This is a genomic window from Geobacillus sp. Sah69, from assembly GCF_001414205.1.
Lineage (GTDB): Bacteria > Bacillota > Bacilli > Bacillales > Anoxybacillaceae > Geobacillus > Geobacillus stearothermophilus.
Map to the genome: position 1 here is coordinate 57,138 of NZ_LLKS01000025.1, position 85,269 is coordinate 142,406.

80 protein-coding genes and 14 pseudogenes (1 of these 94 cut by a window edge) are annotated in these 85,269 nt (G+C 52.8%); 28 read left to right on the top strand and 66 right to left on the bottom strand.

The features are described from left to right. Nucleotides 1–162: the 3' end of a YugN family protein gene (locus tag AP057_RS04870; protein WP_055358195.1), read on the top strand. It extends 198 nt beyond the left edge of the window; 162 of the gene's 360 nt are visible here — the last part of the coding sequence; its start codon lies beyond the left edge, outside the window; its stop codon occupies nucleotides 160–162. 36 nt (nucleotides 163–198) lie between these two features. Here AP057_RS04870 and AP057_RS04875 read toward each other — a convergent pair whose 3' ends face one another. The 8 genes from AP057_RS04875 to cyoE form a co-directional block, all read right to left on the bottom strand. Beyond that, nucleotides 199–492, bottom strand: coding sequence for an Asp23/Gls24 family envelope stress response protein (locus AP057_RS04875; RefSeq protein ID WP_055358196.1), 294 nt, complete (start codon nucleotides 490–492; stop codon nucleotides 199–201). A gap of 73 nt (nucleotides 493–565) precedes the next feature. Beyond that, nucleotides 566–1,021 carry a DUF420 domain-containing protein gene (locus AP057_RS04880; RefSeq protein ID WP_055358197.1) on the bottom strand — a complete coding sequence of 152 codons (456 nt, stop codon included), beginning with the start codon at nucleotides 1,019–1,021 and terminating at the stop codon, nucleotides 566–568. Nucleotides 1,022–1,069: 48 nt separating this feature from the next. Then, nucleotides 1,070–1,972: a cytochrome c oxidase assembly factor CtaG gene (gene ctaG, locus AP057_RS04885; RefSeq protein ID WP_055358198.1), complete on the bottom strand. Its 903-nt coding sequence runs from the start codon at nucleotides 1,970–1,972 to the stop codon at nucleotides 1,070–1,072. Nucleotides 1,973–2,074: 102 nt separating this feature from the next. Beyond that, entirely contained in the window at nucleotides 2,075–2,407 is a 333-nt protein-coding gene (ctaF, locus tag AP057_RS04890; RefSeq protein WP_011230585.1) for a cytochrome c oxidase subunit IVB, read from the bottom strand. Nucleotides 2,408–2,410: 3 nt separating this feature from the next. Next, entirely contained in the window at nucleotides 2,411–3,031 is a 621-nt protein-coding gene (gene ctaE / locus AP057_RS04895) for a cytochrome c oxidase subunit III (RefSeq protein ID WP_055358199.1), read from the bottom strand. Next, on the bottom strand, nucleotides 3,031–4,902 hold the full coding sequence (gene ctaD, locus AP057_RS04900; RefSeq protein WP_055358200.1) for a cytochrome c oxidase subunit I: 1,872 nt from the start codon (nucleotides 4,900–4,902) through the stop codon (nucleotides 3,031–3,033). Before ctaD ends, ctaE begins: the two co-directional genes overlap by 1 nt. Nucleotides 4,903–4,924: 22 nt before the next feature. After that, complete coding sequence (coxB, locus tag AP057_RS04905; RefSeq protein WP_055358201.1) at nucleotides 4,925–5,995, bottom strand: cytochrome c oxidase subunit II; 1,071 nt, start codon at nucleotides 5,993–5,995, stop codon at nucleotides 4,925–4,927. Nucleotides 5,996–6,072: 77 nt separating this feature from the next. After that, nucleotides 6,073–7,002 (bottom strand): heme o synthase, encoded by a 930-nt coding sequence (gene cyoE, locus AP057_RS04910; protein WP_055358202.1) that lies wholly within the window; start codon nucleotides 7,000–7,002, stop codon nucleotides 6,073–6,075. 391 nt (nucleotides 7,003–7,393) lie between these two features. On the opposite strand from cyoE, the gene AP057_RS04915 reads away from it, so the two are divergent. Beyond that, the gene (locus AP057_RS04915) at nucleotides 7,394–8,353 is read left to right on the top strand and encodes a heme A synthase (RefSeq protein WP_033016254.1); all 960 of its coding nucleotides are present in this window, start codon (nucleotides 7,394–7,396) and stop codon (nucleotides 8,351–8,353) included. Nucleotides 8,354–8,405: 52 nt separating this feature from the next. On the opposite strand, the gene pyc is transcribed toward AP057_RS04915, so the two are convergent. The 3 genes from pyc to AP057_RS04930 form a co-directional block, all read right to left on the bottom strand. Further along, nucleotides 8,406–11,849 (bottom strand): pyruvate carboxylase, encoded by a 3,444-nt coding sequence (gene pyc, locus AP057_RS04920; protein ID WP_055358203.1) that lies wholly within the window; start codon nucleotides 11,847–11,849, stop codon nucleotides 8,406–8,408. A gap of 58 nt (nucleotides 11,850–11,907) precedes the next feature. After that, nucleotides 11,908–13,119: an FtsW/RodA/SpoVE family cell cycle protein gene (locus tag AP057_RS04925; RefSeq protein WP_033016195.1), complete on the bottom strand. Its 1,212-nt coding sequence runs from the start codon at nucleotides 13,117–13,119 to the stop codon at nucleotides 11,908–11,910. 121 nt (nucleotides 13,120–13,240) lie between these two features. Continuing rightward, on the bottom strand, nucleotides 13,241–13,528 hold the full coding sequence (locus AP057_RS04930) for a YlaN family protein (RefSeq protein WP_033008511.1): 288 nt from the start codon (nucleotides 13,526–13,528) through the stop codon (nucleotides 13,241–13,243). 169 nt (nucleotides 13,529–13,697) lie between these two features. On the opposite strand from AP057_RS04930, the gene AP057_RS04935 reads away from it, so the two are divergent. Beyond that, nucleotides 13,698–14,204, top strand: coding sequence for a hypothetical protein (locus AP057_RS04935; RefSeq protein ID WP_050368468.1), 507 nt, complete (start codon nucleotides 13,698–13,700; stop codon nucleotides 14,202–14,204). Between the two features lie 118 nt (nucleotides 14,205–14,322). On the opposite strand, the gene AP057_RS04940 is transcribed toward AP057_RS04935, so the two are convergent. Continuing rightward, the gene (locus AP057_RS04940) at nucleotides 14,323–15,654 is read right to left on the bottom strand and encodes a PhoH family protein (protein WP_049624547.1); all 1,332 of its coding nucleotides are present in this window, start codon (nucleotides 15,652–15,654) and stop codon (nucleotides 14,323–14,325) included. A 134-nt stretch (nucleotides 15,655–15,788) separates the two neighbouring features. On the opposite strand from AP057_RS04940, the gene AP057_RS04945 reads away from it, so the two are divergent. Together AP057_RS04945 and AP057_RS04950 are read left to right on the top strand one after the other, a co-directional pair. Next, entirely contained in the window at nucleotides 15,789–16,385 is a 597-nt protein-coding gene (locus AP057_RS04945) for a YhcN/YlaJ family sporulation lipoprotein (RefSeq protein ID WP_033016198.1), read from the top strand. A gap of 215 nt (nucleotides 16,386–16,600) precedes the next feature. After that, on the top strand, nucleotides 16,601–16,801 hold the full coding sequence (locus AP057_RS04950) for a YlaI family protein (RefSeq protein ID WP_033016199.1): 201 nt from the start codon (nucleotides 16,601–16,603) through the stop codon (nucleotides 16,799–16,801). A 57-nt stretch (nucleotides 16,802–16,858) separates the two neighbouring features. Here AP057_RS04950 and AP057_RS04955 read toward each other — a convergent pair whose 3' ends face one another. From AP057_RS04955 to typA, 3 genes are all read right to left on the bottom strand, one after another. Further along, complete coding sequence (locus tag AP057_RS04955; protein ID WP_033008503.1) at nucleotides 16,859–17,143, bottom strand: hypothetical protein; 285 nt, start codon at nucleotides 17,141–17,143, stop codon at nucleotides 16,859–16,861. Next, entirely contained in the window at nucleotides 17,140–17,448 is a 309-nt protein-coding gene (locus tag AP057_RS04960; RefSeq protein ID WP_033008502.1) for a YlaH-like family protein, read from the bottom strand. Before AP057_RS04960 ends, AP057_RS04955 begins: the two co-directional genes overlap by 4 nt. A gap of 134 nt (nucleotides 17,449–17,582) precedes the next feature. Beyond that, entirely contained in the window at nucleotides 17,583–19,427 is a 1,845-nt protein-coding gene (typA, locus tag AP057_RS04965; RefSeq protein ID WP_055358204.1) for a translational GTPase TypA, read from the bottom strand. 155 nt (nucleotides 19,428–19,582) lie between these two features. Here typA and AP057_RS17270 point away from each other — a divergent pair, with 155 nt between their 5' ends. Next, nucleotides 19,583–19,756 (top strand): DUF5325 family protein, encoded by a 174-nt coding sequence (locus AP057_RS17270; protein WP_160315647.1) that lies wholly within the window; start codon nucleotides 19,583–19,585, stop codon nucleotides 19,754–19,756. 72 nt (nucleotides 19,757–19,828) lie between these two features. Here the strand turns inward: AP057_RS17270 and AP057_RS04970 are convergent, their stop codons facing one another. The 4 genes and pseudogenes from AP057_RS04970 to AP057_RS04985 form a co-directional block, all read right to left on the bottom strand. Further along, nucleotides 19,829–20,623 carry an inositol monophosphatase family protein gene (locus AP057_RS04970; protein ID WP_033016203.1) on the bottom strand — a complete coding sequence of 265 codons (795 nt, stop codon included), beginning with the start codon at nucleotides 20,621–20,623 and terminating at the stop codon, nucleotides 19,829–19,831. A 100-nt stretch (nucleotides 20,624–20,723) separates the two neighbouring features. After that, complete coding sequence (locus AP057_RS04975) at nucleotides 20,724–20,939, bottom strand: hypothetical protein (RefSeq protein ID WP_171697956.1); 216 nt, start codon at nucleotides 20,937–20,939, stop codon at nucleotides 20,724–20,726. An 87-nt stretch (nucleotides 20,940–21,026) separates the two neighbouring features. Further along, nucleotides 21,027–21,335 (bottom strand): UPF0223 family protein, encoded by a 309-nt coding sequence (locus AP057_RS04980; RefSeq protein WP_033008499.1) that lies wholly within the window; start codon nucleotides 21,333–21,335, stop codon nucleotides 21,027–21,029. Nucleotides 21,336–21,457: 122 nt separating this feature from the next. Beyond that, nucleotides 21,458–21,655, bottom strand: a pseudogene (locus tag AP057_RS04985) (nitronate monooxygenase); the annotation flags it as partial. A gap of 229 nt (nucleotides 21,656–21,884) precedes the next feature. On the opposite strand from AP057_RS04985, the gene AP057_RS04990 reads away from it, so the two are divergent. Further along, entirely contained in the window at nucleotides 21,885–23,357 is a 1,473-nt protein-coding gene (locus AP057_RS04990; RefSeq protein ID WP_055358205.1) for an aminotransferase class I/II-fold pyridoxal phosphate-dependent enzyme, read from the top strand. 111 nt (nucleotides 23,358–23,468) lie between these two features. Here AP057_RS04990 and AP057_RS04995 read toward each other — a convergent pair whose 3' ends face one another. Further along, entirely contained in the window at nucleotides 23,469–23,594 is a 126-nt protein-coding gene (locus tag AP057_RS04995; protein WP_033008492.1) for a GapA-binding peptide SR1P, read from the bottom strand. A gap of 157 nt (nucleotides 23,595–23,751) precedes the next feature. Between AP057_RS04995 and AP057_RS18125 the strand changes: the two are divergent. After that, nucleotides 23,752–24,177, top strand: a pseudogene (locus tag AP057_RS18125) (DUF1885 family protein). 65 nt (nucleotides 24,178–24,242) lie between these two features. Here the strand turns inward: AP057_RS18125 and AP057_RS05005 are convergent. The 5 genes from AP057_RS05005 to pdhA form a co-directional block, all read right to left on the bottom strand. Continuing rightward, complete coding sequence (locus AP057_RS05005) at nucleotides 24,243–24,485, bottom strand: hypothetical protein (RefSeq protein ID WP_049624556.1); 243 nt, start codon at nucleotides 24,483–24,485, stop codon at nucleotides 24,243–24,245. Nucleotides 24,486–24,619: 134 nt separating this feature from the next. After that, a complete protein-coding gene (gene lpdA, locus AP057_RS05010; protein ID WP_055358206.1) occupies nucleotides 24,620–26,032 on the bottom strand; it encodes a dihydrolipoyl dehydrogenase in 1,413 nt (470 codons plus the stop codon). A 4-nt stretch (nucleotides 26,033–26,036) separates the two neighbouring features. Continuing rightward, the gene (locus tag AP057_RS05015; RefSeq protein ID WP_033016211.1) at nucleotides 26,037–27,323 is read right to left on the bottom strand and encodes a dihydrolipoamide acetyltransferase family protein; all 1,287 of its coding nucleotides are present in this window, start codon (nucleotides 27,321–27,323) and stop codon (nucleotides 26,037–26,039) included. A gap of 73 nt (nucleotides 27,324–27,396) precedes the next feature. After that, a complete protein-coding gene (gene pdhB / locus AP057_RS05020; RefSeq protein ID WP_033016213.1) occupies nucleotides 27,397–28,374 on the bottom strand; it encodes a pyruvate dehydrogenase complex E1 component subunit beta in 978 nt (325 codons plus the stop codon). 3 nt (nucleotides 28,375–28,377) lie between these two features. Then, entirely contained in the window at nucleotides 28,378–29,487 is a 1,110-nt protein-coding gene (gene pdhA / locus AP057_RS05025; RefSeq protein WP_033016215.1) for a pyruvate dehydrogenase (acetyl-transferring) E1 component subunit alpha, read from the bottom strand. Nucleotides 29,488–30,016: 529 nt separating this feature from the next. On the opposite strand from pdhA, the gene def reads away from it, so the two are divergent. Continuing rightward, nucleotides 30,017–30,571: a peptide deformylase gene (def, locus tag AP057_RS05030; RefSeq protein ID WP_033016217.1), complete on the top strand. Its 555-nt coding sequence runs from the start codon at nucleotides 30,017–30,019 to the stop codon at nucleotides 30,569–30,571. 56 nt (nucleotides 30,572–30,627) lie between these two features. On the opposite strand, the gene AP057_RS05035 is transcribed toward def, so the two are convergent. Continuing rightward, nucleotides 30,628–31,404 (bottom strand): Cof-type HAD-IIB family hydrolase, encoded by a 777-nt coding sequence (locus AP057_RS05035; RefSeq protein WP_033016218.1) that lies wholly within the window; start codon nucleotides 31,402–31,404, stop codon nucleotides 30,628–30,630. 183 nt (nucleotides 31,405–31,587) lie between these two features. Between AP057_RS05035 and AP057_RS18020 the strand changes: the two genes are divergently transcribed. The 3 genes from AP057_RS18020 to rnjA all read left to right on the top strand — a co-directional run bounded on the left by AP057_RS18020 (nucleotide 31,588) and on the right by rnjA (nucleotide 33,749). Continuing rightward, a complete protein-coding gene (locus tag AP057_RS18020) occupies nucleotides 31,588–31,722 on the top strand; it encodes a hypothetical protein (RefSeq protein ID WP_255350129.1) in 135 nt (44 codons plus the stop codon). Between the two features lie 147 nt (nucleotides 31,723–31,869). Then, a complete protein-coding gene (locus AP057_RS05045; RefSeq protein WP_033008480.1) occupies nucleotides 31,870–32,085 on the top strand; it encodes a DNA-dependent RNA polymerase subunit epsilon in 216 nt (71 codons plus the stop codon). Further along, the gene (gene rnjA, locus AP057_RS05050) at nucleotides 32,082–33,749 is read left to right on the top strand and encodes a ribonuclease J1 (RefSeq protein ID WP_033016220.1); all 1,668 of its coding nucleotides are present in this window, start codon (nucleotides 32,082–32,084) and stop codon (nucleotides 33,747–33,749) included. The genes AP057_RS05045 and rnjA overlap by 4 nt, the downstream gene beginning before the upstream one ends. A 72-nt stretch (nucleotides 33,750–33,821) precedes the next feature. Here the strand turns inward: rnjA and AP057_RS05055 are convergent, their stop codons facing one another. The 9 genes and pseudogenes from AP057_RS05055 to fadH form a co-directional block, all read right to left on the bottom strand. Then, nucleotides 33,822–34,484, bottom strand: a complete 663-nt coding sequence (locus AP057_RS05055; protein WP_055358207.1) for a TrkA family potassium uptake protein — start codon at nucleotides 34,482–34,484, stop codon at nucleotides 33,822–33,824. 169 nt (nucleotides 34,485–34,653) lie between these two features. Then, complete coding sequence (locus tag AP057_RS05060; protein ID WP_055358208.1) at nucleotides 34,654–34,896, bottom strand: YkuS family protein; 243 nt, start codon at nucleotides 34,894–34,896, stop codon at nucleotides 34,654–34,656. Nucleotides 34,897–34,950: 54 nt separating this feature from the next. Beyond that, the gene (locus tag AP057_RS05065; RefSeq protein WP_033008475.1) at nucleotides 34,951–36,084 is read right to left on the bottom strand and encodes an N-acetyldiaminopimelate deacetylase; all 1,134 of its coding nucleotides are present in this window, start codon (nucleotides 36,082–36,084) and stop codon (nucleotides 34,951–34,953) included. 57 nt (nucleotides 36,085–36,141) lie between these two features. After that, nucleotides 36,142–36,852 (bottom strand): 2,3,4,5-tetrahydropyridine-2,6-dicarboxylate N-acetyltransferase, encoded by a 711-nt coding sequence (gene dapD / locus AP057_RS05070; RefSeq protein ID WP_033016226.1) that lies wholly within the window; start codon nucleotides 36,850–36,852, stop codon nucleotides 36,142–36,144. Nucleotides 36,853–36,924: 72 nt separating this feature from the next. Then, complete coding sequence (cbpB, locus tag AP057_RS05075; RefSeq protein ID WP_055358209.1) at nucleotides 36,925–37,383, bottom strand: cyclic-di-AMP-binding protein CbpB; 459 nt, start codon at nucleotides 37,381–37,383, stop codon at nucleotides 36,925–36,927. A 103-nt stretch (nucleotides 37,384–37,486) separates the two neighbouring features. After that, a complete protein-coding gene (gene abbA / locus AP057_RS05080) occupies nucleotides 37,487–37,684 on the bottom strand; it encodes an antirepressor AbbA (protein WP_055358210.1) in 198 nt (65 codons plus the stop codon). A 116-nt stretch (nucleotides 37,685–37,800) separates the two neighbouring features. Beyond that, nucleotides 37,801–38,034: a hypothetical protein gene (locus tag AP057_RS05085; RefSeq protein ID WP_033016232.1), complete on the bottom strand. Its 234-nt coding sequence runs from the start codon at nucleotides 38,032–38,034 to the stop codon at nucleotides 37,801–37,803. A gap of 48 nt (nucleotides 38,035–38,082) precedes the next feature. Further along, nucleotides 38,083–39,300: an EAL-associated domain-containing protein gene (locus AP057_RS05090; RefSeq protein WP_050368776.1), complete on the bottom strand. Its 1,218-nt coding sequence runs from the start codon at nucleotides 39,298–39,300 to the stop codon at nucleotides 38,083–38,085. A 215-nt stretch (nucleotides 39,301–39,515) separates the two neighbouring features. After that, nucleotides 39,516–40,282 (bottom strand): annotated as a pseudogene (gene fadH / locus AP057_RS05095) (2,4-dienoyl-CoA reductase). 148 nt (nucleotides 40,283–40,430) lie between these two features. Here fadH and AP057_RS05100 point away from each other — a divergent pair. Both AP057_RS05100 and AP057_RS05105 read left to right on the top strand, forming a co-directional pair. Then, the gene (locus tag AP057_RS05100; protein ID WP_049624542.1) at nucleotides 40,431–41,300 is read left to right on the top strand and encodes a metallophosphoesterase; all 870 of its coding nucleotides are present in this window, start codon (nucleotides 40,431–40,433) and stop codon (nucleotides 41,298–41,300) included. Between the two features lie 68 nt (nucleotides 41,301–41,368). Then, a complete protein-coding gene (locus AP057_RS05105) occupies nucleotides 41,369–41,803 on the top strand; it encodes a YkyB family protein (RefSeq protein WP_014195334.1) in 435 nt (144 codons plus the stop codon). Nucleotides 41,804–42,107: 304 nt separating this feature from the next. On the opposite strand, the gene AP057_RS05110 is transcribed toward AP057_RS05105, so the two are convergent. The 7 genes and pseudogenes from AP057_RS05110 to corA all read right to left on the bottom strand — a co-directional run bounded on the left by AP057_RS05110 (nucleotide 42,108) and on the right by corA (nucleotide 49,391). Then, nucleotides 42,108–43,517 (bottom strand): glycosyltransferase, encoded by a 1,410-nt coding sequence (locus AP057_RS05110; protein ID WP_049624541.1) that lies wholly within the window; start codon nucleotides 43,515–43,517, stop codon nucleotides 42,108–42,110. Continuing rightward, complete coding sequence (locus tag AP057_RS05115; RefSeq protein WP_231107621.1) at nucleotides 43,514–44,416, bottom strand: HEAT repeat domain-containing protein; 903 nt, start codon at nucleotides 44,414–44,416, stop codon at nucleotides 43,514–43,516. Before AP057_RS05115 ends, AP057_RS05110 begins: the two co-directional genes overlap by 4 nt. 119 nt (nucleotides 44,417–44,535) lie before the next feature. After that, nucleotides 44,536–45,534, bottom strand: a complete 999-nt coding sequence (locus AP057_RS17765; protein WP_235468466.1) for a diguanylate cyclase — start codon at nucleotides 45,532–45,534, stop codon at nucleotides 44,536–44,538. Beyond that, the gene (locus tag AP057_RS17770; protein ID WP_235468468.1) at nucleotides 45,479–46,165 is read right to left on the bottom strand and encodes a response regulator; all 687 of its coding nucleotides are present in this window, start codon (nucleotides 46,163–46,165) and stop codon (nucleotides 45,479–45,481) included. Before AP057_RS17770 ends, AP057_RS17765 begins: the two co-directional genes overlap by 56 nt. 123 nt (nucleotides 46,166–46,288) lie before the next feature. Then, a pseudogene (locus AP057_RS05125) lies at nucleotides 46,289–47,460 on the bottom strand (ISL3 family transposase). Nucleotides 47,461–47,666: 206 nt separating this feature from the next. Beyond that, nucleotides 47,667–48,317, bottom strand: a complete 651-nt coding sequence (locus tag AP057_RS05130) for a glycoside hydrolase domain-containing protein (protein WP_055358212.1) — start codon at nucleotides 48,315–48,317, stop codon at nucleotides 47,667–47,669. Nucleotides 48,318–48,392: 75 nt separating this feature from the next. Continuing rightward, nucleotides 48,393–49,391: a magnesium/cobalt transporter CorA gene (corA, locus tag AP057_RS05135; RefSeq protein ID WP_033016246.1), complete on the bottom strand. Its 999-nt coding sequence runs from the start codon at nucleotides 49,389–49,391 to the stop codon at nucleotides 48,393–48,395. A gap of 190 nt (nucleotides 49,392–49,581) precedes the next feature. Here corA and AP057_RS05140 point away from each other — a divergent pair, with 190 nt between their 5' ends. Continuing rightward, nucleotides 49,582–49,809 (top strand): IDEAL domain-containing protein, encoded by a 228-nt coding sequence (locus AP057_RS05140; protein ID WP_033016247.1) that lies wholly within the window; start codon nucleotides 49,582–49,584, stop codon nucleotides 49,807–49,809. A gap of 153 nt (nucleotides 49,810–49,962) precedes the next feature. Beyond that, nucleotides 49,963–51,120: an aminotransferase A gene (locus tag AP057_RS05145; RefSeq protein WP_049624554.1), complete on the top strand. Its 1,158-nt coding sequence runs from the start codon at nucleotides 49,963–49,965 to the stop codon at nucleotides 51,118–51,120. A gap of 236 nt (nucleotides 51,121–51,356) precedes the next feature. Here AP057_RS05145 and AP057_RS05155 read toward each other — a convergent pair whose 3' ends face one another. From AP057_RS05155 to AP057_RS05205, 12 genes and pseudogenes are all read right to left on the bottom strand, one after another. Next, nucleotides 51,357–52,331: a quinone oxidoreductase gene (locus AP057_RS05155; protein WP_055358214.1), complete on the bottom strand. Its 975-nt coding sequence runs from the start codon at nucleotides 52,329–52,331 to the stop codon at nucleotides 51,357–51,359. Next, a pseudogene (locus tag AP057_RS05160) lies at nucleotides 52,328–53,110 on the bottom strand (2-phosphosulfolactate phosphatase). Before AP057_RS05160 ends, AP057_RS05155 begins: the two are co-directional and overlap by 4 nt. Nucleotides 53,111–53,119: 9 nt before the next feature. Next, nucleotides 53,120–53,257, bottom strand: a pseudogene (locus tag AP057_RS17780) (phosphotransferase family protein); the annotation flags it as partial. Between the two features lie 285 nt (nucleotides 53,258–53,542). Then, nucleotides 53,543–53,770: pseudogene (locus tag AP057_RS05165) on the bottom strand (phosphotransferase family protein); the annotation flags it as partial. A gap of 98 nt (nucleotides 53,771–53,868) precedes the next feature. Then, the gene (locus AP057_RS05170) at nucleotides 53,869–54,453 is read right to left on the bottom strand and encodes a TetR/AcrR family transcriptional regulator (RefSeq protein WP_055358216.1); all 585 of its coding nucleotides are present in this window, start codon (nucleotides 54,451–54,453) and stop codon (nucleotides 53,869–53,871) included. Nucleotides 54,454–54,545: 92 nt separating this feature from the next. Further along, nucleotides 54,546–56,042, bottom strand: a complete 1,497-nt coding sequence (locus tag AP057_RS05175) for an acyl-CoA dehydrogenase family protein (RefSeq protein WP_082432193.1) — start codon at nucleotides 56,040–56,042, stop codon at nucleotides 54,546–54,548. Between the two features lie 138 nt (nucleotides 56,043–56,180). Next, nucleotides 56,181–57,077 (bottom strand): annotated as a pseudogene (locus AP057_RS05180) (NAD(P)-dependent oxidoreductase); the annotation flags it as partial. Nucleotides 57,078–57,145: 68 nt separating this feature from the next. After that, complete coding sequence (locus AP057_RS05185; RefSeq protein WP_015374318.1) at nucleotides 57,146–57,931, bottom strand: SDR family oxidoreductase; 786 nt, start codon at nucleotides 57,929–57,931, stop codon at nucleotides 57,146–57,148. Nucleotides 57,932–58,035: 104 nt separating this feature from the next. After that, the gene (locus tag AP057_RS05190) at nucleotides 58,036–58,257 is read right to left on the bottom strand and encodes a hypothetical protein (protein WP_152968861.1); all 222 of its coding nucleotides are present in this window, start codon (nucleotides 58,255–58,257) and stop codon (nucleotides 58,036–58,038) included. 257 nt (nucleotides 58,258–58,514) lie between these two features. Next, the gene (gene odhB / locus AP057_RS05195; RefSeq protein WP_055358232.1) at nucleotides 58,515–59,783 is read right to left on the bottom strand and encodes a 2-oxoglutarate dehydrogenase complex dihydrolipoyllysine-residue succinyltransferase; all 1,269 of its coding nucleotides are present in this window, start codon (nucleotides 59,781–59,783) and stop codon (nucleotides 58,515–58,517) included. Nucleotides 59,784–59,814: 31 nt separating this feature from the next. Further along, on the bottom strand, nucleotides 59,815–62,667 hold the full coding sequence (locus tag AP057_RS05200; RefSeq protein ID WP_055358219.1) for a 2-oxoglutarate dehydrogenase E1 component: 2,853 nt from the start codon (nucleotides 62,665–62,667) through the stop codon (nucleotides 59,815–59,817). A 592-nt stretch (nucleotides 62,668–63,259) separates the two neighbouring features. Beyond that, nucleotides 63,260–65,236 (bottom strand): methyl-accepting chemotaxis protein, encoded by a 1,977-nt coding sequence (locus AP057_RS05205; RefSeq protein ID WP_055358220.1) that lies wholly within the window; start codon nucleotides 65,234–65,236, stop codon nucleotides 63,260–63,262. A 191-nt stretch (nucleotides 65,237–65,427) separates the two neighbouring features. Here AP057_RS05205 and AP057_RS05210 point away from each other — a divergent pair, with 191 nt between their 5' ends. The 3 genes and pseudogenes from AP057_RS05210 to yyaC all read left to right on the top strand — a co-directional run bounded on the left by AP057_RS05210 (nucleotide 65,428) and on the right by yyaC (nucleotide 66,524). Beyond that, nucleotides 65,428–65,628: a YbxH family protein gene (locus AP057_RS05210; protein ID WP_055358221.1), complete on the top strand. Its 201-nt coding sequence runs from the start codon at nucleotides 65,428–65,430 to the stop codon at nucleotides 65,626–65,628. Continuing rightward, nucleotides 65,597–65,812, top strand: a pseudogene (locus AP057_RS18130) (GNAT family N-acetyltransferase); the annotation flags it as partial. The gene AP057_RS05210 and the pseudogene AP057_RS18130, both read left to right, overlap by 32 nt. A 161-nt stretch (nucleotides 65,813–65,973) precedes the next feature. Next, nucleotides 65,974–66,524: pseudogene (gene yyaC, locus AP057_RS18090) on the top strand (spore protease YyaC). A gap of 48 nt (nucleotides 66,525–66,572) precedes the next feature. Here the strand turns inward: yyaC and ptsP are convergent. From ptsP to glcT, 4 genes are all read right to left on the bottom strand, one after another. Then, the gene (gene ptsP / locus AP057_RS05225; RefSeq protein ID WP_055358222.1) at nucleotides 66,573–68,309 is read right to left on the bottom strand and encodes a phosphoenolpyruvate--protein phosphotransferase; all 1,737 of its coding nucleotides are present in this window, start codon (nucleotides 68,307–68,309) and stop codon (nucleotides 66,573–66,575) included. Then, the gene (locus tag AP057_RS05230; protein WP_033017364.1) at nucleotides 68,309–68,575 is read right to left on the bottom strand and encodes a phosphocarrier protein HPr; all 267 of its coding nucleotides are present in this window, start codon (nucleotides 68,573–68,575) and stop codon (nucleotides 68,309–68,311) included. The genes ptsP and AP057_RS05230 overlap by 1 nt, the downstream gene beginning before the upstream one ends. A 113-nt stretch (nucleotides 68,576–68,688) precedes the next feature. After that, nucleotides 68,689–70,713 (bottom strand): glucose-specific PTS transporter subunit IIBC, encoded by a 2,025-nt coding sequence (ptsG, locus tag AP057_RS05235; protein ID WP_055358223.1) that lies wholly within the window; start codon nucleotides 70,711–70,713, stop codon nucleotides 68,689–68,691. 230 nt (nucleotides 70,714–70,943) lie between these two features. After that, nucleotides 70,944–71,801 (bottom strand): glucose PTS transporter transcription antiterminator GlcT, encoded by an 858-nt coding sequence (glcT, locus tag AP057_RS05240; protein ID WP_055358224.1) that lies wholly within the window; start codon nucleotides 71,799–71,801, stop codon nucleotides 70,944–70,946. Between the two features lie 163 nt (nucleotides 71,802–71,964). Between glcT and AP057_RS05245 the strand changes: the two genes are divergently transcribed. Continuing rightward, the gene (locus tag AP057_RS05245) at nucleotides 71,965–72,729 is read left to right on the top strand and encodes an alpha/beta fold hydrolase (RefSeq protein ID WP_055358225.1); all 765 of its coding nucleotides are present in this window, start codon (nucleotides 71,965–71,967) and stop codon (nucleotides 72,727–72,729) included. 26 nt (nucleotides 72,730–72,755) lie between these two features. Continuing rightward, on the top strand, nucleotides 72,756–72,884 hold the full coding sequence (locus AP057_RS18035; protein ID WP_255350130.1) for a hypothetical protein: 129 nt from the start codon (nucleotides 72,756–72,758) through the stop codon (nucleotides 72,882–72,884). A gap of 90 nt (nucleotides 72,885–72,974) precedes the next feature. On the opposite strand, the gene AP057_RS05250 is transcribed toward AP057_RS18035, so the two are convergent. From AP057_RS05250 to AP057_RS17785, 4 genes and pseudogenes are all read right to left on the bottom strand, one after another. After that, complete coding sequence (locus tag AP057_RS05250) at nucleotides 72,975–74,123, bottom strand: cation:proton antiporter (protein WP_014195304.1); 1,149 nt, start codon at nucleotides 74,121–74,123, stop codon at nucleotides 72,975–72,977. A gap of 319 nt (nucleotides 74,124–74,442) precedes the next feature. Next, nucleotides 74,443–75,735: an ATP-binding protein gene (locus AP057_RS05255; protein WP_055358226.1), complete on the bottom strand. Its 1,293-nt coding sequence runs from the start codon at nucleotides 75,733–75,735 to the stop codon at nucleotides 74,443–74,445. A 55-nt stretch (nucleotides 75,736–75,790) separates the two neighbouring features. Next, entirely contained in the window at nucleotides 75,791–76,036 is a 246-nt protein-coding gene (locus AP057_RS05260) for a YueH family protein (RefSeq protein WP_011230486.1), read from the bottom strand. 65 nt (nucleotides 76,037–76,101) lie between these two features. Further along, nucleotides 76,102–76,203 (bottom strand): annotated as a pseudogene (locus AP057_RS17785) (3-ketoacyl-ACP reductase); the annotation flags it as partial. Between AP057_RS17785 and AP057_RS17790 the strand changes: the two are divergent. From AP057_RS17790 to AP057_RS05275, 3 genes and pseudogenes are all read left to right on the top strand, one after another. Continuing rightward, nucleotides 76,201–76,416: pseudogene (locus tag AP057_RS17790) on the top strand (transposase); the annotation flags it as partial. The pseudogenes AP057_RS17785 and AP057_RS17790 overlap by 3 nt on opposite strands. A 104-nt stretch (nucleotides 76,417–76,520) precedes the next feature. Further along, nucleotides 76,521–77,654, top strand: a complete 1,134-nt coding sequence (locus AP057_RS05270) for an IS4-like element IS5377 family transposase (protein ID WP_015375695.1) — start codon at nucleotides 76,521–76,523, stop codon at nucleotides 77,652–77,654. 2 nt (nucleotides 77,655–77,656) lie between these two features. Further along, nucleotides 77,657–77,926: pseudogene (locus AP057_RS05275) on the top strand (AAA family ATPase); the annotation flags it as partial. Between the two features lie 400 nt (nucleotides 77,927–78,326). On the opposite strand, the pseudogene AP057_RS05280 reads toward AP057_RS05275, so the two are convergent. Then, nucleotides 78,327–79,498: pseudogene (locus AP057_RS05280) on the bottom strand (ISL3 family transposase). Nucleotides 79,499–79,719: 221 nt separating this feature from the next. Beyond that, on the bottom strand, nucleotides 79,720–79,974 hold the full coding sequence (locus AP057_RS16935; RefSeq protein ID WP_049625081.1) for a hypothetical protein: 255 nt from the start codon (nucleotides 79,972–79,974) through the stop codon (nucleotides 79,720–79,722). A gap of 149 nt (nucleotides 79,975–80,123) precedes the next feature. On the opposite strand from AP057_RS16935, the gene AP057_RS05290 reads away from it, so the two are divergent. The 4 genes from AP057_RS05290 (at nucleotide 80,124) to AP057_RS05305 (ending at nucleotide 83,908) form a co-directional block, all read left to right on the top strand. Continuing rightward, entirely contained in the window at nucleotides 80,124–80,924 is an 801-nt protein-coding gene (locus AP057_RS05290) for an ABC transporter ATP-binding protein (protein WP_049625082.1), read from the top strand. Next, the gene (locus tag AP057_RS05295; protein ID WP_049626652.1) at nucleotides 80,921–81,847 is read left to right on the top strand and encodes an iron-hydroxamate ABC transporter substrate-binding protein; all 927 of its coding nucleotides are present in this window, start codon (nucleotides 80,921–80,923) and stop codon (nucleotides 81,845–81,847) included. The genes AP057_RS05290 and AP057_RS05295 overlap by 4 nt, the downstream gene beginning before the upstream one ends. Nucleotides 81,848–81,914: 67 nt before the next feature. Continuing rightward, entirely contained in the window at nucleotides 81,915–82,922 is a 1,008-nt protein-coding gene (locus AP057_RS05300) for an iron ABC transporter permease (protein WP_049625084.1), read from the top strand. Further along, nucleotides 82,919–83,908, top strand: a complete 990-nt coding sequence (locus AP057_RS05305; protein WP_055358228.1) for an iron ABC transporter permease — start codon at nucleotides 82,919–82,921, stop codon at nucleotides 83,906–83,908. Before AP057_RS05300 ends, AP057_RS05305 begins: the two co-directional genes overlap by 4 nt. Nucleotides 83,909–83,970: 62 nt before the next feature. Here AP057_RS05305 and AP057_RS05310 read toward each other — a convergent pair whose 3' ends face one another. After that, a complete protein-coding gene (locus AP057_RS05310) occupies nucleotides 83,971–84,579 on the bottom strand; it encodes a DedA family protein (RefSeq protein WP_049626655.1) in 609 nt (202 codons plus the stop codon). Nucleotides 84,580–84,847: 268 nt separating this feature from the next. Continuing rightward, on the bottom strand, nucleotides 84,848–85,269 hold a 422-nt coding region (locus tag AP057_RS05315), incomplete at its 5' end, for a UPF0236 family transposase-like protein (protein WP_200910055.1).

An 85,269-nucleotide genomic window follows, 5' to 3' on the forward strand; every position in this document is an offset into this window, starting at 1 on the left:
CGCTATGCACTCATTAAACTGCTCACACCGATTTTAGGGAAACATTACTATCCGCATGGCGTTGAATATGGTGAAGATGAGCATTTTCCATCTTCCCTTGTCGGCCAATGCCAAAAAGTATTGGAGCAAGTCAAACACGAAATTGAAAAGACGAAAGAGTAAAGAAAAAACGCATGAGAGCTCTTTTCTCATGCGTTTTTACGTCGCGACAAGCCGTTTGACCGTCACATCGACCGACTCGGCGCTGTATGGCGTCATCGCGGCGATCTCCTCGGCAATTTGCTGCTGCAGCCGCCGGCAAACCGCGAGCACCGACGCCCCATACCGGACGGATAGCTTCACGCTGATGCGGCAGCGGTCCTCTTGTGAAACAGCTACAAATATTTCGCAATCGTCCATTACAACGTCTTCCCATTCCCGCACACACATCATGACAATCGTCAACAGCGTCGCTTCTACGGCGCTCCGCTTCCGATGCCGGAACGTCTTCACCGCACTCCCCCTTCGCAGCGTATGAGCTATTTTTGTTATGTTATGCGATCCGGCCGGCCGATGCCACTTGCCTCTAAAATCCGAGCACTGCTTTAATCAGCGAGGTCGTCTGCCCACCCGGGTACAGGACGTAAAGAAGCAAATACACGATGACCCCCGTCGAAGCGCTGCCGAACCAAATAATGCTCGTCACCGGCCCAAGCCGGCGATGGCGGGAGCGGCTGTCTTTCAGCCCCGTCCAGATCGTCACAAGGCCAAATACGGCTCCCACTGTCGCCAACATGATATGGAAAATAAGAAACACCGTATAATAGACTTTGACATTCTCCGGTCCGCCGAAGCTCGTATTGCCAATAAACAACGTCCGCGACATGTAAATGGTGAAAAACAGCAAAGCAAACACCGCTGCCGTCAGCATCACCTTTTTATGCGCTTCGATCCGCCTGCGGCTGATCAAATACCACCCATAAGCAACAAGCAAAGCGCTGATCACGATGCAGCTCGTGCTGATTGTCGGTAAAACGGCCATCGCTTCTCTCCCTTTCTTCTTTGTTCATCGTTGGCGGCCAACCGCGCTTTACAGTTTGGTCGGCCGCGGCTCCATATCCATGTTCGGTTCTTTTTCCCGCTCTTTCCGATACCATTCGCTGAAAACAACGAACAGCATGATCCCGTATACGATTTCTTGAATAATTTTCATCAATACCCCGCCGAGCTGTTGGTCATGAAACGGCGACATCGACAAGAACATTTGCGGGCCTGTCAAATCAAGCGACGCCAAAGTCCCTTGCGGCACGCAAAGCGCCAAAGAAGCCATCCATGCCTTCGGGTCGGTGTACGTCGCATAAAGCGGCGTGTCCGTAAAAATGATCAGCGCGCAAGCCGGCGTCAACAGCATGCCGTCAGCGAAAATGTAACCCATTTTTTTTAGGCCGGACAACGTTTGCCAATCGGGCAGCTTGTTGACAAGCGGCCACCACATGCAAAACGCGGCAACGAAAATGACCGAGGTAACAAACGCATGCAGCCACATATTCATTTTCACAGCGTCAAAAATGAATGGAACGTGATAAAGCGAAAACAAGCCGTTAAACAGCAGCAACGCCACAATTGGCTTTGTCAACAGCCGAAACACGCGGCGCACTGCTGTGATGCGGAATGCGCGCTCATAAAGCGGCGCCGGAATGCCTAAAATGAAACATTGCGGCACGATCAAATACAGCACTGCCATTTGCACCATATGGGCGGTGAACGTCAAATGGCCCATCAAATCCAACGGAGACCCTTTGCATATATAAAGAAGCGCAATCCCGGTCAAAAAATACGCTTTCTGCTTCTCCGAAACGGCATCACCGAGGCCGAAACGCTGCCGCCATGGCCCGGTGATCCCAATGTACAGCAACGCAACCGCCGCTAACATAAGCAAAAAAAACGGACTCCAAAGGGCAACGGGGCCAAACATTTGCAGCGATTGAAACATACGAATCCCCTCCTGATTTGTCCTTTCCCATTATACTATACGACGCCGCGCCAAGGCTATTGAAAAAGGGGAAACCGGTGCAAAAACCGATTCCCCCTTTTCTTACCACCAAACGACTGTTGTAAACGCCCAAACAAGTAGAAGCATAACCGCCACACCGCCGTAAATAAACATCGCCGGGAATTCGTGGCCTTTATGGCTCATGTGCATGAAATAATACAGCTGAAATGCGACCTGCACGGCGGCTAAAAGCAAAATAAACGGAACGACAAACCAATGGGAAAACTCTTCGTAACCAACGGCGGCGAAGGCAATGAGCGTCAACAAAATCATCAAAACGAATGCAATCATTTGATGGCGCATCTCTTCCGCATTTTTCCGCCGGCGGTACGCCAAATCGATGCGCTCATTTCCTGAATTCGTTTGGTTCGCCATAGTTCACCCCACCATTCCCATCAAGTATACAACGGTAAAAATGAACACCCAGACGACGTCGATGAAGTGCCAGTAAAGGCTCGCGACGTAAAATTTCGGGGCGTTGTATAAATTCAACCCACGCTTAGCGTTGCGGATCATGAGCGTCAAAATCCAAAGCAATCCGAACGCGACGTGGCTTCCATGCGTGCCAACGAGCGTGTAAAACGCTGAAGCGAAAGCGCTGGTCGTAAACTTATGGCCTTCATGCACATATTCATTGAACTCGTAAATTTCCAAGCCCAAAAAGCCGGCGCCAAGCAAAACGGTAATGCCAAACCAGAGCTGCATCTTTTTAAAGTCAAAGTTTTTCATATGATAAATGGCATACACGCTCGTCAAGCTGCTGGTTAGCAGCAGCATCGTCGCCATGAACACGATCGGCATTTGGAACAGCTCTTCGGCCGAAGGGCCGCCGTTCGTTTTATCTTTCAGCGCCAAATAGGTGGCGAAGAGAGAGGCGAACAGCACCGTCTCTCCGCCTAAAAACAGCCAGAAGCCGAGAAATTTATTTTTCCCTTCAAGAGTGGCGCGTTCCGGCGCGGCCGGAAACGTCTCGGCCGTCAGTTTTTCCTCTGCATGCATCAGGCGTTCGCCTCCTTCTTCTCAAGTTCAAGCACTTCTTCTTTATGGATGTGGAAACCGTGATCATCGATCACTGAACGCAAGAACATCGAACCGAGCGTAATGAGCAGCCCGAGAATGCCGACCGGCAAGCCCCATCCAGCATCGTTATGATACGTAAAGCCGAAGGCGGCGACAAACAGGCCGAACGCGATGACAAACGGCAGGAACGACGAGTTCGGCATATGAATGTCGCCAAGCGGCTCCGCCGGCGTCAATTCTTTTTTGCCTTCCATTTTTTCAAGCCAGAAGGCGTCCAAGCCGCGGACAAGCGGGGTTTGCGCAAAGTTGTACACCGGCGGCGGCGAAGCGATCGCCCATTCGAGCGTGCGGCCGTCGCCCCAGGCATCGCCCGGCACTTTTTCTCCTTTTGCGGTTGTAATCACGATGTTAATGAGCAAAATGACCGTGGCGGCCGCCATAAAGAACGCGCCGATCGTACTGATCAAGTTGCCAGTCTCCCATCCTTGATGCGGCAAATACGTAAACACGCGCCGCGGCATCCCTGTCAAACCAAGGAAGTGCTGAATAAAGAACGTTAAATGGAAACCGATAAAGAACAACCAGAATGTAATTTTGCCAAGCGTTTCGTTCAACATGCGGCCAAACATTTTCGGCCACCAATAATGCGTGCCCGCGAGCAAAGCGAACACAACCCCGCCGACGATGACGTAATGGAAGTGCGCAACGACGAAATAGCTGTCATGGTATTGATAGTCCGCCGCCGCCGACGCCAACATGACCCCGGTCACCCCGCCCATGACGAACGACGGGATGAAGGCGACGGCATAATGCATCGGCGTTGTGAATTTGATGCTTCCGCCCCACATCGTAAACAGCCAGTTGAAAATTTTGACTCCTGTCGGAACGGCGATCGTCATCGTCGCGACGGCAAAGATGGCGTTCGCAATCGGCCCCATCCCGACCGTGAACATATGGTGCGCCCATACCATGAACCCTAAGAAAGCAATAAGCACCGTCGCAAACACCATTGACGAATAACCGAATAGGCGTTTGCGCGAGAACGTCGCGAAAATTTCCGAGAAAATGCCGAACGCCGGCAAGACAAGGATGTATACTTCCGGATGGCCGAACACCCAGAACAAGTGCTCCCAAATGATCGTGTTGCCGCCGGCAGCCGGATTAAAGAAGTTGCCGCCAAACAACCGATCCATCATCATGAAAATCAAGCCGACCGTAAGCGGCGGAAACGCAAACAAGATGAGCGCCGACGTCACAAACGTCGTCCAAGTGAACATCGGCATGCGCATAAACGTCATGCCCGGAGCGCGCATGTTGATGATCGTCACAAGAAAGTTAATGCCACCCATGATCGTTCCGAAGCCGGAAATTTGCAGCCCGAGCGTATAAAAGTCGATGCCATGATGCGCTTTTGAGTCAAGCGACAGCGACGCATACGACGTCCAACCAGCGTCCGGTGCGCCGCCTAAAAACCATGAACAGTTCAAAAACAAACCACCGAAGAAAAACATCCAGAATCCAAGAGCGTTCAAAAACGGGAACGCGACGTCGCGCGCGCCGATCTGCAGCGGCACGACTGCGTTCATAAAGGCGAAAACAAGCGGCATCGCAGCCAAGAAAATCATCGTCGTCCCATGCATCGTCAACACTTCGTTATACAACCCGCCGACAAGGAAATCGTTGTTCGGCTTGGCGAGCTGAATGCGGATGAACAACGCCTCGAGACCGCCGAGCAGGAAGAAAAACCCGCCGGCAATCAAGTACAGATGGGCGATTTTTTTATGGTCGACCGTTGTCAAATAATCCCACAAAACGGCGCCAACACCCTTTTTGCGCGCGATTGTACTCACGGTGAAACCTCCTTCTCATGCTTTATTCCACTTTTAAGCTCATCAAATATTTCGTCAATGCATCAATTTGCTCTTCCGTCAAGTGGCCATATGTACCCGCCATTTTATTTCCAGGCTTCACGCTGTTCGGGTCTCTCAGCCATTTTTTCAGATTTTCTTCATTATGCTCCAAAATACCGGCGATTCGTTCGCGATCGCCAAAGTTCGCCAAGTTCGGCGCTGTGCGTGCCTGTTCCGGACGCTTGTCTACCGGCGACACGGCATGGCAGCCGATACAGCTTTTGTTGAAAATCGCCTCGCCTTGTTTGGCAACCGGATCCGTCACAACCGGTTTTTTCGCGTTTTGCATCTTTTTCACCCACGCGTCAAACTGATCCCGCGGCAGCGGCCGAACTTTAAAGTCCATCAATGCATGCGATGGACCGCAAAGCTCCGCACATTTGCCGTAAAAGACGCCGCCGGCTTTATCGGTCGCTTTTTGGTCAAAAACAAGCCAAAATTGGTTTTTATTATCGGTGTTCGTATCCATTTTGCCGCCGACCGCCGGAATCCAGAACGAATGTTTGACATCCGACGCGATCAAGTTGAAATACACTTTTTCATTCGTCGGCACGACCAAATCTTGGCTCGTGATAATGCCGTAATCCGGATATTCAAACTCCCACCAGTATTGGTTGGCGCGAACATTGACGACAACTGTATCCTTATCTCGTTTTTTGTCGTTCATCGCCTTGACATCGGCCAGTTTAAACGTGGTTGATACCGTCGGAACGGCTAAAATGAGCAAGAGGATGATCGGAATGACAGTCCAGATAATTTCCAGCTTATGGCTCCCTTCCACTTGCTTCGGGATTTTATTTTCTTCCCCCTTGCGCCGCCGGAAGCGGATGACAACGTAAACGAAGATGAACACTACGACAACAATGACGAGCACCATGATCGATGTGCTCAGCAGCATGAGCGAATACTGCATGTCCGCTACTTCACCGGCTGGCTGGAGCGCCGATAAAAACGGCTTGCCGCAGCCGGCGAGCAGCAGCGCCATCATCCCGAACAGGGAAAATAAGCGCCAGTTACGCAGCCCTTTCTTCATAGCCTAATCAAACCCCTCTTTCTTTGATGGATAAATGTATATAAATTCTTTCACTAAAGAAAGAATTTTATCTTAATTCACCAAAGCGTAGCGATGACCATCGCCACGAACAAAATCGTCAAGTAGTTGAGCGAATAGACGAACATCCACTTCGCCCATTTGATATCATCTTTCATTTTCAAGCCCGCCAATCCCAGCAGCAACCAGCCGACATTGAGCAGCGTGGCCACGATTAAAAATGGAACGCCGAGCGAGAACAAGTAAAACGGCAACGGCAGCAAACATGCCACCCAAACGATGATTTGCCGCTTCGTCATGGCGAATCCATGGACGACCGGCAGCATCGGGATGCCGGCTGCACGGTATTCTTCGCATCGCTTCATCGCCAACGCCAAAAAGTGCGGCGGCTGCCATAAAAACATGATCAAAAACAAGATGAGCGGAACAATATGAAACTCCGGATCGACCGCCGTCCAGCCGATCACCGGCGGCACCGCGCCGGAAATGCTGCCGACAACGGTGTTGATCGTGTAATGGCGCTTCGTCCAAAGGGTGTATAAAAAGACGTACGTCGCCATACCGATCAATCCAACGACGGCAGCCGTAACCGTTGTCATAAGCAGGCCCATCTCGCCGATTGCGACAAGACCAATCCCAAGCCAAAGCACCCGCCGCGGATCCATCGTCCCGGTGACGGTCGGGCGTGCTTTCGTCCGCTCCATATATTGATCAATGTCGCGGTCAATGTAGTTGTTGATGGCGCATGAACCCGCAATGACAAGCGCTGCTCCAAACAGTGTGAAAAAGACAAGATGCAGGTTCTCCAAAAAGTGTTCCCCAGTAAAATAAAACGCCAGCCACATTCCGGCGAACGTCGTAATCAAATTGGAATTGACGATTCCGATTTTCACAACAGACGATAACTCTCTCCAAACTGCCTTGACGCTCACATGCGAGCGATGACCGGCATCGGCCGCATCCTGGTGCACCTCTTTCAATTCGGCCATGTCTCCTGTTCCTCCTCGCTGCGCCGCCCGGCGGGCAGACGCCGTGATCTTGGCTCCAATGCCCGAAATACGAAAACAAAAAAACAAAAGAACTAGGCAGGTTTATTTCTCTTTATATTAAATCACATTTTTTTCTCATTATGTGAACTTTTTTTGAATAATTTGTGTCAAATTTTTGAATCCGTTAGGCGAAACCGGCCCGTTTGCCTATCCCATTAATATTTCTAGTAAACTTAATCGACTTATTCAATATGCAAACGTCATTTTGTGTTTCCGGTGGTCATCGTGTAAAATAGATTTGGTTTGGAACATCGTTGGCCGTTATCAACTGCACCACTTTTTACTAAATATGGACAAAATCATAATTCCTCAATACAAGAAGGTGAAGATTTTGCAACGTTCATTAAAATGGTTTGCGGCCGCGACAACCGTGGTCATGCTGTTTGTGCTGATCGGCGGAGCGCTCGTGACGAAAACCGGCTCTGGCATGGGGTGCGGCCGATCATGGCCGCTGTGCAACGGCCAGTGGGTGCCGGATGACATTACGCCTGAACTGGTCATTGAGCTGAGCCATCGCCTTGTCTCCGGGCTTGCCGGCATCATGGTGCTCATTCTTTCCGTTTGGGCATGGCGGGTCATCGGCCATATGCGGGAGACAAAGTTTTTGGCAGTCGTCTCATTCGTTTTTCTCGTCCTGCAAGGATTAATCGGCGCCGCCGCGGTCGTCTGGGGGCAGTCCGATTTTGTGTTGGCCCTGCATTTCGGCATTTCGCTCATCTCATTTGCCGCTGTGCTGCTGTTGACGCTGCTCATTTTTGAAGCGGACAAAACGTTTTCCGCCGTCTCGCTTACGCTTGACAGGCCGATGCGCGTTCATATTTACGGGATCATTATTTACTCGTACATTGTCGTCTATACCGGGGCGCTCGTCCGCCATACGAACGCCAGCCTCGCCTGTCCAAGCTGGCCGTTGTGCGCGAAAACGCGTCCTTTCCCGGTGCAGTTTCACGAATGGGTGCAAATGGGCCATCGGCTGGCGGCGGGGCTGATCGTCATCTGGATCGCCATCGCGGCGCTGCACGCCATCCGTCATTACCGAAGCCAACCGGTTATCTACTATGGATGGATCATTGCTCTTTTTCTCGTCCTCGCCCAGATGACAACTGGGGCGCTCGTTGTGTTCACTCAGTTGAACTTATACGTGGCTCTGGCGCACGCGTTTTTTATCTCCTGCCTGTTCGGCGTGCTCAGCTACTTGCTGCTCTTGGCGCTGCGCACCCGCCGTGCGCCGGGAAAAACGATGGCTCACCCGCCCGAGGAAACAGCGCCAACCGTGCTGAAATGGCGGTAATCCGCTGCAGAGAAAAAGGGATGTCCACAAAAACGCGGACATCCCTTTTTCATTATTTGGATAGCTCAATCAGCAAGTCGCCCGCCTGAATGGCATCGCCGCTTTTGACGTAAATGTCTTTGACAATGCCAGCAAACGGCGCCTGCACCGTCGTTTCCATTTTCATCGCTTCCGTGACCATCAAATGGTCGCCTTTATCCACTTTCTCCCCTTTTTCGACAAGCACTTTCACAACCGTACCCGGCATCGTCGCCGCAATATGGTTCGGATTCGTCCGGTCGGCCTTGATGCGCTCAGCAACGGCCGCTTTGATGCTCTCATCGCGGATGATGACTTCGCGCGGCTGGCCGTTCAGCTCGAAGTAGACGACGCGCGTGCCATCGGCCTGCGGTTGGCCGATCGACACGAGCTTGACGATGAGCGTTTTGCCGCGTTCAATCTCCACTTCAATTTCCTCGCCGAGGCGCATGCCGTACAGGAACGTCGGTGTATCGAGCACGGAAATATTGCCGTATTTTTCGACCGTGTCGGCATATTCTAAAAACACTTTCGGATAAAGCGCATAGGCAATGGCGTCAAAGTCGGTCACTTCGCGGCCGAGCTTGTCATGCAGCTCCCGCTTGATTTGCTCGAAGTCAACCGGCTCAAGCAGCTCACCCGGGCGGACGGTGATCGGTTCGCGCCCTTTCAAAATGATGCGCTGCAGCTCTTTCGGAAATCCGCCGTGCGGCTGGCCTAAATAGCCTTCGAAAAACTCGACGACCGAATCCGGGAAGTTGAGCGTTTCGCCGCGCTCAAAAATGTCTTGTTCGGTCAAGTTGTTTTGCACCATATACAGCGCCATGTCGCCGACGACTTTCGATGATGGCGTCACTTTGACGATATCGCCGAACAAGTCGTTCACACGGCGGTACATTTCTTTCACTTCATCCCAGCGGTCGCCGAGACCGACCGCTTTCGCTTGCTGCTGCAAATTGCTGTATTGGCCGCCCGGCATCTCGTGCATGTATACTTCCGTATGCGGGGCGTTCATGCCGCTTTCAAACTCCTGATAAAACTTGCGCACATCTTCCCAATAGCGGGCCAACTGCTCCAAGCCATAAATGTCAACTTCCGGCGCCCGCTCTGTTCCTTCCAACGCATAGTAGAGCGTATTGGCGCTCGGCTGCGACGTCAAGCCGGCCATCGAGCTGACGGCGACATCAACAATGTCCACACCCGCTTCAATCGCTTTGGCGTACGTGTAAATGCCGTTGCCGCTCGTATCGTGCGTATGCAAATGGATCGGAATATCGACCGTTTCCTTAAGCGCGGAAATGAGTACGTACGCCGCCTGCGGCTTCAAAAGCCCTGCCATATCTTTAATGCCCAAAATGTGCGCTCCGGCTTGCTCGAGCTCTTTGGCGAGCGACTTGTAATAGTCCAAGTTGTACTTCGGCCGGCTCGGGTCCAAAATGTCGCCGGTGTAGCAAATGGCGGCCTCGGCGATTTTACCACTTTGCCGGACGGCATCGATCGCCACCGTCATTCCTTTCACCCAGTTTAAGCTGTCAAAAATGCGGAAGACATCGATGCCGGCTTGCGCTGATTTGTCGACGAACTCGCGGATGACGTTGTCGGGATAGTTTTTATACCCCACGGCGTTGGCCGAACGAAGCAGCATTTGGAACAGCACGTTCGGGATGCGCTCGCGCAGCTTGAGCAGCCGATCCCACGGATCTTCTTTCAAAAAGCGGTACGCCACATCAAACGTCGCTCCGCCCCACATCTCAAGCGAGAACAAATTCGGCAGCAAGCGCGCCGTCGGTTCGGCGATGCGCAGCATGTCGATCGTGCGCACGCGCGTCGCCAACAGCGACTGATGGGCGTCGCGGAACGTCGTATCAGTGAGCAGGACGCGCGGCTGTTCTTGAATCCAGCGAATGAGCCCCTCGGCGCCGCGTTCGTCCAACATTTGCTTCGTTCCGGCCGGGATCGGTTCGGTTTCGCTCAATTTCGGCACGCGCGGCTTGTCAAACACCGGCTTTTTCTTTTTGCCGATTCCAGGGAAGCCGTTGACCGTCACCGTGCCGATGTAGGTGAGCATTTTCGTCCCGCGGTCTTTCCGGCGCGGAAACACAAACAATTCCGGCGTTGTGTCAATGAACGATGTATCATATTCCCCTGACAAAAACTTCGGATGCTGCACGACATTTTCCAAAAACGGGATGTTCGTTTTAATGCCGCGAATGCGGAATTCGCGCAAGTTGCGCAGCATTTTTCTGGCCGCCTGCTCAAACGTCAACGCCCATGTCGACACTTTCACGAGCAGCGAATCGTAATACGGCGTAATAACCGCTCCTTGGAAGGCATTGCCGGCGTCCAAGCGCACGCCAAAACCGCCGCCTGAGCGGTACGCCATAATTTTTCCCGTATCCGGCATAAAGTTGTTGAGCGGGTCCTCAGTCGTCACCCGCGACTGAATCGCATAGCCGTTAATGCGGATGTCTTCCTGCTTTGGAATGCCGACTTCCGGGCTGTGGAGTGAAAAGCCGTCGGCGATTAAAATTTGCGACTGGACGATGTCAATCCCCGTGATCATTTCGGTGATCGTATGCTCGACTTGGATGCGCGGATTGACCTCAATGAAATAAAATTCATCGCCTGAGACAAGGAACTCAACCGTACCGGCGTTGACGTAGCCGACGCTTTTCATCAGTTTGACCGCCGCTTCACAAATGCGCTGGCGCAGCTCGTCCGACAGCGAGACGCTCGGCGCAACCTCAACGACTTTTTGGTGGCGGCGCTGCACCGAGCAGTCACGTTCGTAAAGATGGACAATGTTTCCTTCATGGTCGCCCAAAATTTGCACTTCAATGTGCTTTGGCTTTTCGATTAGCTTTTCGACATAGACGTCATCGCTGCCAAATGCCGCCTTCGCCTCTGATTTGGCGCGTTCAAACGCTTCTTTCACTTCAGACTTGGAACGGACGATGCGCATGCCGCGTCCGCCGCCGCCCAGCGCCGCCTTGATGATGAACGGATATCCGTGCGTTTCGGCAAAGCGGACGACATCCTCAAGGCCGCCGACCGGTCCGTCGCTGCCCGGGATGACCGGAATGCCCGCTTTCATGGCCGCATGGCGCGCTTTTACCTTGTCGCCAAACATGTCGAGGTGATCCTCGTTTGGGCCGATGAAAATAATCCCTTCCTCGCGGCACCGTTTCGCAAATTGGATATTTTCCGACAAAAACCCGTACCCCGGATGGATGGCATCAACGTCGTGAGCTTTGGCGATTTCGATGATGCCCTCGATGTCCAAATACGCTTCAATCGGCTTTTTCCCTTCGCCGACCAAATACGCTTCATCCGCCTTATAGCGGTGGTACGAACCGACATCTTCCTTCGAGTAAATGGCTACAGTGCGGATGCCGAGCTCCGTGCAGGCGCGGAAGACGCGAATGGCGATCTCCCCGCGGTTGGCTACAAGTACTTTGTGAATTCGTCTTGTCCTCATCGTCTCTCCTCCTTTCTAATTAAACTATAAAAGTTTTGCCATTTTGTAAATACACTTTCTAGAAAGTCAGACCTTTTTTTGACGCGTTCACGGCTTGTTTTTCGCTTTTTTTGTATCGCTGTTCATACTTCGTAAACATCGAAATGTTCACCAGTAAGCCGAGCGAGGCCATTATCAGGACGAGCGATGTCCCCCCGTAGCTGACGAGCGGCAGCGGCACCCCGGTGATGGGAATGAGCCCGACGACTCCGCCGACGTTAATAAACGTCTGGAAGCCGATCATGACGGAAATGCCGATGGCGAGCAAGCTGCCGAACGCATCAGTCGAGCGGCGGGCGATCCACAATCCGCGCAGCACGATAAACGCCAATAGCCCAAGCGTGAACATGACGCCGAACAAACCGAGCTCTTCGGCAATGACGGCCATAATAAAGTCGGTGTGCGACTCCGGCAAATAGCCGTACTTTTGGATGCCTTTTCCGAGCCCAAGCCCTTTCAGCCCGCCGATCCCGATCGCCAAATACGAATTGACAAGCTGATAGCCGTCCGTATCCGCATATTGAAACGGATCCAAAAAACTGTAAAGGCGCGACAACCGTTCTCTCGAAAAAATCTTTTTGCCCATGAACGGAAGCCAAAGCGGCGACAGCATCACGGCGATCAAAGCGAAAAAGAGCAGCTGCTTGAAAAGCAACGTAAGGCGCAGTCCAGACGAAAGAATGATGCACACCGCGATGACAAAAACGATAAACGCCGTGCCGAAGTCCGGCTGAATGGCGATCAACGCACAAATAAATAGCGTATAGTAAATGGGGAATAAATTGCTTTTCACCGGCTCAGCCAGCCGTTTCCGCTTGTTGGCAAACGCCGCCGACAAGTACAAAATCAGGCCGAGCTTGGCCAGCTCCGCCGGCTGGATGGAAAGCGCCCCAACGCGAAACCAGCTTGTCGCATTGTTGGCCGTATGGCCAAGGAACGCAACCGCGATCAGCATCAGCGGGGAAGCGAAGAAAACGAATTTCACGAATCGTTCTTTTCGCCACACTTTATACGGAATAATAGCCATCATGGCAAAGGCAGCGAGCGCGGCGATGAGCCAATGCTTTTGCCGCTCATAAAAATAGTCGCTCGGCACCTCAAAACGGATGACGGCCGTCACCATGCTCGCGCTGTACACCATAATCAGGCCGAACAACGACAGCATAATGACCGCGGCCATGAGCGGATAATCGTAACATTTCAACACTTTCTTCCATAATTGTCGATCCATCGTCCCTCTTCCCTGTTTGCACGTATGTACATAAATCATTCGCAGCAGCGCGCCGATTTCCTGCCCAAAAACAGAAAAACTCAAACGACGGCAGGCCAATCGTTTGAGTTGCCATGTATCGTTATCGTACGCGCTTTTTTGTCACTGCTTCATGCAACGCGGAAAGCTCGCGCTCAAGCCGGTCAAGGAGCGCCTTTCCGTCTTTGGCCTCCACAAGCCCGAGGCGCACCGCAAAGTCGATTTCCCGCGACAAGCCGAACATTTGCGTGTCCAACACTTCCTCATAGAGCGGACATTGCGGCATCGTCAAATGATCCATTTGCACGCGGATGAGCTGAATAATTTTTTCCGCATCGGCTTGCAGCAGCGCGTACGCCTTTTCGCGATAGCCCATCGATTCGTCCGTCACATCGATCCCTCCGTTCTCTCCCCTATCCTTCTTTAAATCTTAACGTGAAACAAGCCATTTTGCAAGTTGAAACCATTGACAGCAATCCGGCTTGGAACATGACAAACGCTTTATTTATTATTATACTAAACTAAAAACAGCGGCAACATGCAGAGGAGAGGGTGTCTTGATGAGCGATATTATCATGCTGACGGGAAAGGTCAACTTTACGATTACGCTCGACCCTGGCGTCTGGATTTTCGATGACCGAAAAGTCGATTTGGACACGTATTTTTCGCATCCGAAACCAGATCAAGCCGAGGCAGGGCAAGAGGAAGAAGAAATCAAAAAGTGGTCGGCGTTTTGGGACCGGGAAATTCAGGAGGGGGCCGTCTTTCCGCCCACATTGAAAACCGAGCGGCGTTTTTTGAAGGAGAAAATCATCACCGGTTCGTTCGGCATGCCGTTTGCTCCGTTTTTGCAAAACGCTGAACCGCACGAAGACGCTTCCGAACTTGTCGTCGTGACGGAAAGCGGGGAAACGGTGATCCCGCTCGACAAAGCACACGATTTGATTTTTGCTTTTTCTAAAAACGGAAAGCCGCTGCGCGATGACGGTCCGGTGCACATTTATTTCGGCGACGGCTCGAACCGCGAAGCGCCGATTACCCATGTGCGCCAGCTCATCGTCCGCTGACCAGACGCTCCGTCAAGAGGACGTCCGGTTTTCGGTCGGCCGTGAGGGGCCGCCATTCCTGTTCGTTCGCGTGACGCAGGATTGGCAGCCCCCCAAGCGGCCGGTTGGAAGACGAGGGCTAAAGCAAGTCGGCAGCGAGCTGGGCGAGCTCGGAACGCTCTCCTTTGACAAGGCGGATATGACCGGCGATTTTTTGGTCTTTGAATTTCTCGACCACATACGTCAAGCCGTTGTTGTATTCATCCAAATATGGATGGTCGATCTGTTCCGGATCGCCCATTAAAATGATTTTGCTTTTTTCGCCGACGCGCGTCAAAATCGTCTTCACTTCATGCTTTGTCAAGTTTTGCGCCTCATCAATAATGATGAACTGCTCCGGCAGGCTGCGGCCGCGAATGTAGGTGAGCGCCTCGACTTCAATCGAGCTCATGCCGGCTAAAATGGCGTCCAATTCCCCCGGCTTTTTCGTGTTGAACAAATACTCAAGGTTGTCAAAAATCGGCTGCATCCACGGGCGCAGCTTTTCTTCCTTTTCCCCGGGCAAAAAGCCGAGGTCTTTCCCCATCGGCACGATCGGGCGCGCGACAAGCAGCTTTTTGTACGTGCGCAAGTCTTCAGTCTGCATGAGCCCGGCAGCAAGCGCGAGCAGCGTTTTCCCGGTTCCAGCCTTGCCGATTAACGTCACGAGCGGAATATCGTCGCGCATAAGCAGCTCAAACGCCATCGTTTGCTGCACGTTGCGCGGGCGAATGCCCCATATATGCTCATGATGAAAAATCAGCTTCTTCACCTTTTTGCCGTTTTGGTCGACGATGCCAATCGCCGAAGCGGAACTGCCGAATGCGTCTTTCATAATAATAAACTGATTCGGGTAAAACGGGTGATCAGCGATATCGGCCAACACGAGCTCCCCTTTATCATAAAACCGTTGCAGGTGATCCCTCCCTATGTACAGTTCCAAAAACCCGGTGTAAATATGGTCGATGTCAACGACGCGGTCGCTTAAGAAGTCTTCGGCCTGCAGCCCGATGGCATCCGCTTTCACGCGCACGAGCGCATCTTTGCTCACCAAAATGACCGAACGTCCGTCCTCTTTCGCTTGTTCCTCAAGCGATAAGTTTTTCGCCACCGCCAAAATGCGGTTGTCGTTCGTTTTTTCGACAAAAATTTCCTGAAGCTGATGGAATGAACGGTGGTTCAGTTCAATGCGCAGCACCCCTCCGTTTTCAAGCGGAATTTTCTCGTGCAGCTTGCCGTTCTCGCGCAGGCGGTCGATCAGCTTCGACACCTGGCGGGCGTTTCTCCCGACCTCATCCATATACCGCTTTTTCGAATCCACTTCCTCCAGGACGACAGCCGGAATGACGACCTCGTTGTCCTCGAACGAAAAAATTGAATACGGGTCTTGCAAGAGGACGTTTGTATCAAGCACATAGATTTTCTTTCCCAAATTCCGCTTCCCCCTAGCGTCCGTTTTCCGCCTTGTATACCGGATGGGAATGGCTGTGGTATAGCATATGAAAAAATGTATAAAGATAGAAGGATTTTTGCAAAATAAAGTCAAAAAAGCAGAGGTGGACAAAGATGAAGAAAACACTCGGATGGCTGGCCGCCTTCTCCCTTCTTCTTTTAGGCGGATGCAATGTTGGAAACAGCAATGAAGCAAACGATGGGGACCGTTCGCTTGTGCGCGTCAGAAATACGGTTGATGAGCAGGTAGAAAATAAATCGGGCCAGGAGATCGCCCGCCGGATTGCGGAGATCGCGAACCGTGTGCCGAACGTTCACGATGCTACCGCGATCGTTGTGGGCAAGTACGCCATCGTCGGCATTGACGTCGGCGCCAATGTCGACGCCTCACGCGTCGGCACGATCAAATATTCCGTTGCAGAAGCGCTACAAAAAGACCCGTACGGCGCCAACGCAATTATTATCGCCGATCCGGACCTTTACACGCGCGTGCGCAACATCGGCCGGCAAATTGATGAGGGGCGGCCTGTGCAGGCATTCATGAACGAAATCGCCGACATCGTTGGACGGGTGATGCCGGAAGTGCCAAGCGACCTGTTTGAAACGACGCCAAATCCGACCGAAGAAAACGACGGGCAGTTGAACAACCAAGAGGAACGGCAGTTGAACGAACATCAAGAAAAGCAGTCCAACCACCACTTAAACCGCTAAACGATTCTGCTGCGCTGTGGTATAATGGATCGGGAGGGGCATTTTCGATCTTAATGACAGCCGGAGAAGCTTTAGCGTGACAGAGAACCGAACAACGAGCCGCCTTCCGGACAAACCAATTTGTCTAGAAGGCGGTGTTGTTCGGCCGCCCGCCAGTCGAAAAATAAAAAACGTTAAAGCTTCAACGTGCATTGATATAGTTGTTGAGGTGAACCATGAGAATCAAATGCGTGCTTTGCGAACAAATTGACACGATCGACGATGAATCGCCGCTCGCCAAACGGCTTCGCAACCGTCCGATCCATACGTACATGTGCCGTCAATGTCATGACCGCATTGCGGAAAAAACACGGATGCGGCTGGCGACAGGAAAATTCCGCTTCTATCGCGGCAACCGCACCGATGAGGATTGGTAACCAAAAACCGGCACTGAGAAGCGGCCGCTTTCCAGTGCCGGTTTTGCTTCTTTTTCTTTATGATCCGTACTTCTCAGGCTCGGCTTCGATCTGCCGCCATATCGCTTCCGCCAGCTCCACAGGGAAATGAGCCGTCTTTGTTTCCCCGCCGCACCTATATTCAACAACGTACCGCCCGCTCGCTTCGTCTTTGGCGGCCTTCACCGCCGTCACGCCGAAGTTGTTTTCCAAGATAGCCAGAAAAAACGACGCCGTGTCGCGCGCCGCCTCATCGTGCGGGCGGGCGGCGGCGACAATTTCGATTGTCAGCCAGTTGTAAAGAGCGTCTTGCACCGATTTCATGGCTTTTCTCCCTCTTTCGCCTGCCTGAGGCGGATTTTATAAATGAGCAATACGAGCGCGGCGACCGCCAATCCTTCCGCCACAGGCAAAAAAACAGCGAAAAACGTTAACACTGTGCAGCCGAGCGCCAGCAAGACGTAAATGACGGCGCTTTTCAACAGCGGCAGCCGGCGGGCAAAACCGAGACGGTAAACAAGCGCCGCCAGCAGCAAAACCGTGGCGTACAGCAGCCACATGCCGCGCTCGGGATTGCCGTCAACGTCATAAAGAGAGGCGAAAAACGTCAGCCGTTCCAGCACGTTCATATTGTTCCCTCCCGTCCACCCGAATGCCCGCCAAAACGCAGCCTTGTTTTGTTTCCTCTCAAGCGCCGCGCGGCAGAAGCATGCACACGCCGGCGCATCCAGGGCTTTCCCGGTTAGCCAAAGGCATGCCGCTTCTATTTTGCCTGTTGCGCCGCTTTCTTTCTCTTCTCCGCTTTTTCGCGCTCGCTTTTGCTTAAGATTTTTTTGCGCAAACGAATGGAAACCGGCGTCACTTCGCAATATTCATCGTCGTTCAAATACTCAAGCGCCTCTTCCAACGTCAGCAGGCGCGGCTTTTTCATCGTCACCGTCTGCTCTTTCGTCGATGAGCGCACATTCGTAACATGCTTCTCGCGGCAAATGTTGACGACAAGGTCGTTTTCCCGGTTGTGCTCGCCGACGATCATTCCTTCGTACACTTCTGTGCCCGGCTCGACAAAAATCGTGCCGCGGTCCTCAAGCTGCATAATGCTGTACGCTGTCGCCTTGCCGGTTTCCATCGAGACGAGCACCCCTTGGCGGCGGCCTCCGATCGCGCCAGGCTGCATGGGAGCGTAATGGTCAAATGAATGGTTTAAAATGCCATACCCACGCGTCAGCGACATAAATTCGCTTCGATAGCCGATCAACCCGCGCGACGGCACAAGAAAGACGAGACGCACTTGTCCGTTGTCTCCATGCACCATATCGGCGAGTTCGCCTTTGCGGCTGCCAAGCGATTCCATAACGGCGCCGGTATACTCTTCCGGAACGTCGATCACGACTCGTTCAATCGGTTCGCACAAAACGCCATCGATCTCTTTGACAATGACTTCCGGCTTCGATACTTGCAGTTCATACCCTTCTCGGCGCATGCTTTCAATTAGAATGGCTAAATGAAGCTCGCCGCGTCCGGAAACGATCCATGCATCCGGCGAATCGGTCGGCTCGACGCGCAGGCTGACATCGGTCTCAAGCTGGGTGAGCAGCCGCTCTTCCAACTTCCGTGCCGTCACATATTTGCCTTCGCGCCCGGCAAACGGGCTGTTGTTGACAAGAAAGGTCATTTTCAGCGTCGGCTCATCAATATGAAGCGGCGGCAACGGTTCCTGGCGGTCCGGCGGACAAACGGTCTCGCCGACGTTAATGTCTTCCATTCCCGCAACAGCCACGATGTCGCCGGCGTGGGCTTCTTCAATCTCGATCCGCTTTAAGCCAATAAAGCCGAACAACTTTGTGACGCGGAACTGTCTCACGGTGCCGTCGCGCTTCAATAAGGCGACTTGCTGGCCGGTTTTCATCGTGCCGCGGAAAATGCGCCCGATGCCGATGCGGCCCACGTATTCGTTATAATCGAGCAGGGCCACCTGGAATTGCAACGGTTCATCGCGATTGTCCGCCGGCGCCGGAATATGCTCGATGATCGTCTCAAACAAGGCGGTCATGTCCCCGCCTTGCCGGTCCGGGTCAAGGCTTGATGTTCCGCGCAGCGCCGATGTGTACACGACCGGAAACTCAAGCTGCTCCTCCGAAGCGCCGAGTTCAATAAACAAGTCGATCACTTCATCGACGACTTCCACCGGACGGGCAAACTCGCGGTCGATTTTGTTGACGACGACAATCGGCACAAGCTGCTGCTCAAGCGCTTTTTTGAGCACAAACCGCGTTTGCGGCATGCAGCCTTCGTACGCATCGACGACAAGCAAGACGCCGTCAACAAGGCGCATGATCCGCTCCACTTCCCCGCCGAAATCGGCGTGCCCCGGTGTATCCAAAATGTTGATGCGCGTCCCTTTATACAACACAGCAGTATTTTTGGCTAAAATCGTAATGCCGCGCTCACGCTCCAAATCGTTGCGATCAAGCGCCCGCTCCTCGACTTGTTCGTTTTCGCGGAATGTCCCCGACTGCCGGAGCAGTTGGTCGACGAGCGTCGTTTTTCCATGGTCGACGTGGGCGATAATCGCAATATTGCGAAGATCCATTCGTTTCTTGGTCAATGTTGGTCACTCCTGTTAGACAAGCTGCTCGTCTATTATATCACAAAACATAGAAAATCAAGCATATATAGATGCAACATAACGTTTGGTGAAGAGCCGTATTTTCCGGTACACTAGAAAAAGACGCCTCATTTTCCGAGAAAGGAGTCAAGCGGATGAAACGCATCGAACCTGTGCCGCTGCTACTCGCCATCCTCGCTGTCGCCGCCGTCATGGCGATCGGCGTTTTCATCGCTAGGCAAAGCGCAACCGGCATCGCCGTCTCGACGCTCACGTTTATCACCATTATGGGCGCCGGGTTCGTTCGCAAAAAGCGGATGCGCGAATAAAAAAACGGGACTGATCCGAAAACGCACTCGCATTTTGGATCAGCCCCTTTTCTTGCCGCAGCCTCCTTCTCGTCAGCCCCGAAGGTAGCGATACAAAATTTCCTCATGCACGCCCGGCTTGGCGGCAAGCACAGAGCTGCGGTTGAGCAGATCGATCGGCTTTCCGTCGAGGTTCGTCATGATTCCACCCGCCTCTTCAATTAAAATCATCCCGCCGGCAAAATCCCACGGCGACAGGCGCGGCGAAATGTAGGCGTCCAAGCGGCCGGCTGCGACATAGGCGAGCTCGAGCGCCGCCGACCCGTACGAACGCGTGCCGCGCGCATCTTTGGCCAGCCTCACGAGTGGACGATGGTCGAGACGTTTATTTTCCATGAGCCATGTGCCATTAATGGCGATGATCGATTCCGCCACCGGTGCCGGCTGCAAGCGGCCGAGCGGCTCGCCGTTCAAAAACAGCCCCTTCCCTTTTTGCGCGGTATACAGCTCGTCAAAGACAACGTCATACACATAGCCAAGCTGGCCGACGCCATCTTCGAAAATGCCGACCGACACGGCAAAGTGGCGCCGCTGATGGACAAAGTTCATCGTTCCGTCAATCGGGTCAATGACCCATACAACGCCGTCCAATGCGGCCAGCTCATCGCCGAACCCTTCTTCGCCCAACAGGCGATGGCCGGGAAATTGGCGGCGGATGTGCTCGGCGAAAAACTGCTCAATGCCGCGGTCGACGTTCGTCACCAAGTCGTTGCGGTTTTCCTTCGTTTCCACAGTCAGCGGCTCCGCAAACGAGGCGCGGATGCGCTGTCCCGCTTCTGCAATCCATTGCCGGGCATACTGGTCGATCTCTTCCCATTTTCCTTCCATGTCTATTCCTCCCGCTTTTATTATGTACGCAGCAGCCGGAAAGGGGTGGGCACCGCTCAAGAAAAAAACGAACCGCAAAGATGGTTCGCCTTAAAAATGGTCATACTTGAAGGCGCATCAGTTCTTGGCGCAGCTTTTCAAGCCGCCGTTTGCATTCTCTTTTCTTTTCTTCATCGTTTTCCATCATGGCTTCATACAGCGTCGCCAATTCATAATCAAGTTCGAGCCGCAACACCGCCATGCGTTTGTCTCCGTCTGGCCGTTTCAGCGAATTGGCGGTTTTTTTCATCTTCGTCCGCACCCCTTTCTCGATCATCAGCTAAACTTCCGGCGCCCCTCACGGAATGTACTGCTTCGTTTTGTTTTATATTTTAATATTATGTGGAAAAAGGGGTGTATGCAACTAATTTGTGCGTTTACCTACCGCGTTTCGCCCGCTTGGCCCGATGTGAATCCAGTCGCCGTTTTTTGCCTCTTTCACCTGCTTGATGACCGCGTACGATGAATAGCCGCTTTCCTTTTCAAACTCGGCGTACAACCGGTTTTCCTCGCTTTTGGACGGGACGATCTCTTTGAAACGGCGGTATATCTCCATTAATTCTTCGCGTTTCATCCCCCGCTCATACGCCGTTTCGACCGCCGTAAAAAATTTAATGACATCGATGATTTCTTGCGTCGACCAATCATACGAAAACGGGTACGAATAGCCCATTGTTTCACCTCCGCTGTTAGTTTGCCCAACGGCGCCGAATTTGTTCCGCCTCGCCGATCATGCGGGCAAACAGTTCAGCGACCTACGGAATGTCGTGAATGAGCCCAATCGCCTGTCCGGCCCAAGCGAGCCTCAAGCATATGAGCGAACGGGCGGCCGTGCTGGCCGATGGCAAAATTAACTCCAAACGGCCAGTCCGTCTTTTCTTTCACTTTGCGGATTTCCTCGCGCAAGCGCTCCGGGCTTTCAAGCGACATCGCCGTAATTTGGCCGAGCCCGCCGGCGTTGGAGACGGCGGCGTCCAAGTCGGCGTACGTCAGATAGGCTCATCCCCCTTGAATGATTGGATATGTAATGCCGAGCAACTCGGTCACTCTCGTGTTCCATTCCATCGATTCATTCCCCTTTTTGATGTTATCCTTCTTTTACTTCTTGTTTTGATCGCCATTCTCCTTTTTTGGTGCAACATTCTTTTCTTCTTTGCAAACGAACAAATAAATGCTATAATGCATTTGTTTTATTTTTAAGGTAAAGAGGTGTGGGGAACCATTGTCACAACTCGAAACACCATTGTTTACCGGACTGTTGGAGCATATGAAAAAAAATCCGGTTCAATTTCACATCCCCGGCCATAAAAAAGGGGCCGGCATGGATCCGGAGTTTCGCTCCTTCATCGGAGAAAACGCCTTGGCGATCGATTTAATCAACATCAGTCCGCTCGACGATTTGCATCATCCGAAAGGGATGATCAAACGTGCACAGGAGCTCGCCGCCGAAGCGTTCGGCGCCGATTACACGTTTTTCTCAGTGCAAGGGACGAGCGGGGCGATCATGACGATGGTCATGTCGGTCGCCGGACCGGGCGATAAAATTATTGTGCCGCGCAACGTCCATAAATCGGTCATGTCTGCAATCGTCTTTTCTGGGGCGACGCCGATTTTCATCCATCCGGAAATTGACAAGGAGCTCGGTATTTCCCACGGCATTACGCCACAGGCAGTGGAAAAAGCGCTCCACCAACACCCGGATGCCAAAGGGGTGCTCGTCATCAACCCGACGTATTTTGGCATTGCCGGCGATTTGAAAAAAATCGTCGAGATCGCCCACTCGTACAACGTTCCGGTGCTTGTCGACGAAGCGCACGGCGTTCACATTCATTTTCATGAGGACTTGCCGCTCTCCGCGATGCAAGCCGGGGCCGATATGGCGGCGACAAGCGTCCATAAGCTCGGCGGATCGCTGACGCAAAGCTCGATTTTAAATGTGCGCGAAGGGCTCGTCTCCGCGAAGCACGTGCAAGCGATCTTAAGCATGTTGACGACGACGTCGACGTCGTATTTGTTGCTCGCTTCGCTCGATGTCGCCCGCAAACAGCTGGCGACGAAAGGGCGGGAGCTCATTGACAAGGCGATCCGCCTCGCGGAATGGACACGGCGGCAAATCAACGAAATTCCATATTTGTACTGCGTCGGTGAAGAAATTTTAGGCACGGAAGCGACGTACGACTACGATCCAACGAAGCTGATCATCTCCGTCAAGGAGCTCGGCTTGACCGGCCATGATGTCGAACAATGGCTCCGCGAAACGTATAACATCGAAGTGGAGCTTTCGGATTTGTATAACATTTTGTGCCTCATCACTCCAGGCGACAGCGAGCGGGAAGCCGGGCTGCTCGTTTCGGCCCTCCGCCGCCTGTCGGACGAGTTCAGCCATCAGGCGGAAAAAGGAGTCAAACCGAAAGTGCTGCTTCCGGATATCCCGGCCTTAGCCTTGACGCCGCGCGACGCCTTTTATGCAGAAACAGAAGTCGTGCCGTTTCACGAGTCAGCCGGACGGATCATCGCGGAATTTGTGATGGTGTATCCGCCGGGCATCCCGATTTTTATTCCCGGTGAAATCATTACGGAGGAAAATTTGAAGTATATCGAGACAAACTTGGCCGCCGGCCTGCCGGTGCAAGGCCCTGAGGACGATACGCTGCAGACGTTGCGCGTCATCAAAGAATATAAGCCGATTCGTTGAATGCACAAGCCGGTTTTCCCGGCTTGTTTTTTTGGGCCAAAATCAACGGCGCGCATGTGCTTTGCCCCACATGCGCGCCTATCCGTTCCTTCCCCCGTTTGTTTGCCCGCCTTATTCTTTTTCTCCGTCCTCGCGGTCATGACCGCAGCAATCGCATTTCCCGTAAAGCGTTGTCACTTTTTCATCTTCAAAATACGCAATTGTCGCTTCACACGTTTGGCATACGATCGTGCCCATCCCCAAACCCCCTTTATGATGATAAATGTTGTTGTTGGTTTTATAATAATATATCATATTTAGATTGTAAATCTAAATTTGTATGTCACATTTCGGATTATGACGGCTCTTTTATGACACCAAACTTTTTCACCGCAGTCCGGAAAAACATGGTACAATGAAGACGAGAGAGACAAAAAGATGGCGAAAGGAGAGAAGGGCGTTGAATGCAAGCCTAAAGCTGCCGGGGAGGGGAAAATCGATCAGCATCGAGGAAATCAAACAGTTGCTCGAACGTTACCGAGCCGCGCTGCGCAAAACGGGGGAGTAGCTTGGATGGGCGTACGAGCAGGCAGCCTTTCCATACACGGTGCATGAACGCGACCACGTTCTTTATTTGCAAGGCGACGGCCGCTTATACAAAGGGATGGCCATTGCCGTGCGGACAACCGGAGAAGAAACAAGGATTGAGCTGGCATTGGCGCCGGGAGCAACGCACGGGGACAAAGGAAAAGCAAACGAATTCAGCAAATGGATGGCCAAAACGCTTGGCGGCGAACTGCGTTTATTCAGCGGCCGGACGATGTCGTTCGGCCGCGCGTAAACAGCGGCATGGGACCGCTGTTTTTTGTTCGCCGAACTGCGCCGCTTCCGCACCCAAGGGGCAGATCATGGAATATATTGCCATATGAAATGCTGGCCGGTAAAATACACCGCCGCCGTGGCAGCTGTTGTAAGGAGCGCTTTGCGCGTCGCCAAGCCGAGCTGGCGCGCCAGTAAAAACGCTATGTACATGAAGACGCACAACATCAAGCCGCGGAAAAACGGCCGGTCCCGCCCCGACAGCCACTCGATCAAGGAAAAACTGCTCCAAATCATCATTTGCAGCAAAAAGGCGACATACGCTTTCATCATTTCCATCTCCCGCTTTTCTTTACCATAACGATATGAAACGAAAGCGGAAAATAGTATGAAAAACAGGACAAGAAATGCGTCATTCCCGCATGATAAGAAAAACGACCGGGCCAAGCCCGGTCGTTTCACAGTTACTTCGTAATGATATGAATCGGTGTGCCAAGCGCCACTTCCGCCGCTTCCATGGCGATTTCGCCAAGCGTCGGATGGGCATGGATCGTCAAAGCGATGTCTTCCGCCGTCATGCCGGCTTCAATGGCGAGCCCAAGCTCGGCGATCATGTCAGAAGCATTTGGACCGATGATTTGCGCACCAATGACGACGCCGTCTTCTTTGCGGACGACAAGCTTCAGGAAACCGTCCGTATCGTTGAGTGACAGAGCGCGGCCGTTGGCGGCAAACGGGAATTTCGCCGTAATGACGTCGATGCCTTCCTCTTTCGCCTGTTGTTCAAAGTAGCCGACCGAGGCGCATTCCGGATCGGAGAAGACCACAGCCGGAAGGGCGATGTAATCCACTACCGACGGATGGCCGGCGATGGCTTCCGCCGCCACTTTCCCTTCATACGACGCTTTATGAGCAAGCGCCGGGCCTGGAACGATGTCGCCGATGGCGAAAATGTTCGGCACGCTTGTCCGGCATTGTTGGTCCACTTCAATCAAGCCGCGGTTCGTCATTTTGATGCCGATTTGTTCAAGACCAAGTTCATCTGTATTCGGTCGGCGGCCGACCGTCACCAACACATAGTCGGCGTCGATCGTTTTCGTTTCGCCGTTCGCCTCATACGTGACCGTCACGCCGTCTGCACGCTCTTCGGCTCCTTTTGCGAGCGCATTCGTCACAACTTCGACCCCTTTGTTCTTCAGACGGCGCTTAATGATGGACACCATTTGCTTTTCAAAGCCGGATAAAATCTCACCGGCCCCTTCAAGAATCGTCACTTTCGCACCAAAATTGGCGTAAGCCGTACCGAGTTCGATGCCAATATAGCCGCCGCCGATGACAACGAGCGATTTCGGGATTTCCCCGAGGTTGAGCGCACCGGTCGAATCGAGAATGCGGCCGGAAAACTTGAAGTTCGGGAGCTCGATCGGGCGCGAGCCGGTGGCGATAATCGCGTTTTTGAACGTATACGTCTGCGCGCTGTCGCCGTTGACGACACGCACCGTATTGGCGTCGACAAAATACGCTTCCCCTTTGACGATCTCTACTTTGTTTCCTTTTAACAGCCCTTCGACGCCGCCCGTTAATTTTTTCACGACGCTTGCTTTCCATTCTTGCACTTTGGCAAAATCGATGGTGACGTTCTCCGCCTTAATGCCCATTTCTTCGGAATGCTTCGCCTGCTCATAGCGATGGCTTGCGGAGATCAGCGCCTTTGACGGGATGCAGCCAACATTTAAGCAGACGCCGCCTAAATTGCCCTTTTCCACAATCGTCACTTTTTGTCCGAGCTGCGCGGCGCGGATGGCGGCGACATACCCGCCAGGACCGGCGCCGACGACAAGCGTTTCCGTTTCAATTGCAAAATCGCCAACTACCATCGTTTTACGCCTCCATTAGTAATAATTCCGGGTCACTCAACAGCCGTTTGATATGGTTGAGCGCTTTTTGCGCTGTCGCCCCGTCGATCATCCGGTGGTCAAAGCTAAGCGAGAGCGCCAGCATCGGGGCAGCGACAATTTCACCGTCACGGACGATCGGCTTTTCCGCAATGCGGCCGATGCCAAGAATCGCCACTTCCGGATGGTTGATGACCGGGGTAAACCATTGCCCGCCAGCCGAACCGATGTTTGTAATCGTGCATGAAGCGCCTTTCATTTCTCCCGGCGTCAGTTTGCCGTCGCGCGCTTTCTCGGCGAGCTCATTGATTTCTTGCGCCAAGGCGAAAATCGGCTTGCGATCGGCATGTTTAATGACCGGCACAAGCAAGCCGCGGTCCGTATCAGCGGCGATGCCGATATTGTAATAATGCTTCTGGATGATTTCTTCCGTCTCATCATCAATGGACGTATTCAACACTGGGTATTCACGCAGCGCGGAAACGAGCGCTTTGACGACGTACGGCAAAAACGTCAGCTTGATGCCTTTTTCCGCGGCAATAGCCTTGAATTTTTTTCGGTGAGCAACAAGCTTCGTCACATCGGCTTCGTCCATCAGCGTCACGTGCGGAGCGGTATGTTTGGAATGCACCATCGCTTTGGCAATCGCCCGACGGATGCCGCTCATTTTCTCGCGCGTTTCCGGGAATTCGCCTTCTGTCGTCGCCGGTTTCGCTGCGGCCGGCGCCGCTTTTTCCTCCGCTGCGGCCGGTGCCGGTTTTGCGCCGCCGGCAAGGAAAGCGTCAATATCTTCTTTCAGGACGCGGCCGTTTTTGCCCGTTCCTTGGACAAGCCGAATATCGACGCCTTTTTCGCGCGCATACTTGCGCACGGACGGCATGGCGATGACGCGGCGGTTCGGGCCAGCCTCCGCTTCAGCTGCCGGTGCATTGGGAGCGACAGCGTCAACCTTTTCCTCTTTCGACACCGTTTCCGTTTTTTCCTCTTTTTTCGCTTCTTCTTGCTCTTGTCCTTTAAACGTCATGTTTTCATAACCCGGCGCATCGAGCGTGATGAGCGTTTGCCCGACCGTTGCCACTGTTCCCTCCGGGACGAGGATTTCAAGCACTTTCCCTTTGACCGGGGAGGGAATTTCGACAACCGCCTTGTCATTTTGCACTTCGCACAATACATCGTCTTCGTTCACTTCATCGCCCGGTTTCACAAACCATTTGACAATTTCACCTTCGTGGATGCCTTCGCCAATGTCCGGCAGCTTAAATTCAAAAGCCACTGTCTGTCTACCTCCTATCGTTTGCCGAAAATGGGCGGGGGAAGGCGTTCCGCTCCCCCGAGTTTGTCCGCTGTTAGAAGTTCATCACTTTTTTCGCCGTTTCGATTACATCTTTAAAGTTTGGCAGCCATACCGATTCCGCCTGAGCAAACGGATAGACCGTGTCCGGAGCGGCCACGCGCAACACCGGCGCCTCAAGGCTTAAGATGGCGCGTTCGTTAATCTCCGCCACGACGTTGGCGGCGATGCCAGCCTGCCGTTGCGCTTCTTGAACGACAATGGCGCGGCCCGTTTTTTCGACCGAACCGATGATCGTTTCAATATCGAGCGGCTGCACGGTACGCAAGTCGACGACTTCGGCAGAAATGCCTTCCTTCTCTAATTCTGCCGCCGCTTTTAACGATTCATGCACCATGGCGCCGTACGCGATGATCGTGATGTCTTTTCCTTCCCGCTTAATGTCCGCCTTGCCGATCGGAATCGTGTATTCCCCTTCCGGCACTTCCTGACGGAACGAACGGTACAGCTTCAAATGTTCAAGGAAAATGACCGGGTCGTTGTCGCGAATCGCCGAGATGAGCAGCCCTTTCGCATCATACGGCGTCGACGGAATGACAACCTTCAAGCCTGGCTGTTGGGCGACAAGCCCTTCCAAGCTGTCTGAGTGCAACTCCGGCGTATGGACGCCGCCGCCAAACGGAGAACGGATCGTAATCGGCATATGGTAGCGTCCGCCCGTACGATAGCGGATTCGCGCCATTTGCCCGCAAATCGAATCCATCACTTCATACACGAAGCCGAAAAACTGGATTTCCGGCACCGGGCGAAACCCTTGCAGCGCCAAACCGATCGCCAAGCCGCCGATTCCTGATTCGGCGAGCGGCGTGTCAAAAACGCGATCTTCGCCAAATTCGGCCTGCAGCCCTTCCGTCGCCCGGAATACGCCGCCGTTGACCCCAACGTCTTCCCCGAAAATGAGCACGTTCGGATCATTTTTCAACTCGATACGCAGCGCATCGGTGATCGCCTGAACCATTGTCATTTGCGCCATGGCTTACTTCGACTCCTTCTCTTTGTAAATTTCATACTGCTCCTTCAAATTGAACGGCAGCTCTTCAAACATGATGCTGATCAAGTCGGTTACTTTTTGCTTCGGCGTTTCGTCCGCTTTCTTGATCGCTTCTTTAATCTCTTCTTTTGCCTGTTCAATAACGTTGTTTTCTTCTTCTTCGCTCCACAAGCCTTTCGCCTCTAAAAACTTGCGGAAACGCACGAGTGGGTCTTTCTTCGCCCATTCGTTTTCCAACTCTTTCGAACGATAGCGCGTTGGATCGTCACCGGACATCGTATGCGGGCCATAGCGGAAGCAGAGCGTTTCAATGAGCGTCGGCCCTTCGCCGTTAATGGCGCGCTCGCGAGCAGCTTTGACCGCTGCGTAGACCGCAAGCGGGTCCATGCCGTCAACTTGAATGCCCGGAATGCCGGCGGCGACTGCTTTTTGCGCCAATGTTTTGGCAACGGTTTGCTTTTCGACCGGCGTCGAGATGGCAAAGCGGTTGTTTTGCACGACAAAGATGGCCGGCGCCTTAAACGCCCCCGCAAAGTTGATCCCTTCGTAGAAATCGCCTTGCGACGTGCCGCCGTCGCCCGTATATGTAATCGCCACTGCTTTTTTGCCCCGCATTTTCAAGCCGAGCGCCACACCAGCTGCTTGGATGTATTGGGCGCCGATAATGATTTGCGGCGGCAGGACGTTTACGCCTTCTGGAATTTGGTTACCATGGAAATGGCCGCGCGAGAACAAAAACGCCTGATACAGCGGAAGCCCATGCCAAATGATTTGCGGAACGTCGCGGTATCCCGGCAAAATAAAATCTTCTTTTTCCAATGCAAAATGGCTGGCAATTTGGCTCGCTTCCTGCCCGGCGGTCGGCGCATAAAACCCGAGTCTCCCTTGGCGGTTCAACGAAATGGAGCGCTGGTCAAGAATGCGCGTATACACCATGCGACGCATCAGCTCTTTCAGCTGCTCATCGCTCAGCTCCGGCATCGCCTCTTCATTGACGACTTCTCCTTCCTCATTCAAAATTTGAAATGTCGGGAACTGCTCGGCCACTTTCTCGAGCTGCTCCGCAAATGGGAATTGGAAGGTCTTTACACCCATCTTGTTCACCTCTGCCTTTCATCAAGAAATTTGGAAATCAGGCTGTCTTCATCCATATACTATTAATGTACCCAAAAGTAAAGAAGAAATAAAAAGCAGCCGCCGCTTGGCGCAACGGAAACCGAAAACGGCGCCGACATCTGTATTACTATTTTTTATATCCTCATTAACACAGCGTCTGTTCTCAAGTTTTAGTTTACACTTTATTTTTCACGCCGTCAACGACTTTGATTTTCCGTTGCTTTCCCTTTTGTCTCCTGGTTGTATTTGGAATCAGGGACATTCCTGAAACCATCTGTTATACCACATCGAAACAACACTGTATTAATTCTGTATTATATTTTTCGGGAAATGCAAAACGCAATGTCCGTTCATGTTATTGACAGCGCTTTCTTAAGTTTATTTTCCAATTTATTCCTTATACGCCGATAATATCTCCAGACGGCCGCATTTTCATTTACGGCGCACAGGCATTTTTGTTAGACTAACACTGTAGACCGCGATGCGAGAGACAGGAGTGAAAAGGCGAATGATCACCATGAAAGATATCATTAAAGAAGGGCATCCGACGCTGCGGAAAGTGGCTGAGCCCGTTCCGCTGCCGCCTTCAGAGGAAGACAAACGCATTTTGCAAAGCTTGCTTGACTATGTGAAAATGAGCCAAGATCCGGAACTGGCGGCCAAATACGGCCTGCGGCCCGGCATCGGCCTCGCCGCTCCGCAAATCAACGTCTCCAAACGGATGATTGCCGTTCATGTCACTGATGAAAACGGAACGCTGTACAGCTATGCCTTGTTCAATCCGAAAATCGTCAGCCACTCTGTGCAGCAATGTTATTTGACGACGGGGGAAGGCTGCCTGTCGGTCGACCGTGATGTGCCCGGATACGTACTGCGCTATGCCCGCATCACGGTCACCGGCACGACGCTCGACGGCGAGGAAGTCACCTTGCGCCTCAAAGGATTGCCGGCCATCGTCTTCCAGCATGAAATCGACCATTTAAACGGCATTATGTTTTATGACCGCATCAATCCGGCCGACCCGTTCCAAGTGCCAGACGGAGCGATCCCGATCGGGCGCTGAACCGTGGCCGGCCATGCCAAACAGCTGCCCCGCCGAATGAGCGGCGGGGCAGCTGTTTATGGAATCAATTGCAATTGTTTCAATCCGTGCCATATGCCTTCTTCACTGACCGGTTTCGTTACAAAATCGGCGACTCGTTTCACTTCCTCATGGGCATTTCCCATCGCCACTCCTGTTCCGACGAACGACAACATTTCAATGTCGTTCAGCCCATCGCCGAACGCATACACATCGCCTTTGTCAATCCCGAGCTTCTCAATCATCAGGCGGATCCCCTCCGCTTTCGATCCCCCTGCCGGCAGCACATCGGTCGACACATCGTGCCAACGGACAAAACGGAATTCTGGATAATTGCGCACGTACGGTTCTTCTTCTGCGGCGCGGCAAAACAGCAGCGCTTGGTAAATGTCATTGTTTTCGTAATAAAGGGGATCGACAGGCGGGTGGGAAAACTTCAAGCTTCCCATGCTGACATGAATGTGCGGATGGTCGCCGACGCTCGCCCTCATTTCCTCCGCGTCCATAAAGACGAGCGGATGACCGTTGCGGTGGGCGTCCTCAGCCAACGTCCGCACTTTCTCGCGGCGGAGCGGACGCTTATGCAGGACAGTTCCTTCAAAAACGACGTATTGCCCGTTGAAGCTGACGAACGAGTCGATCCCAAGCTGGCGGCGTACATCCGCAAACATAAACGGCGCCCGGCCGGTGGCGATGGCGACATAGACGCCGGCCTGTTTTAGCTGGCGGACTGCCTCAACGGTTGATGGCGGCAGCTGTTTTTGTTCATCAAGCAACGTGCCGTCAATGTCGAAAAACACGATTTTTCTGCCCACGTTCTCTTCTCCTTGCCGAAAATGTATTCACTGTTTACCGTACTGAAAAACAATTGGAATGTCAACCGAAAGGCACGGTTCGTTCCATTTTTCCCCATGAAAAACAAGCCTCTACCTACATAACATATATAATAGAAACATTTACTTTCGTCGCAAATTGAGTACAATAAAAAGTAAGGAGTGATGAAAAATGTTGAAAAAGCTGAAAAAAAAGCTGCTTCAACAGTGGAAAGATTTGCTCCGGAAAAAATTGATCGCCTAACTGTTCCAACAACAGCCCTTCGGACGGAAGGGCTTCTTTCCCACTTTGGCGAATGAAACGGCCAAAATCCGTCAAAGATGATACGTACCGTCGGCAAACCTCCCGCCTGTTTTTTTGCTTTTGAACGACAAAAAACATGAAAACGGGGTTGCATTTTTATATAATGGAAAAGCAATCATTGTACGATAAGGAGAGATTCGGTCATGATTTTCAAAGTGTTTTACCAAGACAACGCGGAAGAGGTGCCCGTGAGAGAAAAAACGAAAACGCTCTACATTGAAGCAGAATCAGAGCGGGAAGTACGCCAAAAGCTGCAAAACCGTCCGATCAATATCGAGTATATTCAGCCGTTAGAGGGGGCGCATTTGGAGTACGAAAAGAAAAGCGCTAATTTTCAAGTATTGGAGATCTCATCATGAAACTATTAACGGATCAGCAAGTCGGTGTGTTTGCCCTCGGCGGACTGGGTGAAATCGGGAAAAATACATATGGCGTACAATTTCAAGACGAAATTATTGTGATTGACGCGGGCATCAAGTTTCCAGAAGACGAATTGCTCGGCATCGACTACGTCATCCCGGACTATTCGTATTTAGTCAAGCACGCGGAAAAAGTGAAAGGGCTGTTCATTACCCATGGACATGAAGACCATATCGGCGGCATTCCGTATTTGCTCCGGCAGGTGAACATCCCGATTTACGGCGGCAAGCTGGCGCTCGGGCTCATCCGCAATAAACTCGAAGAGCACGGGTTGCTGCGTCAGGCAAAACTCATTGAAATTCGCGAAGAGGATGTCATTCGCTTCCAAAAAACAGCGGTCACTTTTTTCCGGACGACGCACAGCATTCCGGACAGCTACGGCATCGTCGTTAAAACGCCGGTTGGCCAAATCGTCCACACAGGAGACTTTAAATTCGACTTTACACCGGTCGGCGAACCGGCAAATTTGACAAAAATGGCAGAAATAGGGAAGGAAGGCGTGCTTTGCTTGCTCTCGGACAGCACGAACAGTGAAATTCCGCATTTCACGATGTCCGAGCGGCGCGTCGGCGAGAGCATCCACGACATTTTCCGCAAAGTGAACGGCCGGATTATTTTTGCAACGTTTGCGTCCAACATCCATCGGCTTCAACAAGTGACCGAAGCGGCGGTCGCCAACAACCGGAAAATCGCTGTCTTCGGCCGCAGCATGGAAGCGGCGATTGAAATCGGCCAAGAACTCGGTTACATCAAATGCCCAAAAGGCACGTTTGTTGACGCTAACGAAATCAACCGCCTGCCGGCCAATCGGGTGACGATTTTGTGCACCGGCAGCCAAGGCGAGCCGATGGCGGCGTTGTCGCGCATCGCCAACGGCACGCACCGGCAAATTCAAATCATCCCAGGCGACACGGTTGTTTTCTCCTCATCGCCAATTCCGGGCAACACCGTGAGCGTCAACCGGACGATCAACATGCTGTGCAGAGCCGGTGCGGAAGTGATCCACGGCCCGCTTAACGACATCCATACGTCCGGCCACGGCGGGCAAGAAGAGCAAAAACTGATGATCCGGCTCATGAAGCCAAAATATTTCATGCCGATCCACGGCGAATACCGGATGCAAAAAATGCACGCCAAGCTCGCCATTGACTGCGGCGTGCCGGAGGAAAACTGCTTTATTATGGACAATGGCGAGGTGCTCGGCATCAGTGAACACGAGGCGCGCATCGTCGGCAAAATTCCGTCCGGCTCCGTTTATATTGACGGCAGCGGCGTCGGCGACATCGGCAACATCGTCTTGCGCGACCGCCGCATTTTGTCAGAGGAAGGACTCGTCATCGTTGTCGTCAGCATCAACATGAAAGAATTCAAAATCGCCGCCGGCCCGGACATTATTTCTCGCGGCTTCGTCTATATGCGTGAGTCAGGTGACTTAATCAGCGAAGCGCAAGTGTTGATCTCCAAGCATCTCGAAAAAGTGCTGGAACGGAAAACGAACCAATGGTCGGAGATCAAAAACGAAATTACGGAAACGCTCGCTCCGTTCTTGTACGAGCGGACGAAACGGCGGCCAATGATTTTGCCGATCATCATGGAAATCTAAAGAAAAAAAGGGCGTCCTTGCAAAAGGATGCCCTTTTTCCGTCATCATCATGCACAGGCCGCCTGCCAGCCGTCAACCGACCACTTTTTCCTCAAACCGGTCAATGTCGCTGTCAGCGCCGATGACGACCAACACGTCGCCTTTGCGGATGATTTCCGAGGCGAGCGGGGAGACGATGACGCTTGTTCCACGCTTGATGGCGACGATGTTGATGCCATAGCGGGCGCGGATGTCAAGCTCCAAAAGCGAATGGCCGTCAAGCCGCTCGCTTGCCACGATTTCGACAATGCTGTATTTGTCCGACAGCTCCAGATAATCTAGGACGTTGTTGGAAATCAAGTTGTGGGCGATCCGCTCGCCCATGTCCCGTTCTGGATGCACGATTTGGTCAGCGCCGATTTTTTTCAGCACTTTCTCATGGTAATCGTTCGTTGCCTTGACCGTAATATGGTTGACGCCGAGCTCTTTTAAAATCAGGGTCGTCAAAATGCTCGCCTGGATGTTGTCGCCGATCGCGACAATGACATGGTCGAAGTTGCGGATGCCTAAACTTTTCAGCACGCTTTCATCGGTCGTGTCGCCGACGACGGCGTGTGAAGCGATCGACGCAAATTCGTTTACCCGGTCTTCATCAATATCGATGGCCAATACTTCCATCCCTTGTTCGCTCAGCGTCCGGCAGATGCTGCCGCCAAAGCGCCCGAGGCCGATGACGGCAAACTGTTTCTTTTTCATTGACACTCCTCCATCGTTGATCAAGCATTGTTTCTCCCCTTATTTTAGCAAAAAAAGAAAAAGAAACGAAAACGTTCTTCGTTCCTTTTCCACCATTCCTTTACGCTATGCGATTTTGCCATTTCGCCCAAAAGCGGGCTGCCAGCGCACACAGCCCGAACGTTCGTCATCAGCGAAGTTTTTCTTCGACTTTTTGGCAAATCTCTTCTGCGGTAAGCCCGCTCGCTTCAATGACCGGACCGGACGTGACGATGTTGTGAATGCCGGCGATATTGGCGTCCAGGCCGGTAATGACGCAGCAGTCGCAGCCCCGGGCATCTTGTTCCCCGCCAAGCGGAACAACCTCATACCCTCTTTCTCTCAATGCCTCCTGCACGTCGGTCAGCGATTGCTCAACACCGATTTTCGCCATCACACTCCACCCCCTCATATACATAATGTGTCTTGATGGAGGTGGAACTATACTTCATTCGGCGTTCCCTTTCCATGAAAAATAATCAATTAAAAAGGCGATCGCCCGGTCAATGGCCTCTTCATTTGGGGTGAGCTTTGCATGATGCAACCCATGGGGCGAATCCACGCCGAGCCAAAACATCAATCCCGGGATTTCCGCCAGCATATAGCCAAAATCTTCACCAGTCATCGCCTCTTTGCAGCGAATGACGTTCATACCGGGATGCGCTTCGGCAAACCGCATAAATTCCGCTGTCAGCGCCGGATCGTTGTACACTTGGTAGTACATGGCGCCGTAATCGATCGCCGCCTCGCATTCGTAGGCCACTTCGATTCCGCGCACGATCGCCTCAATCCGCCGCTTGACCGCCTCCATAGCCGCAGGCGACAGCGTCCGGATCGTTCCCTCGAGCCGGGCATGTTCGGCGATGACGTTTTGCACTGTCCCCCCGGCAATTTTCCCGATCGTAATGACGGCGCTGTCGAGCGGATCAACGTTGCGGGCGACGATCGACTGCAGCTGAACGACGAGCGTGCAGGCAGCGACGACCATATCGTTCGCCAAATGGGGAAAGGCTGCATGTCCGCCTTTTCCTTTTAAATCGATAAACAGCTCCGATGTATTGGCAAACAACAGTCCTTCTTTCGTCGCGATAGTGCCGACCGGATATTCCGGGGCGATATGCAAGGCGACGATCATATCCGGCCTCCATTCCTGCATGATGTCGCTTTCCATCATCGGCTTCGCCCCGCCCGGCCCTTCCTCGGCCGGCTGGAAAATAAACAGCAAGTCATCTTGAATCGGATGATGTGCGAAATGGGTGAGCACGCCAAGAGCGATGCTCATATGCACATCGTGGCCGCACGCATGCATGCACCCTTCATGTTCAGAGCGGTACGGCAAACCGGTCTCCTCGCGGATCGGCAGCCCGTCTATATCGGCGCGGTAGCCAATCGTTTTTTGCGGCGATGTTCCGTTGACTTTGACAAAAATCCCGGTTTTCCATGTCCGGACTTGAAGCCGCTCTTGCGGCAGCGACCGAATATAGTGAAGCAAATATTGCTGTGTTTTAAACTCTTGAAACCCGAGCTCGGGAATTTTATGCAAGTCGCGGCGAATGGCGACAAATGGGCTGATCGCTTCCATCCTCTCTCCTCCATTGGAAAAAAGCTGCCCCGTGAGCGGACAGCTTTTTTCCCGTCATTATAACTGGCGAAGCTCTTGTTTAATTTCCGTTTTCGCTCTCGTTTGTTCGTCGATTTGCTTAATGACGCGCGCCGGCACGCCGGCGACAACGGTATACGGCGGCACATCCTCGACGACGACCGCCCCGGCGGCGACGACCGCCCCTTTGCCGACGGTGACGCCTTCCAAAATGACAGCATTCGCGCCGACAAGGACATCGTCTTCAACGATCACCGGCTTCGCCGATGGCGGCTCAATGACTCCGGCCAACACCGCTCCGGCGCCAATATGGCAGTTTTTTCCGACCGTCGCCCGGCCGCCGAGCACCGCATTCATGTCGATCATCGTTCCTTCACCGACAACCGCACCGATGTTGATGACCGCTCCCATCATGATCACGGCGTTGTCGCCGATTTCCACATGGTCGCGGATAATGGCGCCCGGCTCGATGCGCGCCTTGATTCCTTTTAAGTCCAACAGCGGAATGGCCGAGTTGCGACGGTCGTTCTCGACGACGTAGTCCTCGATTTTGTCTTGATTCGCCGCGATTGTGGCTTGAATGTCTTGCCATTCGCCAAACACGACCCCGGTGTTGCCGGTGATGAACGGTTTCGCGCTCGGGCCGAAATCGATGCCTTCGAGTTCCCCTTTTATGTATACTTTAACCGGTGTCGATTTTTTGCTGTTTTGAATAAACGAAATGATCTCATTGGCGTCCATCATCTTCATCGGCGATTTCCTCCTTCATGCTGTATTCTTTTTTACTTTAGCAAAACAAAGATGTTGGTGACAAGCATCAATTCATAAAAGTTTTCGGCCCTGATTCGACCGCCGCAGCTGTTTATTCAATTGCTTCAATATTTCGCGGCGGGTAAAAATCCCTTCAAAATAGCCATCCTCGTTCTCAACGCACACAAACGGATGGTTAACGATGAGCCCTACCGCTTTCCAAAGCCGGTCGTCAAGCCGCAGGCGCGGGATGTTTCGGTTCATCACTTCTTCGACCTTCATCGTCTCGATCCGTTCAAATTCGATGCGCTCCACCCCTAAAATCGCATCCATAATCATCGTCATGCCAATCAGCCCATGCAGCTTGTACGACGTATCAAGCACCGGAATCGCCGAGTAGCCGGTTTTCGTCAGGACGAGCAACGCATGATCCAAATAATTGTCCACTTGAACGTGCGCTACTTTGTCAGCTGGAATCAAAAATGACTTGACCGTCATGTTCGCCCATTCCTCATTTGCAAATAAGCTCATACATCCGTTCCGCCTTTCTCTGTATGCATCTTCTCCTCTCCACCTGTATGATACCATAAAAAAGACTATCGCTTCCTTACAAGCGATAGCATCAGCTTTGTTTTTATCCTTCCTCGGTCAGCAGCCGGTCATACAAACGCAGCAGCTGCCGGTATCTCTGTTCATCGGCCTCTTTATTTCCGTTTTCAATATCCTCCAGCTCAGAACGGACGAGTTCCAGCGCGTACTGCTGGCTGAACATCACCTCGAGCAACAGTGTCGCTTCCTCGCCCGACAGCTGAAGCGGCAGCCGCTTCCCCATCTTCATTCCCCCTTTGCCCTTTCCGCTTCATATATATTCATCGGCGGCGGGAAAAAGTCGCGAAAAAAAGCGCCATTTCCGGACAATCAAAAAGGCCGTCCAGACGGATGGCCTTTTCAATAATAGCGCAGCGCCAAATAACCGATCGCAAAAATAGCGAGCAAAGTAGCCAATACGTAAGCGAGCAGCATCGGGTTGCGCATATACGCATGCTCTTGCACCGTTTTCGGAACTGGTCCGTCAAGCTCTCCTTGCCAGCGCTGCTGGCGGCCGAGGCGGACTGTATAGACGAAGCCGATGACTGCGATCAGTACAGAGAGGGCAGATAACACAAAAGTGAGCTGTGCCATAAGTTTCACCTCATGCTTACTTTGCCGCAACGCGGCGATTTTATACGGTCAATAATGGGCGTCATGTTCAAACAAATAGCTGTAGGACAAGTCGATAAACAAATAGTGGCGCTCATCGATCGGATACGAATACGTCCGGATCGTCTCCCCGGTTTCAATGTCTGTGTACAAATCCGATAAAATCCCCCGCCGACGCGAGCGCATGCGAATGATGTTTTCCAAAAAATATGGCCGCCAGCTCCAGTTTTTCATGTAATATTCGTGTTCGAGCTCCCAGCGGCCGCCGCGCTTGAACATGTTGCCCGACTGCTGGAAGCCGTCCTCATCGCAAACGTAAATGCGGAAACAAACGTCATCGAGCTCGGCCGCCAGCGATGAAATGAGTTCGTTGAAATTGCCTGCTTTTTTGTATTTGCCAAGCAACGCCGTGATTCGCTGCTGAAACTGTTCAGAAATATGGTACAGCGTTTCAAGTTTTTTCTTTTCTTGCTGGATGAAGCGATGGCATTCCTGGCGCAGCAAGTCTTTCAACAAATCGCGCGGCACGGCTTCCGGTCCGGGCTTCGCCAAATAATACCCTTGGTAGTAGCGGCCGCCATGCCGCCAAGCGTACTGAAGTTGAAAGGATGTTTCAATATCTTCGTACAAAAGCGTCGCCCCGATTTTGCGGGCCAACAGCGAGATGGAATGGACGATTCCTTGGTATGCCTGATGAACGGACGCTTTTCGCAATTCATGCAAATCGATTTTTAAAATGTCAGGCGACAACACCCCGATCCGCTCCAAGTTGATGCTATGTTCAGCGATGTTGTCGACCGCCACTTTCACACCGTACGTACGGATGTATGTCAATAAATGGTTGAGCTGATCAACATCCCCTTTAAAATGTTGCTCGTTAATTTCTAATACGATGCGGCCAAGCGCCAGTCCTTTCGCCTCATAGGCAAGAAGCAGCTGCAAAAACGACTCGCCGCGATCGAGCATCAACAAATTGGCGTCGCGGTTAAAAAAAATGAGCGGCGTCTGATCCGCAAGCGCCAAAAAATAATCGAGCGCTTTTTTCGTGATCACATCATCCACTTCGATGCGAAATTCTTCTGGAATGGTTTCATCGTGAAAAAACGGCCCAAGGCTGACCGGCCCTGTTTCCGTTTGAAAGCGCCCGAGCACTTCGTATCCGACGACCCCATGCTCATCGGCGCTGAAAATCGGTTGATAGTGCGGAATCACTTGCGGCAAGTTGGCCATCACGTCTAATGCATCCATCGTGTTCACCTCATCCCCATCGACCATCTTTGCCTTTATTATAGCATAATTGCCCAATCGTTCCTGACTCGTAAAAAAGCGGCTCCCCTAACAGCAGGGAATCCACTTGTGACAAAGGCCGTTGCGTGCAATGAGCCGGTTGCCTGCGATAAATGAAGAAATACAGCCTGCAATCCCTTTTGGGTGAGGACCATCTTGCTTTATGGCAAATTTGATTAAAACGGCCGCCGGTTCAGCCATTGGCCGCCGTCAACTGTGATGCAAGCGCCGTTAATGTAAGCGGCTTCATCTGAAAGCAAAAACGAAGCGACCGCCACGATTTCTTCCGGCGTCCCGAGCCGCCCGAGCGGCACGCTTTCCAACGTCATCCGCTCTGCTTCCTCTGATTCCCAAAGCCGCTCCGCCCCGCCGGTCCGCTCAATCGGCCCGGGAGCGATCGCATTGACGCGGAAGCCGTACTTTTTCCCCATTCCACAGCAAGCGTGCGCGTCATTGCCAGCACTCCAGCCTTGGCGCTCGCTGAATGAATGACCCCGGCGCCAGCGTGCCAGGCGTACGTCGCAATAATGTTGAGGATATTTCCTTTCAGGCCACGCTGAACCCAATAGTTGCCGACTTCCCGGCTGCAGTAGAACGTGCCGTTTAACACAATGTTGATGACGCTGTTCCAGCCGTTGATCGACAACTTTTCCGCCGGGAAAATAAAGTTGCCGGCCGCATTGTTCACCAAAGCATCGATGCGGCCAAACTCCGCATCGGCCCGTCCCACCATCTCGGCGACTTGCTCCGGATTGCGCACATCCATCGGCACGGTGAGCACGCGCCCCCCATCAGGCGCAGCAATTTCTCGCTTTGCCTCTTCCAGCGCATCGGCTCTCCTTCCGGTAATGACAACGTTCGCCCCTTCGGAAACAAAACGCTTGGCCATATATTTGCCCATGCCGCTTGATCCGCCTGTCACGATCACAACTTTTCCATTCATTTTCTCTCCCCCTAACATGACTGATGATTCATTCATTTTTCATCATATCATAAAAAGGTTGAATATTCGAACATTATTTTTTCTCTACTTGCCCTTATCTTCCGTTTTTCGTTATAATAATTCTGCTTATGAAAGGACGGACAGAACGATGCACCATATTGAGACAGCAAAAATGAGCCGACGCACGTTTTTAAAAAAGCTGGCGCGCACCGGCCTAGCCGCCGCATTGGCCACAACGGCCGCGTACAGCTATGCCCGCTGGATCGAGCCGGCCTGCGTGTCTGTAACGCGCCATACATTGTCGCACCCGCTCATCCCGAAGTCGTTTGCCGGCGCAACGATGTTGCAATTCAGCGACCTTCATCTCGGTCATTACTATGGATTAAAGCGCTTTGACCAGGTGATCGATCAAATTAACAAGCTAGAGCCGGATTTGATCGTCTTCACCGGCGATCTGCTCCATGAGGCGAACCGATACCCGCACACAGAAGCGGTCGCCGAAGCGCTCGCCCGCCTTCGGGCCCCGCTTGGAAAATTCAGCGTCTACGGCAACCATGATCATGGCGGTTACGGAACAGACATTTACCGCCGGTTGATGGAGCGGGCTGGGTTTCGCGTCCTCGTCAACGAGCATGCGCTTATCCGCCGCGGCCAACACGCGATCGCCATCGCTGGCAGCGACGATATGATGCTCGGCCGTCCGGATTGGTCGAAAATGACAAATGGCATTCCGCCGGCAACGTACACGATCGCCCTCGTCCATGAACCGGACGGCGCCTTGGAAACATCCCGCCTCCCGATTCACGTGCAGCTGTCCGGCCATAGCCATGGTGGGCAAATTCAGTTGCCGTTTATCGGACCGCTCATCACGCCGCCGTTGTCTGAGCGGTATTATGAAGGGTTTTACCACGTCGGCGGACTCTTGTTGTACGTCAACCGCGGCCTTGGCACAACAAGGGTGCCGCTTCGCTTCTTCGCTCCGCCGGAGTTGACCGTTTTTTCGCTTACCCCCGGATAGAAGTAGGACAAACCGGGCAACAACACCGCTTCCTATGTTATAATAGAAAGAAAAAAGGAGACATGCCGATGAAACCGGTGCAATTGACGGTCGACAATATTGCCAAAGCGATTTTTACCGTCAACCGCCATGCCAAAACAGCATTGAACCCTTCGTTTCTTTATCTTCTGAAGAAAAAAGCGATCGAGAAGCTGCTTGAGGAGGGCAAGGCGAAAAAAGTGGGCCTCCATTTTTCCCGCAATCCGAGATACAGCCAACAGCAATCCGACGTGCTTGTCGCCGTCGGCGACTACTACTTCCACATCCCACCGACAAAACAAGATTTCGCCGCCCTTCCACACCTTGGCTCTCTCAACGATTCATACCGCAACCCTCCAGCTCGGATGCCGCTGTCAGAGGCAAAAGCCATTCTCATCGCCTACACCGGACTGAAGGAAAAGCCGGAACAAAAGCCGAAACGGCTGACAAGACCCGTATTTAAACGGCTCGGCGACCGCTATTAAGCGGACGCCGGTTTTTTTCAACAGTGGGCACATCTTAGCGCCGGGTCGGCAACAGGGGCATCGATGTCTCTTTTGCTTCAACCTGCTTTTTCGCCCACCCTGTCTTGCAATGAAAGTCCCCTCTCGTTTTCGCTGCACTAAGAGGCGGTGAAAAGCAACCATTTTCCCTAAATTGATGATTCTCGAATGAAGAGGAGAACAATATCCGTAAGGCTTCTCCATTTGAGGAGAAACATGATTGGGCCGCCTTTCCTGTTCAATCACCGGCCTTCTAAAACAAATAAGCCAGCCGCTGTTCTGTCGGCTACGCTGAGACCCCTTTCCTCTTTATGCTTCCCCATTGTTTTTTTCGACGAATGGCATCGATCACCCCTTCGCACCGCCACCAAGCGGTAAGCGGACGGTACCAAAACGTCTCGGTCAACGCGAAGAAAAACAGCTTCACCAAATCAGAGATGCTCGGGAACTTCCGCTCAGTCCACTCTTCAAGCAAGACGGCTACTGCTGATAACAGCGAACCGTACAAAACCGAAACCGTCAGCAACAAAAGAGCGAATTCGACGTACAAGTTTCCGAGAAATAAGGAGAAAACAACGACAATATAGCCCATCAATTCAACGATCGGACCAAGAAGCTCAATGAACCAAAAATACGGCAGCGAAAGAAGGCCGATTGAGCCATATTTTGGATTGAACAGCATCGATCGATGCATCCATAAGCTTTCCAAAAGCCCGCGATGCCAGCGCCGCCGCTGCCTCCGCAAATCGCCATACGTTTCCGGTGCTTCCGTCCAGCAAACCGGGTCGGGGATGTAGATGATTTTTTTCGCCTCGTTTTTTTCCCGCGCCAGTCGATGCAGACGCACGACGAGCTCCATATCTTCGCCAACTGTATCAGCATATCCCCCTGCTTCAATCACCCAAGGCTTGGAAAAGACGCCGAACGCCCCAGACACAATCAGCAGCAAGTTGTGGCGGCTTAAGCCGAGACGGCCGAGCAAAAACGCACGCAAATATTCAATCGTTTGCATAATGACGAGCGGCCGCCGCGACAACCCAACCTGGACGATCTCACCGCGTTCAATCCGGCAGCCATTGGCGATGTGGACGCTTCCTCCAGAAGCGATGATCTCCCCGTCGGACTCAAGCATTGGTTTCATCACTTTCAAAAACGCGCGCCGCTCCAAAACCGAATCGCCGTCAATCGTGCAAATGTATGGATAGCGAGAAGCGTTGATTCCCGCGTTCAACGCATCCGCTTTCCCACCGTTTTCTTTATCCAGCACAAACAAATGGGGATAATTAAGCGACTGATAAACCGCCTTAATTTCCTTTGCGTCCAGCTGGCGGCGAATGACGCGATAGACCAGCTGCAAATGAAAATGCTCAATCAGCCGTTCAAGCGTTTTGTCAGTCGATCCATCGTTAATGACAATGACCTCGTACTCAGGATATTCAATAGCCAGCAGCGACCGCACCGAGCCGACGATGCCCGCTTCCTCATTATAAGCGGGAACAAGAATGGACACCGGTTTGGCATAGCTCGCATCGAGCAGCTCTTCATACGGCTCCCAGTCATCAAGACGATGAATGCGGCGCAAATGGATGAACGAGACAACAAGCAAAAAGGCATAAAAAAGCAGAACGATGACCATGTAAATCAGTACAATATGTCCTGCGACCCAAAGAAACGAACGCCACGCTTCCACTATCATTCTCCTCCTCCAAGCCACTGCCTCGCCATATCACGAGCATAACGATCCGATGCTGTGCGCGCCGCGGCGCGCAACGCCGTTCGGCCTCCCGGCAGACGCGCGATGGCCGCGGCGGCTTCGGAACGAACAACAAATGAACGGTCGCTAAGCCGCTCATACAGCAACGGAAGAAGCCGCTCTTCGCGGCATTTTCCCGCCAGGCGGGCAGCCATCAGCCGCTCTTGCCAATGGGAGGAGCACAAATGCTGCTTGAGCCTCTCCGCTTCAAGCGGCATGCCGATTTCCGCCATCGCCTTGAGCGCGCGAACGCGAAGTTCCGACTCATCGGATGCCAACAGCTCCAGCAAAAACGACCGCTCCTCGCGCCGGCGGATGCCGATCATATCCACGAACGCGCACTTCCCCGCCCGCGTCAGTTCATCAAATCGCTGTTCCACCTGTCGAAGCAGCCGCTCGCTCATATGGCCAAAAATAACTCGGTACGCAAACTCGGTCAATTCGTATTTCGGCTCAAGCACGTAGGTCACCACTGGGCTATAGTCAAATCGGGCAAAAATTGTCAACAGTTTTTCTTCTTCTCCTCTCGTCACCCGGTCGGAGCGGTACAATCGCTCCATCTCCAGCAACATCGCCTTCATCTGCAAATCCTCTATCAAAAACAGTGCGTTCATCCGCTCGCTCCAATCCCGACTTGACAACCAGCGGCGCAGCCATCCTTGAAAATGCTTTTCCGCCAATGTTCGGATTCTCTCCTGCACCTGTTCGCCTTTCAAGAGCGAAGCGAAATGGTCAAGGAGCTCCATCATCGCCTCACGCTCAAGCGGCGAAGACGGCAACGGCAGCTCTTCCTCTTCGCCGAGCACATGACGAAACAGCGGAAGATGGAGCCGCTTTTTCAAAGCCCTGATCTCTGCCTGGCGTCTATTTTCCCTCCCTTTTCGCACCACCAAATAGAGAAATAGGTTTACTAACAGTGCAAGGAAAACAATCGTTGCGGCTAAGGCAGAAAAAAGCGCCATCACTCCTCCAACTCCTTCAACAACCGGCGCAGCCGCGCCTCAAGCTCAAGCCATTTAAACGGCTTTGTCACATATTCGTCCGCTCCTCGGTTCAGCGCATGGGCAATATCCCGCTCATCTTGGCGCGACGTCAGCATCATCACCTTGTATGGCTTTCGCTCTTGACGGAGGCGGTTCAACACCTCAAGGCCGCCCATTTTTGGCATCACCCGATCCAAAATGACGACAGATTGCCGCCCGCTTTGATAAAACGGAGATTCGAGAAACGAAAGGCCGTCGCCAAACTCGTAAATGTCCGCTTTCCTCCCTTGCTCATTGACGAGCTTGCGGACAAGATCAGCAATCATCATCCGCACGAGTTCATCGTCGTCTACGATGGCAATCGCCCATCGCCGCCGATCCGTTGATGCTTGGCTTGGGGCCTCATCCGAAGAACCGCTTTTCTCACGCGCCGCCTCTTCGATCCGATTGCCACCGCCTCGTTTCGCCGCATACAGCGCCTTGTCGGCCAGACGCAGCCAATAGTCAAGCGGCCGATCCGGTTCATCACACTCAACCAGGCCGGCGGAAAACGTACATGATAGAAGTGCGCCATCCGCCGCGATTTTTTCGGCGGCGAACTGGCGTTGCAGCCGCTCAAGCACTGCACGAGCCTCGCTTTTGGACGTTTTGGCCAGCCAAACGACAAACTCTTCGCCCCCAAAGCGAACGACGGTATCCACTCCACGTGTATGTTGGCGCAAAAAGGCAGCCAGCTTTTGCAATACCGCATCGCCTGCAAGGTGGCCGAAACGGTCATTGACTTGTTTGAAATGGTCCAAATCAAGCAACGCCAAACAGCTTGGCGCTCCGTAACGCTCGAGGTCGCTCCGAAGGCGGGCGTATACCCGCGGCAAATACTTCCGGTTATACACACCTGTCAATTCGTCAATGAGCACAAGGTCATCGATTTTTCGTTTTTTTTTCAATGAGCCGGCGAACGCGAACGAACAGCTCATCTGCCGCTGGGGTGGTGATGACATCATCCGCGCCAAGCTCATAACCTTTCAACCGCCCCTCTTTGCCCTCGTCTCTCCTCACAATGACAACAGGAAGATAGGGGCGCTGTCCGGCGCGCTCAAGCAAAACCGTCAAGTCCGGATTCTCCCACTCTCCCTCCTTCACGCTGACGATGATGCAATCCGGGCTGAGACGAAACATCGACGCGGCCGCCTGCTCAAGGGAGGGAATCGTCGTGAAACGCCATGGCACGGTTTGCAGGGCGCCGCGGACGTAAGCAAAAAACAGGGGATCATTTCCACAGAGGAGAATAGCTGCTTCCGGCCCTTGGCGGTGCGAAGAGGGAATGGTGGCAGAAGCCGCTTCCCCGGCTTCATAGAAGCAGCGAAGGAGAGGAACCATCTCCATCAGCGCCTCCTCCGCTGTCCATTGCCGTTCCGTTTGGCCGTTCAACCGGTGAATGAGCCGCTCTGCTTCAGCAGCGATGTCGCTAAGGCCAATCACCGCCGCCGTCCGGCCGACAGCATTGAAAAATCGGGCCAATTCCACACCGTCAAGCGGCGATCCCGTCCTCCATCGTTCGTATTGTTCATGGATGCGGTCCAACAGTGAGGCGACAGATCGATCCATATTCCCTCTCCTTTCGATCATCGTTCCGTTTTCCCCAACCGACTGACATCCTCCTTTTTTCTATTACTAATATAATCGATCCAAGCAAAAAAGGTTCATCACCAAAAGTTGTACTTGTACCTGTCATGAAAGTATGTTAGCTGTTTCTAGCCGGACCCGCCATGCAAAACGCTGGATATTTCTGTATCCGTATCCCCCACGTTTCATCAGCTTGATCTTGTTATTTGTTCCCTCCATTTTCCCATTTGAATAAGGGGATAAAATGCACGATATGATTTCGTCTGTTCGTTTGACGAGTGATTTTGCGATGGCGCGAACAGCAGAACAAGGACAAAACAAATACCGATGAACCCAGGCGTTCAAACGACGTTTCGCTTGTCGCTCGCTTTGGCTTTTGGATACATAACGAAAATGTTGAAGGGATTGATAGGCAGCCTGCAAAGAATCGCTCTCTTTCTGCCACTTTCGCACCGTTTGGCGCTCCTCCTCGGTGAGTTTCTCGGGACACTGGGTCAATCAGCGGCAAACATACCGAACATGCCCGTGTTTCTTGTTCCCTTTTCCGAAGGATTGGCGGCATCGATCCAACGCTTCCGTAAACAATTGAATCACATGAAAATAATCGACCACATGCTTCGCTTCCAGACACCCCCCTTGAATGGCTTTTTTCATCGCTGGAGCCAAATCACTCACGACATACTGAACAGAACCAGACACAGGAGCCAACACACGTCCAATGGCTTCCTCGTTCTTTCCTGCTTCAACGGCATACACTTCTCCCGTTTCGGCATCCATGACTTCCACTCCGTAATCCTGTCCTTTTCGAAACGCAAACTCATCGACACAAACTGCCTTTGGTTGGATGTCATTCGATAGGAAGGGGCATGGGTATAAAACCAGCGTTCAACGGTCGTGTACGGAAGCTTGAGCATACGAGCCACCGCCTGAATGGATGTTCCGATGCAAGATTGCGCCACCCATTGCTGAAACGCATCCGTCGCTGCACTTCGAGGGGAAATTCCGGGATAAGACGTGCTGAATGTCATGCCACATGTACAACAACGTCTACGCTCCACAGGGAGTTCCACCCAAAAGATGCCGATCCGTTGAGCATACCCATGCATCCATTGCTTCTTTTTTCCTGTCATGTTGATCGTGCGTTTCAAGCAAACAGGACATAACGGGCATTGTTCGGGAAGAGAAAGTTCGGAAATCCAACGTTCTTCTTCTTTTCGCACCTTTTGAATCAAAACATCTGGTAAATCGATGAGTTCTTTGATAAACTGAGCGTACATGCGAATTTTCCTCCAATGGTTTGGACACCCCCATACAGGAAAATTCGCATTTTTTGTATCCTCTATTTTCCCTATGCATACCTATCTTAAAATCTCAAGTACAACTTGTGGTGAAGAGCCGCAAAAAAATTAAAAGAAAAGACGCGCAACAGCCAACAATTTCCCAGCCGCATAAAAAAGCCGCTGCCTTTTTGCAACGGCTTTGTTCAATACAAAAAGTCCAATAGGCGTCGGTCAGCTAAATTCGTGTCAACCGGACAGACTTCTGCATCACGCCCGTACTGCCACACCCAGACATTCGCGCTGCAAGGCGGGGCAGCCGGCTGATAGCGCGGCGCTTTCTGCTCTTTCGTCGTTCCCGGCCTTGGTGCGGCGCTCCAAATGACCGCCTGCACCGCCACTTGGTTGTTCCGGCTGACCGCCTCGCAATAGGCAACGGCGAAATCCCCTTTCGTCGGGTCCGCGTACAGCCCCGGCCGGTATCCGGTCGGATAGAGCGTTTCCACCCAAGCAGCGATCCAAGCGGCATCCACAGCGAAAAAGTCTTCGATGTTGGCAAACAGCAGTTTATTTTTCGGAATGCCGAGCCGCCGCGCATGGAACACCGCGTTGCGCGCCGCCACCTGACCGTTCGCATAGCCGACCGCTTCGCGGAAGGCGTTATAAATCGGCAGCACCTTCACGCCATAGCTGCGGATGCGGGCGATCTCGTCGCGTGTCAACCCTTCGGACACGTTCGGCACTTCCGACAAATAACGGCCCCAAAATTTCGGATAGCCAAGCTCCGTCCGCACGCATTGAAACAGCTGATCCGTTACGGCTTGCGCCGAGTCGACGCCCCACACTCCTCTTGCCATCGGTTCCCCTCCTTCGCGCTTACACTGCCGTCATTATGTATTATATATATGAGGGGAACAGCCCGTTTTATACGGCTACTGGCGGCGCTCCCGCTCCTCCTTCGCCCAGTCGCCTTTCAACAACTGAAACCAGCCGTTGCGCTTAAACCAGACGAACATCGTCATGCCGATCACCGCCATGGCAGCCAATACAACAAAGTATCCGTACTTCCAGTGCAATTCAGGCATATAATCAAAGTTCATCCCATAAATGCCGGCAATAAAGGAGAGCGGCATGAAAATGGTCGTAATGGCTGTAAATGTCATCATAATATTGTTCATTCGATTCGAGTTGAGCGATAAATAGCTGTCGCGGATATCCGCGGTAATTTCTCGGTTTGTCTCAATCATTTCCGACAGCTTCAGCAAATGATCATAAATGTCATGAAAGTACAGCTGCCGTTCTTTCATGCGCTGCAGCCGGTCGGAATGGATGATGCGGTACAACAAGTCGCGCATCGGCACGATCGTTCGGCGCAGCTTCGATAAATCGCCACGGATGTCAAACACTTTTTCAATAATGTCGTGAATCGGTTCATTGTTCGTATTCTCCTCTAAATCGTTCAGCACGTCTTCAATATGGTAAAGCGGTGGAAAATAATCATCCACAAGCTTGTCGATCAGCCGGTACATGACGTGAAACGGCCCCTGCTGAACATCTTCTTCATGCTTCAATCGCTCCCACACCTCATCGACCGCGTGAATGGCCGACTTATGAAACGAAACGATGAAATTTTGCCCGACAAACAAATCGACTTCCTCAGCCTCCAGCGTCATCCCGGCAATGGCATGAAGCACAACAAACAAGTAGCGGTCATAAAAATCGAGCTTCGGCCGCTGCACATATTCAAGACAGTCTTCAATCGCCAGTGGGTGAAAACGGAAAAAGGAGGCGAGCAGCGCCGATTCCTCATCCGTCGGCTCATGAAAGTCAACCCAATACCATGAGACGTCCGGGCTGTTGACAAGCGTTACGTCAACATCATACAAAATCTCAAATTCTTTTGTCACGACACACGTGCGAATCATCGCCATCACCTTTGCCTTGTTCTCCTCTTATCATAACCGAAAAACTGTTAAGTCCCAACAAAAAACGGGTATAAAAATCATATAGAGAAAAAATTGACAAAAAATATTTATCTAAATTTTCTTTACATTAGCATCAAAAACGACGATAATATTAAGAAAGGGAACTGTTTCGTTCCCATATGGGAGGGACTGAATCATGTACGAAAAACAATACCCGAATGAAGGCGCCGTTTTGTTCAACCAGCCGGAAGAAAAAAGCAGCTACGGGCCGATGGCCGAACAAGTGCTGAAAGAAGCGATCTTCCAGTTTCAAAGAAAAAAACTGATGGAACAAATTGATGAAGCGCTCGCGGCCGGCAACAAGCCGTTGTTTTTCAAGCTTTCCACCCAATATAACGACCTGTTGAAAAAATACGGCGCGTAAAAGGAGCGAACGAAGTTGGAAAGTGAATCGTCGATGACCAAGTGAGCCCCATTTCCGTTTGTGGGAACAATCCGGACGGAAAGGGGCTCGTTTTTGTTTTTTCGTTTTCCTCGCCAATGGTACAATAGAAACAAAAAAGAAAGGTGGACAACCGTGAAACACCTCATTCAACCACGTGTTCAAGCCATTCAGTTATCAGGCATCCGCCAATTTTTCAACCTTGTCGCTGACCGGCCGGGACTTGTTTCCTTGACGATCGGCCAGCCTGATTTCCCAACACCCGATCATGTCAAAGCAGCCGCTCAGGAGGCGATCGCCGCCGATTTCACGACGTATACAGTGAACGCCGGCCTGCTGGAACTGCGCCAGGCGGCTTGCCAATTCGTCGCTGACAAGTACGGCCTTCGCTACACGCCGGATGAAGTCATCGCCACCGTCGGCGCCAGCCAGGCGCTTGATATTACGTTTCGCACCATTTTAGAAGAAGGGACAGAAGTGCTTCTTCCCGCACCAGTCTATCCCGGCTATGAACCACTCATTCGCCTGTGCGGGGCGAAACCGGTATACATCGACACAAGGCCAAACGGTTTCCGTCTGTCGGCTGAGCTCATTGCGCCTTATTTGACGGAAAAGACGCGCTGCCTCGTTCTTCCATACCCATCCAATCCAACCGGGACGGCGCTGTCAGCCGAAGAACTTGAGAACATCGCTTCCCTTTTGAAAGGACGGCCGATTTGGATCGTTTCCGATGAAATTTACAGCGAGCTCGTCTATCGCGGCCGCCATCACTCGATCGCCGAGTGGCTGCCGGAGCAGACGATCGTCATCAACGGTTTAAGCAAATCGCACTCCATGACCGGTTGGCGCATCGGGTTTGTCTTCGCTCCAGCGTTCGCCGTTGAACAAATGGTGAAAGTGCACCAATACAGCGTCTCGTGCACGTCATCGATCAGCCAAAAAGCAGCGGTGGAGGCGCTGACCGCCGGCAAACACGACGCCGAGGCGATGCGCGCCGCTTACGCCGAACGGCTTGAGTATGCCTATCATCGTCTCACCGCCATGGGGTTGCCGGTTGAGAAGCCGGATGGAGCCTTTTACTTGTTTCCGTCAATCGCCGCCTTTGGCATGTCTTCGTTTGATTTTGCCCTCGATGTCGTCGAAAACGCCGGCGTCGCCCTCGTTCCCGGCAGCGCCTTTTCCGAATACGGTGAAGGCCATGTCCGCCTGTCGTACGCTTATTCGCTCGATGTGCTCAAAGAAGGGCTCGACCGGCTCGAGCGGTATATCCAAACGAAGCGCCGCAGACCGTAATGGTTTTCAAAAATCATATTGGCTTAGACCGCCATGCCCCCATAAGAAAAAGGCTGCTTTTCTTTCGACTTTTGTTCACCATTGGCTTTAGGGGAATATACAAGAAAAGGGGGTCCCAAAAGGATCGGGACACCCTCTTTCGTCTCTATATATACGCACTGACCGATTCTTCCGCACTATATTTTGTGTCTACCCTGAAAGCAGACAGCCTTTTGGGTCAGCCCCCTCTTCTTTACTTATGGCACAAGCAATAGCTTGCCATGCGTTTTCCGCCCCTGCAACAGCCGATGCACTTCAGAAGCCTGCTCAAGCGGGTAGACGCCGCCGATCATCAGCTTCAGGCTTCCTTCCTGCACCCACGCGAGCAATTCCCGCAAACTTTGTTCGTACAACGCCCGCTTTTTCATGATTTGCGGCAAGAAAAAGCCGATCACTGACCAGTTTTTCGCCATCAGCCGGACTGGATTGAGACGCGTCATTTCCCCGCTCGCCGCCCCATATACGACCAGGCGGCCGAACGGAGCAAGGCAATCGAGCGTCTGATGAAAGACATCGCCGCCCGCCATTTCCAAAGCAACATCGACGCCGCGTCCATCTGTTGCCTCCATCACTTCCGCCGCCCAGCCGTCCTTTGTATAATCGATCGTGACGTCGGCGCCAAGCCGCGCGGCCAACGCTCGTTTTTCCTCCGTGCTTGCCGTGGCGATGACCATTTTGGCGCCGAACCGTTTCGCCAATTGGACGGCAATCGTCCCAACGCCGCCGGCTGCGGCATGAACGAGCACCGTCTCCCCTTCTTCCAAGCGGCCCATCGTTTTGAGAATATGGTAGGCGCTTAGCCCTTGCACCGGCAAGGCCGCCGCCTGGCGGGCATCCATTCCATCCGGAAGCGGCACGACCGCCCGTTCATCGACAGCGACAAACTCAGCGTAGCCGCCGGATTCGATCAACGCGACAACCCGCTGGCCCGGGCGGATGGCTTCCACATCCGGACCGACTTCTCGGACGATGCCGGCCACCTCGGTGCCGGGCACGAACGGAAGCGGCGTCGGCACAACGTAGCGCCCTTCCCGCCTCGCTGTATCGGCGTAGTTCACACCGATCGCCTCAGCTTCAATCACCACTTGCCGTCCCGATGGCAACGGGCGCTCAGCCTCTTTTACTTGCAGCACTTCCGGACCGCCGTACTCAGCAAATTGCACGATTTTCACCGCTCATTCCCCTCTTTCGTCATCTTCATTTGCACGATATCGCGCACTTCCGCCGCCAACGGCCCGGGCTCGAGTTTCGGAATGACGGAAAGCGCTCCGTGCCAGTTGATGTAGTCGATCTCCTTTTCGAGGCCATAAGCCACCATCCAACGTCCGACCCGCGAGGCGGACAACACTTCTTTTGCCTTCTCCTCGCTTGCGTATTGCCGTTAAAACAGCCAAGCAGCCATCGCGCTGTCGGACAGCTCCGCCGCGGCGATCCCCTGCTCGACTAGACAATGGACAAAATATCCGGCGCCATAAAAGTCCTCCAGGCAAAAACGCCCGGATGAACCGGCGCAAATGGCGATAACGGTCTCTTCTTTGTGCGAACGGCCAATATGTTCGCTGACCGCCGGGCTGTTCAGCAAGCTCGCCGCATAGACCGCGCGGGCCGGCATTGCCTTGCGGAGCGCCACGGTGCCGTTTGTCGTCGACAAAACGACCGTTTTCTCCGGGCATACCGTCTGCAAAAACAGCGGCGCGGGCGGATGAAAGCCGACGATCGTCCGCCCTTCGTATTCGCCGACGAGCTCATAGCTGCCCTCTGGCAAGCGAAGCGCGATCTCCTTGGCCTCCTCGGCATCGCGCACCGGGATCACCGAACGAGCGCCGGCAGCGAGAACTGCTGTAATCGACGAGGTGGCAAGCAAAACATCGAACACGACAGCCACCTTTCGATCAGCAAGCGCCATCTCATCAATGTCTTCTTTGCGCAGCACGACATGCACTTTTGTCATCACGCCGCCTCACCGTCCTGTCGCCAGCTGCCATGCATGCTCAATGAGCGCTTCGACAAACTGGCCAAAATGGCGAAACCGCTCATCGTTCGTCTGGCCGCGGCGGTAGCGGTAATAAATTTGCTGGCAAATGACCGCTAATGTGAACTACCCACCACCTACGCTTCGCTTAGAGGTGGGGGCTTCAAGCGACTTGTGTGTGTTCGCTGAACGGTAAGCCACACACAAGAACCCTTTACGCTTCCCTTCGTTCCGAAGGTGTCCGTTCTAGCCATATTCTATCCTATTCGTTGGCTAACGCCAACCGAAATTCATCTCCCACTTTCACTGGTGCTGGCGCACCTTCACGTTTAGAAGTAGGAGACTTCTTTCGGAGGGAAGTTAAATAAACGTGTATATTGGACACATCACGTCCACTTTTTTTGGCATATGCCTCAATAAACTGTTCGCGCGTATAAAAACCGGGCCAAACAGCGGCCGGCGCAGCACCGCCTCCCACTCCCCACAGCGGGGCAAATACGTCAAATTCGACCGGCCGGCGGAAAATTGCTGGATCTCGAGCTCCCCATCCGGCATGTCCGGCAGCACCGTGCGCAAAAACTTGGCCAGCTTCCCTGCCGGCAGTTCTTCCCCCTTGCGCACTGGAATAATCGCTGTCATCTCCCTCTCCCCCTTGGTCAACAATTCAAGCGCGCCATTGCCGCCGCACGAACAGCATCCATCGACACACCTCGGATCAAACTTGTTTGTCTCTCTTTTCACTCGGCTTTCGAGACAGACGGCGCGCTCATGCCATCAAGCAGGATCTCCACCATCTGCTTCGCCACCTCGGCATCGGTCAGCTCTCCGTCCGGACGAAACCATTGGTAGCTCCAATTGGCCGCCCCAAGAACGGTAAGCGTGGCGATCGATGGCGACAAATCGCAGCGCAGTTCACCGCTTTTCATTCCTTCCTCAATCAACGACTGCAGCCGATAGCGGAACAAATCGCGCTTTTCTTTTACTTTCTGTAAATGCTCCTCATTCAAATGCTTCATTTCACGAAAAAAAATGCGAGCTTCCCCTCCTTGCCGTTCGACATTATGAATGAGCATGAAGATAATATCATACAGCTTTTCCCGCACCGAGCGCCGTTTATCGCTTATAATGCGCTCCTCTTCGTCAAGCAGCCTTTCAATGTAGCGAAGGTGAATATCCATCAACAGTTCTTCTTTGCTTGTAAAATAGTAATAAAACGTCCCTTTTGTCACCCCGAGGGCGTCAACGATGTCTTGGATCGATGTTTCGCTGAACCCATTTTGTTCAAACAGCTCAATGCTGGCAGCCATAATTTTCTCCTTCATGTTTTTACACCTCTTGCCTAAAATGTAGTCGCTGCCAGCTATTGTACCATAAAACGGCCAAGCCTGTTTCGGACTTGGCCGAAAGCCCTCTGTTATTGCGGGCGGGACGCCTCTTCACGCAAGGCGCGGCGCAAAATTTTCCCGACGTTCGTCTTCGGCAGTTCGGCACGGAACTCGACAATGCGCGGCACTTTGTACGCCGCTAAGTTTTTTCGGCAATGGGCGATGATCTCTTCCTCACTTGCTTGCATCCCCTCTTTCAGGACGATGATCGCCTTCACCGTTTCGCCGCGGTACGGATCAGGCACACCAACTGCCGCCGCCTCTTTCATCGCTGGATGTTCGTACAGCACTTCTTCGATTTCACGCGGATAAATGTTATAGCCGCCGGCGATGATCAGATCTTTGGCAACTAGCTCTTTATGCACCTCATCCGGCCCATCGGCCAGACGGAGCGTGCGCGAGTTCGCCCACATGGCAGCAAGCGGAAAATCGTTGCTCACCCCAGCGGCGCCAAACGCCTGAATGGCACGGTCGATCACTTTTAAGGCGACATTCGGAGCGACAACTTTAATCATGGCAATTTCTTTGCGCGCCGCTTTGTTGCCGACCGTATCCATCATGTACGCCGCCTTCATTGTCAACAGGCGCGCCTGCTCGATCTCAATGCGCGACTGAGCGATCCAATCGCGAATGACGCCATGGTCCGCAAGCCGCTTGCCGAACGCCACCCGCGACTGCACGCGCCGGCACATAAACTCAAGCGCCCGCTCCGCCGCTCCAATCAAGCGCATGCAATGGTGGATCTGTCCCGGTCCAAGCCGCCCTTGGGCGATGGCAAACCCTTTCCCTTCGCCCCAAATGATGTTCTCTTTCGGCACGCGCACATGGTCATACGTAATTTCGGCATGCCCGTGCGGCGCATGGTCAAAGCCGAACACCGGCAGCATCCGTTCGATTTTCACGCCCGGCGTATCAAGCGGAACGATGATCATCGACTGCTGCTCATGTTTTGGCGCATCGGGGTTCGTTTTTCCCATCACGATGGCGACTTTGCAGCGCGGGTCGCCGGCGCCGGACGACCACCATTTCCGTCCGGTGATGACATACTCATCGCCGTCGCGAACGATCGAAGCGCGAATGTTCGTCGCATCGCTCGACGCGACATCCGGCTCCGTCATCGAAAAGCACGAGCGGATTTCTCCGTTCAAGAGCGGGATGAACCATTTCCGCTTTTGTTCTTCTGTTCCATAGCGGACGAGTACTTCCATGTTGCCGGTATCCGGCGCATTGCAGTTGAACACTTCCGGAGCAATGAGCGAACGGCCCATAATTTCGCAAAGCGGCGCGTATTCGACGTTCGTTAAGCCGGCTCCGTATTCGCTGTCCGGCAAAAACAAGTTCCATAGCCCTTCTTTTTTCGCTTTTTCCTTCAGCTCTTCGATGATGGGCGGCACCCCTGACCATCTTGACTCTTGGGCGTTCAGCTGCTCCTCATACACCCTTTCGTTCGGATAAATGTACTCTTCAATGAAAGCGCTTAATTTTTTGATCAACTCTTGGACTTTCGGCGAATAGGAAAAGTCCATGTCATCCCCTCCCTGTATACTAACCGGTTAGTATGTGCCCTTTATTTCTACTATACCTCGACCAAAAGAAATATTCAATATTTTTTGATAAATATATCTCACATTCAAAAAAAGAGAGGACGAATCCGCCCCCCCATGTCACTGTCTGATATAGCGTTTGTACAATGCTTGCGTGCCGCTGTTTTCCTCACCGGCTTGCGCCAGCTCCTCATACATTTGTTTGGCGAGCGCCAGGCCTGGCAGCGGCAAGTTCATCCGCTCGGCTTCCTCAAGCGCAATTTTCATATCTTTAATGAAATGCTTGACGTAAAACCCCGGAGCAAAATCTCCTGACAACATGCGCGGCGCCAAGTTGCTCAGCGACCAGCTGCCGGCTGCCCCTTTGGCGATGCTTTCCAACACTTTGAATGGATCAAGACCAGCCCGCTTCGCATACGCCATGGCCTCGCAAACGCCGATCATATTGGTGGCGATGGCAATTTGGTTGCACATTTTCGTATGCTGGCCGGCTCCAGCTCCTCCTTGCCGCACGATGTTCGTGCCAAGCCGCTCGAGAATCGGCTTGCACGCCAAAAAGACGTCCTCATCACCGCCGACCATAATCGTCAACGTTCCTTCGCGCGCGCCGATGTCGCCGCCGGACACCGGGGCGTCCAAAGCATGGATGCCCTTTTGCTTGGCCGCCTCGTAAATCGATTGCGCGAGCGTCGGCGTTGACGTCGTCATATCGATGACATATGTTCCCGGCCGCGCATTCTCCAAAATGCCGCCCTCGCCGAAATACACTTGCTCGACATCGTGAGGATCGCCAACCATCGTCATGACGACATCCGCCTCCCGCGCCAAATCAGCAACCGTTTCCTTCCAAACCGCTCCTTCCTGAAGCAAGTCTTCCGCCTTTTCTTTTGTGCGTGTATAAGCTAGAAGTGGATAGCCCGCCTTCAGCAAGTGGCGCGCCATGCTTTTCCCCATGACGCCAAGGCCGATAAACCCGATCGTTTTCAACGCTGTCCTCTCCCTTCTTGTCCGTTTGGCCGCAAGTGCCCAGCGATCTGGCCACCACCTGCGCTTCGCTTAGCAGCGGAGGCTTCTTTCGAAAATCGTTAAATCGCTTTGACCATGCCGCCGTCGACGATCAACGCTTGTCCGGTGACGTACGAGTTCGCTTCAGACAATAGAAAGACGACGACGTTCGCAAATTCTTCCGGCGTCCCGTAGCGGCCGAGTGGAATGGCGCTTTTCATGCGCGCTTCCATTTCCTCTTTTGTAATGCCAAGCTTTTCGGCGTTCACCTTATCTAAAAAGGCGACGCGTTCTGTCGCAATCCGCCCGGGAGCGACGGTGTTGATCAAAATGTTGTCCCGCGCGAATTCCGTCGCCAACGTTTTCGTCAGCCCGACAATCCCGGTGCGAAACGTGTTCGACAAAATCAAGCCCGGAATCGGTTCTTTGATCGATGACGAAGCGATGTTGACAATTTTGCCGCCGTTTTTCTTTAAATATGGCAGCGCTTCACGAATCAGCCGAATGTAGCTCAATAAATTGAGCTCAAACGCATATTGCCAGTCTTCGTCGCTCACCGTTTCAAACGTTCCCGCCGGAGGGCCGCCGGCGTTGTTGACGAGCAAATCGATCGTCCCAAACGTTTCGACCGTTTTGGCGACCAGCTGGCGGATGTCTTCCGCCTTCGTCACATCTGCACGCGTGTAGGCGACGCGTCCCTTATGCAGCCCATTCAACTCCTCGGCTGCTTCCTGCAGCTTTTCTTCGTTCCGGCTCGTGATCATCACGTTCGCTCCTTCGAGCACAAGCGCCCGGGCGACCGCTTTGCCGAGCCCTTGGCTTGAGGCGGCGACCAATGCCGTTTTTCCGGCTAATCCGTACTCCATTGCCATCCCCCCCGAAAAATAGTCATATTAAGTAAATAATATTCGCGTTTGTTCGCCGTTTTCCTTCTTTTTTCGTTCACGAAAAAAGCGATCCGCTGGGCGAATCACTTTTTTCCTTCCATGAGAGAGCGAAATCGCTTCATTCCTTCCTCGACAGCAAGGGAGTCGACGTGAAACGGGTCAGGGTTGGCCGCCCGCATCGGATCGGCGTCAATCCGTACACCGATTGCCTTGGCGCCGTCGGCAGTTGCATCGTTGATGATGCTTTCGTGGGCGCCGTCACGGTGAAAGGAATGTGGATGGTCGTTTCGTCCGCGTTCCGGCATCAATGGTTCCCTCCTTTTTGCTTGTAGTGTACCACCGCATCGCGCAATCATGCCTTTTCGGTTCCGAATCGCGCTTTCCTTCAAAAACAGGTGACTGCACTTTTCTTTTTGTTCTTTTCCAAAAAAGGGGCTAACCCAAAAGGCTGTCTGTCTTCAGTATAGACACAAAATATAGTGCGGAAGAAGCGGTCGGTGTATATATAGAAACGAAAGAGGGTGTCCCGATCCTTTTGGGACATCCCCCGTTCCTGCCTTGGTTAGCTTTCCAACAATAAGTCTTCCGGATTTTCGATCAAGTCTTTCACCGTTTTCAAGAACCCGACGGCCTCTTTGCCATCGATAATGCGATGGTCGTACGACAAAGCAACATACATCATCGGCCGGTTTTCGATCCGCTCTTCGTCGATGGCGACCGGGCGCAGTTTGATCGAATGCATCCCTAAAATGCCGACTTGCGGGCCGTTGAGAAGCGGAGTCGACAGAAGCGAGCCGAAGACGCCGCCGTTTGTGATCGTAAACGTGCCGCCTTGCAAATCGGCAAGCGACAACTTATTGCTACGTGCTTTCGCCACCAATTCGGCAATGTCGCGCTCAATTTCGGCGAAGTTTTTCCGGTCGCAGTCGCGCACAACCGGAACGACAAGCCCTTCATCCGTCGATACGGCAACGCCGATATCGTAATATTTTTTCAGCAAAATCTCATCGCCTTGGATCTCCGCGTTGACGTACGGATATTTTTTCAGCGCCGCGACAGCCGCTTTGACGAAAAACGACATAAAGCCAAGGCGGACGTCATGCTCTTCGAAAAATTTATCTTTTTTCCGCTTGCGCAAATCGATGACCGCCGACATGTCAATTTCGTTAAATGTCGTCAACATCGCGGTCGTTTGCGTCACTTCCAGCAGCCGTTTGGCGATCGTTTGCCGACGGCGCGACATTTTTTCGCGGATGACCGGCTTGCCGGCCTCAGCGGTTGGAACGGCGGCCGGCGTCGACGTCGGCGCGGCTTGCGGCGCCGGCTGCGGAGCGGCGGCCGGCTGAGCGGCAAACGAGGCGACGTCTTGTTTGCGCACGCGTCCAAGCGGATCAACGGTCGGCACTTGCGTCAAGTCGATCCCTTTTTCACGCGCCATTTTCCGAGCAGCCGGCGAAGCAATCGGTCGTTGGCCTGGCGCTTGGGCAACCGCAACCGGCTGCGGCGCTGGCTGCTCAGCACGGTCGACCGGCACAGCCGGTTTTGGTTCCTCGGCCAGCTGCGGCGCCTTCTCTGGTGCAGGCGGTGCCGACGCCGCTCCTTCTCCGATAATGGCGATCGCTTGACCGACCGCAACCGTATCGCCTTCATTGGCAAGCAGCTGTTGCAAAACACCTGACTCTTCCGCCATAATTTCCACGTTCACTTTATCCGTTTCAAGCTCGCAAATTGATTCTCCTTTTTCCACGTAGTCGCCCGGTTTTTTCAGCCATTGGGCGATCGTTCCCTCCGTGATGGATTCTGCTAACTCTGGGACTTTGATCTCAGCCACGTTGATGCCCTCCTCAAATGTTCCGTAGTCATCATTCATGCTTCGTCAATGCACAGCGGATGATGCGCTCTTGCTCTTTTCGGTGGACGACCGGATCGCCTTCCGCCGGGCTGGCCCGCCGGCGCCGCCCAATGTAGCTGACATCGACACCCTCTGGAGCCAACGCCCGCAGACGCGGTTCCATATACAGCCATGCCCCCATGTTTTTCGGTTCTTCTTGCACCCAGACGAGCTCTTTGACGTTCGGATAGCGGGCGATGATGTCTTTCACCGCTTCTTCCGGGAACGGATACAGCTCTTCAATGCGCACGATATGCAGCCAGTCAAGACCTTCCATTTTGCCGATTTGTTCCGCCAAATCGATCATCAATTTTCCGGTGCCAAACACGATGCGTTCCACTTTGCCAGCGTCAGCGCCCAATCCCGGCTGTTCGAGCACCGGCGAGAACGCGCCGTCAACGAACGCTTCCGCATCCGACGCCGCCAGCGGATGGCGGAGCAAGCTTTTTGGCGTCATAATGATGAGCGGACGCACTTCTTCTCTTGTCAACAGCGCCGCCTGCCGCCGCAAAATATGGAAATATTGCGCGGCCGTCGATAAGTTGGCAACCGTCCAGTTGTTTTCCGCCGCCAGCTGCAAAAAGCGCTCGACGCGGCCGCTTGAATGTTCAGGGCCTTGCCCTTCGTAGCCGTGCGGCAAGAGCATGACAAGCCCGGATTTTTGCCCCCATTTCGCCCGGCCGGATGAAATGAATTGATCAAACATCACTTGCGCCATGTTGGCGAAGTCGCCAAATTGCGCTTCCCAAAGCACGAGCGTCTCCGGCGCGTAAACGTTGTATCCGTATTCATAGCCGAGCACGGCGGCTTCCGTCAGCGGGCTGTTGTACACGACAAACGACGCTTTGGCGCCGCTGATGTGGTGAAGCGGCACATACTCTTTACCGGTTTTCACGTCATGGAGCACCAAATGGCGCTGCGCAAACGTGCCGCGCTGCGAATCTTGCCCGGTCAAGCGGATCGGCACGCCGTCTTGCAAAATCGTGGCGAACGCCAAAATTTCCGCGTGCGCCCAATCGACTTTGCCGTTTTGCGCAAACACGCCGCTTCGCCGTTTTAAAATGCGCTCAAGCTTGTTAAAGACGTTGAATCCGTCCGGAAACTGCAACAATTCTTCGTTCACCCGATGGAGCACGTCTTTCGCCACGCTTGTTTTCACTTCCGGCAGCCGATCGACGACCGGTTTGGGCGGATCCATGATGAAATCAAGCTCGTCTTCGTTTTTCGGCACCCGCTCGTAGGCGATTTTCAGCCGTTCCGCCACCTCTTGCTCCATTTCGTCGACTTCCCGCTCGGTGATGATCCCTTTTTCCATCAATTTTTGCGCATACAGCCGGCGTACGGTCGGATGTTGGTTGATGATCGCGTACATCGTCGGGTTCGTCGCCATCGGCTCATCCATTTCATTATGACCGAAACGGCGGTAACCGATTAGGTCAATGACAAAGTCTTTTTTAAACCGCTGGCGGTAGGCAAACGCCAAGCATGCGGCCGCCAAACAAGCCTCCGGGTCGTCGGCATTGACGTGCACAATCGGCACCTCAAACCCTTTCGCCATATCGGAAGCATACGTCGTCGAGCGTGAATCGTAACTCTCCGTCGTAAAGCCAATCATGTTGTTGGCGATGATATGGATCGTCCCGCCGGTCGTATAGCCGCGCAGCTGGCTTAAGTTGAGCGTTTCCGCGACGATCCCTTGTCCCGGGAACGCGGCATCGCCGTGAATCAAGATGGCAAACGACGCATCAGTATTTTGCACCGGCACGCCTGGTTTTGTCCGATCTTCTTGCGCGGCGCGCGTGTAGCCAAGCACAACCGGATTGACCACTTCGAGATGGCTTGGGTTGTTAGCGAGCGTAATCCGCATCGTATGCACGCTTTTATTGCGAAGGCGGCGCGCCGCCCCCAAATGGTATTTCACGTCGCCCGTCCAGCCGTAGGTGATGGCCACCGCTCCTTCAGATGGAATAAAGTTTTTGCTCTCTGCATGCTGAAACTCGGCGAAAATCATTTCGTACGGCTTGCCGAGCACATGGGCAAGCACATTCAGCCGGCCGCGGTGCGCCATGCCGATGTTGACGGCGTCGATTTCATGTTCGATCGCTTGGCGGACGAGCTCATCCAAAAGCGGCACCATGGAATCAAGCCCTTCGATCGAAAACCGTTTTTGCCCGACATACGTCCGGTGGATGAACTTTTCAAACCCTTCCACTTCCGTCAGGCGGCGCAACAAAGCAACCCGCTCTTTGTTCGCCAGGCTCGGATAGTACGCTCCGGACTCAATTTGCTGGATGAGCCAGTTCCTTTCTTCTAGATTATGTACTTGCGAGAATTCAAACGCGATTTTGTCCGTGTAAATTTTGCGCAAATGCAAGATGGCGTCCCAGCCGTTTTTGACATGCGCCGGAGCGTGGGGACAAAGAAACGCGACCGGAATGCGCTTTAAATCCTCTTCCGTTAAATCGTATTCGTCAAGCTCCAAGCGGCACAGCTTTTTCTCCTTTTTGACAAGTGGATTCGTATCAGCAGCCAGATGGCCGTAATGGCGAATGCTGTCCGCCAGCTTGACGGCAGCGACAAGCTTGCTGAAAATCGTCGGCGTCTCCGGCAGCCGGAACGTTTGATGCGTTTTGGCCGCCTCGTCATCCGCAGAAGAAACCGGTTCTTCCAAAACCGGCGCCCCCCACTGTTCGAACAATTGTTTCAGTTCCGGGTCGATGCTGTTAGGGTCATCGAGGTACTGTTCATACATGTCGATGACATAACCGAGGTTCGGCCCGTAAAACTGGCTCCACGGTTGAGCGTAGTTCGTCTGTTTTGCCATCTTGAAAAAACCTCCACCTTGTTTTCGCATCGTTCGGGCTGGAAACAGCTATGCATGAAAGTCCTCATTTCGCTGCCAGCATCCCCAAACGTACAGCAAAATAAAAGTATAAACGTTTTCAATGTTTATTTTAGCACTATCGCCCACTAAAATCGACGAAGAAGCTGAAAAAATTTCACTATTGTATGAATACAAAAAAAGATCGTGACTGCACGACGGCGGGACATTCATGATTTTAAGTAAACGCCGACCGACATTCATCTCCCGCTTATTTTGGACTGCACCCTGTACAAAGCGAAAGTGAAAGTCTCCTATTCGAAAATGATTGAACGCCTCTTGCCTGCGCAAACGTTTAGCGGTGGGAGATTCTTTGGAACAACCGCTCCACGACAGGCTTGCCAGCCAAGCCATCCTCGTGTGTCCCACGGTTCCGTTGTCTTACGAAGACAGCAAGCGAAATCCTTCTTTTTTTGGGCGGCGTTAGGGAACATCCTGATGCTTCATCCCCCACTTACGCACGCGGAAATGGGAGCCTTCTCGGCTAGAGATGATAAAAAAGGCGCCCCGTTGCCGCTAGGACGCCTTCTATTTTTTATGAAATCTTAAACTTCTCAACCAGTTGTTTCAACTGCCGGCTCATTTCGCTTAACGCCTCCGCCGATTCGGTCACCGTCGAAAGCGCCTGCAACTGATCATCAGCCGAAGCAGCCACTTCTTCCGCCGCTGCCGCTGCTTGTTGGGCGATGGCGGCGATGTTTTGCATCGCCCCGACGACATCGTCTTTGCTCGCGTTCATCCGCTTTGCTTCCTCCATAATCCCAGCAAGCGCATCAGCCACTTGCTCCATCATGCCAGTGATTTTGACAAATGAATCGCCGGTCGTGTGCACCGCTTCCCGCTGTTCGTCGTACGCCTGCTTGGAGCGGCGGACCGCCTCCATCACCAGCCCGGCTTGCTGCTGGATGGCGGCGATCGTCGCGCGGATCATCTCCGTCGCTTTCGCGGATTGTTCGGCCAGCTTGCGCACTTCATCAGCGACAACGGCAAACCCTTTCCCATGCTCGCCAGCCCGCGCCGCCTCGATGCTGGCGTTTAACGCCAGCAAATTCGTCTGTCCGGAAATAGCCGTGATCGTTTGAATGACACCGTCAATTTCATCCATCTTTTTCACAAGGTCGCTAATGACATTTTCTACAGACTCGAGTTCATTTTTCGCTTCCTCCGATTTTTTCTGCAAAATGTTTAAATGCTCCAAGCCGTCGTAGCTCGCGGTTTTCGTTTCATCGGACAGCGACTCCATGCCAGCCGTCGCATTCGCAACCGCTTCGATTTGCTGCGACAGCGCTGTTGTCCGCTCATTGATCGTATCAAGGCTTCCTGCTTGATCGGTCGTTCCTTTGGCGATTTCGCTGATCGCTTTGGCCACTTGTTCGCTTGTCGCCATCGTTTCCTCTGAGACGGCGCTTAAATGATCAGCCGAGGCGGCCAGCTCGTTGACCGATCGGTTCACTTCGCCGATCAGCGCGCGCATATGATCGATCATCTCGTTAAAATGGCGGGCGAGGCGGCCAATCTCATCTTTGGCAGTGATGCGCGCGTGCACCGTCAAGTCGCCGCCCGCCGCCTTTTCGACTTGCTCTTGCAGCGCCACAATCGGCTTGGTGATTGAGCGCGCTAAGAAATAAACGACGACCAAAGCGATGATAAACGCAATCACCGTAATGACAAGCATGGTTGCTCCGAGCGAGCGGCTCATCGCGGATAAATCGCTTTCTCTATAGACAGCGCCGACTTTCCAGCCAAGCTTTGGAATCGTAGTGAAGTAAATCACCCGCCGTTCGCCGTCTTGCTCATATTCGTGCATTCCTTTTTCATGCTCGAGCATGTAGCGGACCGTCGCGTTTTTCGCCATGTTTTTCCCCTTGTATTGTGGGTGGACAACCGCCGTCCCCTTCGCGTCAAACAGCACCGGATAGCCGTTATAGCCGACGTCGCTCGCATTGACGATTCTTGTCACCGCATCGAGCGTCATATCGATGCCGATGACCGCAGCAATGCGGCCGTTTTCGCTCACCGCTTTGGCCAACGTCACAACGTGCTTGCCGGTAATCGCATCGACGTACGGTTCGGTCCACACCACTTCATCCGGCCGCTTCATCGCCGCTTTATACCACGGGCGGCTCGTCGGATCGTATCCGTCCGGGAGCTCTGTCATCGGCGATATATACATTTTCTTCTGCTCGGTGCCAATATAGATGAATTGCACATTCTCATGCAGGCGCAAAAACGTGCGGAACTGTTTCTCAAGCTGCAGCCACATTTTTTCATCTTGAATCATTTGCAAAGCCAACGGCGATTCACTGAATTGCACTAAGCTATTCTCCTCACTTTGAAAACTGTCGCGAATATCGCCGAGCAGTCCGTCAAGCGCCGTCTGCGCCCGCTGTTTCACGTCAGCATCCACCATCTTCCGCATTTGCACAACCCCAACGAGTTGTGTTGCTGCCAATGAAATCACTAACAATAAAGCCATCAAGACGATCAATTTGCTGCGCAATGTCCGGAACACTCTCTATTTCTCCCCTCTGTTTCCTCTTTTTGTCGAACCACGTCCATTATAATTATAAAAGGACAATCTTTGTCGAACCACGTCCATTATAATTATAAAAGGACAATCGTCCTGCGTCTATAGGATGAGCTTCTTATTCATACATAGAGAGCCGCGCCTGTGGGACATTAAACGTAGGCAGGTGAACCACAATGGGCGCGATTGAACATGAGGGCTATATATTTGAGATCGAATACAGCGTCTTGCTGCAAAAAGGGGCGCTGCACGTTTATCGCGACGGTGAATTGATTGAGGAAATTGAGTTTGCATTTTGCGGCGAAAAGCCCGATGAACAGCAAATCGATGCGCTTGTGAGCGAGTATGTCGAGCAAAAAACCTCCGGCCGCTGTTAGTTGTCGGAGGCTTTTCTTGCCATTTTTTCACGTTTTCCGTTATGATGAGGGTAAAAAAGCAAGGGGGATCAGCATGTACGATAAACATTTATACGTCTTTGACGGCAACACCCCGCGCGAAGCGGTCATCCGCAACTATACGACAGACGACTTTGCTGATCTCATCCGCGTGCAGCAAGAAAGTTTAGAAGACGAAGAATCGCTCAACCATGCCGTGTTAATGGAATGGCGCAATCCGTTCAAGCAAAAACAAGGACACAATTGACAGAAACGAAAAAAAGGAATCACCCGCATCGGCCGCGAACTAAGAAAAGGAGAACGACCGACGGAAAAGAATCGCGGCCGATGAAATCGATTTTGTATAGTGATCCGCTTGCTCCTTTGCTTATTCGCAATGAATTGTTTTCCCTGCTGCCAGCGCACATTTCCCGTTTGACCGTCGTTTGCATCGGCAGCAGCCGCATCAACGGCGACAGCTTAGGGCCGTTCGTCGGCACGCTGCTGGAAAACGCTTATCCGGATCATTTGACCGTCATCGGTAACTTAGGAAGCCTGTCGATGCAACGAACATTCATCGTGTTTCCGAGCGGCTGCAACACGAGCGCGGAGCGTATGTGGTGGCAATCGACAGCATTGTCGGGCCGCAGCCGTTTGTCCATACGATCGCCATCCGCCCTGGCGCCCTTTCCCCTGGCACGGCGCTCGGCAAATCGCTGCCACCGGTCGGAGACATCAGCGTCATGGGAGTCATGATGGAGGACACGGCCGATGTAAGCGCGCTTCCGTATACGAATTTGCACATAGTTTACCAAATGGCGAAAGTTATCGCTATCGGCCTTTCGCTTACGGTCCGGCAGCGGTATGGCTATGAATCGTCGACGCCGCTGTTGGCATAACGCAAAACGAAAAAAGCGCGGCGAACGTAAACGTCGCCACGCTTTCATTCAGGCAAGTGAAAATGTTCGTTTGACAAACGACACGACTTCCTCAGCCGTGCCGAGCGACAACACCGTCTCTTTGATGCGAGCCGCCTCTTCTTTCGCCAATTGTTTCAACTGAGCGCGCGCCGGCAAAATCGAGGTGGCGCTCATGCTGAACTCATCAAGGCCAAGAGCAAGCAAAATCGGAATCGCGATCGGGTCGCCGGCCATTTCCCCGCACATCCCGACCCATTTTCCTTCGCGATGGGCGGCATCGATCACGTGGCTGATGAGCCGCAAAATCGCCGGGTTGTACGGCTGGTACAAATACGCAACCCGCTCATTCATCCGATCGGCCGCCATCGTATATTGGATCAGGTCGTTCGTTCCAATGCTGAAGAAATCGACTTCTTTCGCAAACTGGTCCGCCATGACGGCAGCTGCCGGGATTTCCACCATCATGCCGACTTCAATTCCATCCGCAACGGCAACCCCTTGGCGGAGGAGCGCCTCTTTTTCTTCAAGCAAAATGGCTTTCGCTTGGCGGAATTCATCGAGCGTCGCAATCATCGGGAACATGATTTTCAAATTGCCGTGCACGCTCGCCCGCAGCAAGGCGCGCAGCTGCGTGCGGAACATGTCTTGCATCTCAAGGCAAAGGCGGATCGCCCGGAACCCTAAGAACGGATTCATTTCTTTCGGCAGCTGCAAATACGGCAGCTCTTTGTCGCCGCCAATGTCAAGCGTCCGCACAACGACCGGCTTGCCATTCATTTGTTCCAGCACCGTTTTGTAAGCCACAAACTGTTCGTCTTCCGTCGGCAGTTCCGAGCGTCCCATGTATAGAAATTCTGTGCGATACAATCCGATTCCTTCCGCTCCGTTCGCCAACGCTCCTTTCACATCGTCTGGCGTGCCGATGTTGGCAGCCAGCTCGACATGAATGCCGTCAGCCGTCACGGTCGACTCGTGAACGAGTTTCGCCCATTCTGCCTTTTGCGCCTCGTAGCGGGCCCGTTTTTGTTCATATTGGGCGAGCAACTCCGGCGATGGATTGATGATTACTTGGCCGTCGAGCCCATCGACAATGACGATGTCGCCGTTTTTTACTTCCGCCGTCACCGTCTTCGTGCCGACGACGGCAGGGATTTCGAGCGAACGGGCCATAATTGCTGAATGCGACGTCCGCCCGCCGATGTCGGTGGCAAATCCTTTCACATATTGGCGGTTCAGCTGCGCCGTATCAGATGGCGTCAAGTCTTCCGCGATAATAACGACTTCCTCAGAAATGAGGCTCGGGTTCGAGATCGTGACACCGAGCAGATGGGCGAGGACGCGCTTTGTCACATCGCGGATGTCGGCGGCCCGTTCTTTCATATATTCATTGTCCATCGCCTCGAACATCGAGATGAAAAACGAGGCGGTTTCATCGAGAGCGTACTCGGCATTGACGCGCTCCGTTTGGATTTTTTCTTTAATCGGGTTCAACAATTCTGGGTCGTCAAGCACAAGCAAGTGGGCGGCAAAAATGGCCGCTTTGTCTTCGCCAAGCTTTTCCAAGGCATGCTGCTTGATGGCTTCCAGCTCTTCTTTCGCTTTCGCCACCGCCGCCTCAAGCCGCGCTACTTCCGCTTCAACATCGGCAACAGCCCGTTTTTCGGCTGCCAAATCAGGGGTTTCTAAGCGGTATGCCTTCGCGATGGCAATACCGCTCGATGCAGCAATCCCATGGATCGTTTTTTCGCGGATTGCGTTTCCCATTATTCTGCAAGGCCTTCTTTCGCCAACGTATCCGTTAACGCCGCCATTGCTTCCGCCGCATCGTCCCCTTCTGCCGTGATTTTGATCGTTGCCCCTTTCGGAATGCCTAACGACATGACGCCCATGATCGATTTTAAGTTCACTGTTTTGCCGTTGTACTCAAGCTGGATTTCGCTGTTGAATTTGCTCGCCGTTTGCACCAAAATCGTCGCCGGACGAGCGTGGATGCCGGAATCCGAAACGACTTTAAACGTTTTTTCTGCCATGTTCACCATTCCCCTTTTTTTCAATTTTTAATTTTTCCTTTGCCATCATATCAAATGCAGGGGCGGGATGGCAACGGAAAATGCTTGTCCCCGCCCCGCGGCGAATAAGCAGCTTAGCGGATCGTCACAACAGCGTCTTCTCCTCGAGCAACTGAGCCTTGCTTGTTGACGTGAACCGTTTCGCCGGCTTGGAGATTCGTGAAAATCACCGGTGTGACGATCGATGGGGCGTTCTGTTTGACATAATCAAGGTCGACGCGCAAAATCGGCTGTCCTTTTTTCACTTCGTCGCCTTCCTTCACAAGCGCTTCAAACCCTTGGCCGTTCAGCTTCACCGTATCGATGCCGACGTGGATCAACATTTCATGCCCGCCGGCCGACTGAATGCCAATGGCGTGCTTCGTCGGAAAGACGTTGATGATCTTCCCATCAACCGGAGAGACGACCGTGCCGTCCGTCGGCATGACTGCGAACCCATCGCCCATCATTTTTTGCGAAAACACTTGGTCCGGCACTTCAGCGAGCGGAACGATTTCTCCGGACATCGGCGAAGCGATCGTTTCGGACTCCGCGGCTTCCGAAGCCGCTGTTTTCGGCTTTTCTTCTTCCGCCGCACGGGCCGGCGCTTTTCCTTGCATGATGTCTTGAATTTGCCCTTTTAACATATCCGATTTCGGACCGAAAATCGCTTGCACGTTGTTGCCGACTTCCAGCACCCCGGCAGCGCCAAGCGCCTTCAGGCGGTCTTTATCGACTTGGCTAATGTCATGGACCGACACGCGCAAACGTGTAATGCAGGCGTCCAAATGTTCGATGTTTTCCTTTCCGCCAAGAGCAGCGAGCACTTTATACGGCAGGTCGCCAGCAGCGGCCGCCTCGGCTTTCGGTGCTTCCTCGACCGTTTTTTCCCGGCCTGGCGTCGCCAAATCCCATTTGCGGATCGCAAAGCGGAATCCGAAATAATAAATCACGGCAAACACCAAGCCGACCGGAATGACAAGCCACCATGCCGTCCGGTTTGGCAGAACGCCAAACAGCAAGAAGTCAATGACCCCGCCGGAGAAGGTCATCCCGATTTTGACGTTCAACAAGTGCATGATCATAAACGACAAGCCGGCAAAAACGCAGTGAATGGCAAACAGCGCCGGGGCGACAAACAAGAACGAAAATTCGATCGGTTCGGTAATCCCGGTCAAAAACGATGTCAACGCAGCCGATCCCATAATGCCGGCCACAACTTTTTTGTTTTCCGGCCGCGCTTCATGGTAAATCGCAAGCGCCGCTGCTGGAAGGCCGAACATCATAAACGGAAACTTCCCGGTCATGAACGTGCCGGCCGTCAGTTCCACGCCGTCTTTCAGCTGCTCGAAAAAGATTTTTTGGTCGCCATGGACCACTTGCCCGGCTTTATTGACGTATTCGCCAAATTCAAACCAAAACGGTGCATAGAAAATATGATGCAAGCCAAACGGAATCAACGCCCGTTCGATGACGCCGAAAATAAAGGCGGCCAACGTTTTGTTCGCCTCGATCATATTGTGCGAAAACGCATTGAGCCCGTGCTGAATCGGCGGCCAGATGAATGTCATGATAATGCCGAGCACGACCGCAGACGCCGCCGTCACGATCGGCACGAACCGCTTGCCGGCAAAAAAGCCGAGATATTGAGGCAGTTCGATATTGAAGTATTTGTTGTACATGTACGCGGCCAAAATCCCGACGATAATCCCGCCAAAGACGCCGGTTTGCAGCGTCGGGATGCCGAGAATGTTGGCATACGACGGGTCAGCGCCGACCATATCGGCCGTTACACCTAAGATGACGCTCATCGTCACGTTCATAATCAAGTAGCCGATGATCGCCGCCAAGCCTGCGACTCCGTCCCCGCCGGCAAGGCCGATCGCTACGCCGACCGCAAACAAGAGCGACAAGTTGGAGAAGACGATGCCGCCCGCTTGCTCCATCACGTTGGAGATGAGCACGACCCAATCGGCTTTTAATGCGGGAATTTTATCCGTGAGCGCCGGGTTTTTCAACGCATTGCCAAACGCCAGCAAAATCCCGGCCGCCGGCAAAATCGCCACCGGCAACATGAGCGCTTTCCCGACTTTTTGCAGCGTGCCAAACGCTCGCTTCATCTTCATAACCTCCTTTAGGTTTCTTTTCTTAAGTTTTGCAGCAAACAGCGGATTCATGTATCGAAAATGGAGCGGACGCTTCCGAGGGGCATCGGCGCAATAAAAAAGCATGACTAAAGAAAGGCAAAAAGAACGCTTACAACAGCGCACATACATTCGCAGCTGTTGCCGCCTTATTTGCCCTCTTTACTCATGCCTGATCGAGTCAGTAACACGTAAAGCGAGACAACCTATGCAGTTGTATTGTTCTTTTTCTCCGCCAGCCGTTGCAAATGCAACGTCAAATAGACCGCCTCGGCATCGTCCGCCGGCAGATGAAGCGTTTGCTGCATGACCTTAACCAACTTCCATGCTAGATTATAGCACAATGGATACGCTTCCTTCAAGATTTTCGACAAATTTTTTGGTTCTTCGACTTTTTCGCCTTTTTTCATCCGCTCAATCGCATAGCGCAAATGGCGGACGAAACGCAAATAATGAACGCTCTCGCGGTCGATGTCAACGCCAAGCTGTTGCTCGACGATCTTGACAAGGTCAGCAATGAGCTGGGAATATCGATTCGCTTCCGACACGCTTTGTTTCGAAATCGCGCTATGAATATGAAGAGCAATAAAGCCTGTCTCCCCTTCAGGCAGGGAGACTCCGAGCTTTTGTTCAATCGTGCGGGCCACTTCATGGGCAATTTCATATTCCAACGGATACAAGCTTTTCGTCTCAGCCAAAAACGGGTTTTTGACGTCCAATCCTTGCTCAAGCCGCTTTAATGTAAAGGCGATATGGTCCGTCAGCGCCACATGGATGTGCTCGTCGAGCTGTGCGCCCACGCGTTGCTGAATATGTTGAACCACCTCGCTCATGAGGGCGATGAATTCTTCGCTCAATTCCGGAAGCAGCTTTTTGTATTGCTCTTGTTCGCGTTCGTTTTTGAGGACGAAACATTTTTCCACGGCACTTTCCGCAATTTCATCCCCCTTTTTTTTGCCGAAGCCGATCCCCTTGCCGAGCAGGACGACTTCGCCATACTGGGAGTGGAAAGCGATTAAAACGTTGTTATTGAGCGCCTTTTCCACACGGAACGACTGCTCCATCGGGCCCCCTCCTTTCCGTGCCGCCTGTCCGCCGTTCATCCACGTGACTAATTATAAATCGGAAAGCCGTCCTTCTCAATGAAAAAAAGATGGAGGTTTTTTGGATGGGAGGCTGTTCTTCTTTCCATACTATAGGGGGCGATGCCATGAAGGGGGAATTCGCATGCCATACATTTCCATCAACAGCCGCGTCCGTCTCTATTATGAAGAAAAAGGGAACGGAACACCGCTATTGTTCATCCATCCCCCTGGGATGGGGCATGTCGTTTTTTGCCGCCAAAAGCCGCTTGCCCGCGATTTTCGCCTCATTTTATACGACATGCGCGGCAACGGGCGAAGCAGTCCGTCGGATGGACCGATTACGGTGCCGCTGCTCGCCGATGACGTCTCGGTGTTGCTTCGCTCCCTCGGCATCGGGCGCGCGATCATTTGCGGCTACTCCAGCGGCGGGTCGGTCGCACTTGATTTCGCCCTTCGCTATCCACAGCATGTAAAGCAACTTATTTTGATTAGCGGATTTCCTGAAGTGTGTACCCCGCTGCTGTGGGGTGAGTTTTGGCTTGGCATTTCCGCCGCCAAACTCAGAGCCATCCCACTGCTCTCCTTGGCGCTCGCCCTCGGGCACGGAACAAACCAGCGCGAGCGGCGGCTGTTGAGGCGGTACGCCCAGATGGCCAACAAGCGGGATTTAGAGGCCGCGTATCGGGCTGGGCTCGTCTACCGCTGCACGGAGCAGCTCTCCTCCCTGCGCCTGCCGGTGTCGCTCATTTACGGAGCGCGCGACCGTTACATTCATTTCTATATCACCATATTTCGCCGCTATGTGCCGCATGCTGGTGTTGTGTTGATCGACCAGGCCTGCCATCAAATTCCGACCAAACATAGCGAGGAGTTAAATGGCATTTTGCGCATGTACGGCCGGCGGTGACCGATGGGAAGAAAGGAGGGGGAAGCATGTCGAAAAAAGGGAGACAAAACAAAGTAAGCCAAGAAGTGGCCAACCCGACCGTCTCGAAAACAGAGGCGGAAATGGCCAAAGACAGCGTTGACACCGCCAAGCAAGCGAAAAAAAACCGCTCATAGCGACAGCGAGGCTGCCCTTTTTTGGGGACAGCCCCGCTGTTTTGCCGCTATAGCGCCGGCCATCGGCCCGGCTGCCCACTTCGACGGCGACTAGGCCGTCCGGCGCACCGGATGAAGACGGCTGAAAATCATCTTCAATAACGGCGGCGTCACAACAGTCGTTACCAATACGACGATGATCATGACCGCAAACATGTTCCCATCAAGCAGGCCGGCTTCCAAGCCGATGCCGGCGATGATGAGCGCCACCTCACCGCGCGACACCATGCCAGCGCCGACCGCCAGCGAGCTTCCCCACGAAAATCCGGCCCATTTTGCCCCCAGCGCGGCGCCGACAAGCTTTGTCAAAATCGCGAGCGCACTCCAACCGACAATCAGCGGCCAATGCTCGACGATGCCGGAAAAGTCGGCCGCAACCCCGATGGAGGTAAAAAAGACAGGGACAAACAAAGAATAGGCGATCGTTTCCACTTTCTCAAATACTTCTTCCCGATAGTCCGTAAAACTCGCGCCAAGCCCGGCCATATAGGCGCCGATGATCGCCGCCACCCCCATCGCCTCAGCAAAATAGGCAAAGGCAAAACAGATGACCAGCCCGGCCGAGACAACCGCCTCTGTCACACGCAACGGGGCAAACCACTTTAATACGAGCGGGATGGCTTTCCAAGCGAGCAAAATGGCGACGGCAAAAAAAACAGCTTTTTTCAGCACGACCGCACCAAGCTCGACATCGCCGCCAGTTAGGCTTAATAAAAACGCCAAGGCAATGACGACCAGCACGTCGTCGATGACTGCCGCGCCAAGAATCGCTGATCCTTCCTTCGATTGCAGCTGTCCCATCTCTTTGAGCGCCTGCACGGAAATGCTGACGCTCGTTGCGGACAGCAAAAGTCCGAGGAAAAGAGCCGTGCCGGTTTCCATGCCGAACGCTGCGCCGGCCGCATACCCGGCGAGCAGCGGAACGAGAATGCCAAGCACTCCGACCGCCACAGCAGCTTTTCCAGTGCGCCGAAACTGGTCCATATCCGTCTCAAGGCCGGCGATAAACATAAGCAAAATGACGCCGATTTGACTTAACTCCTGCAAAAGATCCGTATCCTCGATCACACCGAACACGCTCGGGCCAAGCACAATGCCGATGAGCAGCTTGCCGAGCACGGCGGGCTGGCCAAGGCGCACGGCCGCATCACCGGCAAGTTTGGCGGCGAACAAAATGACCGCCAGTTGGGCAATCAACATCCCTTCACACTCCTTCGCTTTAAGTCTCTTTTTCGAATTACGTTTATCATGCGTGGAAGGTTTCACTTTTATCATTTCCCGAATTCAGGCCAAAACGAAACATCTCCCTTAGTTGTCTTACCGCTATCGACGCCGCGCCGGGCCAAGCCGGCAAACAAAGAAGCGTTTCATGTTCCAAACCGCTATGTGCCGACATTGCCTATGGTGATCGGCAAAGCATCGGCCTCTGCCCGCCGTGCAACTCGACTGTCTATCAGCCATCGATTGAGACGTTAGCCAAAAAAAAACAGACATCCTCGCTCTGCGTGGACGCCTGTTGTTATGACAGCGCATTTTGCCGGCCGTTTGCGGCTTTGACGCCGCCGGACGGAAACGTCAAATGAACAGTCGTTCCCTTCCCAACCTCGCTTTCGATCCGCATCGTTCCTTTATGTTCTTGAACGATTTTCATGCTTGTCGTCAGCCCGAGCCCCATTCCTTTTTCTTTCAAAGTGAAAAACGGTTCACCGATTTTCTGCAGCCGCTCTTTCGAAATGCCGACGCCGGTGTCGGCAACATCGACATAGATCTTCCCGTCCCCTTCCGCAACGTGGACGTATAAAATTCCTCCATCAGGCATCGCTTCGACGGCATTTTTCATAACGTTCAACAACACTTGAACAATTTGGTTTTGATCGCCGTACACACAAGCTTTCGGAGCGGTGTTATGGACGGAAATGGAAACGTTGTTCAACGTCGCCTCATGGCCAATCAAGCTGATGACATACGAAATGGCCTCGTCTAGCAAAAACGGCCGATAATCGTGGCTTTGCGGCTTGGCGAGCACCAGCAGCTCGCTGACAATTTGGTTGATGCGGCCGAGTTCACTTAACATAATGCGCATATAATGATCATTCACTTCGCGCGTTTCTTGCATCATCTGAATAAATCCTTTCATGGAGGTGAGCGGATTGCGGATTTCATGGGCAATGCCGGCGGCCAGCTCGCCAAGGACGGACAGCTTTTCTTTTTTCAAGAGCAGCTCCTCGGCAAGCTTTTGCTGGGTAATGTCGCGGCCGATCGTCAACAACCCTTTGCGCGCTCCGTTTTCGTCAAAGAGCGGCACTTTAATGACGTCAAACGTCTTCACTTCCCCATCCGGCGTCGCAAACGACTCCTCGCGGCGCGTCACCTTTCCGCTCTCCCACGCCTCGCGGTCTGATGCAATGCACTGCGCAAACGCTTCTTTAAAAAACGGCACAAGCTCGCCAAGCTCGCGGTCCGTCTTCCCGATATAATCGATCTGTTCGAGGCGGTACAGCCGCCGGCCAAAATCGTTGACGCGCAGCCATCGCCCCTCGCTGTCTTTAAAGCAAACGAAATCTGGCATCGAATTGATGAGCGTAAGCAGCTGCTGTTCATTTTCCTCGGTCTTTTCCAGCTGCTCGCGCTTTTTTAACAGCTGGTACAAAAAAATGGCCGAGAGCAAAATAAACACGGCCCCTTTGGCGGCGCCAAGCGCCATATATACATCGCGGCTGATCGACAGCATATTGAGCAGGGTGTCGGTGGCGGCAATCCATAAAATGCTGCCTATGATATATACTGCGATTACTTTTGTTTTGTTGACCACGTTGTCATCGAACCCCTAACACGCAAAGTCGCGGCAGCCACGGTCGCCCTCTAGGCTACATTTCCCGCGCCCAGCCGAGCAACCGCACGGCCAAGAGGGCGGCGCGCTCATGGTCAAGCCGCTTTTTTAGCGATGCCTCAAGCCGCTCGGCCACCGCCTCCGCCTCTTCCTCATAGGCGAACGAAAATGACCACTCAAGCGCCGGAATGGCAATCACGATATATTCTTCTTTTCGATTTTCGTAAATGTAGACATTAGCCGGAGCTTGTCCGTCCATCACCGGCGTTTTGCGGATTTTCATTTTTCCGTCCCACCTTTTCCTTTGAAACCGTCTCCATTTTGTTTATTTTAACAAACGCCCGCTCCCTACTCAATATAAATCATTTTCCTGGTCATTCCCCCGTCGATGACCAAATTTACCCCGGTGATAAAATCGTTTTTCTCATCGCATAAATACAGACAAGTTTGATCAGTCTTGCCAAACAAGGAAAATATGACCACAAGGCTATCAGTATTCCAAAATATCTTAAAAAAGATGGCTTTCATTCACTGATCATTGGCCAGATTCGTATAGACGGCAACAAATTCACGATACCGTATTCTCGCCTATTTAAAAAGACTCACAAGCCTATCACGATAACGATTCCGCCTGTGTTACTGGACAAAAAGATTAAGCAGATTGCAGGCGTGTTGATTATCCAATAAAATCCAAAGGGTATAGAAAAAAGAGCACCTTTCCTGTAGAATGTGAGTAACGACACAAACAAACCCAGGAGGTGCTCTCTATGAACAAGCATACCACACTCCCGAATTTGATGCAAAAACTTGTTTCGGATGAAGAGATTCAACTGATTGCCGAAGCGGTTGGGTATCGTGATTCGTCTCGAACCTTTACGTTGCGCGAGTTGATTCACTTCTTCCTGCTGGCCGCCATGCATCAATGGAAAAGCTTTCGCCACGGAGCCGATGTGGGGCCTCTGTATGGATTGCCGCGATTCCATTATTCCACAGTATCCAAGAAAGCGAAAGAAGTTCCCTATGACATCATGAAACGCTTGTTGGCGTTGATCATTTCCAAGTGCAACCGCCAAACCCGCCGCTCGCTTCGGTTTCCCAAACCGCTTCGGGTGGTGGATTCGACGACCGTCACGGTCGGGAAAAACCGCCTGCCATGGGCGCCATATCACGGCGAACGCGCCGGAGTGAAGCTGCACGTCGCGTATTCGCCGGAATCCTCGCTGCCGGCAGACGTGGTGGAAACCATCGGACTGCGTCATGATGGCCCGGTGGGAGAACAGTTGACGAACGCTCAACAAGTGCTCGTGGAAGACCGGGCGTATTTCAAAATCGAACGCCTCGATCGATTTGTGGAGCAGCATCAGCTCTTTGTCATTCGAATGAAGGACAACATCGAACTTCATCAGAAAAAAAGCTTGAAACGCCTTTCCAGCACATCCTCATCGGTTCAAGCCGACTTCACGTGCCAGTTGGGGACGAAACAATGCCGCTCCACCAAGCGTCACCGGGTAGTGATCTTTCGAGATGCGAATGGCCGCGACATTCGGGTCGTGACGAACCTCTTCCATGCGTCTGCGGAAACCATTGCCGACATGTACCAACAACGTTGGACTGTTGAGGTCTTTTTCCGTTGGGTGAAGCAATATCTGAATGTCCCGACCTTGTTTGGCACGACGGAAAATGCGGTATACAACCAACTGTTTGCGGCGTTCATCGCGTATGTGTTGCTGCGATGGCTGTATGATCAAACCAAAAAACAGACGAACGTCTCTCTTTCCTTCATTTCGTTCGTTCGCCGTTTTTTCTCTGGGCAGCTTCCTCTCGATTGGAAATCCGGGATGGCCGCTGCTTTGTTTGAGTATGCCCAAATTTATGGAAGGCGTATGTATAATTTTGGATAATCAACACTCGTGAGGTAAAACATTACTCGCTTGGAATGAAACAAAAGCTTGCCCTTGCTCAAGCCATTATGGAAGATCAACAAACACTTATTTTAGATGAACCATTTAATGCTTTGGATGCTGAAAGCGTTGAAAATATCCGCAATTTACTCCGAAAATTCAAGCAAGAAGGGAGAACTATTTTGCTTACCAGCCATAATCAAGAGGATATTGATATTCTTTGTGATGAAGTTTACAGAATCAACCACTTTAAACTTGAAAAAGTGAAGTAATTCCTACCATAGGGAAAAGGATAAATTTTTTGTTGAAATGGGAAAGAGGGACTGACTTCCAATCTGGCGAAGCGGTAGTAAGAGATAACTATTATAGCCGCATTATTCGCAAACTAATACCAAAGCACCTGAGAACAAATTTGGTATTATATAGATGCAACGAAGAAGTTTAACATATCCTTGACGGAAAAGCGGTTTGTCCATTTTCGACTGTCGAAGGCAAGCCATAGGCTTGCCCCGTCACGCCAAGGCGTGACGGAAGACCGAACAACCACCTGCTTCACAGACCCATATATGGGTCTGTGAAGCGGCGTTGTTCGGTCGCCTGACAGTCGATAAAGGCTGCAAATGGTAAATCTTCAAATTGCAGGTTCATCACCAAAAGTTGTACTTGTACCTGTCATGAAAGTATGTTAGCTGTTTCTAGCCGGACCCGCCATGCAAAACGCTGGATATTTCTGTATCCGTATCCCCCACGTTTCATCAGCTTGATCTTGTTATTTGTTCCCTCCATTTTCCCATTTGAATAAGGGGATAAAATGCACGATATGATTTCGTCTGTTCGTTTGACGAGTGATTTTGCGATGGCGCGAACAGCAGAACAAGGACAAAACAAATACCGATGAACCCAGGCGTTCAAACGACGTTTCGCTTGTCGCTCGCTTTGGCTTTTGGATACATAACGAAAATGTTGAAGGGATTGATAGGCAGCCTGCAAAGAATCGCTCTCTTTCTGCCACTTTCGCACCGTTTGGCGCTCCTCCTCGGTGAGTTTCTCGGGACACTGGGTCAATCAGCGGCAAACATACCGAACATGCCCGTGTTTCTTGTTCCCTTTTCCGAAGGATTGGCGGCATCGATCCAACGCTTCCGTAAACAATTGAATCACATGAAAATAATCGACCACATGCTTCGCTTCCAGACACCCCCCTTGAATGGCTTTTTTCATCGCTGGAGCCAAATCACTCACGACATACTGAACAGAACCAGACACAGGAGCCAACACACGTCCAATGGCTTCCTCGTTCTTTCCTGCTTCAACGGCATACACTTCTCCCGTTTCGGCATCCATGACTTCCACTCCGTAATCCTGTCCTTTTCGAAACGCAAACTCATCGACACAAACTGCCTTTGGTTGGATGTCATTCGATAGGAAGGGGCATGGGTATAAAACCAGCGTTCAACGGTCGTGTACGGAAGCTTGAGCATACGAGCCACCGCCTGAATGGATGTTCCGATGCAAGATTGCGCCACCCATTGCTGAAACGCATCCGTCGCTGCACTTCGAGGGGAAATTCCGGGATAAGACGTGCTGAATGTCATGCCACATGTACAACAACGTCTACGCTCCACAGGGAGTTCCACCCAAAAGATGCCGATCCGTTGAGCATACCCATGCATCCATTGCTTCTTTTTTCCTGTCATGTTGATCGTGCGTTTCAAGCAAACAGGACATAACGGGCATTGTTCGGGAAGAGAAAGTTCGGAAATCCAACGTTCTTCTTCTTTTCGCACCTTTTGAATCAAAACATCTGGTAAATCGATGAGTTCTTTGATAAACTGAGCGTACATGCGAATTTTCCTCCAATGGTTTGGACACCCCCATACAGGAAAATTCGCATTTTTTGTATCCTCTATTTTCCCTATGCATACCTATCTTAAAATCTCAAGTACAACTTGTGGTGAAGAGCCAAATTGCATCTATATAGCACCACGGGTTCAAATAAGAATTGCGATAGACCTTTTTGACTTGAACGTTCATAAGAGAAAAACTCCTTTACGTTCCTTGTGTGTCAAGGATTCATTCGACATCGGAACGAAAAAATCCTCCCGATTTTCGTCGAGAGGGTGCGAAATGTGAGGTTGAACATAGCTTCTGGCTGTTTTAAGCGAAGGCGGGACGCCTTTGCCTGCGCCGCCAAATACTGCTCTTTTGTCAATAGACCGGCCAGGCGGCCGCTCTCATCAACAACGGCGCGGAGCAGACTGCCGCCAAACGCGACCTCCTCAAGGCGCGCATGGACCGGAAGTGGCTGTGGCGGCCGCATACCTTGTCCATCCTGTTCTCCTTCTTTTTTCCATCATAAAACTTGTTTTTTCGATGAGAAAATTCATTGTCTTTTTTAAGAATTTCGTTATAATAAAGATTGTTAATGATAGTGATTTTCATTTTCTTAGTCCAAAAGGAGGTGGCCGCATGGTTCGCTTATATGCCGAGGAGCTCACCGTCCGCTATGACGACCGGACGATTTTTGAACGATTGTCCGTCCGCATTCCCGATCGGCAAATCACTGCCATTATCGGGCCGAACGGGTGCGGCAAGTCGACGCTGCTCAAGACGTTGACGCGCATCATTTCCCCACAATCGGGCGCGGTCATTTTAGACGGCCAAGCCATTTCCCAGCAACCGACGAAAGAGCTGGCGAAAAAAATGGCCATTTTGCCGCAGACGCCGGAAGCGACAAGCGGATTAACGGTCGCTGAGCTCGTCTCGTACGGCCGCTTTCCGTATCAAAAAGGATTCGGACGGCTGACAAAGCGGGATTATGAAGCGATTGACTGGGCGCTTGACGTCACCAAAACGGCCGACTTAAAGCACCGGCCGGTCGATGCGCTCTCGGGCGGGCAGCGGCAGCGCGTCTGGATCGCCATGGCGCTCGCCCAAGAGACCGACATCATCTTTTTGGATGAACCGACGACGTATTTGGACATCGCCCATCAGCTTGAGGTGCTCGAGCTGCTTGAGCGGCTGAACCAAGAAGAAGGGCGGACGATCGTCATGGTGCTTCATGACATCAACCAGGCGGCCCGCTTTGCCGACTATATCATCGCTATGAAAGCAGGAGCCATCATCAAGTCCGGGCGGAGCGAAGACGTTATCTGTCGCGAAGTGCTCCGCGACGTGTTCGGCATCGACGCCGACATCGGCCGCGACCCGCGGACGAACAAACCAATTTGCTTCACTTATCAATTGCTCAAGGAGGCTTATTCATCATGAGGAAAACATGGCTTGCATTGTTGCTGATGTTCGCGCTTGTGCTAAGCGCATGCGGCAACGCGGCGGACGATCAAAAGAACAACAGCGCTTCACCAAAAGAAAAAAAGACGGAAACGATTACATACCAATCGGAAAACGGACCGGTGGAAGTGCCGGCTAATCCGAAGCGCGTCGTCGTCTTATCGACGTTTGCCGGACATGTGCTGGCCTTGGACGTCCCCGTTGTTGGCGTGGATTCGTGGTCGAAAATGAGCCCGCTTTTTCAAGAAAAACTGAAAGATGCCGAAGTCGTGACCGATGAAGACATTGAAAAAATTATGGCGTTAAAACCGGACTTAATCATCGGATTATCCAATACGAAAAACGTCCACAAATTAAGCAAAATCGCGCCGACCGTCACCTTTACATACGGCAAAGTCGATTATTTGACACAGTTTTTGGAAATCGGGAAACTGTTGAATAAAGAAAAAGAAGCGAAAGCGTGGATCGACGATTTCAAACAACGGGCGCAACAAGCCGGGGAAGAAATCCGGGCCAAAATTGGCGAAAACGCGACCGTCACTGTAGTCGAAAACTTTGATAAGCAGCTGTATGTGTTCGGCAACAACTGGGCGCGCGGCACTGAGATTTTGTATCAAGAAATGAAGCTGAAAATGCCAAAAGCTGTAGAAGAACAGGCGCTCAAACCGGGCTACTATGCCGTTTCCCTTGAGGCGCTCCCGCAGTTTGTCGGCGATTATCTCATCTTAAGCAAAAACGACGACGGCGACACATCGTTTATGGAAACGAACTCGTTCAAAAACATCCCTGCTGTCAAAAACGGCCATATGTTTGTCGCCGATGCGAAGGCATTTTATTTCAACGACCCGATTACGTTAGACTATCAGCTCGATTTCTTTAAAAAGCATTTTTTAGGCCAATAACGACGAGACGGGGCGTTCATGGGCAGTGAATGTCCCGTCCTTCTTTGTGTCAAAGGGGGAGTCACCAATGGACGCAGACCGCCGGCGTTGGCCGTTTCGCTATATGTTTTTTCTGTCGCTTGGCCTGCTTGTCGCCGTTTGGTTTGGCTCGATGCGAGTCGGCGTCGCCGATACGACATGGAGCGACGTATGGCGGGCGTTGTTTTCCGATCAACAAAGCAAACAGCTTGATCTCATTCGCGAGCTCCGTCTGCCGCGCGAAACAGCGGCCGCCTTTGTCGGCGCCGGCCTTGCCGTCGCCGGAGCGATCATGCAGGGGATGACGCGCAATCCGCTTGCCGACCCCGGTCTCCTTGGCCTCACCGCCGGCGCAAACGCAGCGTTGGCCATGACAATGGCCTTTTTCCCTTCCGCCCATTATCTTTTGATCACGGTCGCCTGTTTGCTTGGTGCGGCCGCCGGGGCAGGGGCCGTCTTTGGCATCGGCGCCGCCCGCAAAGGAGGGTTTTCACCGCTTCGCATCGTCTTGGCCGGCTCGGCGGTTTCGACGCTTTTATTCGCCATCGCCGAAGGAATCGGACTGTATTTCCACATTTCCAAAGACGTCTCGATGTGGATGTCAGGCGGGGTGGCCGGAGCTTCATGGAAACAATTGTCGATCGTCATCCCGCTCATCACGACCGGGCTCGCTATTGCCGCATGGTATTCACGGCAGCTGACGATCCTTAGTTTGAGTGAAGACGTCGCGGTTGGCGTTGGACAAAAAACAACGACCGTCAAAACATGGCTGTTTTTCGCTGTGTTTTTATTAACAGGAGCGTCGGTCGCCATCGCCGGCAATATCACCTTTATCGGCTTAATGGTTCCTCACCTCGTGAGGGCAATAGCCGGCGCCGACTACCGGTTTGTCATCCCGCTGTCAGCGACTGTCGGCGCCAGCGCCATGGTGCTGGCCGACACGGCGGCGCGCACGGTCAATGCCCCGTTTGAAACGCCGGTGGCCGCCATCATCGCCGTCATCGGCTTGCCGTTTTTCCTCTTCGTCGTGCGGAAACAAGGGAGGGGCTTTTCATGAGAAAAAAAAGTTTTTCGCTCTTTGCCGTGCTTGCGTTGCTCATTGCCGCAACAGCGGCCGTCGCCTTAAGCACCGGCGATGCGCCGCTCTCATATAACCGCATCGTCCCGACACTATTGGACTACGGTTCGATGGAAGAGGAATTCATTTTGTTTTCCCTTCGCCTGCCGCGCCTTTTCATCACCTTGTTGGCCGGCATGGCGCTCGCCTTATCCGGGGCCGTATTGCAAGGCCTCACGCGCAATGACCTCGCCGACCCGGGCGTGCTTGGGATCAACGCCGGCGCAGGCGCGGGCATCGCCTTGTTCTTTTTGTTTTTTCCGATTGAGGCCGGAACATTTCTTTACGCCTTGCCGCTCGTTGCCTTCACCGGGGCGATTCTGACAGCAGTTGCCATCTATGCCGTCTCCTACAAGAAAACAACCGGGCTGCAGCCGGTGCCGTTTATCTTAACCGGCGTCGGCATGTCGATGGCGCTATCTGGGCTGATGATCGTCCTCATTTCCGCCGCCGACCGGACAAAAGTCGATTTTATCGCCCGCTGGCTTTCCGGCAACATTTGGGGCGATGATTGGCCGTTTATTTGGGCCGTGCTGCCGTGGTTGGCTGCGGGCACACTGGTGGCGCTATATCGGGCGAAGCATCTCAATATTTTGCACTTAGGCGACCCTGTTTCGATCGGGGTCGGCGTCCACGTCCGCCGCGAGCGGCTCGTGCTTATGACAACAGCTATTGCTGTCGCGGCCGCCGCCGTCTCTGTAACCGGGGGCATCTCCTTTATCGGCTTAATGGCGCCGCATATCGCCAAGTCGATCGTTGGCCCACGCCATGAGCGGGTCATTCCGGCCTCCATGCTCATTGGCGGCTGGCTGCTGCTTGCAGCTGACACGATCGGGCGCAACGTTCTCGCCGAGCCGCTTCCCGCCGGCGTCATCGTCTCCTTGATCGGCGCGCCGTATTTCATTTACTTGTTGTTAAAGCGTTGACATCCGCTGCCCGTTATGAGAACGGGTTCGAGCGATGACACCAGCCAAACAAAGACGCCGGTTCATAAAACCCGGCGTCTTTTCCAAAAGCGGACAACCGCAACCACAATGACAATCGCGATGATGATATAGACAACATCAGCGTACGCGCCAATCACATCGGATACTTTTCCCCACGACTGGCCGAGCGCCGCGCCGACGGAGATTAAAATCGCATTCCAAATGAGCGTCCCCAATACCGACAGCCAGACAAACAGCCCGATATTCATCTTCGCCATGCCCGCTGGAATGGAAATCAAGCTGCGTACAAGCGGAATCATGCGTCCGAAAAAAACGGCCCACACCCCGTAGCGATGAAACGTCCGGTTCGCCTTGGCAATATCTTCCGGCTTCACCCGTAGCCATCCGCCCCAGCGGTCAACGATCCGCTCAAGCCGCTCAACGGACAACAGCCGGCCGATCCCATACAGCACGATCGCCCCAACGATCGATCCCGCTGTCGCTGCCACAATGACGCCTGGCACCGTCAAAGACGTGTACGTCGTCATGAACCCGCCAAACGGCAAAATGACTTCCGACGGAATCGGCGGGAAAATATTTTCAAGCGCGATCATCAAAAAAATACCGATATATCCGAATTGCTCCATAAAATCAGTGATCCAAGCCTGCACGCGTTCTTCCTCCATTCACTCGTCCTTCGCTTATGTAGGATGTTTATGCAGCGTCAATGCAATCCTTTCCCTATCTTAACAGAAAACCGCCATTCCCCGCAAAACAAAAAGGCGCCCGAGTCAGTCAAGACTTTGTGGAGAACATTTTTTCGGTTCACTACGGGCGTTGTCAATCACTAGTTAGCGAACCATTTTCAGGAATTGATATCGTAAGCGCTTTCGGACTCTCATCCCTCATCTTGAAGTGATGATATTGTATTCCATTTTTTTACACCCAACCAAAATCCCGAAGCGCCGACAACGCTTGATGGATCGGCGTCCCGGATGACCGCTGCAGACACGGTAGATTCTGACGCACCACATCTGCCCACAACCGTCCTGCCTTCCGTTTGGCCTGTTCAACCCGCTTGGACTTCGTCGAGGCCGAGGCTGCCGTTCGGGTCTCTTCTTCCTCCACCAACTGCCCATTTCTCCGCCAAATCCCGTCGATTCGGGCTGCCATCGCCCTCAGAAACGCCCGAAGCCCTTGGTCTTTCCAGCTGCGGCGGGATTTCACCCGATGCGCAAACCGGCTCATCACGCTCTCGGCGTGGCCCATCGGACGCATGCCGGTCGTCTCCACCCCTTGCTCCGACAGCCACTCCCGATAGTCCCGGATGCATCCCGGCATCGACTCGATCCGACGGATCA

Coding starts and splice junctions, on each gene's coding strand:
- AP057_RS04880 (WP_055358197.1), bottom strand. CDS start 1,021: ATGGCCGTTTTACCGACAATCAGCACGAGCTGCATCGTGATCAGCGCT.
- ctaG (WP_055358198.1), bottom strand. CDS start 1,972: ATGTTTCAATCGCTGCAAATGTTTGGCCCCGTTGCCCTTTGGAGTCCG.
- ctaF (WP_011230585.1), bottom strand. CDS start 2,407: ATGGCGAACCAAACGAATTCAGGAAATGAGCGCATCGATTTGGCGTAC.
- ctaE (WP_055358199.1), bottom strand. CDS start 3,031: ATGCATGCAGAGGAAAAACTGACGGCCGAGACGTTTCCGGCCGCGCCG.
- coxB (WP_055358201.1), bottom strand. CDS start 5,995: ATGAAGAAAGGGCTGCGTAACTGGCGCTTATTTTCCCTGTTCGGGATG.
- cyoE (WP_055358202.1), bottom strand. CDS start 7,002: ATGGCCGAATTGAAAGAGGTGCACCAGGATGCGGCCGATGCCGGTCAT.
- pyc (WP_055358203.1), bottom strand. CDS start 11,849: ATGAGGACAAGACGAATTCACAAAGTACTTGTAGCCAACCGCGGGGAG.
- AP057_RS04925 (WP_033016195.1), bottom strand. CDS start 13,119: ATGGATCGACAATTATGGAAGAAAGTGTTGAAATGTTACGATTATCCG.
- AP057_RS04935 (WP_050368468.1), top strand. CDS start 13,698: ATGAGCGATATTATCATGCTGACGGGAAAGGTCAACTTTACGATTACG.
- AP057_RS04945 (WP_033016198.1), top strand. CDS start 15,789: ATGAAGAAAACACTCGGATGGCTGGCCGCCTTCTCCCTTCTTCTTTTA.
- AP057_RS04950 (WP_033016199.1), top strand. CDS start 16,601: ATGAGAATCAAATGCGTGCTTTGCGAACAAATTGACACGATCGACGAT.
- AP057_RS04955 (WP_033008503.1), bottom strand. CDS start 17,143: ATGAAATCGGTGCAAGACGCTCTTTACAACTGGCTGACAATCGAAATT.
- AP057_RS04960 (WP_033008502.1), bottom strand. CDS start 17,448: ATGAACGTGCTGGAACGGCTGACGTTTTTCGCCTCTCTTTATGACGTT.
- AP057_RS17270 (WP_160315647.1), top strand. CDS start 19,583: ATGAAACGCATCGAACCTGTGCCGCTGCTACTCGCCATCCTCGCTGTC.
- AP057_RS04970 (WP_033016203.1), bottom strand. CDS start 20,623: ATGGAAGGAAAATGGGAAGAGATCGACCAGTATGCCCGGCAATGGATT.
- AP057_RS04975 (WP_171697956.1), bottom strand. CDS start 20,939: ATGATCGAGAAAGGGGTGCGGACGAAGATGAAAAAAACCGCCAATTCG.
- AP057_RS04980 (WP_033008499.1), bottom strand. CDS start 21,335: ATGGGCTATTCGTACCCGTTTTCGTATGATTGGTCGACGCAAGAAATC.
- AP057_RS04995 (WP_033008492.1), bottom strand. CDS start 23,594: ATGGGCACGATCGTATGCCAAACGTGTGAAGCGACAATTGCGTATTTT.
- AP057_RS05005 (WP_049624556.1), bottom strand. CDS start 24,485: ATGAAAGCGTATGTCGCCTTTTTGCTGCAAATGATGATTTGGAGCAGT.
- lpdA (WP_055358206.1), bottom strand. CDS start 26,032: ATGGTAGTTGGCGATTTTGCAATTGAAACGGAAACGCTTGTCGTCGGC.
- pdhB (WP_033016213.1), bottom strand. CDS start 28,374: ATGGCGCAAATGACAATGGTTCAGGCGATCACCGATGCGCTGCGTATC.
- pdhA (WP_033016215.1), bottom strand. CDS start 29,487: ATGGGTGTAAAGACCTTCCAATTCCCATTTGCGGAGCAGCTCGAGAAA.
- def (WP_033016217.1), top strand. CDS start 30,017: ATGATCACCATGAAAGATATCATTAAAGAAGGGCATCCGACGCTGCGG.
- AP057_RS18020 (WP_255350129.1), top strand. CDS start 31,588: ATGAAAAATGTTGAAAAAGCTGAAAAAAAAGCTGCTTCAACAGTGGAA.
- AP057_RS05045 (WP_033008480.1), top strand. CDS start 31,870: ATGATTTTCAAAGTGTTTTACCAAGACAACGCGGAAGAGGTGCCCGTG.
- rnjA (WP_033016220.1), top strand. CDS start 32,082: ATGAAACTATTAACGGATCAGCAAGTCGGTGTGTTTGCCCTCGGCGGA.
- AP057_RS05055 (WP_055358207.1), bottom strand. CDS start 34,484: ATGAAAAAGAAACAGTTTGCCGTCATCGGCCTCGGGCGCTTTGGCGGC.
- AP057_RS05060 (WP_055358208.1), bottom strand. CDS start 34,896: ATGGCGAAAATCGGTGTTGAGCAATCGCTGACCGACGTGCAGGAGGCA.
- AP057_RS05065 (WP_033008475.1), bottom strand. CDS start 36,084: ATGGAAGCGATCAGCCCATTTGTCGCCATTCGCCGCGACTTGCATAAA.
- dapD (WP_033016226.1), bottom strand. CDS start 36,852: ATGAAGATGATGGACGCCAATGAGATCATTTCGTTTATTCAAAACAGC.
- cbpB (WP_055358209.1), bottom strand. CDS start 37,383: ATGAGCTTATTTGCAAATGAGGAATGGGCGAACATGACGGTCAAGTCA.
- abbA (WP_055358210.1), bottom strand. CDS start 37,684: ATGGGGAAGCGGCTGCCGCTTCAGCTGTCGGGCGAGGAAGCGACACTG.
- AP057_RS05085 (WP_033016232.1), bottom strand. CDS start 38,034: ATGGCACAGCTCACTTTTGTGTTATCTGCCCTCTCTGTACTGATCGCA.
- AP057_RS05090 (WP_050368776.1), bottom strand. CDS start 39,300: ATGGATGCATTAGACGTGATGGCCAACTTGCCGCAAGTGATTCCGCAC.
- AP057_RS05100 (WP_049624542.1), top strand. CDS start 40,431: ATGCACCATATTGAGACAGCAAAAATGAGCCGACGCACGTTTTTAAAA.
- AP057_RS05105 (WP_014195334.1), top strand. CDS start 41,369: ATGAAACCGGTGCAATTGACGGTCGACAATATTGCCAAAGCGATTTTT.
- AP057_RS05110 (WP_049624541.1), bottom strand. CDS start 43,517: ATGATAGTGGAAGCGTGGCGTTCGTTTCTTTGGGTCGCAGGACATATT.
- AP057_RS17765 (WP_235468466.1), bottom strand. CDS start 45,534: ATGAGCTGTTCGTTCGCGTTCGCCGGCTCATTGAAAAAAAAACGAAAA.
- AP057_RS17770 (WP_235468468.1), bottom strand. CDS start 46,165: ATGGATCGATCTGTCGCCTCACTGTTGGACCGCATCCATGAACAATAC.
- AP057_RS05130 (WP_055358212.1), bottom strand. CDS start 48,317: ATGGCAAGAGGAGTGTGGGGCGTCGACTCGGCGCAAGCCGTAACGGAT.
- corA (WP_033016246.1), bottom strand. CDS start 49,391: ATGGCGATGATTCGCACGTGTGTCGTGACAAAAGAATTTGAGATTTTG.
- AP057_RS05140 (WP_033016247.1), top strand. CDS start 49,582: ATGTACGAAAAACAATACCCGAATGAAGGCGCCGTTTTGTTCAACCAG.
- AP057_RS05170 (WP_055358216.1), bottom strand. CDS start 54,453: ATGAAGGAGAAAATTATGGCTGCCAGCATTGAGCTGTTTGAACAAAAT.
- AP057_RS05175 (WP_082432193.1), bottom strand. CDS start 56,042: ATGGACTTTTCCTATTCGCCGAAAGTCCAAGAGTTGATCAAAAAATTA.
- AP057_RS05185 (WP_015374318.1), bottom strand. CDS start 57,931: ATGGAGTACGGATTAGCCGGAAAAACGGCATTGGTCGCCGCCTCAAGC.
- AP057_RS05190 (WP_152968861.1), bottom strand. CDS start 58,257: ATGCCGGAACGCGGACGAAACGACCATCCACATTCCTTTCACCGTGAC.
- AP057_RS05200 (WP_055358219.1), bottom strand. CDS start 62,667: ATGGCAAAACAGACGAACTACGCTCAACCGTGGAGCCAGTTTTACGGG.
- AP057_RS05210 (WP_055358221.1), top strand. CDS start 65,428: ATGGGCGCGATTGAACATGAGGGCTATATATTTGAGATCGAATACAGC.
- ptsP (WP_055358222.1), bottom strand. CDS start 68,309: ATGGGAAACGCAATCCGCGAAAAAACGATCCATGGGATTGCTGCATCG.
- AP057_RS05230 (WP_033017364.1), bottom strand. CDS start 68,575: ATGGCAGAAAAAACGTTTAAAGTCGTTTCGGATTCCGGCATCCACGCT.
- ptsG (WP_055358223.1), bottom strand. CDS start 70,713: ATGAAGCGAGCGTTTGGCACGCTGCAAAAAGTCGGGAAAGCGCTCATG.
- glcT (WP_055358224.1), bottom strand. CDS start 71,801: ATGGAGCAGTCGTTCCGTGTGGAAAAGGCGCTCAATAACAACGTTTTA.
- AP057_RS05245 (WP_055358225.1), top strand. CDS start 71,965: ATGCCATACATTTCCATCAACAGCCGCGTCCGTCTCTATTATGAAGAA.
- AP057_RS18035 (WP_255350130.1), top strand. CDS start 72,756: ATGTCGAAAAAAGGGAGACAAAACAAAGTAAGCCAAGAAGTGGCCAAC.
- AP057_RS05250 (WP_014195304.1), bottom strand. CDS start 74,123: ATGTTGATTGCCCAACTGGCGGTCATTTTGTTCGCCGCCAAACTTGCC.
- AP057_RS05260 (WP_011230486.1), bottom strand. CDS start 76,036: ATGAAAATCCGCAAAACGCCGGTGATGGACGGACAAGCTCCGGCTAAT.
- AP057_RS05270 (WP_015375695.1), top strand. CDS start 76,521: ATGAACAAGCATACCACACTCCCGAATTTGATGCAAAAACTTGTTTCG.
- AP057_RS16935 (WP_049625081.1), bottom strand. CDS start 79,974: ATGCGGCCGCCACAGCCACTTCCGGTCCATGCGCGCCTTGAGGAGGTC.
- AP057_RS05290 (WP_049625082.1), top strand. CDS start 80,124: ATGGTTCGCTTATATGCCGAGGAGCTCACCGTCCGCTATGACGACCGG.
- AP057_RS05295 (WP_049626652.1), top strand. CDS start 80,921: ATGAGGAAAACATGGCTTGCATTGTTGCTGATGTTCGCGCTTGTGCTA.
- AP057_RS05300 (WP_049625084.1), top strand. CDS start 81,915: ATGGACGCAGACCGCCGGCGTTGGCCGTTTCGCTATATGTTTTTTCTG.
- AP057_RS05305 (WP_055358228.1), top strand. CDS start 82,919: ATGAGAAAAAAAAGTTTTTCGCTCTTTGCCGTGCTTGCGTTGCTCATT.